At 46.9% G+C, this 115,343-nt stretch carries 104 protein-coding genes and 1 riboswitch (2 of these 105 running past the window's edge); of the genes, 39 read left to right on the forward strand and 65 right to left on the reverse strand.

Annotated features, from left to right (window positions below):
- The 4 genes in view from NO352_RS20525 to NO352_RS20540 are tightly spaced (at most 3 nt apart) and all read right to left on the reverse strand, a layout consistent with a single transcriptional unit that may run on beyond the window.
- Positions 1 to 528: the 5' portion of an energy-coupling factor transporter transmembrane component T family protein gene (locus NO352_RS20525; RefSeq protein WP_005544991.1), read on the reverse strand. Its footprint begins 264 nt before the window's first position; only the first 528 of its 792 coding nucleotides appear in the window; it begins with the start codon at positions 526 to 528; its stop codon lies beyond the left edge, outside the window.
- A 3-nt stretch (positions 529 to 531) separates the two neighbouring features.
- Positions 532 to 1,437, reverse strand: a complete 906-nt coding sequence (locus NO352_RS20530) for an ATP-binding cassette domain-containing protein (protein ID WP_289356660.1) — start codon at positions 1,435 to 1,437, stop codon at positions 532 to 534.
- Positions 1,425 to 2,972, reverse strand: coding sequence for an energy-coupling factor transporter ATPase (locus NO352_RS20535; RefSeq protein WP_289356661.1), 1,548 nt, complete (start codon positions 2,970 to 2,972; stop codon positions 1,425 to 1,427). Before NO352_RS20535 ends, NO352_RS20530 begins: the two co-directional genes overlap by 13 nt.
- Entirely contained in the window at positions 2,956 to 3,354 is a 399-nt protein-coding gene (locus tag NO352_RS20540) for a NusG domain II-containing protein (protein ID WP_005544996.1), read from the reverse strand. The genes NO352_RS20535 and NO352_RS20540 overlap by 17 nt, the downstream gene beginning before the upstream one ends.
- Positions 3,355 to 3,619: 265 nt before the next feature.
- On the opposite strand from NO352_RS20540, the gene NO352_RS20545 reads away from it, so the two are divergent.
- Positions 3,620 to 4,702 (forward strand): FAD:protein FMN transferase, encoded by a 1,083-nt coding sequence (locus NO352_RS20545; protein WP_171416069.1) that lies wholly within the window; start codon positions 3,620 to 3,622, stop codon positions 4,700 to 4,702.
- 129 nt (positions 4,703 to 4,831) lie between these two features.
- On the opposite strand, the gene NO352_RS20550 is transcribed toward NO352_RS20545, so the two are convergent.
- The 4 genes from NO352_RS20550 to NO352_RS20565 form a co-directional block, all read right to left on the reverse strand.
- Positions 4,832 to 5,686: a DMT family transporter gene (locus NO352_RS20550; RefSeq protein WP_289356662.1), complete on the reverse strand. Its 855-nt coding sequence runs from the start codon at positions 5,684 to 5,686 to the stop codon at positions 4,832 to 4,834.
- A 162-nt stretch (positions 5,687 to 5,848) separates the two neighbouring features.
- A complete protein-coding gene (locus NO352_RS20555) occupies positions 5,849 to 7,759 on the reverse strand; it encodes a beta-N-acetylhexosaminidase (RefSeq protein ID WP_289356663.1) in 1,911 nt (636 codons plus the stop codon).
- Positions 7,760 to 8,008: 249 nt separating this feature from the next.
- Positions 8,009 to 8,893 carry a formate/nitrite transporter family protein gene (locus NO352_RS20560; RefSeq protein ID WP_005545004.1) on the reverse strand — a complete coding sequence of 295 codons (885 nt, stop codon included), beginning with the start codon at positions 8,891 to 8,893 and terminating at the stop codon, positions 8,009 to 8,011.
- A gap of 300 nt (positions 8,894 to 9,193) precedes the next feature.
- Positions 9,194 to 10,630 carry an NAD(P)/FAD-dependent oxidoreductase gene (locus NO352_RS20565; RefSeq protein ID WP_005545006.1) on the reverse strand — a complete coding sequence of 479 codons (1,437 nt, stop codon included), beginning with the start codon at positions 10,628 to 10,630 and terminating at the stop codon, positions 9,194 to 9,196.
- Between the two features lie 99 nt (positions 10,631 to 10,729).
- Positions 10,730 to 10,828: riboswitch (purine riboswitch) on the reverse strand.
- Between the two features lie 316 nt (positions 10,829 to 11,144).
- On the opposite strand from NO352_RS20565, the gene NO352_RS20570 reads away from it, so the two are divergent.
- The 3 genes from NO352_RS20570 to NO352_RS20580 all read left to right on the forward strand — a co-directional run bounded on the left by NO352_RS20570 (position 11,145) and on the right by NO352_RS20580 (position 14,227).
- Positions 11,145 to 12,404, forward strand: a complete 1,260-nt coding sequence (locus tag NO352_RS20570) for a LytTR family transcriptional regulator DNA-binding domain-containing protein (protein ID WP_005545008.1) — start codon at positions 11,145 to 11,147, stop codon at positions 12,402 to 12,404.
- Between the two features lie 258 nt (positions 12,405 to 12,662).
- Positions 12,663 to 13,517 (forward strand): ABC transporter ATP-binding protein, encoded by an 855-nt coding sequence (locus NO352_RS20575; RefSeq protein ID WP_289356664.1) that lies wholly within the window; start codon positions 12,663 to 12,665, stop codon positions 13,515 to 13,517.
- Positions 13,514 to 14,227, forward strand: a complete 714-nt coding sequence (locus NO352_RS20580) for an ABC transporter permease (RefSeq protein WP_289356665.1) — start codon at positions 13,514 to 13,516, stop codon at positions 14,225 to 14,227. Before NO352_RS20575 ends, NO352_RS20580 begins: the two co-directional genes overlap by 4 nt.
- 128 nt (positions 14,228 to 14,355) lie before the next feature.
- Here NO352_RS20580 and NO352_RS20585 read toward each other — a convergent pair whose 3' ends face one another.
- Positions 14,356 to 15,222: an MgtC/SapB family protein gene (locus NO352_RS20585; protein ID WP_005545016.1), complete on the reverse strand. Its 867-nt coding sequence runs from the start codon at positions 15,220 to 15,222 to the stop codon at positions 14,356 to 14,358.
- Between the two features lie 529 nt (positions 15,223 to 15,751).
- Here NO352_RS20585 and NO352_RS20590 point away from each other — a divergent pair.
- Complete coding sequence (locus NO352_RS20590; RefSeq protein WP_289356666.1) at positions 15,752 to 15,964, forward strand: hypothetical protein; 213 nt, start codon at positions 15,752 to 15,754, stop codon at positions 15,962 to 15,964.
- Between the two features lie 119 nt (positions 15,965 to 16,083).
- Here the strand turns inward: NO352_RS20590 and NO352_RS20595 are convergent, their stop codons facing one another.
- Positions 16,084 to 16,377 carry a YciI family protein gene (locus NO352_RS20595; protein ID WP_005545021.1) on the reverse strand — a complete coding sequence of 98 codons (294 nt, stop codon included), beginning with the start codon at positions 16,375 to 16,377 and terminating at the stop codon, positions 16,084 to 16,086.
- Between the two features lie 279 nt (positions 16,378 to 16,656).
- On the opposite strand from NO352_RS20595, the gene NO352_RS20600 reads away from it, so the two are divergent.
- The 4 genes from NO352_RS20600 (at position 16,657) to NO352_RS20615 (ending at position 22,572) form a co-directional block, all read left to right on the forward strand.
- Positions 16,657 to 18,042 carry a YjiH family protein gene (locus NO352_RS20600; RefSeq protein ID WP_005545023.1) on the forward strand — a complete coding sequence of 462 codons (1,386 nt, stop codon included), beginning with the start codon at positions 16,657 to 16,659 and terminating at the stop codon, positions 18,040 to 18,042.
- Between the two features lie 232 nt (positions 18,043 to 18,274).
- The gene (locus tag NO352_RS20605; RefSeq protein ID WP_238555798.1) at positions 18,275 to 19,507 is read left to right on the forward strand and encodes an MFS transporter; all 1,233 of its coding nucleotides are present in this window, start codon (positions 18,275 to 18,277) and stop codon (positions 19,505 to 19,507) included.
- A gap of 404 nt (positions 19,508 to 19,911) precedes the next feature.
- A complete protein-coding gene (locus tag NO352_RS20610; protein ID WP_005545026.1) occupies positions 19,912 to 20,871 on the forward strand; it encodes a tetratricopeptide repeat protein in 960 nt (319 codons plus the stop codon).
- A 342-nt stretch (positions 20,872 to 21,213) separates the two neighbouring features.
- Positions 21,214 to 22,572 carry a TrkH family potassium uptake protein gene (locus NO352_RS20615; protein WP_430111991.1) on the forward strand — a complete coding sequence of 453 codons (1,359 nt, stop codon included), beginning with the start codon at positions 21,214 to 21,216 and terminating at the stop codon, positions 22,570 to 22,572.
- A gap of 90 nt (positions 22,573 to 22,662) precedes the next feature.
- Here NO352_RS20615 and NO352_RS20620 read toward each other — a convergent pair whose 3' ends face one another.
- Positions 22,663 to 24,027 carry a nucleobase:cation symporter-2 family protein gene (locus tag NO352_RS20620; RefSeq protein WP_005545030.1) on the reverse strand — a complete coding sequence of 455 codons (1,365 nt, stop codon included), beginning with the start codon at positions 24,025 to 24,027 and terminating at the stop codon, positions 22,663 to 22,665.
- A gap of 313 nt (positions 24,028 to 24,340) precedes the next feature.
- Between NO352_RS20620 and NO352_RS20625 the strand changes: the two genes are divergently transcribed.
- On the forward strand, positions 24,341 to 25,318 hold the full coding sequence (locus NO352_RS20625) for an aromatic ring-hydroxylating oxygenase subunit alpha (protein WP_005545032.1): 978 nt from the start codon (positions 24,341 to 24,343) through the stop codon (positions 25,316 to 25,318).
- 163 nt (positions 25,319 to 25,481) lie between these two features.
- Here NO352_RS20625 and NO352_RS20630 read toward each other — a convergent pair whose 3' ends face one another.
- The 5 genes from NO352_RS20630 to NO352_RS20650 form a co-directional block, all read right to left on the reverse strand.
- Positions 25,482 to 25,976 carry a CcdC family protein gene (locus NO352_RS20630; RefSeq protein ID WP_005545033.1) on the reverse strand — a complete coding sequence of 165 codons (495 nt, stop codon included), beginning with the start codon at positions 25,974 to 25,976 and terminating at the stop codon, positions 25,482 to 25,484.
- A 171-nt stretch (positions 25,977 to 26,147) separates the two neighbouring features.
- Positions 26,148 to 28,766, reverse strand: a complete 2,619-nt coding sequence (gene hrpB / locus NO352_RS20635; protein WP_289356667.1) for an ATP-dependent helicase HrpB — start codon at positions 28,764 to 28,766, stop codon at positions 26,148 to 26,150.
- 123 nt (positions 28,767 to 28,889) lie between these two features.
- Positions 28,890 to 30,152 carry an MFS transporter gene (locus NO352_RS20640; protein WP_005545036.1) on the reverse strand — a complete coding sequence of 421 codons (1,263 nt, stop codon included), beginning with the start codon at positions 30,150 to 30,152 and terminating at the stop codon, positions 28,890 to 28,892.
- A gap of 168 nt (positions 30,153 to 30,320) precedes the next feature.
- On the reverse strand, positions 30,321 to 30,896 hold the full coding sequence (locus NO352_RS20645) for a TetR/AcrR family transcriptional regulator (protein ID WP_040735708.1): 576 nt from the start codon (positions 30,894 to 30,896) through the stop codon (positions 30,321 to 30,323).
- Between the two features lie 306 nt (positions 30,897 to 31,202).
- Positions 31,203 to 31,343, reverse strand: a complete 141-nt coding sequence (locus tag NO352_RS20650; RefSeq protein ID WP_005545040.1) for a hypothetical protein — start codon at positions 31,341 to 31,343, stop codon at positions 31,203 to 31,205.
- Between the two features lie 103 nt (positions 31,344 to 31,446).
- Between NO352_RS20650 and NO352_RS20655 the strand changes: the two genes are divergently transcribed.
- Positions 31,447 to 31,791, forward strand: coding sequence for a DUF1360 domain-containing protein (locus tag NO352_RS20655; RefSeq protein WP_005545042.1), 345 nt, complete (start codon positions 31,447 to 31,449; stop codon positions 31,789 to 31,791).
- Positions 31,792 to 31,871: 80 nt separating this feature from the next.
- Here NO352_RS20655 and NO352_RS20660 read toward each other — a convergent pair whose 3' ends face one another.
- From NO352_RS20660 to NO352_RS20680, 5 genes are all read right to left on the reverse strand, one after another.
- A complete protein-coding gene (locus tag NO352_RS20660) occupies positions 31,872 to 33,305 on the reverse strand; it encodes an amino acid permease (RefSeq protein WP_289356668.1) in 1,434 nt (477 codons plus the stop codon).
- Between the two features lie 339 nt (positions 33,306 to 33,644).
- Positions 33,645 to 35,450, reverse strand: a complete 1,806-nt coding sequence (locus tag NO352_RS20665) for an ABC transporter ATP-binding protein (RefSeq protein ID WP_289356669.1) — start codon at positions 35,448 to 35,450, stop codon at positions 33,645 to 33,647.
- A 47-nt stretch (positions 35,451 to 35,497) separates the two neighbouring features.
- The gene (locus NO352_RS20670; protein ID WP_289356670.1) at positions 35,498 to 36,049 is read right to left on the reverse strand and encodes a TlpA family protein disulfide reductase; all 552 of its coding nucleotides are present in this window, start codon (positions 36,047 to 36,049) and stop codon (positions 35,498 to 35,500) included.
- A 13-nt stretch (positions 36,050 to 36,062) separates the two neighbouring features.
- Positions 36,063 to 36,578, reverse strand: coding sequence for a MauE/DoxX family redox-associated membrane protein (locus NO352_RS20675; protein WP_289356671.1), 516 nt, complete (start codon positions 36,576 to 36,578; stop codon positions 36,063 to 36,065).
- 801 nt (positions 36,579 to 37,379) lie between these two features.
- The gene (locus NO352_RS20680; RefSeq protein ID WP_005545045.1) at positions 37,380 to 38,669 is read right to left on the reverse strand and encodes an NCS2 family permease; all 1,290 of its coding nucleotides are present in this window, start codon (positions 38,667 to 38,669) and stop codon (positions 37,380 to 37,382) included.
- A 680-nt stretch (positions 38,670 to 39,349) separates the two neighbouring features.
- Here NO352_RS20680 and NO352_RS20685 point away from each other — a divergent pair.
- Both NO352_RS20685 and NO352_RS20690 read left to right on the forward strand, forming a co-directional pair.
- Entirely contained in the window at positions 39,350 to 40,786 is a 1,437-nt protein-coding gene (locus NO352_RS20685) for an erythromycin esterase family protein (RefSeq protein ID WP_289356672.1), read from the forward strand.
- A gap of 107 nt (positions 40,787 to 40,893) precedes the next feature.
- A complete protein-coding gene (locus tag NO352_RS20690; protein WP_268599049.1) occupies positions 40,894 to 42,330 on the forward strand; it encodes an erythromycin esterase family protein in 1,437 nt (478 codons plus the stop codon).
- 135 nt (positions 42,331 to 42,465) lie between these two features.
- Here the strand turns inward: NO352_RS20690 and NO352_RS20695 are convergent, their stop codons facing one another.
- From NO352_RS20695 to NO352_RS20705, 3 genes are all read right to left on the reverse strand, one after another.
- Positions 42,466 to 44,253, reverse strand: coding sequence for an MASE4 domain-containing protein (locus tag NO352_RS20695; protein ID WP_289356673.1), 1,788 nt, complete (start codon positions 44,251 to 44,253; stop codon positions 42,466 to 42,468).
- A 283-nt stretch (positions 44,254 to 44,536) separates the two neighbouring features.
- Entirely contained in the window at positions 44,537 to 46,000 is a 1,464-nt protein-coding gene (locus tag NO352_RS20700) for a DEAD/DEAH box helicase (protein ID WP_289356674.1), read from the reverse strand.
- Positions 46,001 to 46,081: 81 nt separating this feature from the next.
- Positions 46,082 to 46,303 (reverse strand): YwbE family protein, encoded by a 222-nt coding sequence (locus tag NO352_RS20705; protein WP_005545053.1) that lies wholly within the window; start codon positions 46,301 to 46,303, stop codon positions 46,082 to 46,084.
- A gap of 173 nt (positions 46,304 to 46,476) precedes the next feature.
- Between NO352_RS20705 and NO352_RS20710 the strand changes: the two genes are divergently transcribed.
- The 3 genes from NO352_RS20710 (at position 46,477) to NO352_RS20720 (ending at position 49,212) form a co-directional block, all read left to right on the forward strand.
- Complete coding sequence (locus NO352_RS20710; RefSeq protein ID WP_268599046.1) at positions 46,477 to 46,962, forward strand: hypothetical protein; 486 nt, start codon at positions 46,477 to 46,479, stop codon at positions 46,960 to 46,962.
- 209 nt (positions 46,963 to 47,171) lie between these two features.
- Positions 47,172 to 48,047: an SDR family oxidoreductase gene (locus NO352_RS20715; RefSeq protein WP_289356675.1), complete on the forward strand. Its 876-nt coding sequence runs from the start codon at positions 47,172 to 47,174 to the stop codon at positions 48,045 to 48,047.
- A gap of 208 nt (positions 48,048 to 48,255) precedes the next feature.
- Complete coding sequence (locus NO352_RS20720) at positions 48,256 to 49,212, forward strand: cation diffusion facilitator family transporter (protein WP_005545059.1); 957 nt, start codon at positions 48,256 to 48,258, stop codon at positions 49,210 to 49,212.
- 389 nt (positions 49,213 to 49,601) lie between these two features.
- Here the strand turns inward: NO352_RS20720 and NO352_RS20725 are convergent, their stop codons facing one another.
- From NO352_RS20725 to NO352_RS20785, 13 genes are all read right to left on the reverse strand, one after another.
- The gene (locus tag NO352_RS20725) at positions 49,602 to 50,687 is read right to left on the reverse strand and encodes a LacI family DNA-binding transcriptional regulator (protein ID WP_289356676.1); all 1,086 of its coding nucleotides are present in this window, start codon (positions 50,685 to 50,687) and stop codon (positions 49,602 to 49,604) included.
- A gap of 112 nt (positions 50,688 to 50,799) precedes the next feature.
- Complete coding sequence (gene ebgA / locus NO352_RS20730; RefSeq protein ID WP_289356677.1) at positions 50,800 to 53,874, reverse strand: beta-galactosidase subunit alpha; 3,075 nt, start codon at positions 53,872 to 53,874, stop codon at positions 50,800 to 50,802.
- A 327-nt stretch (positions 53,875 to 54,201) separates the two neighbouring features.
- Positions 54,202 to 54,777: a putative ABC transporter permease gene (locus NO352_RS20735; protein ID WP_268599042.1), complete on the reverse strand. Its 576-nt coding sequence runs from the start codon at positions 54,775 to 54,777 to the stop codon at positions 54,202 to 54,204.
- Positions 54,778 to 54,871: 94 nt separating this feature from the next.
- Entirely contained in the window at positions 54,872 to 55,525 is a 654-nt protein-coding gene (locus tag NO352_RS20740) for a hypothetical protein (RefSeq protein ID WP_268620341.1), read from the reverse strand.
- A 259-nt stretch (positions 55,526 to 55,784) separates the two neighbouring features.
- A complete protein-coding gene (locus NO352_RS20745) occupies positions 55,785 to 56,885 on the reverse strand; it encodes an AI-2E family transporter (RefSeq protein ID WP_005545067.1) in 1,101 nt (366 codons plus the stop codon).
- Positions 56,886 to 57,014: 129 nt separating this feature from the next.
- Positions 57,015 to 57,419 carry a DoxX family protein gene (locus NO352_RS20750; protein WP_005545069.1) on the reverse strand — a complete coding sequence of 135 codons (405 nt, stop codon included), beginning with the start codon at positions 57,417 to 57,419 and terminating at the stop codon, positions 57,015 to 57,017.
- A 97-nt stretch (positions 57,420 to 57,516) separates the two neighbouring features.
- The gene (locus NO352_RS20755; protein WP_005545071.1) at positions 57,517 to 58,365 is read right to left on the reverse strand and encodes a M56 family metallopeptidase; all 849 of its coding nucleotides are present in this window, start codon (positions 58,363 to 58,365) and stop codon (positions 57,517 to 57,519) included.
- Positions 58,366 to 58,369: 4 nt separating this feature from the next.
- On the reverse strand, positions 58,370 to 58,783 hold the full coding sequence (locus NO352_RS20760; protein ID WP_005545072.1) for a BlaI/MecI/CopY family transcriptional regulator: 414 nt from the start codon (positions 58,781 to 58,783) through the stop codon (positions 58,370 to 58,372).
- A gap of 77 nt (positions 58,784 to 58,860) precedes the next feature.
- The gene (cls, locus tag NO352_RS20765) at positions 58,861 to 60,312 is read right to left on the reverse strand and encodes a cardiolipin synthase (RefSeq protein WP_289356678.1); all 1,452 of its coding nucleotides are present in this window, start codon (positions 60,310 to 60,312) and stop codon (positions 58,861 to 58,863) included.
- A gap of 69 nt (positions 60,313 to 60,381) precedes the next feature.
- The gene (locus tag NO352_RS20770) at positions 60,382 to 61,638 is read right to left on the reverse strand and encodes a GerAB/ArcD/ProY family transporter (RefSeq protein ID WP_289356679.1); all 1,257 of its coding nucleotides are present in this window, start codon (positions 61,636 to 61,638) and stop codon (positions 60,382 to 60,384) included.
- 54 nt (positions 61,639 to 61,692) lie between these two features.
- Positions 61,693 to 61,911: a hypothetical protein gene (locus NO352_RS20775; RefSeq protein WP_040735615.1), complete on the reverse strand. Its 219-nt coding sequence runs from the start codon at positions 61,909 to 61,911 to the stop codon at positions 61,693 to 61,695.
- Between the two features lie 6 nt (positions 61,912 to 61,917).
- A complete protein-coding gene (locus NO352_RS20780) occupies positions 61,918 to 63,123 on the reverse strand; it encodes a Ger(x)C family spore germination protein (protein WP_005545077.1) in 1,206 nt (401 codons plus the stop codon).
- A gap of 33 nt (positions 63,124 to 63,156) precedes the next feature.
- A complete protein-coding gene (locus NO352_RS20785) occupies positions 63,157 to 64,794 on the reverse strand; it encodes a spore germination protein (protein WP_289356680.1) in 1,638 nt (545 codons plus the stop codon).
- 235 nt (positions 64,795 to 65,029) lie between these two features.
- On the opposite strand from NO352_RS20785, the gene NO352_RS20790 reads away from it, so the two are divergent.
- Positions 65,030 to 65,572 carry a cob(I)yrinic acid a,c-diamide adenosyltransferase gene (locus tag NO352_RS20790; protein ID WP_268599036.1) on the forward strand — a complete coding sequence of 181 codons (543 nt, stop codon included), beginning with the start codon at positions 65,030 to 65,032 and terminating at the stop codon, positions 65,570 to 65,572.
- 420 nt (positions 65,573 to 65,992) lie between these two features.
- Here NO352_RS20790 and NO352_RS20795 read toward each other — a convergent pair whose 3' ends face one another.
- The 11 genes from NO352_RS20795 to NO352_RS20845 form a co-directional block, all read right to left on the reverse strand.
- Positions 65,993 to 67,147, reverse strand: a complete 1,155-nt coding sequence (locus NO352_RS20795; protein ID WP_289356766.1) for a multidrug effflux MFS transporter — start codon at positions 67,145 to 67,147, stop codon at positions 65,993 to 65,995.
- Between the two features lie 325 nt (positions 67,148 to 67,472).
- Positions 67,473 to 69,002: an alkyl hydroperoxide reductase subunit F gene (gene ahpF, locus NO352_RS20800; protein ID WP_005545084.1), complete on the reverse strand. Its 1,530-nt coding sequence runs from the start codon at positions 69,000 to 69,002 to the stop codon at positions 67,473 to 67,475.
- A gap of 12 nt (positions 69,003 to 69,014) precedes the next feature.
- Entirely contained in the window at positions 69,015 to 69,578 is a 564-nt protein-coding gene (ahpC, locus tag NO352_RS20805; RefSeq protein ID WP_005545086.1) for an alkyl hydroperoxide reductase subunit C, read from the reverse strand.
- 459 nt (positions 69,579 to 70,037) lie between these two features.
- Entirely contained in the window at positions 70,038 to 71,804 is a 1,767-nt protein-coding gene (gene cydC, locus NO352_RS20810; RefSeq protein WP_289356681.1) for a thiol reductant ABC exporter subunit CydC, read from the reverse strand.
- Entirely contained in the window at positions 71,801 to 73,531 is a 1,731-nt protein-coding gene (cydD, locus tag NO352_RS20815) for a thiol reductant ABC exporter subunit CydD (RefSeq protein WP_268599034.1), read from the reverse strand. Before cydD ends, cydC begins: the two co-directional genes overlap by 4 nt.
- Positions 73,531 to 74,547, reverse strand: a complete 1,017-nt coding sequence (cydB, locus tag NO352_RS20820; RefSeq protein WP_005545093.1) for a cytochrome d ubiquinol oxidase subunit II — start codon at positions 74,545 to 74,547, stop codon at positions 73,531 to 73,533. Before cydB ends, cydD begins: the two co-directional genes overlap by 1 nt.
- Entirely contained in the window at positions 74,534 to 75,937 is a 1,404-nt protein-coding gene (locus NO352_RS20825) for a cytochrome ubiquinol oxidase subunit I (RefSeq protein WP_005545095.1), read from the reverse strand. The genes cydB and NO352_RS20825 overlap by 14 nt, the downstream gene beginning before the upstream one ends.
- 371 nt (positions 75,938 to 76,308) lie before the next feature.
- Positions 76,309 to 77,001 (reverse strand): ABC transporter permease, encoded by a 693-nt coding sequence (locus NO352_RS20830; protein ID WP_005545097.1) that lies wholly within the window; start codon positions 76,999 to 77,001, stop codon positions 76,309 to 76,311.
- Positions 76,994 to 77,917 carry an ABC transporter ATP-binding protein gene (locus NO352_RS20835; protein ID WP_005545099.1) on the reverse strand — a complete coding sequence of 308 codons (924 nt, stop codon included), beginning with the start codon at positions 77,915 to 77,917 and terminating at the stop codon, positions 76,994 to 76,996. The genes NO352_RS20830 and NO352_RS20835 overlap by 8 nt, the downstream gene beginning before the upstream one ends.
- Positions 77,918 to 78,027: 110 nt before the next feature.
- The gene (locus NO352_RS20840) at positions 78,028 to 78,963 is read right to left on the reverse strand and encodes a sensor histidine kinase (protein WP_268620349.1); all 936 of its coding nucleotides are present in this window, start codon (positions 78,961 to 78,963) and stop codon (positions 78,028 to 78,030) included.
- Between the two features lie 9 nt (positions 78,964 to 78,972).
- Positions 78,973 to 79,677 carry a response regulator transcription factor gene (locus NO352_RS20845; RefSeq protein WP_005545102.1) on the reverse strand — a complete coding sequence of 235 codons (705 nt, stop codon included), beginning with the start codon at positions 79,675 to 79,677 and terminating at the stop codon, positions 78,973 to 78,975.
- Between the two features lie 316 nt (positions 79,678 to 79,993).
- Between NO352_RS20845 and NO352_RS20850 the strand changes: the two genes are divergently transcribed.
- Positions 79,994 to 81,202 carry an MGDG synthase family glycosyltransferase gene (locus tag NO352_RS20850; RefSeq protein ID WP_005545104.1) on the forward strand — a complete coding sequence of 403 codons (1,209 nt, stop codon included), beginning with the start codon at positions 79,994 to 79,996 and terminating at the stop codon, positions 81,200 to 81,202.
- Between the two features lie 249 nt (positions 81,203 to 81,451).
- On the opposite strand, the gene NO352_RS20855 is transcribed toward NO352_RS20850, so the two are convergent.
- On the reverse strand, positions 81,452 to 82,015 hold the full coding sequence (locus tag NO352_RS20855; RefSeq protein ID WP_289356682.1) for a hypothetical protein: 564 nt from the start codon (positions 82,013 to 82,015) through the stop codon (positions 81,452 to 81,454).
- A 107-nt stretch (positions 82,016 to 82,122) separates the two neighbouring features.
- Between NO352_RS20855 and NO352_RS20860 the strand changes: the two genes are divergently transcribed.
- The 6 genes from NO352_RS20860 to NO352_RS20885 all read left to right on the forward strand — a co-directional run bounded on the left by NO352_RS20860 (position 82,123) and on the right by NO352_RS20885 (position 86,086).
- Complete coding sequence (locus NO352_RS20860; RefSeq protein ID WP_483311857.1) at positions 82,123 to 82,485, forward strand: hypothetical protein; 363 nt, start codon at positions 82,123 to 82,125, stop codon at positions 82,483 to 82,485.
- 101 nt (positions 82,486 to 82,586) lie between these two features.
- Positions 82,587 to 82,718: a DUF4023 family protein gene (locus tag NO352_RS20865; RefSeq protein ID WP_268620330.1), complete on the forward strand. Its 132-nt coding sequence runs from the start codon at positions 82,587 to 82,589 to the stop codon at positions 82,716 to 82,718.
- Between the two features lie 396 nt (positions 82,719 to 83,114).
- Positions 83,115 to 83,690 (forward strand): GNAT family N-acetyltransferase, encoded by a 576-nt coding sequence (locus NO352_RS20870; protein ID WP_040735720.1) that lies wholly within the window; start codon positions 83,115 to 83,117, stop codon positions 83,688 to 83,690.
- 114 nt (positions 83,691 to 83,804) lie between these two features.
- Positions 83,805 to 84,350, forward strand: coding sequence for a PadR family transcriptional regulator (locus NO352_RS20875; RefSeq protein WP_289356684.1), 546 nt, complete (start codon positions 83,805 to 83,807; stop codon positions 84,348 to 84,350).
- A complete protein-coding gene (locus tag NO352_RS20880) occupies positions 84,334 to 85,542 on the forward strand; it encodes a cytochrome P450 (protein ID WP_289356685.1) in 1,209 nt (402 codons plus the stop codon). Before NO352_RS20875 ends, NO352_RS20880 begins: the two co-directional genes overlap by 17 nt.
- 175 nt (positions 85,543 to 85,717) lie before the next feature.
- The gene (locus tag NO352_RS20885; RefSeq protein WP_005545117.1) at positions 85,718 to 86,086 is read left to right on the forward strand and encodes an MmcQ/YjbR family DNA-binding protein; all 369 of its coding nucleotides are present in this window, start codon (positions 85,718 to 85,720) and stop codon (positions 86,084 to 86,086) included.
- Positions 86,087 to 86,196: 110 nt separating this feature from the next.
- Here the strand turns inward: NO352_RS20885 and NO352_RS20890 are convergent, their stop codons facing one another.
- Positions 86,197 to 87,144 (reverse strand): prenyltransferase, encoded by a 948-nt coding sequence (locus NO352_RS20890; RefSeq protein WP_005545118.1) that lies wholly within the window; start codon positions 87,142 to 87,144, stop codon positions 86,197 to 86,199.
- A gap of 680 nt (positions 87,145 to 87,824) precedes the next feature.
- Between NO352_RS20890 and qoxA the strand changes: the two genes are divergently transcribed.
- From qoxA to NO352_RS20920, 6 genes are all read left to right on the forward strand, one after another.
- On the forward strand, positions 87,825 to 88,814 hold the full coding sequence (gene qoxA, locus NO352_RS20895; RefSeq protein WP_262866496.1) for a cytochrome aa3 quinol oxidase subunit II: 990 nt from the start codon (positions 87,825 to 87,827) through the stop codon (positions 88,812 to 88,814).
- Positions 88,815 to 88,843: 29 nt separating this feature from the next.
- Positions 88,844 to 90,787 carry a cytochrome aa3 quinol oxidase subunit I gene (gene qoxB, locus NO352_RS20900; protein ID WP_005545122.1) on the forward strand — a complete coding sequence of 648 codons (1,944 nt, stop codon included), beginning with the start codon at positions 88,844 to 88,846 and terminating at the stop codon, positions 90,785 to 90,787.
- Positions 90,784 to 91,380 carry a cytochrome aa3 quinol oxidase subunit III gene (gene qoxC / locus NO352_RS20905; RefSeq protein ID WP_005545123.1) on the forward strand — a complete coding sequence of 199 codons (597 nt, stop codon included), beginning with the start codon at positions 90,784 to 90,786 and terminating at the stop codon, positions 91,378 to 91,380. The genes qoxB and qoxC overlap by 4 nt, the downstream gene beginning before the upstream one ends.
- A 1-nt stretch (position 91,381) precedes the next feature.
- On the forward strand, positions 91,382 to 91,669 hold the full coding sequence (gene qoxD / locus NO352_RS20910; RefSeq protein ID WP_005545125.1) for a cytochrome aa3 quinol oxidase subunit IV: 288 nt from the start codon (positions 91,382 to 91,384) through the stop codon (positions 91,667 to 91,669).
- A 167-nt stretch (positions 91,670 to 91,836) separates the two neighbouring features.
- Positions 91,837 to 92,967, forward strand: coding sequence for a copper amine oxidase N-terminal domain-containing protein (locus NO352_RS20915; RefSeq protein ID WP_268599030.1), 1,131 nt, complete (start codon positions 91,837 to 91,839; stop codon positions 92,965 to 92,967).
- Between the two features lie 144 nt (positions 92,968 to 93,111).
- Entirely contained in the window at positions 93,112 to 94,248 is a 1,137-nt protein-coding gene (locus tag NO352_RS20920; protein ID WP_268599029.1) for a copper amine oxidase N-terminal domain-containing protein, read from the forward strand.
- 88 nt (positions 94,249 to 94,336) lie between these two features.
- Here the strand turns inward: NO352_RS20920 and NO352_RS20925 are convergent, their stop codons facing one another.
- On the reverse strand, positions 94,337 to 94,840 hold the full coding sequence (locus NO352_RS20925; protein ID WP_289356686.1) for a manganese catalase family protein: 504 nt from the start codon (positions 94,838 to 94,840) through the stop codon (positions 94,337 to 94,339).
- Positions 94,841 to 94,970: 130 nt separating this feature from the next.
- Here NO352_RS20925 and NO352_RS20930 point away from each other — a divergent pair, with 130 nt between their 5' ends.
- Positions 94,971 to 95,234, forward strand: a complete 264-nt coding sequence (locus NO352_RS20930; RefSeq protein WP_268620324.1) for a hypothetical protein — start codon at positions 94,971 to 94,973, stop codon at positions 95,232 to 95,234.
- A 109-nt stretch (positions 95,235 to 95,343) separates the two neighbouring features.
- Here NO352_RS20930 and NO352_RS20935 read toward each other — a convergent pair whose 3' ends face one another.
- Positions 95,344 to 95,658 (reverse strand): DMT family transporter, encoded by a 315-nt coding sequence (locus tag NO352_RS20935; RefSeq protein WP_268620323.1) that lies wholly within the window; start codon positions 95,656 to 95,658, stop codon positions 95,344 to 95,346.
- 1 nt (position 95,659) lies between these two features.
- Positions 95,660 to 96,046, reverse strand: coding sequence for a DMT family transporter (locus NO352_RS20940; protein ID WP_262866497.1), 387 nt, complete (start codon positions 96,044 to 96,046; stop codon positions 95,660 to 95,662).
- A gap of 246 nt (positions 96,047 to 96,292) precedes the next feature.
- Between NO352_RS20940 and NO352_RS20945 the strand changes: the two genes are divergently transcribed.
- Positions 96,293 to 97,618, forward strand: coding sequence for a PepSY-associated TM helix domain-containing protein (locus NO352_RS20945; protein WP_289356687.1), 1,326 nt, complete (start codon positions 96,293 to 96,295; stop codon positions 97,616 to 97,618).
- A gap of 171 nt (positions 97,619 to 97,789) precedes the next feature.
- Here the strand turns inward: NO352_RS20945 and NO352_RS20950 are convergent, their stop codons facing one another.
- The 4 genes from NO352_RS20950 to NO352_RS20965 form a co-directional block, all read right to left on the reverse strand.
- Positions 97,790 to 98,218: a threonine/serine exporter family protein gene (locus NO352_RS20950; RefSeq protein WP_005545145.1), complete on the reverse strand. Its 429-nt coding sequence runs from the start codon at positions 98,216 to 98,218 to the stop codon at positions 97,790 to 97,792.
- Between the two features lie 69 nt (positions 98,219 to 98,287).
- Positions 98,288 to 99,046 carry a threonine/serine exporter family protein gene (locus tag NO352_RS20955; protein ID WP_262866498.1) on the reverse strand — a complete coding sequence of 253 codons (759 nt, stop codon included), beginning with the start codon at positions 99,044 to 99,046 and terminating at the stop codon, positions 98,288 to 98,290.
- A gap of 280 nt (positions 99,047 to 99,326) precedes the next feature.
- Positions 99,327 to 100,544: a sensor histidine kinase gene (locus NO352_RS20960; RefSeq protein ID WP_289356688.1), complete on the reverse strand. Its 1,218-nt coding sequence runs from the start codon at positions 100,542 to 100,544 to the stop codon at positions 99,327 to 99,329.
- A gap of 23 nt (positions 100,545 to 100,567) precedes the next feature.
- On the reverse strand, positions 100,568 to 101,263 hold the full coding sequence (locus NO352_RS20965; RefSeq protein ID WP_163977654.1) for a response regulator transcription factor: 696 nt from the start codon (positions 101,261 to 101,263) through the stop codon (positions 100,568 to 100,570).
- 389 nt (positions 101,264 to 101,652) lie between these two features.
- On the opposite strand from NO352_RS20965, the gene NO352_RS20970 reads away from it, so the two are divergent.
- From NO352_RS20970 to NO352_RS20990, 5 genes are all read left to right on the forward strand, one after another.
- Complete coding sequence (locus NO352_RS20970) at positions 101,653 to 102,759, forward strand: C45 family autoproteolytic acyltransferase/hydrolase (protein WP_289356689.1); 1,107 nt, start codon at positions 101,653 to 101,655, stop codon at positions 102,757 to 102,759.
- Positions 102,760 to 102,772: 13 nt separating this feature from the next.
- Positions 102,773 to 103,657: an AraC family transcriptional regulator gene (locus NO352_RS20975; protein WP_289356690.1), complete on the forward strand. Its 885-nt coding sequence runs from the start codon at positions 102,773 to 102,775 to the stop codon at positions 103,655 to 103,657.
- A gap of 137 nt (positions 103,658 to 103,794) precedes the next feature.
- The gene (gene pepT, locus NO352_RS20980; protein ID WP_289356691.1) at positions 103,795 to 105,033 is read left to right on the forward strand and encodes a peptidase T; all 1,239 of its coding nucleotides are present in this window, start codon (positions 103,795 to 103,797) and stop codon (positions 105,031 to 105,033) included.
- A 475-nt stretch (positions 105,034 to 105,508) separates the two neighbouring features.
- Positions 105,509 to 106,054, forward strand: coding sequence for a hypothetical protein (locus NO352_RS20985; protein ID WP_163977709.1), 546 nt, complete (start codon positions 105,509 to 105,511; stop codon positions 106,052 to 106,054).
- 175 nt (positions 106,055 to 106,229) lie between these two features.
- Complete coding sequence (locus NO352_RS20990; protein WP_262866499.1) at positions 106,230 to 106,499, forward strand: hypothetical protein; 270 nt, start codon at positions 106,230 to 106,232, stop codon at positions 106,497 to 106,499.
- A 129-nt stretch (positions 106,500 to 106,628) separates the two neighbouring features.
- On the opposite strand, the gene NO352_RS20995 is transcribed toward NO352_RS20990, so the two are convergent.
- Positions 106,629 to 108,578: a GTP-binding protein gene (locus NO352_RS20995; RefSeq protein ID WP_289356692.1), complete on the reverse strand. Its 1,950-nt coding sequence runs from the start codon at positions 108,576 to 108,578 to the stop codon at positions 106,629 to 106,631.
- Positions 108,579 to 108,692: 114 nt separating this feature from the next.
- On the opposite strand from NO352_RS20995, the gene NO352_RS21000 reads away from it, so the two are divergent.
- Entirely contained in the window at positions 108,693 to 109,451 is a 759-nt protein-coding gene (locus NO352_RS21000) for a tyrosine-protein phosphatase (protein ID WP_289356693.1), read from the forward strand.
- A 50-nt stretch (positions 109,452 to 109,501) separates the two neighbouring features.
- Here the strand turns inward: NO352_RS21000 and NO352_RS21005 are convergent, their stop codons facing one another.
- The 7 genes from NO352_RS21005 to NO352_RS21030 form a co-directional block, all read right to left on the reverse strand.
- On the reverse strand, positions 109,502 to 109,924 hold the full coding sequence (locus NO352_RS21005) for a MerR family transcriptional regulator (protein WP_289356694.1): 423 nt from the start codon (positions 109,922 to 109,924) through the stop codon (positions 109,502 to 109,504).
- Positions 109,925 to 109,950: 26 nt separating this feature from the next.
- Positions 109,951 to 110,967: a medium chain dehydrogenase/reductase family protein gene (locus tag NO352_RS21010; RefSeq protein WP_289356695.1), complete on the reverse strand. Its 1,017-nt coding sequence runs from the start codon at positions 110,965 to 110,967 to the stop codon at positions 109,951 to 109,953.
- Between the two features lie 113 nt (positions 110,968 to 111,080).
- Complete coding sequence (locus NO352_RS21015; protein ID WP_005545166.1) at positions 111,081 to 111,788, reverse strand: DNA alkylation repair protein; 708 nt, start codon at positions 111,786 to 111,788, stop codon at positions 111,081 to 111,083.
- A gap of 81 nt (positions 111,789 to 111,869) precedes the next feature.
- The gene (locus tag NO352_RS21020; protein ID WP_289356696.1) at positions 111,870 to 113,195 is read right to left on the reverse strand and encodes an MATE family efflux transporter; all 1,326 of its coding nucleotides are present in this window, start codon (positions 113,193 to 113,195) and stop codon (positions 111,870 to 111,872) included.
- The gene (locus NO352_RS25345; RefSeq protein ID WP_483311856.1) at positions 113,170 to 113,373 is read right to left on the reverse strand and encodes a PqqD family peptide modification chaperone; all 204 of its coding nucleotides are present in this window, start codon (positions 113,371 to 113,373) and stop codon (positions 113,170 to 113,172) included. Before NO352_RS25345 ends, NO352_RS21020 begins: the two co-directional genes overlap by 26 nt.
- Positions 113,374 to 113,411: 38 nt before the next feature.
- The gene (locus NO352_RS21025; RefSeq protein ID WP_268620312.1) at positions 113,412 to 114,332 is read right to left on the reverse strand and encodes an RNA polymerase sigma-70 factor; all 921 of its coding nucleotides are present in this window, start codon (positions 114,330 to 114,332) and stop codon (positions 113,412 to 113,414) included.
- A gap of 88 nt (positions 114,333 to 114,420) precedes the next feature.
- Entirely contained in the window at positions 114,421 to 114,867 is a 447-nt protein-coding gene (locus tag NO352_RS21030; RefSeq protein WP_268620311.1) for a carboxymuconolactone decarboxylase family protein, read from the reverse strand.
- 273 nt (positions 114,868 to 115,140) lie between these two features.
- Here NO352_RS21030 and yedE point away from each other — a divergent pair, with 273 nt between their 5' ends.
- A protein-coding gene (gene yedE / locus NO352_RS21035) for a selenium metabolism membrane protein YedE/FdhT (RefSeq protein ID WP_289356697.1) crosses the window boundary here: on the forward strand, positions 115,141 to 115,343 show its beginning. The gene runs 1,000 nt beyond the window's last position; 203 of the gene's 1,203 nt are visible here — the first part of the coding sequence; the start codon lies at positions 115,141 to 115,143; the stop codon falls past the right edge of the window.

Genomic DNA, 115,343 nt, shown 5'->3' on the forward strand with positions numbered 1-115,343 from the left:
CTCCGCTTCCTCGAATATCGTCGGAATGAAGCGAAGCGATATCCCGATCATCATGGACCAGCGCTGCGGTGAACCGCCGATTAGCCGGATCGGCTTTAGTACGCGCTCAAGCCCGAGATTCAGCTCCACTGGGGCTGTTGTAAATGTCAGGATCGCCGTCAGCGTGACAAGCAGCGCCATTCTCCATACGGCGTAAGCTCCGTAAGTAACGCCACCAGTCGTTATTTTTAAGCCGCCTACCTGCACCAAAGCACTGCCGCTCGAATCGAACAGAAGATAGAAAATAAACATGAAGGCCATTATGAGCCACAGTGGACGAGAAGCACGAAAATAGCGGTACAGCGAAATACGCGAGCTTGACATCATGAGCAGCGCAAAGCCCGTAAGCGCCGCAAGCTCCACGAACTGTTCCGCGAGAATGACAGCGACAAGGTAGATAACCATCGCGATCAGCTTCGCGCGCGGATCAAGGCGGTGAATCCAGGAATCGGCCGCTACGTAGCGGCCTAGCATCATTTTTGCCTGCATACGCTATTCCTCCTCCTCCACCGGTCGACGATTCCCCTGCTCCTGTAATCTGTGCTCCATCTGTGCCTTTATCCATTCTGCCCATTCGGCAGCACTGCATGGCAGCTTCTCCTTCGGCACACCAGTCCGCTCCATGACAAGGGCGGCCAACCGCATCGTGGCGGGCAATAATATTCCTGCCTCCTCCAGCCTCTCCGGCTGCGCCATCAGTTCTGAGCGAGTGCCTTGAAACGTAACTCGTCCGTCCTTCATTAAGGCAAAGGAATCGGCATAAGCAAACAGCTCATCAAGACGGTGGGTCACCATGATGACTGTCTTGCCTTCTTCCTTGCACAGCTTGTAGAGCAGCTCAATCAGCTCTGTCCGGCTTACAGGATCTAGCGTCGCTGTCGGCTCATCTAATACAACAATTTCCGGATTCGAGGCAAGTACCGTTGCAATCGCCACCTTGCGAATCTGTCCGCCGCTCAGTTCGAACGGGCTCTTCTCAAGCAGTGTGTCCGGCAGCCCTACCTGCCGCATCGCCGTAAGTGCGGAAGCCTTCGCTTCCTCCTCGCTCTGCCCGAACTGCAAGGGGCCGAACAGAAGATCCCGTTCCACCGTGTCTTCGAACAACTGATGCTCTGGAAATTGAAAGACAAGACCTACGCGCCGTCTAAGCTCCTTCAAGCCGCGCTCTTGCGTGCCTCCTTGGAATGTATATTCGAGCACCTGCAGCTTGCCGTCAGTAGGCTGCAATATACCGTTCAAATGCTGAAGCAATGTTGATTTGCCGGAGCCGGTTGCGCCAAGCAGCGCGATGAACTGCCCCTGCTCGAACGTGACCTGCAATTTATCCAGTGCAGGAGCGCCCTGTACTCCCTGCCCATGGTAACGGTACGTTACCCGTTCTGCAGTTATGATGGCCATAGTGCGTTCACCAGCTCTCTCTCATCATTCGTATCCGGCACATCTACCCCGTTCGTTTGCAGCGCCTTCGCCAATTGCAGCGTAAATGGCGCTTGCAGGCGGCATGCTTTCATAAGCGCTTCGTCTGCAAACAGCTCGGTTGGCGTTAGGTCAGCCGCGATCACGCCATCCTTAACAACGATGACACGATCTGAAGCAAGAATTTCCTCCGCATCATGCGTAACCGATAAAATCGTATAACGATTCGAAGCATGCAAGCTCTTGAGCTGTGCAGTCAGTTGCCTTTTCGAACGCTCATCCAGCATTGAGGTTGCTTCATCAAAGATCAAAATGTCGGGATTGAGCACCATCATGCCTGCAATCGCCACACGCTGCTTCTGTCCTCCAGACAGCTCTGCCGGATGCCGATCAAGCCATTCCCGCACCTGGTATTCATCCGCTGCGCGCTCCAAGCGCCGTTCCATTTCAGCAAGCGGCATTTGGCGATTTTCCATACCGAATGCAATGTCATCCCGCACGGTCGTGGCGAAGAACTGATTGTCTGGATTCTGGAACAGAAACCCTACGCGGCGGCGAATTTCTGCAATACTCTCTTCGTTCAGTTGCTTCCCATTCACATAGATATTCCCTTTATGCGGAGTGAACAAACCATTGATGAGCTTCAGGAGCGTCGATTTGCCCGAGCCATTCGGCCCGATAACGGATACCCATTGGCCCCGGGGAACCTGAAGCGATATGCCATCGAATAACGCTGGGCCGTTTGAGTATTGAAAATGGATGTTCTCCATAAACACCGCTTCTTCATGGGAAGAAACGGCTGTGTCGGATACACTTGAAGCACCCCCGTCACTTTTAGCATGTAAAGCCCCCACAACATTTGCACTCACCGATCCGCCAGCTTGTGAACGTGCATGTGCCGCATTAATTTCCGCTTCATTCCCCCTGCCGTCCGACGCATCGATTTGCGGAACTAGCGAATCGAACAGCGGCAGCTTGGCAAGTGCTGCAACAATGTATTTCACCGCAATACCGATAAAGATACCTGTTACAACACCTGTAATAAGCAGCACCGGCAAGTAATAGAAAATATTTGCCGTGCCAAACACAATATACGCCGCAGTCAACTGACCGGCGTTGTGCGCGGCGCCGCCAACAACACTGATACCGATCAGGCTGACGTTGTCGCGGCCAATTTTCAAAATGGCGTACATCACCATAAAGCTGAACAAAGATCCTAAGAAACTAAACAGAAAGGCCGAGAATGTCCCCAGCATGAGCGTCATGAGCAGCGTCTTCAAGATGACGAGCGTCAAGGCGTCCCTTCCGTTCAAGAAATATAAGCAAGCCAATATCATCACATTGGCTAGACCGAGCTTCGCTCCCGGAATAGGCAGAATCGTCTGCACCGGGAGCATCGCCTCCACGAAGCCGAGTACAACAGCGACAGCGCTGAATATTGCGATAATAACCGCCTTCTTCAACGCTTCTGACTGTTGGGATACGGCTGCACGCTTCGTATTATTGTACGACGGCATCGATGTCACTCTCCTCGCCAGCATCGCCCTCGCTGAACAGCTCGACAAGCACGCGATGAGGCAAGCATACGATTGTATCATTCGGTCTCGACACGAAGCCGAACGACAAGCATACCTTGTCAGAGCAGTCGGCATCGATCATTTCGATTCCTTTGTCATGCACCTTCAAAAGGTTGAAGCCATGATCCGTTTCGACTCGAATGGTTTGTTCTTTCTCGGTTAATTCCACTTTCTTATAGGGTTTCCCATCTACCGTAATATGAGCAAACACCTTGGAATTGTGCAAATTTTCACTTTCATTTTGAAAGAACCATTTCGGCACAAGAAATGCAAGCGCCGCGACAATAATGACTCCGATGAGAATCAGATCTCCACGTTTCATCTTGTTGACTCCTCGGGTTTCATTTTAATTTTGAAGCTATTTTTATTATACCTCTTCGTGAAAGAAGGTTCAATGTTCGTCCATGGCATAACCGTGAACATCAACGCTTTTCAGCCTCGCTAGCCGTTCTGTTGTGATATGCTTGATTTGCAACTTTTTGGGGAACTGCTATAATGAAATGCTTGGTTACAGCCCCATTCCCTTAATAAAAAGGATGTTCAAAACCTATCTTTTTCATTACACATATAGATGGAGGAATCGCCTTATGACACGTTCACGCAGCCTGCTTCGCAGCGCCATCGTTCTGCTGTCTGCTTGCGCCCTTATTTTGAGCGGATGCGGCAGCAGCGGAAAGGAGGCCTCGGGCACGAACGATACTGCTAGCAAGAAATCCGCCATTAAGCAGCAATCCTACTTTATCTTCGATACGATCGTCACCGTCAAGATTTATGATGAGCGAGCGGATCAAAAACAATTCAAGGATATTGAGAACCTTTTGAATGAAATCGACTCGCGCCTGAACCGGACAAAGGACACAAGTGAGCTGGCGAAGATCCATGCTGCTTCAGGCAAGGAGGCTGTTACCGTCACACCGGAGTCCTTTGACTTGATTGCCAAATCGCTGGATTATGCCAAGCGTACTGAAGGACGCTTCGATCCTACCGTTGGCCCGATCGTGGACTTATGGAATATTGGCCATGAGAATGCTAAGGTGCCGAATCCAGACAAGCTGGCACAGACGTTAAAGCTGGTCAATTATAAGGACGTGACGCTTGATCCTGCGAAGCATGCCATTAAGTTGAACCGTGAAGGTATGGAACTTGATATGGGCAGTATCGGCAAGGGGTATGCCGCCGACCGAATCGCGGACTACTTGCGCAATAACGGCTTCCCGAGCGCTATCATTGATCTAGGCGGCAATATTTTTGCGGTTGGAGCGAAGCCTGGCGGTTCGGATTGGACGATCGGCGTTCAAGATCCAGATGAAACTCGCGGCAACCAAATCGGCAAGATGAAGGTGCAGGACAAGACGATTGTGACGTCCGGCGTTTATGAACGATATTTTGTAGAGAACGGCAAGCATTATCATCACATACTTGATCCCGCTACCGGCTATCCGGTCGATAATGGTCTCAGCAGTGTGACGATTGTGACGAACAGCTCGACGGATGCCGATGCGCTGTCCACTTCCCTATTCGCCCTCGGCGTGGAGAAGGGCTTGAAGTTCGTCGAAGAAGATCCGAATGTCGAGGCCATCTTCATAACGACCGACCACAAGGTGTACTGTACGTCAGGCATTAAGGAAATCTTCGAGCTAACGAACGACAAGTATAAGATTGTCAATTAATAAGCTACTTATCGGAAAAATAGAACGCCCGCTGCCTTAATCGAACCTGCTCCTAGCAGTCGATTCAAGATAGCGGGCGCTTGCTTTTTCCAAACATATGCTCTGATATTCAACCAGGCAGATCGACCCTCATCCCCACATGCTTATTAAGACCATGCCGGATGCCACAACAGCCGATGTCGCGATTCTCGTCCACCCCTGCTGCTCCTTCAGTACAACGATACCTAACATTGTTCCAATTACAATGCTGAATTCGCGGATCGGAGCGAGATGGGCAAGCGGCCCCAGTGTCATTGCGAACAAGAACAATAAATAAGAACCAGGCGAAATGATAGAGCCCAGTACAATCGTACGCCAATTTGCCTTCCACTCATGGCGTATCCGCTTCGTACGTATGACAGAAGGTGCTAAGAACAGAAGCGCGCCTAAGTTCGAAATTTGAATCAGTCCCAAGGGACTGAAAAACTCCACCACCATCTTATCAGTCAGCGTATAACTGGCTGTGCACATCCCAACGATGGTCGTAATTGCTAAGGTTAGCCACCAGAGTCTGCTGCGCGGCTCCTTCGAGGAGAACATGCCGCTGAGCGCAAACAATCCTCCGACAATCAGCAGCCAGCCAAGCCAGCCGATTAGAGACAAGCTTTCATCGTACAGAAATACGCTCACAATAGGTACGATGAGTGCAGCCGTTCCTCGCATCATCGGATAGACCTTGGACAGATCGCCGACCTGATAAGCCTTGGATACGAGCCACAGGTAAACTCCCTGAAGCAGCAGAGATAAGAATAATAGGAGCCCATTTTCCCATGACCAATTCATAACTAACAGATCATGAACAAAAAACGGCATAAACACAACTGCAGCCAAGCCGTGCAAGCAAAATAAAAAAGATTCCTTATGAATGCTCCGCTTCGCGAACATATTCCAGGTGGCATGTGCAAAGGCAGAGGCGATGACCAACAGGAGGCCGTATATTGCCACTTTAGCATCTCCTTTGTAAAGGATTCGTTTAATTTTCCCTTAATATATAAGTTCACCCACATCTTTCCTGTCCCCATAACCAACAAAGAGGAGACCCATGCCAGATAAGGCAGAGTCTCCTCCTTGCGATGTTCAACTGCATGACAGCATATGCTTCATCTATTAAATGGCAGAGAATACAGTACCGGTCACGATGCGATGGAAGAATGGCTGATGCGCTACGCGATGCTCGCCGACTGGATCATCACTGTAGAATGGAAGGCGCTCCTGCTCAAGCTCCTCCAAGCAAGCTACACGTTCGTCAACAAAGTCGAGGATGCGCTCTTCCGCCGACTGCAGGCGTGCCATTACGGTACCGTAGCGGCTATCGATCACTTCCCAGCCGAATGGCTTGCTTGTCGCCATCCAGAGTGCCCGATGCGCCTTACGCGCTTCATCCACGAGCGGACGAATCGTAGGAATCACTTCGGTAGCGATGCGACGCAGTTCCTCCTTGTCGCCATTCCGATATGCACGGGTCACCTGTACACCAAGCATCGACTTTGCACCGACAGCCGCGGACAGCTTTGCGTACATATCGAATACGAGCGCATGATCGCCCGTCGTGTTATCTCGTGCAGCCGCAAGGCGTTGTGCCAACTCCTTGTAATGCTTCGGCAGCTTCGCTTCCAGCTCCTCTGTAAGGTAGATATCAAACAGCCCGAGCAGCGCATCCTGGAACAACAGGAACTTCGATCCATTCGAGCCGTGCATATTATTTTCCGTAACACCTGGAGTCTCATCCAAATAAGTCAATTGCCAGTAATCATCGAAGCTCTGGCCTGTGCACAGTTGGAAGCGTTCCTTCAACTTCACTTCATCCACTTCGCCTTCGGTATAACCATGCTCAGCGAACAACTGCAGGCCTGGGAGAATCGTCATATGGTTCGTCTCCTGGCCATTGTCGCCCCATGCTGTCGCAAATACTTCCTGAATCCCCTTCGACTTGCAGGCGAGCAGGGCTGGATTCGTATTCTGCCACGTCTTGCCATAGTTCGGGCTCATAGCGCCCCATACCCATACGCCGCCTGCGAATACTGGATCAGATCCAAGCTGGCGATGCTTCTCGATGAACTCTTCATAGAAGCCTTGATCATCGTGATAGTAATCCCAATAGACAAACTGAACACCCTTCGGAATTTGATCAACAACCTCATTTGTGAAGTTAATGTCAAGATCATAGTAATGCCCGCCATTTTTCATAAGCAGATGGAAATACATGTCGCTCCACATCATTGGAGTCAAGCCGTGCTTGCCCGTAATCTCCAAGACGCGAGCCAAATGCTCATTCATAATATCGAAACGCTCACGGAAGCCATGCTTGTGCATATATTTGCCCAGACCGAGACCGAACGCCTCATCCATCCCGATATGAATGCGCTTGGATCGAAGCGATTTCGTTGCCGCTACAACCATATCCTCTATGAAACGGTACGTCTCCTCTTCGCCTACGAGAAGGACATCCTCCGTATCCTTTATCTCGTTCGCATAGTCCCACTTCAGCGCCTGCGCCAAATGGCCAAGCGTCTGAATGCAAGCGACTACCTCAATACCGAACATGGCGGCATATTGATCAATTTCATACAGCTCCTCAGTTGAGTAGCGTCCGCGCATGTATCCGAAATACGGACGTCCTGGAACTTCATACGTGTCTTCGGTATATAGCATTGCGCCATTCAAGCCCATCAGCGCCATTGAGCGCAGCGTTTGCTTCATCATATGCACATTCGGAACCGCATTCCGAGATGCATCGATCATCGTTCCGTTATACGTAAATTGCGGGTGCTCCGTAATATCGAACGGCTGTCCTTTGCGAAGCTGCTCGACGAACAGGCCAAGCGCACGGAAGAAATGAATGTCCGCCTCATAGCGAATCACCCCTTTTGTTCCATCCCATGCGGCACGAAGCGGCCCTTCCTCTTGCTCCACTCGTACGAGAGTACCTTCTGTACCTGCTTCCATATTTAATAACGACTGCAATTCTTGGATCCCTGGCAATAGTTGCTCGACACTGCCTATAAACTGTAACTTCACAGCAGATCCCTCCCCACGTGTTGTTGGATGCGCTTACAGATACGACATGATATCGCTATCTTCTCTTCTATATATGGCGCACACTAGTCACCCGTAGTTTACCACATCTATCTGTAATGGAGGTGACAAGCCCGTGAATTTATATAAAGAGCAGCATACCTGCGTTTTCGGCAAACAAAAAAGACCGAGCCTAATCATGACTCGATCTTGCCTACCTTTACATACCAATGTTCTGCGCTGCTGCCTCAGTTAGTGAACAGGCGAGCTCGCCGCTCCCGAAGGCATCGCGTTGCTTTCAGCACCTGCATCCTTCGAATGCAGATGCTCGGAAGCCCCATTCGTTACCTTCTGGTTGTTCACATGCTGCGAACGCAAGTACACCATATAGTAAGCACCTGCTACAAAGACAACCCCTCCGGCCAAGTTGCCCAGCCAGACAGGAATGAAGTTCGACATATATTGCCCCCAGCTGAAATGCCCCTCAAAAATGGCTGCTGGAATGACAAACATATTGGCAACAACGTGTTGGAACCCGATGGCTACAAAAGCCATCGTCGGGAACCAAATGCCCATAATTTTTCCGCTGAAGCTCTTCGCCCCATAAGCCAACCATACCGCCAGTGCAACAAGCCAGTTGCAGCCAATCCCGCTGACAAAAGCCTGAATAAAGCTTTCATCCAGCTTATGAGCCGCTACATCAACTGTCTTCTGCAAATATGGGCCAGAACTCGTAAGCCCCACTACATGACCGAAGAAATACGCTACAAACAAAGCCCCCAAGAAATTAGCAAACGTAATCACCACGATATTTCGGATGGCCTCTCCGGTCGTTATGCAGCCTTTCATTCGAGCGAGCGGTACGGCCATCATATTCCCGGTCAACAGCTCTCCGCCAGCTAATAAGACAAGGATCAACCCTACGGGGAACAACGCTGCTCCAATCAAGCTATTAATACTTCCCCATTCCGCGGGCGCGGCTGCCGTCACCCGTATATATAAGAGATAACCGAGCGCAATAAATGCCCCGGCAAGAAAACCTAAGATCAGCATGGCAGACAAAGGATTTCTCGCTTTGATCGTTCCGGTTTCCACTGTTGCTTCCGCAATTTGCTGCGGCTTCAAATAACCTGACATCGACATAACCTCCTGCTTGTGCATATTCCGATGCAAGCCTGATCATCCCAAGGCCTGCTTTCCATTCGCACCTACCCAGATGCGATTCACCCCGGTTGGAATGTCAACTGAACAGGTTGCAAATTCATTGTAACGAAGCCCTCACCATGATGTTGTGCATTTTATCACAAAGTATATTTCAAATATTGACCATTTTGCGTATACAAGGAAATAGGTGCACAGCATACAAAAAAAGCCAGCAAGTCAAGGTCTCGACTCACTGGCCCTCCCCTATGAATTGGCTTGAGTGGCATCGTGCATTTACGCGCCGCGTTTGGCAACGATGCTGCGTGCAATGTGTACACCTGCGGCACCTGCCTGTGCGAGTCCGCGCGTAATGCCAGCGCCGTCTCCGCCGCAGTATAAGCCTTCAATTTCCGACTCCAATGTCGTATCCAGCTTTGGACGAGCGGAGTAGAATTTCGCCTCAACTCCATAAAATAACGTGTGCTCAGAAGCGATGCCCGGCGTTACGCGATCAAGCGCTTCAACCATTTCAATGAGACTCTTCATCGTATTGTATGGAAGTACAAGACCCAAATCCCCAGCAACGGCCTCTTTCAAGGTAGGCTCCAGGAATCCTTCTTGGATGCGCTTTTCTGTTGAGCGGCGTCCACGAATGATGTCCCCGTACTTCTGGACGATAATGCCGCCTCCGGACAAATCGTTCGCGCGCTTACAGATTTCACGAGCGTACTCATTCGGCTTATCGAACGGCTCCGTAAACTTATGCGATACAAGCAGCGCAAAATTCGTGTTTGCAGAGCCCAGCTTCGGATCCTTGAAGGAGTGCCCGTTCGCGCACATGATGCCACTGTGGTTCTCCACCACGACATGGCCAGACGGATTGCTGCAGAAGGTACGCACCTGTGTGCCAACAGACGTATTGAACACGAATTTCCCTTCATACAGGTGTTCATTGATTTCGCGCATAACGATATCGGAGGTCTCTACCCGCACCCCAACATCGACTTGGTTGTTGTACATTTTCAAGCGGCGCTTTTTCAATATTTCCGTCAACCATGCTGAGCCGTCACGTCCCGGCACGATTACCACTTGATCAGCTTCATGCTTCTCACCGCTCTTTAGCTCAATCCCCTTCACAATATAGCGCCCATCCTGCTTCTCTGAAATCAGATCCGCGACTTCTGTTTTGTAGGCCATTTCGACGCGAGGCTTCAAATATTCATAAATGGATTTTAAAATCTCCAGGTTCTGTTCCGTTCCCAAATGACGCACCTGTGCGCGCAGTAGCTTCAAGCCAGCAGAATAGCCCAGCTGTTCAATACGACGTACCGTTTCTGTTGTTGGATCGGTAATATCCGTTGTAGCTCCATGCTCCAGGTTGATTGCATCTACATATTTGATCAAGTCCAGTACTTGTGAAGCCGGCAAATAATCAGTCAGCCAGCCGCCAAATTCTGTCGTTACGTTAAATTTACCATCACTGTATGCCCCTGCTCCACCGAAGCCGTTTGTAATCGAACAAGCTGGGAGACAGCCGGCAAAATCCTTCTTTCCTGCCGCTGGAGGACACTTTTGGATTTTCTCCTCCAAAATCGGACAGTTGCGGCGATAAATATCATGTCCCTTATCTACGAGCAATACTTTCAGATGTGGAGCCTTCAAAGATAATTCATAACAAGTGAAAATACCAGCCGGACCTGCTCCTACAACAATTACATCATATTTACTCATTGTTTCCTCCTCGATGCTCACGATGTTTCGGTCTATTTATCTCTTATCCGATGAGCCTGCACCTATTTGGGCAAAAAAAATATCCTGTTACGTGCAGGTATACCAAAGCATACCTATCGTAGTCAGGAATTTACGGCTCCTGGTAGAGACCCCTAGACCTTATCTCTGGGATATACGAACAGGATAAACAAAATAATGGCCAATCAATCCTTGCTCTCCACTTTCCGCGGGAGCAACCTTATTGTATCTAAATTTAACGAACAAGTCAACAACACTCACGCCCATTGTTCGTTAATTATTTTTAATCCCACATCATAATTTACTAATCACGATTATAAATAGAGCAAATTCCGAACATTATTATTTTGTCCACTTGCTTCATTATTCCCTGCTGCATTCAAAACTGCCCCCCCTTCACAGTCAGCATCTACCCAAAATGAGGTTATCGATATATGATTTACCTATGATATAACTCACAACAAAGATTGGCATGCATACGATTGGAGGCACGCGTATGAACGCGCTTGAACCCCCCGCTGGGGATGGACTGATTATTGACAAACTATCGATGACAAAAGGCAACTCCACACTTTTAGATGCGCTGAGCGTACAAATAAATCCGGGACAGTGCATTGCGGTGCAAAGCAACCATATCACCGGACAGTTGATTATTGATTTACTAATAAATAGAGCCAAGCCCTCGGCTGGAAGCGTGACATGGCGCGGCATTCCATTTTCCTTCGCTTCTCTCGCCACTAAAATCGGCTTGATTCGGCAGAGTGAAGCCTTATATGAACGATTAACACCGAAGGAAGCCTTGACCTTCTTTATGAAAATGTATGGGGCCTACCATAAAGACCGCTTGGAACAGCTCTTGAAGCTAACCGGCTTGTATGAGCGCATGAATACGCCGCTAGGCAAATGCTCATTGCCCGAACAGCGCCGATTCCACCTAGCACGAGCCGCAGCTCATCGTCCAGAGTTGATTATCATCGAGGATCCTGAATTCCATATGGACTTGGAAAGCAGCTACCTGCTCCGTCAATGGATTAACACGATGTGCGAGGAGGGCGTTTCCATCTTCATGACTGTGCCTTCCTTGGAGAGTGCGCTCACAATGACCAATCATGTTGTACGCTTAACGCCTGTCGGCTTTAAGCCAGTCATCATTGAGGACGAGCCTGTAAATCAAATATCCGAGGTTGAGGCCCTTAACGTAGATGAACAAGCCAACCTCGCCCAGCAGTCAGGCTTGGAAGAAATAGCTCAGGAAGGCCACAAGAGTACAGCCGCAGTTTTAGACACATCAGATACTGAGCTAAGCGAAGAAGATGCCGAACTTGTACATAAAGAGGACGCTCCTAATGCGAAGCCTGAGGAAAAGGAAGACGAGCTTGATTCGGCAGCAGTAGGCAAACGCTTCGTCCCGCAAATTAGCTTTGACAAAATTCCAGCACGTATTGAAGACAAAATCGTGCTTATTGATCCGCTTGAATTGAATTATATCGAAAGCCAAGATGGCGCTTCCCAGCTTCATATGCATTCCGGTTCGCTGCCCTGCACGATGACGCTGACAGAATTGGAGCGCAAGCTCAAGGCATTCGGATTTTTCCGCTGCCATCGCTCCTACTTGGTCAATTTGCAGCGTGTCCGTGAAGTCATTATTTGGTCCCGCAACAGCTACAGCCTCGTGCTTGATGATGAGAATAAGAGCAAGGTGCCGCTCTCCAAGAATAAATACGAAGAAATGAAGGCTATTATGGGAATCGGATAGGATGACCGCTCCATTTAGCCGCAACGTCGTATCAAATCAGCTCTAATCGGTTCCATCCTCCCTGCGAAACGCTCCATTCAACCACTGGAGTGCGCTATTCGCGGGGTTTTTGAGGTGCCGATCACCCTTTCACAGTACGATAAGGATGTCGACAGGGACGGCAGCGCAGCAATGAGCTGCACCGACCGCAAATGAGCAACAGCGGGCACTGACATTCGAATCGTACACAATATCATTTAGATAAAGCGAGGGTGACTCATGGAACCAATTATTGAAGTAAGAGCAATGACCAAGACATTCGGCAACAAGCAAGCCATAAAGCCAATCGATTTTACGATTCAGCGCGGCGAAATTTTTGGATTTCTCGGCCCAAGCGGCTCAGGTAAAACTACGACCGTGAAGATACTTACAGGCCAGCTCCTTCCAACGGCTGGAACAGCCCGCGTATTCGATGTAGACATCGCGAAAATGAAGGATTCAGAACGCCAGCAGCATCTGTCCCGCATCGGCATATTAACGGATAATAGCACCTTGTACGAGCGGCTTACCATTGAGGATAATCTTGTGTTTTTCTGCAAGCTGTATCATGTGCCGACGAGCCGAGTACAGGAAGCACTAGAACAGGTCAACTTAACAAGCGAGCGTAAAACGACAGTGAAGCATTTATCCAAAGGGATGAAGCAGCGAGTAACACTGGCTCGCGCCTTGCTTCATAAGCCAGATATTTTATTCCTGGATGAACCGACATCCGCACTCGATCCGACGAATACGAAACGAATACATGAAGCCTTGCGGGAGTTGAACCGCATGGGAACAACCATCTTCTTGACGACGCATGATATGGAGGAAGCGGAATCACTGTGTGATCGCATCGCCTTTCTTCATCAGGGATGCATCGCTGCTATGGATACACCGCAGCGGCTGCGGCTGGCCCACATGGATCATGCCATTACGGTGGTCACGACTGATGGAACACATACCGTTGAACGCAATGAGGCTGGAGCAAATCGTATTCACGATTGGATGACATCCGGCAAGCTTATATCGATACATTCAAATGAACCAACATTAAGCGATATTTTCATTAAAGTGACCGGAGGCGTATTACAATGACATTTTCTATAAATCGAGTAACTGCCATGATTCAGAAGGAATGGAAAGAAGCTATGAGGAATCAAATGCTGTTAATTACAGCAGCTTTGCCGCTTATTTTCGCCTTCATGTTCAGCAATGGGACCATCGATGATGGCGCTACTATTCTGATGATGCCAATCAACATGGCATTGCTGATTACTTGTTTATTTGCCCAATCGATGATGGTGGCAGAAGAGAAGGAGAAGCATACGCTGCGCGTACTGATGTTGTCCCCTGCCAAGCCGATCGAGGTACTGTTGGGTAAGAGCGCAATCTCCGTATTCCTGACATTATGTGCGCTGATCGCAACTTTTCTGATTGCAAAAACGCCAGGACTTCCGCTTATTGGCCTTGCTATGCTGATTGTGCCAAGTCTTATCATGTATGTAGCATTCGGTACGCTAACTGGCTTATTGTCCCGTACGACGATGGAAACTTCCTTCGTTGGCATGCCGCTTATGATTGTCTTCCTTATGGGGCCTGCATTCAGCAATGTCTTCAACAGCAGTGTGGTAGACACGATCGTGGCATACCTACCAACATCTCAATTGTCGGAAGCTGCTCAGAAGCTGTGGGACGGTCAAGGGTTATTTTCCATTTCAATCCACGTAGGCATTATCACCATCTGGATGGCCGCCTCAATTATCATTACACTGATTGTATATCGCAGCAAACGTTACGACGCATAATGAGTTTGTCCGACAGGAAATACATTATTTCCCGAGAAATATACAGCGGCTTTCTATTATCTGCAACACGAACAGCACAGCTCCATGAGCGGAAATCCTCAGGACTGTGCTGTTTTGTGAGTGATAAGTTATTGCTTGGAGCTCTCCTCTGTAGAGTGATCCTCCTGCTTGCGTTCAAATAAATCGCTAAAGCCCCATTTGCTCTTTTCAGCAATCGGTTCATCAATGCCAAAATGCCTTACGGCTCTCACACACGGCTCAGACAACAGCTTTTCCAGCAGCTTATCGATATGCCAGGTCCGGCATTTTAAGCTTACCTGCAGCAGCACACAACAATGGATATCCATGTCACTTGAATCCTCCGGCGATAAGGGGCCTGTTGTACTTGCTTCTTCCCCTTGTTCCACAGGCTCAATAGAAATGTCTGAAATAGCAATATTCTGTTCCTTCAGAATGAATAGTACCTTTCCGATATGGCGCGGCCCATCCGCAATAACAAGTGCAAGCTTCCTTACAGAAGCAGACTTTGAGAAGGGTGAGAATTTTTTCTCCAACTTGTTGAGCATGAACAAGCTGAAAAATGCCGTAAATGCGGTCAAAAGCGCACCATAATAGAAGCCTGCTCCAACCGCCAAGCCGATTGCGGCAACTACCCATAAGGAGGCGGCAGTCGTCAGGCCTGATACCGTCATGCCTGTACGTAATATCGTACCCGCGCCAAGAAATCCGATTCCGCTAATGACTTGAGCCGCCAGCCGGGCCGGATCCATGCGTACATTCGTTTCATAAATAAAGTCTGAAAATCCATAGCTCGACAGCATCATAATGAGCGCAGATCCTAGACAAACGAGAATATGCGTGCGAAATCCGGCTGCGTGCTCCCCGAATTCGCGCTCCAGACCAATTGCACCGCCCAGTACAACGGCAATAATGACGCGAAATGTAAGCTCCAGCATGCTGATTTGCCATACTTCAGGATGAACGCCTAATTCCATATCTCGATCAGCCTCGTTCACAGATGCCCTGTTCCATCCACTTATCCAGTATTGGAGTAAGAGTACGGGCACATCTTATTTTATTGTAAGCGCTTCCCAAATGAGTTCTGCTAAATCCTCTCTCCCCCGCACTTATATCTGGATGCAGCTTCTCAAGCAATATCCCGTTGTACATTATTGTCTCTCAACTAAACCTTAAGAGCTCCTGAGCCATTATACGCAAGGCGGGAAAATCGAGTATATAATCTGGATTATATGCGCTTGTCACCAAAATAGAACGACTCGTTTTTTATCCTTTCATATCGATAACACTTGAAGCTATTGAAGCGGCTCATACATTCTATGCAGCTTGCGTATTCTGCTCTACTGCTGTGTTGGCCTCATCCAAATAAGCTCCAATGTGCCCACTCATCCCTCCTCTAGCTTCGTTCAATCCGAAAAAGGCGCATTTCAACCAGAAAATAAGGAATGGACATGTAGATGCCTATAGAATAAAGGTATCAAATCAAACGAGAGGACGTTAAATATTATGAAAAAACAACAAACGGTAAAGGACACTTGGAGCAAAATGAAAGGTACGGGGGAAATTTGGGTTTATTCTGGAATCATGATGGGTGCGATAATGGGCCATCTCACCAATAATTTAGGAACATGTGTGGCGGTTGGCTATTGTGCAGGCCTTGCCATGCAGAAAATAAATCAGAGATCAGTTGAAACCTCCACACCACAAGTAGAAGGATAACTCCGATTATAAGCGAAGCGAGACTGCCTACACATTTAGGCAATCTCGCTTTTTTTATATCCTTTATGTATGCGCCTTCGTAAACAGAACCCACGGTTCATGATTCTCCTCAGCCGCAGCTACCGTTGGAATAAACGCGCTTGCAGGCCCTCATCTGCTTTCGTTGGTCGGAAGGCAATATAATGATACGCCGCCACACCATGTACAAAGAATGGATCCTGCTCGATATAAGAACGAGCCTCCTCCTCTGTCTGCGCATCTACGATGATGATTCCTCCTGTTCGAGGCTCCTTCGGTCCTGATAACAAAAATACGCCCTTCGCATAATGCTCGTCCAAAAATGCACGGTGGGCATCCAAATAAACATCTACTTCTTCCACAGACTTCTTATATGTAAGCTCTACAACATACATGCTAGTCCCCCTTCCTGATCTGCTCCACATATGAATGCAGCCGATGAATCAAGTATTTCGCACGAATGAAATGGAGTCAAGTACTGCTCGATGATAACCCGAGTGCCTTCACTATAATGACTTAACGGGGATTTTCAAAACATAGGAAAAACTGGTATACTGCACTTAACTGGGATTCCACTTTTTTCTAACTATTCTACTCTTGGAATTCAACTCTATTTGTATTAAAGTAAACGATGTTGCATAAATATACCGCACTCTAAGGAGAATTATTCATACATGACAGTTAAAAACGACAACATGCAGCAAAATTCGCTTTCCACACAGCATTTGAGTTGGACAGGCTTGCTGCATTTCGCCATACCATCCTTACTTGGGCTACTGCTCTTCGTTATTCCTGTGCCATGGAATGGGGAAGTAACGGTACCCATTGCATTTTTGGCCAAGGTGATCGGACAATGGCTTGCGCCTTGGCTCCCACTGGCTGCCACGATCATCATCGTCCTGGCCTGGATCGGAACTGCATATACCCGCTGGCTGAAGCCGGAGAAGCTGCTGCATCAGCCATTATGGAATGCATTGTTCGCTATATCCCCCTTCTGGTTCGCCGCTCGAACAATAGGAATGATATTTGCGATCATTACTTTTTCTCAGATTGGACCCGAGTGGATATGGTCGGAACATACTGGCGGCATGCTGCTCTCGAGCCTTATTCCCGGCTTGTTCGTTGTCTTTATGCTTGCAGGTTTGCTTCTGCCGCTGCTCGTTGACTTCGGACTGCTTGAGTTCTTCGGCACGCTCATGACCAAAATTATGCGTCCAATCTTTACTTTGCCCGGACGCTCCTCCATCAACTGCATGGCGTCTTGGCTCGGCGACGGTACGATTGGCGTGATGATGACCAGCAAGCAATATGAGAATGGCTACTATACAAAGCGAGAAGCTGCCGTCATCGGAACGACATTTACTGCCGTGTCTATTACGTTCAGCTTCATCGTATTGAGCAATGTGAATCTGGCTCACATGTTCCTTCCCTTTTATGCGACGGTAACATTAGCTGGTATGATCGCTGCCGTTATTATGCCGCGCATACCGCCGCTATCGCGCAAGCCTGACACGTATGCAGCAGGGGCAGTACCCGCTAAAGAAGAGGCAATCCCATCATCATGGAGCCCATGGCAGTGGGGACTTCGCCAAGCAGTCAATAAGGCACGGCAACATGAGGGTGCAGGCTCCTTCATTCGCGAGGGCTTCAAAAACATTGTTGACCTGTGGTTCGGCGTAATTCCGGTTGTGATGGCTATTGGCACAATTGCCGTTGCACTTGCCGAGTATACTCCGGTCTTTCAATGGCTCGGCTGGCCATTCATTCCGCTGCTGCAGCTGCTAGGACTTCCTGAAGCGGAGGCAGCATCACAGACGATACTTGTTGGATTCGCAGACATGTTCCTGCCTACAGTGCTGGGCTCCGGCATTACAAGCGAAATGACCCGCTTCGTCATTGCTGCCCTGTCTGTCACGCAGCTCATTTATATGTCCGAGGTCGGCGGATTACTACTTGGCTCTAAGCTGCCTGTGAACATGAAGGATTTGATTATTATTTTCCTGCTGCGTACGCTTATCACGCTGCCGATTATTGCGCTAGCGGCACATCTACTATTTTAATTATGAAAATCTAAGAAATGGCCCTGTCTGGCGAGATATTTTCTATATTTCTCCAATAACAGGGCCATTTTCTCGATTGCAACAATAAGGAAAAACGATTATCGTTACATCATTCCATAATCTTCATGCGATTAAACAACGCTCTGCTATCAATTCACCTAAGGAAAGGAGTTCCTTCATGGACAATAAAGCATCAACCATTGCAGCGCCCAGGCATCAGACTGCATCACAAATGAAATCTCCGAGCATGGAGCCTGCACCCCATCTTCAAGCAGATACGGTGTTCCGCATTCTGCTTGCCATTAGCTTCGTGCACTTGTTCAATGATTCGATTCAAGCTGTCATCCCTGCAATCTTCCCCATTCTGAAGTCATCTATGAATCTGTCGTATGCTCAAATTGGCTGGATCTCCTTCGCCATCAATGTGACGGCTTCCTTGCTGCAGCCTGTCGTTGGGTATGCAGCGGATCGCAGACCGACACCAGCACTGCTTCCAATTGGAATGTGCTTCACCTTCGCAGGCGTACTGCTGCTTGCCTATGCTCCGAACTATGTTCTGGTGCTTCTGGCTGTCGTGCTCGTCGGTTTCGGATCAGCCGCCTTCCATCCAGAGGGAATGAGAGTTGCTCATATGGCAGCAGGCGCGCGAAAAGGACTCGCCCAATCAATCTTTCAGGTAGGCGGCAACGCGGGTCAATCCCTCGCGCCCATGCTGACAAAATGGATATTTATCCCCTTGGGGCAATCGGGTGCACTCGTATTCACGATCGTTGCAGGGGCAGGCATAGCCGTACAAACCTATATTGCACGCTGGTACCGTACAATGCTGGATAGCGGATATGCCTTCAAAAAGCGGCATCAGGCACGCACGATGGATCCATCGAAGCGCAACCGAGTTATTGCCGCCACCATCGTATTGGTTGTGCTCGTCTTTGCCCGTTCCTGGTACAGTGCCGCCATAGGCAGCTACTATGCCTTCTACTTGATGGATGCTTACCATTTGACACTCGATGACGCACAAATATACATATTCTTATTCCTCGGAGCAGGAGCAGTCGGAACGTTCTTCGGCGGCCCGCTTGCCGATCGCTTCGGAAGACGCAACTTGATACTCGTCTCTATGCTTGGGACTGCGCCGCTTGCCCTCATATTGCCGTATTTATCGCTGTTTTGGGCTGGTGTTGTTTTGGCCTTGACCGGATTTATTTTATTGTCCAGCTTCTCCGTTACGGTAATCTACGCACAACTGCTTCATCCCGGCAACATCGGAACGGTATCTGGACTCATAACCGGGTTCGCCTTCGGCATGGGAGGCATTGGCGCACTTGCACTCGGGTACTTCATAGACACGTGGGGAATTGAAAATGTAATGATCGTATGTGGATTTCTTCCTTTATTCGGTCTTCTGACATGGATGCTTCCAAGCGATAACACCCTTCATCAATGGGCAAAGGGAATATCGTAGCAAGTAAATTTCCGGCGTAAAAAGCTGTTCTCTCAACAGGGGTATCTGCCGTAATGTGGTACTGTGGCAGCCAAATCAAAATAATTATATAAAATGGAAACCCTATTTCCCTTGCTCCGAACGCAGTGTGGGTCTACAATATTGTCAGCTTCACCTGAGGGATTGCGGCCAACAAGCGCAGTCTAATAGACAGCTTTCACGAATGAGTAGATGATTGAAGAAGCGAAGCTAAAGCTGACACATAAGGCATCTATCGAATCCCTTTGAAGGTCGTTAAAACGACCCAGAGGATCATCATTCAAGGCTCAGACGATGAAGATGATCATACGCGTCGATCCATCATTTCAACATTCATGGATTTGCAATAGAGATAACAACCGAGTACATCATGGAGGTGATGGAGGATGCCACAAGTAGAGCATGAGGAGCTGGAACAAACTGCAGAAAAAGAGAACCAGCCCGATGAATCTGGCGAACAGAACGTGACAGCCAAAGAGCTGGAAGAGAGAATACGCCTCCAGGAGGCCATTCATCAGGTAAATGAGCTATATCAGAAGCAGCGCTACAAGGAAGCGCTGGAAGAGGCTATGCGCCTGCAGCAGCAATATCCGGAGCATCCAACCGTCATGTCGCTGGCAGCAGTTGTTCACAAGCCGATCGCACCAGATCAGGCGCTGCATTGGGCCTCTGAGGCATTGAAGCGCGATACGAGACTTCCGGATGCTTGGCGAGTTCGCATGTCCATCTATTATGAGCGCAGAGAATGGCCTGCTTTCGAGACAGCAGCGAGGCAGCTTGCCTTGGTGGCAGAAGAAGATCCAACGCCCCATCTGCTGCTTGCCCAGTATCAGCTGCGCAAAGGCGCACTGGATCAAGCACTTCTATCGCTGGAGCGCAGTATCGACATTGAGCCTGCCGGTATTGCTTATGCTACCTACAGCTATGTACTAGCGCAAATGAAGCGGTATCCGGAATCCCGCGAAGCAGAACGCCAAGCTTTAGCCTGGCAGGAGAAACATGCTTACACCCTGATGCAGCTTGCTTGGGCAGCAGATCAGCGAGATGAGCACGATCGCGCTATGCAATTCATGCAAGAGGCCATCCGTTTAAATCCTGAAGATAGCCAAGTGAGAAACGAATATATGGATGCACTACAAAAATCCCACCCGTGGTTCCGACTCGTATGGTGGCCAGCCCAGATGCTGCAAAAGCTGTCTCCATGGATTTTAGTCATTTTATGGGCCTTATTCGCTCTCATTGAACCAACTCTGCTTATTGCATTTATCGTACTTCATGTATCAACGTATTGGATTAGCCGCGGATTTGTAAATTGGAAAGTATATGGCCGGTTGTGGGTGTCGTAAACGGCACCCCTCTAGCCCCAACAGTTCTAAGAAGACTCCCCCATGCATCCCCACCAGCCCATTTCCCATGGTTAGCTAAGCTTCTATCTCACGAACAACAGGATTCTCTTCATATCTTATCGCACATGTATCATCCCTTTTAAATTCACATACCGATAGAATCACTTCCCTTGCATTGTCCTTCTCAAAATAGGAAAATGTTCGTAAATAAAAATCGACCATTTACATCCACTCTGGGGAACGATATACTAGTGAACGTTTTGGAAAATGATTGATTCGAATGATTATCCAACGTACGCACCTGACTGTAACAGGATTCAATCCTTCCTCATTACTTTTTTTATTGTTAAAGGAGACGTTCACATGACTTCATGGAGAAAACGGACAATGCATTGGACGCCTGCTCGTGTGCTGGTTCTCGGCTTTTTGTCTATCATCACAATCGGGACATGTATCTTGAAGCTGCCGATATCCTTGGCGGCTGGCCATTCCCTTTCCTTCATTGACGCCTTGTTCACGGCAACTTCTGCTGTATGCGTAACCGGACTGGTTGTCGTCGACATCGGGACAACCTACTCTGCATTTGGACAAGGGGTTATTATTTCACTCGTACAAATCGGCGGCATAGGCTTCATGTCCGTAGCCCTGCTCTTCTATCTTATGCTTGGGAAACGCATTTCCCTGCGGGAACGACTCATTTTACAGGAGTCGATCAATGCGAACAGTATGGAGGGCATTGTACGAACAATCCGCCGTGTCATTATATTCGTGTTCATTATCCAAGGAGTAGGAACGATCATTCTAACGCTGCGATGGGCTATTGATATGCCCCTGCTGCAATCATTCTATTACGGATTGTTCCACTCGATCTCTTTGTTCAACAACGGGGGATTCGATCTATTTGGCTCCAGCTTCCAACTGCATGTGGATGATTTCGTAACGAATGTAGTTGCTACTTTCCTCGTGCTGTCCGGAGGGCTTGGCTTCATCGTATTGGCTGAGTTGTACGATTATCCGAAGTCACGACGATTAACACTGCACTCCAAGGTGGTATTGTCCATGACCAGCATCCTGGTTGTTGCTGGCGCCATCTTCATCTTCATTTTCGAGTTCCAAAATACGAATACGCTCGGATCACTTGGGTGGGACGGCAAAATATACGCTTCCTTCTTCCAGTCGATTTCCGCCCGTTCGTCGGGAACGACAACGGTTGATGTGGCAAATATGAAGCAGGTAACCCAATTCGGGCTCATTATTCTCATGTTTATCGGCGCCTCTCCTGGTTCTGCGGGTGGCGGGATTAAGACGACGACATTCGCTATCCTATTGGCTGCCGTCTATGCGATGCTGCGCGGCCGTGAGGATGCTGTGCTGTTCCGCCATCGGCTTGCCAAGGATCAGATCATTAAGGCACTGACGATTATATTCCTCGCTATATTCATGGTGCTGGGCGTATCCATGCTGCTGGCCATAACTGAAGATCAGCCGTTCATCACACTGCTCTTCGAAACGGTATCAGCCGTAGCAACGGTAGGATTATCTATGGGCCTTACACCTGAGATGTCGGCATTTGGCAAATTCGTCATATGTGCCACGATGTTCATCGGCCGTATCGGCCCCATGACGCTTGCATACGCGCTCGGCAACCGCAAGGAGCAGTCCTTATACCGTTACCCTGAAGGAAAGATTATGATCGGATAGAAGATCGATAAAAGGCAGCAAGCGATGCTTGCTGCCTTCTTCTATTTCTGTCGATGTGTTGCTCGGTCAGAAGGAGAAATAGCTAAGAAATTATGACGCAGTCTGTTCCCCACCGGACGCCACCAATGTGCCTTCTGCCGCTGCCTTGTGCTTGCCGCTTGGAATGACCAGGTTGAGAATCAAGGCTGCTAAAGCACCAACCGTGATGCCGGAGGATAATACGTACACGGCGAAGTCAGGCAAGCCCTTTAACGCTCCGTCTGGCAATACTGTCACGGCCATCGTAAGCAAAATTGGCACGCCGATAATCATCATGGCACGCTCGTCCAGATCGACAAATTGAATGACTTTCAACCCATTGACGACAATAGCCACGCAGACAACACCGAAGATACCGTTAATAACCGGCTCTGGAATGCAAGTAATCGCCGCAGACAGCTTCGGCATAAGACCAAGAGCAATCAAGATGCCGCCGCCTGCCATAATCGCCATACGGCTCCCTACGCCGGTAACCGCGATAAGCCCTGCATTAGAGGAGTATCCTGTCATTGGCGTTCCGCCGAACAATGACCCTACGAAGCAGCCCAAGCCTTCTCCTGCTGCTGCACGGTTCAAGCGCTCATCTGTAAGCTCCTTGCCTGTAATAGAGGAGATGACGAACCATGTTCCTGTCGTTTCAATCAAGATAATGAAGTAGACGAACATCATGGTCACAATCGCACTTAGATTAAATTCAGGCGCACCGAATGGGAAGAAGCTAGGAATGGAAAATGCATCAGCCTCTGCCACTCGTGAGAAATCAACCTTGCCAAACATCGACGCAAAAAGTGTTCCTGCCACAATCGCGACAATGACGGAAATAAGACGTGACACCGTGCCCAACTTCTTCGATTGGCGACCAAGCAGCATGCAGATAATTAAAACGCCTGCAGATACAGCGGCAATCAGAATGTTGGTCCACAAGTTGCCTTCCGCGCGGTAAATATTATTCATTCCCGTTGGCATCAGCGATATGCCGACGATCAAAATAACCGTTCCCCCTACAAGCGGTGGAATCATCCGGCGTACTGCCTTCGCGAACCATTTCAGCGGCATGCCGAGCAGCATCATCAGCAATGCACCCGGTATCAAGCTCCCCGTCATAGCTCCTAATCCAAGCTTGCTTCCAATCGCCCCCATTGCGCCAATAGGCACGTAAGACGGCCCCTGAACGACAGGAAGCCGCAAGCCGAAGCCAGTTTGGATTAAGGTCGCAATTCCTGTTCCGATAAAGCACATTTGAATAAAAAACGATGTATCCGTTGCATTTAGTGACAGCAATCCTGCAATAATGATCGGTGCAATGTACAAATCCATAGCCAACACATGCTGGAGTCCTAACAGAAAGGCCTTTCCGGCACTGATCTTATCATCCACTCCAACGACAAGGGTGTTCGACTTCGCTGATTGTTCCATGTATGCTCATTCCCCCCCACGTATGCTGTAACGTTCGTTATGATTTTGATCACACCCTGATTATAGAGTGTACATTTCGTTTTGTATAGGTAAATTGCGAATATTAATTAAATATTTTTTGTATATTGTTCGTTTTTTATGTTGACTCGCACAAATATATTCCCTAAAATAAACGTGTGCGCAGAAAAGACGAAAGATTTCATTCAATTTCTTAATACTTTTCTACACATGATTTTGGTCACTCAATAGATGAGAACATTACATTCGGATTCAGCTTTTGATTGCCGGATCATTAAAGGAGACTGTCTACATCATGATCGTAAATGATGCCGTATTGCGTAATGAATGGATTGTTGCTTGCCGTGCGCAGGATGTGCAGGAGAAGCCGCTGCAGGTGCTGATAATGGGAGAGCGCGTCGTCCTGTTCCGTAATGAGGAAGGTGTGCATGCGTTCAAGGATTTGTGCGTACACCGTGGGGCCGCCTTGTCGCTAGGATGCGTGAAGGATGGCAAGCTTGTCTGTCCGTATCATGCTTGGGAGTTCGAGGGCTCCGGCGCCTGTTCCCGCATTCCGCAGCTTCCCGCGGAACAAGCCATTCCGAAAAAGGCTCATGCGATTACGTATGGTTGTGAGGAACGCTATGGATTCATTTGGGTCAATCTAGGGAATGCGGATATACCGTGGTTTCCATTTGAAGAATTCGGTGCTGAAGGCTGGCGCAATGTTATATGGGGCCCTCAGTCCGTGGGTGCCAAGCCGCCTCGCATTGTAGAGAACTTCCTTGATGTGGGACATCTTGCTGTCGTACACGAAGGTTATCTAGGAGTCGAAACGCATACGGAAATTGGCGATTACCGAGTTCACCGCGTTCCAGAAGGCATTCGCTCCGAGGAAATTGAAGTGTTTCAGCCAGATCCGGACGGCTCCGGTCAAGCAAAGAATGTCTATTATACGTATGAAATTGCCCGTCCGCTTACCGTCAAGTTTACGAAGCGCGACAAGGAGACAGGTCATCTCATGTCCATATTGTTAACGGTGCAGCCGAAGGATGAAGTAACCTCTGTCGCATACGGAATTCTATCCTTCAACTATGACCCAGGTTTGGCTGACGATGAGATTGTGAAGTTCCAAGACATGATTTTTGCACAGGACAAGCCGATTGTGGAAAATCAGAAACCTGAAGATTTGCCGCTTGATTTGCAAGTGGAATTATCGCTCAAGTGCGACCGTGTCAGCATCGCTTACCGCCAATATTTGAAGGAGCTGGGCATTGTGTGGGGCACGGCATAGTTACAGTGCTATGAATAAATGCCTGAACCACCTCCAGGTTTTATTTTGAATATAGTAAAAATGCCTAAGAATATTTTATTACTATCATAAAAGCTGTATCCTGCCTTGCTTCTTCAAGACAGGATACAGCTTCTTTCGTTATCGAACATCCATAAAGATTTTGTTACTGCTCACTTTCCACTTTCTCTGCCATCAGCTTCTTATACTGCATCATCATAGCCAAACGCCATGGCAGCAGCATGCCGAATGCAAGAATAAAGAACAGGGACGCACTCTGTGAAATTGAAACATATTGCTCCACGACATCATGCAGGATGAGTCGCAGTACGAGCAACCCGACAATTACAACAATGAACATATTCGATCGTTTTAAATAAACTTCCTTGCCGATCCGTTCAAAACGCGATGTGCGAATAAGCGGATAGGCGAAGATCGAAGCCCCTGCAAGAAAAGCGCCAATGGCCCATAGCCACGGAATGCGCACCGCCGGAACGAGAAACATGCCGAAGCCTGTTGCCATGCCAATTGGCGGCATAATAATCTTCTTCATTGAGGTCGGCTTGTTCGACGCGCGCAAACGAAGCACGATAACTGCTGTCCCTGCACACAAGGACACAATAAGCGACATTAACTGTGATGACACGAGTGCATGTGACATGCACCTTCACCTCCATAAACTACAAGCCGTGTTAACGCTGTTTTTATTCTGTATAGATTAGACCCGCTGGTCATTTCCTGTATTTTATTATATCGAATTCTGATTTCACATACCAATAGACAGCAGAAGACTACTTGTATCTACTACAAATCAACTCAATAGGGCGATATCTCATCCTTTATTCGCTGATGGCCTCGTTCGCCGAGTTGCAACCGCCTCGAGTGGATTATCCGGCCAATAGTGCTTCGGGTATCGTCCCTTCAAGTCTTTTTTCACGTCAAAATAAGTGCTCACCCAAAAGCTCGCCAAATCCTGCGTTACCTGAACCGGCCTTTGTGCCGGAGAGAGCAGATGCATTGTTAGCGATACGCGGCCCCTGGCAATGCGCGGCGTATTGTGCAAACCGAATACCTCCTGCAGCCTGACAGCCAGCAATGGACGCTCTGGATCACTGTAGTCTACAGCAATGCGAGAACCGCTCGGCACCGTGATATGCGTTGGCGCCTCTTGATCCAATTGCTGACGCTGTTCCCATGACAGCATCGATTCAAACACTGCAACTAAGTTCAGCTTGCCAAGATCGTCACGGCTTCTCATGCCGTACACATGCGGACCGAGCCACTCCTCTAAGGTGGCGAGAAGCTCCTCCTCACCAGCAGCTGCCCATTCCTCTGGCAAATGCCGATGCATGAATTGAAGCCGCGCCTGACATTGGCGCGCCTGCTTCGTCCACGGGAGGATGTTCAGCCCCTCCTGGGCGATGCCATCCAGCAATGCGTGCAGCACTTCGTCTGCGTCTGGAGCACTGTGCGGAATATCCTTGAGCGTAAGCGCTCCTAAGCGAATGCGCTCTCGGGTACGGACAGATTGTGTTGTCCGATCCCAAGCAATATGAGCTTCCCGCGTTAATTCAATAGCAAAGTGGCGTTCAAGCATGGCTTTACTAAGCGAGGCTGCCAGCAGAATGCGGCCATCGGCGCCCGCATCATCAAGCTGCACAGCAACGATGTATGGTGACTGTGCCAGCAGGGTTCCGCTTGCAACAGCTTGAGTAAAGGCCGCACCGCGACCGTTCCGAAGCAGGTAGCGCCCATCTGGACGACGCTCGGCAATCCGATCCGGATAGGCAAATGCAGCAAGCAAGCTCCATGCATCTTCTTTACTCATATCACCATTTTTAAAAGCTAGCGATCGCTTATGATCCACCTGGACGCAGAAGGCATGCTGATACTGCTTCGCTTGCTCGCGTATCCGCCGACGCACACTCTCATCCACCTCAGCATGGCGATGAGGACGAGATTGCGAACGTCCTTCATCAGCCAGCAGTTCCATACGAAAGCATAAGTCCGGATTGGGCGCTGCTGCTCGCTGTCCTGCTCCTTCATGCTCGCTCAATACACCGGGACTGCTGCTGTGGCGGATAATATCCCGCTCTCCGAGCAGTGCCGCCAGCATACATGCATCTTCTTCTAACCCAAGCTCCATACCCTTGGTAATCATGTGAGCGAAACGCGGATGCAAACCTGACTTCGCCAGTATCCGTCCATGTGGTGTCAATGCCCTTGCCTCAGATAGTGCACCCAATTGAACGAGCAGCTCTTCTGCTTGGCGCAGTGCAGCGGCTGGCGGCGGTGTCAGCCACCTCAGATCAGCGGCTTCCGCCCCCCATGCCGCCAGCTCCAAGGCAAGCGGAGCCAAATCAGCGGCAAGAATCTCCGGCATATGATGGGCTGAAAGCTGTCTCTCTTCATCCAGCGTCCAAAGACGGTAACAGATGCCCGGACCAAGACGACCTGCCCGGCCGCGCCGTTGATCAGCAGATGCGCGCGAGACAGGCAGCGTCTCCAGTCTAGTAAGACCTGTTCGCGGCGAAAAGCAAGGTACACGCATTAGTCCGCTGTCGATGACGATGCGAACCCCTTCCACTGTCAAGCTCGTCTCCGCGATTGCAGTAGCCAACACGATTTTACGAATTCCATTCTGTGATGGAGCAATGGCGGCGTCCTGTACAGCCGCCGACAGTTGTCCGTACAATGGAGCAACATTTACACGTTCAACCATTGCAAGCCTAGCAAGCTCTTGCTCCAACCTTGCTTGTACACGCCGAATTTCCCCTGCTCCCGGCAGGAACACCATCATGTCCCCCTCTTCACGATGAAGGGCAGCCATTATCGTGCGCACAACACGCTGCTCAAGTGGTGCATCCTCCCGTCGCTCGGCATATATCGTCTTAACCGGATAGCTGCGCCCCTTGCTGGCAACCACAGGAGCCTCATTCAGCATCGCCGCGACGGGCTCTGCTTCAATCGTCGCCGACATGACGAGAATGCGCAGATCCTCGCGCAGTACCGTCTGTGACTCTATCGCAAGAGTCAGACCCAAATCCGCATGCAAATGCCTCTCGTGGAACTCATCGAATATCACGAGTCCTACACCTTCCAAGGAGGGATCTTCCTGAAGCATACGAGTCAGAATCCCTTCTGTAATAACCTCAATTCTTGTCTTCTCGCTAATGCATGTGTCGAGACGAACGCGATAGCCTATCGTCTCTCCGGCCTGCTCTCCTAAGGAACGAGCCATATAACGTGAAGCAGAGCGAGCAGCAATGCGCCGCGGCTCCAGCATCAGAATCCGCTGTCCCTGAAGCCACGGTTCATCCAACAGCGCAAGCGGCACACGGGTGGTCTTCCCTGCTCCCGGCTCTGCAACCAATACTGCCCCTGTATGGCTGCTTAACGCTGACTTTAATTTTGGCAATACCTCATCTATCGGCAAATGGTTTTCTTTCATTCCGTCCTTCACGCCCTCCATACCATCAAAAAAGCTGTCTCATCCATCATAGACGAGACAGCTTTCCAACTTCAACAATTATCAAATCATGCTCCGAAAACCCGATCTAGTGATATCGCCATATCAACGATTATAGACACTTTCACCAGCAGAGACGGTTACACCCACAGGTTGTTCAGCACTCATTTTTAGCGAAAACGTGTGCGTATGCCGACGCTTCATCATAGACAAGCCGAATGTGACAGAAACAATGAGCAAGCTAATGACAATGAGCGAAGCCATCACAGGCAATGCATCTGTCAGTACTCCGCCTGCAAGCGGCCCGAGCATCATTCCTGCCGCATGAATCATGTTGAACAGCGCATAAGCAACCCCGTAATCACCGCCGGATGAGTCCCCATCCACGATCGCTCCGAGTGTAGGCAAGGTTGGAGATAACGTGAATCCGATCGCCGCTCCAATTAGACATCCTGCCCCCATAAGCAAAGGGACACTGCCTGCAAAAGCGATAAGAGGAAGCGTAAATGCCAGTCCGATCAGTCCAATTAACATCAAGCGAAATGGGTTATGCTTACCTGCAAGTGTTCCTGCTATTGGCGCTATTAATCCATAGCTTAGTGTCATCACGCCGAACAGCATGCCAAGTGCGAGCGGAGACATCTGGAAGCGCTCGGTCACATATACCGGCAGCAGTGGCTCCAACATCGTCAGGGTTGTCTCCGCCAGCAAAATAACGAAGGCAACGAACAGAATCGTACGGTGCCGCAGCAAAGAGAAGGTTCCCCCTCCCTCAGCAGAGCGTTCTTCCCTTACTGGCTCACGCAGCAAGAGCAACACAGTAATCGAGATGACGGCAGTCAACGCGGCAGCGAACCAGAATGGCGTATGATGGTCGCCAACCTCGAATAACCAGCCCCCAATTGGAGCTCCAAGCAAAGAGCCCGATGATATTCCTGTCATGGCGAAGCCCATCGCTGCACCTCGAACCGGCCCCGGGAACAGGTCGGCCAGCAGCGCCATTGCTGCCGTCCAAGAAGCTGCTGCAGCCAAGCCTTGCAGGAAGCGTGCCATAATAAGCATCGCGGTCGTTTGAGAAAATACGAACAGCAAGGTAGACATCATCATGAACAGCAAGCCCATAATGATCGTCTTGCGTCTGCCGAATCGATCTGCGATGCGGCCGAAAAAGGGAGTCGTCAGAAATAACGCGGCCGCATAACTGCCAAATAGTATGCCAAGTGTCGTCGACGACATCGAATACTGTTCTGTAAAATAAGGTACAACCGGAATGAACAAACTGTACAATAACATGTCGATAAATAAGATGCCGATAACGAGCACGAGGCCAATCCACTGTGTACGGCTAATCTGCCTCATGAAAGACATAATCCCACTCCTAAAACTAATTTGTTTTTATAAGTTTTCTTAGTCGAAAGACTGAGCCAATTGGATCAGTCCTAACAACTGTTCATATATGACAAACCGCAAGCCTGTTGCGCGTTTATCTAGACTTCATCACAAGTTGAACTCCTAGTTGTGTTGAATCATCCACAATTAAGCCTGCTCCTGAGAGGCATCTCTTGTCACAAGCCCGTATAACACCATATCTGCTATGGATTGCAAAGCATCTGGCAGCGAAATGTTCTGCTTCGCAAAAAATCGCTGATCCAAGGTCGAATTGAATGCATCTGTAATCACCTTCACGATGAAGGCAGCATTATGCCTCAGGATGATGCCTTCATCCATCCCTTGTTCCAATAAATTGCGCAGTATCTCCCATTCATCCCGCAGGGCGTTGTCGATTTTCAGCCACTGCTCTGGGTATGCTCGCTTCATCTGCTCAAGAATCCGATTATCATACAGCTCGAAATGATTTGGCAGCACGGTCATGACTGCCTTCATTTTATCGAGAAGCGACAAGGTATTGTCCTTCATAATCTCTGCTGTCTTCGCATCACTTTCGTGCAGGGTCTGCTCGATAATCGTATCTAGCAACTCCGCTTTGGAGGAAAAATGTTCATACAAGGTACGCTTGCTCATCCCAAGCCGTCGCGCCAAATCGTCCATCGTGAACTTAATTCCTTTATCCTGAAGCTCCTCGATAAATGCCTTCATAATCCGTTCGCGCATGAAACCCCCCCATTCACGCCGATTGAAAACTACAAAAACAAAAACAGTTTTCTTAGTTAATGTCATCATTATATCTCATCAATTAGCCAACAAGCAACCGTAGAGCAGCCTCTCTATTGAAAAGCAACAATTAACCATTCAATGGAACTATTTTCGATGTGGTTTTTTTGACAACAAAATAGGCCTGCTCGTCTCACGACGGGACAGGCCTCAAGTTAGGAGCAGGAGCCATTCAATGAACTAAATCTGAATCACCTTACAGTGGTCCAACGCATATGTTGGAGTATATCCTACCAGCTACACGAATTATCTGATCGGCTTTATTGCCGATACCGCCTCAACTTTTCGTGCAGTCATCTGAATACCGTGCGAAGGCTGCGGCTTCGCATCGCTCTGGATGACCTTGACTGGGCTGCTGACCTTATTCATCTGGTTACAGAAGCACATCGTCTGTCACCTCCCTTTCCTATATCCATTTCTAGCATATGCAGTCTTTCGCTAGATGGATTGGACATGTCGACATCCGCTGAGCGGAAAGGAGAACTGAGAAATGATTAGTTGGATTGAGCTGTTCATCTTGTCGCTGGCTTCCTTTCGCCTTACGCATCTACTCGTCTATGACGACATTATGGAATGGCTGCGCAAGCCTTTTTTGTCTGTCACATTTGAGACAGATGAGAATGGCAATGTGTCTCGGATTACGGAGCCAAAGGGGACAGGGCTCCGTTTTTGGCTGGGCTCGCTAATAAGCTGCCATTGGTGTACAGGCATTTGGTGTGCCACCCTGCTGACCGCCCTTCAATTCTATGTCCCCGTCTTGTATCCATTTATCGTTCTATTAGCTGTCGCTGGAATTGCTGCTCTTATTGAGACCTACTTGTTGAGAAAGATGTAATCATATGCATTGCCTCCTTTAAGCACAAAAAAAGGAGCCCAAGCTTTGCTTGGAGCTCCTTGTTGTATACCTGTATATCTTTATCGATTTTTTTTATTGAGTCTGGCGATCAATGGCAGGATTAAGCCAAGACCGAGCAAGATAAATGGTGTCAGCACGTTCAACATCAGCTGGAAGTACCATTCCGTCGTAAAGGCTTCAACCTTAGGGAACATCCCCATGATACAGGCGAATGCTGTAAAGATGAAACACCACAGACCAATCATAAAACCAACCTTACGATTTTTTACAAATTGATAGTCTGATTGGAACTTGTCTGATAGCTTCATAAGAGCCATGAAGGCTGCAAATACCCATAGGTATCGAAGCGGCATCACGATGGAATTCAAATCAAGCAGCCAGTTGAACAGTGAGTTCATATTGCCGATACCAAGAGCCGGAATGACAATCAAAATCCCAACAAGCACAGCCGTCATAATGTAACCATTTACTGGCGTATTGTGTTCGTTTGTCTTCATCAGCTTCTGAGGCACGAACTTCTTATCAGCATCAAGCAGCAATACTTTTAGCGGCGCATCGATGGAGAAGGCCAATGCTGAAATTTGTGCAAGTGTGTTCGCAATCGCGTACAGCACCAAGAATGTATTGCCGATTCCATAATATTCGCCTAGCATCTTAAACGCATAGTATTGACCGTTCATTTTCAAATCTGCAGGAATATTGTTCGAGTCGAACATCATACCCATGGCGAAAGATCCTAGTAAGGCACACACAGCAACCATGCTTGCTAGGATAAGCATCCCACGTGGAAATTCTTTCGATGGATTGTTTGTGTTATTCACGTAAGGCGATATTTTTTCCGCTCCACCTACAGCAAATACGAGCATAGACAATGTCGTAAAGTAGGCAAAGTTGAAGTCTGGGATGAACGAGCTCACCGACATATCCGCCGTCGCAATCGTTGCCCCTGTCAGCGCAGGTGCTGTTACCGCAAGCACAATGTACAGGAGGGACATAATAAATATCGACATACCTGCAATCGTACCAATTTTCTTTAGAGAAGAGATGCCGCGGGATGCAACCCACAGGAACACCAAAAATACTGCCAAGCAGATAAGTTGCAGTGTCAATGTAGAAAATTGCTTAATAAAGTTCCCGCTTCCTGTTACTGTCCAGCCTAGAGAGATAAGGATCGCTTGCGGCTTCTGTGCCAAGTACGGGACGTGAACAACCCAGTACGTCCACGCAGCCAAATAAGCGACTGTAGGACCCATTGTTTCTTTGACCCAAGAGCTTACGCCGCCTTGGTCATTTTTAAATGTTGAACCCATTTGTCCAACCATGAGTGCGTAAGGCACGAAATAAAGCGCGATAATAAGTACCCAAGAAGTTACAACTGTCAATCCTTGGTTCGCATAGTTATTAACAACGTTGCCAAACCCCCACACGGAGACGAATGCTATCAAGGCAATATTATACCATCGAAGCTTTTTGTTATCGTCGTTGTGGTTCATGCTATAAAAGCTCCTCTCACTATTTCTGTAAATATATTCATCAAATGTCACCAGACACTTTACTACTTTACTAGTATACAATTATAAAGATTTGGATTCATGGAGAAGTTTTTTCATCTGTTGGTTCATATTAGGTTATATTTGGTGTCTAAACTATTTCTTTTTAGAATCTTTCCATCATTCAGCCTTCTTCCATATATGCTACATATAATACCCAAAAGCTTAAGAAGTATTTATTTTTAGTAACTAAAAACAACAAACCCCAGAATTAGAATTCTGAGGTTTGTTCAAATCAATTATTTCATACTCGCGGAAATTTCTAGCCCCGAGCTATTTACATTATGCCAGCATCTCTTGCTTATACCATTTAGCTTGAATGTCGAACATTGTCTTGTAATGTCCATTAAGCTGCATTAGAGATTCATGGTTACCTTGTTCTATTATTTCACCGTTTTTCATCACATAAATTCTATCCGCCATTTTACATATTCCAAGTCTATGCGTTATCATAATCGAGGTTTTATTTTCAGAAATATTTAAAAATCCCTTAAATATCTCAAGCTCGGATAATGGATCAAGAGCGGAGGTTGGCTCATCAAATACGACAATTGGAGCATCTCTCATTAGAGAACGGCTCAACGCCACTTTTTGCCATTGTCCACCCGACAGATCAACTCCATTTTCAAATGATGTCCCCAATACAGTTTCATATTTTTTATCGAATTGGTTAATAATTCCATCTAATCCTGATTTCTTTGCTGCTGCAGTAATTTTATCGTCATCACTTAGGAACTTTACATTACCGAATCCTATGTTTTCTTTCACCGATAGTTCATATTTTATAAAGTCTTGAAACAAAACAGAGATATTATTTCTCAGTTGGCCGATGTCTATATCTTTTTGGTTAACTCCATCATAGTATATATCGCCTTCTTTCACATCATACAACCCGACTAAACATTTAACCAACGAACTCTTTCCAGCCCCATTATCGCCAACAATAGCAACCTTTTCCCCTTGCTTTATTTCTAAGTTTATGTTTTTAAGTATATACCTATCTGAAGAAGAATATCGAAAAGAAAGGTTTGAGACCTTGATTCCTTCCCGTAACATTTCTGGAAAATCGTTCTCCCCTCGCTTTTCATCCGGAGTATTTAGGATTTCCCTTGCCTCATTTAGGAATAGAGAGCTTTCGTAAACTGTAGAAAAAGAGTATGCAAGTGAAGATAAACTGCCTTGAATTTTTAGTAAGGCATCTGATAATGCAACATAGTGAGATATTTTTATTTTTCCCACACTCCCTAAAAATAGGAGTATACCTAAAATAATATAAGTTAGCGTATTTGTTAAAATTTGGGAGGAAATATTGTAACTAATATTTTTGAGCTCCAATTTTTCTTTGTCTTTCTTTACCTTCCAATATAGCTCACTCCATTTTCCGAGTATATTGGGAGCATGTCCGAACATTTTTAGTTCTTTTAAAACTAACCTGCCTCGAAGCAGCGTACTTAAATAACCCATTTTTCTTTCTACAGGAGTGAGTGATCTAATTCTAAAAAATTTTAGTTTACTGTATATGAAATTGAAGTATAGAGAGGGGACAATTAGTACTAATAAAGCAATGGCCAAAGACCAATGTATAGCAAAAAAGAAGGATAAAAAACCACCTAACGTTATTACATTCCTTACAATATCAACCATTGTAAAGAATAAATTTAATGCTCTACTTTCAATGGTTGTAAAAGTCATTCCTAATTTATTGTATATTTCCGAACGATCAAACAGTTCTAATGGTAGTTTTACGATTTTCTCATTCAATCTCTTTTGAAAATAATAATTTACTTTGTTTTGTAATTTTATACTCAATAAACTGTATAGTGAAGAAAGTGTTTGTAATGATAGTAATAATATGAATTGTAATAGAAGTAACGAATATATCAATTGATTCCCTTGATCTCCATTGAATATAATGGTTACTTCATCAATGATCCTTTTCGTAATATAAACTTGGGAGATGGGTAGCACAGCCAATATCAGTTGGATGATTGTTATACATCCCAGATAAAATGGTGTTGTTTTGAGCAAAATTGCGAAAATAAACGTTATGTTATGCAATACTTCTGATAATTTCCCTTTTATTCTCATTTTAACCCTCATTTATTTTACGTCAGCTTTATTAGATCAATCCCAAACTATGAAGCCTCTAAAAATCCCAACCGTAAAAGCAGTTCAAGATCCCCTTTATTCACAACACCTTTATAATTGACCGTACCATCAGGTTTTAAATAATATCCGAATGGGTAAATGGAACTTTCCAGAATACTTGCATCCTTTGCAGATAAATGAGAGGTAGGTACATCATTCAAATCATATTCACTAAGCATTTGCTTTACGTTAGTAATGGAATCGGAAGCGATAAGTAAAAGGAAATTGATGTGCTTATGTTTTTTTACGAATGTGTTTAATGTGGGATATAAACTTTTACATGCATCACAAGTTATTGAAGTAAATAACACAATCGTACCTTTTTTATCCAAATCAACAATATTAAATGCTTTCTCGTCAAGAGTTCTAAAGTTCAAAATGGGAAATACGGTGTTGTTTGGAATTCCTCTCTCATTTTCATGAAGATAGTCTTTGCTTTTTCGAATAAGAGCTTTTCTGTAGATCGTAATCGTCATATAACTATTTATAACGACAATCAAAAATAAACAAATGTATGAGAACAAAAATACATTAGACATGATCCTCACCTACTTATACAGCGCTTTTTTTATATAAAATTATTAAAGAACATAAGCTATACAAAACAATGACTAAAAAAGAAAAGATAAACGCGAAGACATACTCTTGAACAGAAACAATTGCTGGTATCGATTTGCCTAGAATATTTCCTGCCATAAGAATGCAGTTCATAATAAATAATACACTCAGTTTAATTATTGTATTAAAGCCCAATTCCTCATCAGTCAGTGATCCGAAGCAATTACACTTGATCTTTTTATACTTAGCTTTCCAAATCGCATAGCTAAAACAAATTAAAAGAACATATATAAATATTGATCCCATTATTGTATAACCTGGTATGAACAAAACCATAAATGTAGCCAATTCGAAAAGCGGGATAAAAAATGCAACAAACTTTGTGATTCTTTTACCTAAGTCAAGACTCTTCAAGGTCTTTTCAAAACTTTTTATATTCATCAGTTTAATAGCACCTGAGAACAAGAAAATTGTTCCCAATAAAACCTTTACGATAAACAATTCACTCATTTTACCCCCCCTTTAAAATATAGGTATTTTTTTCCACTAAGTTGATTTTAAACCGGCACCTATAATTTGTCAATAACCGGGATAATTTGTAACATCAACACCTGTATTTGGTTCTAAGACTTCAATTCACCACTCTACAATACCCAAAAATTTTAAAATTATATATTGACTACCATTTTATTTCCTATATACTGGAATTTAGAAAGGATGGCTAACTTGATTTTCTTTTTCATAATTTCTCCCAATCTTTTCTAAAGAAGTTAACGTAGTACAATCAAGCTCACTGAAGGAGGTGAAAACATGGAATTCAATCTTATGGGTTCTGCATCTTGCGAAGAGGTCAAGTTTTGCGATTATGAATGGCCGTGCGATGCAAGTTATGGTCCTAATAGGTATCATTCTAAAACAGTAACGATATGCATACGCCCAGATGGAACCACCAACACCGGTACTCCTTTTTATCAATGTCAATGCTAATCGTAATACGTAGACATTGTAATTTGAGCTGCAGCATGCCGTACATAAATCAAATACATGTCGAGAGTGGTCAAGCTTTTGCTATAAGCTGGCACCGGTGCTAATTCCGTTGCCAGCTTATCTAATTTCTTGAAAGTCTTTTATCTCGCTCTAATCGTTATACGTTCAAACATTATTCTGAAAAATTATGATGACTTACATAATGCAGTATCAAAAAATGTGCAAACATTGTCTAAGTAAACAAAAAAACAATCTCCAGAATTTGATTATGGAGATTGTCCGTTTAGATAATTTGGGATGTTTTTAGATATTCTGTAAACTGCTTTAATGTGCTGGGAAGAAAACCATTTGGATGGCGAAGATAACGCCAAAAACGTATAAGATCGGATGAACTTCCTTGCCCTTGCCGCTGAACAGCTTCATAAGCGGATACGTAATAAAGCCAATCGCAATACCTGTAGCAATGCTGGATGTCAGCGGCATGCTGATCAGAATGGCAAATGCCGGGAACGCCTCATCGAAATGCTTCCATTCAATACGCGCTAATCCGTCCATCATGAAGCAGCCAACAATAATAAGCACCGGTGCGGTAATCGCCGGCAAGGATGAAATCCCTGCAATAATCGGCGAGAAGAATAATGACAAGAAGAACAATCCTGCTACAACAGCGGAAGTCAAGCCTGTACGACCGCCCGCTGCAACACCAGCCGAGGATTCAATGTACGCACTGGACGGTGTTGTCCCCATCAAGGAACCGGCTGTAGTCGCAAGTGCATCTGCCATCAAAGCCTGCTTTGCACGGGGAAATTGATTATTCTTCATCAGACCTGCCTGCTCCGCTACCCCTATCATCGTACCCGTTGTATCGAAGATCGTAACGAGCAAGAAGGCAAATACAACCGTATAAAGACCGTGAGTGAATACCCCTATAATATCCAGATCGAACAGCACTGGTGCAGTAGGAAGAGCAACAAACCCGTCAAACTTCATCAAACCCATAAAATAGCCGATGATCGCTGTAGCTGCCATACCGATGAACAAAGCTCCCTGTACTTTGCGAGCCATTAGGATTAGCGTGATAAACAACCCCGCTAAGGTCAGCACGGTTACTGGTTTATGCAAATCTCCGAAGGCAACCATAGTCGCTTCATTCGGCACTACAATACCGGACGATTTCAAGCCTATGAACGCGATAAAGAGACCAATCCCTGCGGTAATGCCGAACTTCAGTGAACTTGGAATCGACTGGATGAGTGTTTCCCGCAGCTTCGTAAACGTTAACAGCAAGAAGATAATACCAGCTAAGAACACTGCCCCAAATACGACCTGGTAGCTGACGCCTTGTGAAGCTACTACAGAAGCGAAGTATGCATTCATCCCCATTCCCGGTGCTACAGCAATCGGATGATTTGCGAACAAAGCCATATATAACGTACCGATAATAGCCGAGATCACTGTTGCAGTAAACACTTGCTGGAAGGGAACTCCAGCACTCGACAATATCGCTGGATTCACGACAACGATATAAACCATCGTTAAGAACGTTGTAATACCCGCCGTAAGCTCTGTGCGTGCGTTCGTTCCATTTTCCTTCAATTTAAACCATTTTTCCATTGGATCAAGCTGCTCCTTTCATAAGCAACAAAACTTTCACTTAGGCATCTTATTAGAAAGGCGATTTTTTGTCAATGAAATTCTCCATTTATTCGTTTTTGGGTCACATTTACTCCTAGATCACCTACGTACTCCCTAAATTTTCTACACAAAACACGAACATTAACAGCATAACTGTTATCCCTGCCATGCCGGTATCCCCATTTTTATCAACCATTTCTACACCATGGACTGCTTTCTATCCCCCGCCTCTTCCCTCAGCGATATAGGCTAGGTAGATCAATATTTCCTAATGGTTAGTATGCCTATAATGGAAGGTCCCGCATTCTTCGAATGTTGTTTTTTCAGAAATCATCCGACAAAATTTGCTTTCATAGACACCATTCAACCGCCTATTTGCTCCATTCGCCAGAAAGGGAACGCTTTTCAACCTAAATATAAGGCAAGCTTCATTCGCCTGAGATAGGATAGGAACATCACCGATACGAGAGGAGTTCAAACGGATGAACAAACAGCAAAGATGGGATTGCAAGCACTGCTGTTCTTTAGCGAAGCCTTGCTTGCCGTATATATAATCAAGCATATGACTTAACCCAGTTGAACTACGAGTTTGTCCTATTTCCCGGAAAATAATATCAATTCACATATGCATTTCATCTAAATTATGAGGAGAGAAATTAATGAGAACATTTACTACTAACTGGAAACGGAAAAGCATTCACGTCCTTTTCGCCTCTGTCATTGCTCTAGGAACGATGCTCAGTTGGCAGCCTGTCGCGTATGGACAATCAGCACCGGCGGCGTCCATGGATGCGCAAAACAAAACAATTTCTGGTTCAACCTCCAATCAATTTACAGAAGAATGGCATCAATGGATCAAAAATAACGCATACGCACTAGAGTCCATACTGCCTGAGCAAACCAAAAACGGCCTCATTGCTAGTGACCGCTTCAAAGACCTGGACATGCTGAAGCCGCTGCTGTCGGATAAGCGCATTGTATATTTGGGAGAAAGCTCGCATGGCGTCGGAGAATTCAACTCTGTCAAAGCACGGCTTATTCAATTTCTTCACCAAGAACTCGGCTTCAATGTCGTCGCCTTCGAATCTCCGCTTGGCAATGCAGCAACCGCCTTCGGCAGTGCAAAGACAAGCACGGCTAATCAACTGATGAAGAAATCAGTGTTCCCGCAATGGTGGGCCAAGGAAACGACCCCATTGTTCCAATACATTCAGGAGTCGCAGTCGACTGACAATCCAATTCAGCTTACTGGATTCGATATGCAGTCTTTGGGCCCTTTCTTGAACGGTGAAGTGTTGAAAGATCAAGACCTGGCGAAACGTTTAGCAGAAACAGAGAAGAAGCTGTTCCAATGGGGAAATACCGATGACCTCGCAGCGTATTCGGCAATTAAACCTGACTTACAGAAACTCTATAAGGACGTTAAAGGAAAAATTGCAACGAATGAGAACCAATTGAAAAAAATGTATCCTGACAACCCGCACATCGTCGCGATGGTAAACCGGACATTGGATGATCGCCTTCGCGTTGTGGATGAGTATATTGAGTTGTCCATTAAGGCGAATGTGGCTGCGCAAGCAGGCGACTATGCGGTAATGACGAAGATGATGGAATGGCGCGATAAAGCGATGGCCGATAACCTGCTCTGGCTCGCAACCGAAATTTACCCAATGGAAAAAATCATCGTCTGGGGCCACAATGCCCATATCAGCAAGGCGGAATCTAAAATGGAGCAATCATTCATGCCTGTGGCAGGCCGTTTTATGGGTGAAATCATGCAGGATTCGATATTTGGACCTTACAGCTATACGATCGGCCTTTATGCAGGAAGCGGAACTACGCATGACAATATGGGCGAGCCGTTGGCAATTCAGCCTCTGCCGGCAAGCTCGATCGAGTCCATTATGAAAGCGGCCAATCGGCCATATTCCTTCGTTGATTTGCGCTATGCAATGAAAGGTTCCGGGACATCGTGGATGGACGAGCCGCGTACCGCCCTCTACTTCGGGTTATTGCCAGAGGTATTCGTTCCGCGCGAGCAGTACGACGGCATCCTTTACATTGACAAGGTGCAACCGCCAACAACAACTAACTAAATGCAACTTATAAATTATTAACTTGGATTCGTAAATAAACAGCAGCCGTTAAACGGACGATTGCAGACAACGCCGCTGCGACACATAAAATCTGGAGGTCAAATTACATGAAATCGCAAAAATTAAACTGGAAACGCCAGAGCATGTCCTTGGCTCTCGCTTCCGTTATTGCACTCAGCACACTGCTTTCTTTCGGAGTAGTACCTGTATATGGGCAAGCTTCGGCTGACAAGCAAGATGCGCAATTGGATCAAGCACGCACCAGTTCACAAACACGTGACGATTGGAAGAAGTGGCTGAATGACAATGCCTTCTCTATTCAATCGATTCAACCTGAACAGACTGGATTGGACGCATATATTGTGCCTGAGAAGTTTACCGATCTTGAAGCATTGAGGCCGTTATTGCAGGACAAGCGGATCGTTTATTTAGGTGAAAGCTCACACGGGGCCGCACAATATAACTCTGCCAAAACACGCCTCATTCAATATTTGCATCAGGAGCTTGGCTTTAACGTCATTGCCTTCGAAACGAATTTGGGCAATGCTGCTGGCGCTTATGGCAACGTCAGCTCGCAATCGCCAATTTCCACGATGAAGGACTCTATTTTCCGCATCTGGCGTGCACAAGAAACAGTGCCGCTGTTCCAGTACATCCAAGAGACGAAGCGCACAAAGAAGCCGCTTACGCTGGCTGGCTTCGATATGCAGGCACAAGGTATCATGTTCTCTGCTGACTGGCTGGGTAATGTGAAGCTCGCCAAGCAGTTTCGGGAGACCGAATTGGCACTAAGCGAATGGGCAAAGAGTTTAGATCTTGAAGGCTATCAGAAGGTGAAGCCTCGCTACCTGAAGCTGTATGAGCAAGTGAAGACTGCGATACCGAAGCGCGAACAGGCGCTGCGCAAGCAATTCCCGGACAATCCGCATATCGTACAGCTTGTAGAACGCGCAATTGATAATCGGATCCAAATTGTTCGCGAATATATGGAGTTGACGATTAAAGCAAACCCATATATGGAAGGCAAGTCTCTTGATTACATGTCCATGATTCAATCATGGGAGTATCGCGATCAGATGATGGCCGAAAATTTGGTATGGCTTGCTGACCATGTATATAAAAATGAAAAAATCATCGTATGGGCCCATAACGGACATATTAGCAAAGCACATTCGAAAGAGTTCGGTATTACACTGCCGCTTCGCAATATGGGCGAGATTATGCAGACAACCAAGTACAAAGACCAAGGATATGTAATGGGCTTATTCTTGGGCAAAGGGAAGAATGCACATGTCACGCGCGAGATCTTCGACGTGCTGCCGCCTATGCCGCACTCTGTAGAAGAAATCATGAGCAGCTTTGGCAAATCGTTTTCCTTCATCGATATGAGTCATGCGCCAGCAGTTCCAGGCACGACTTGGATGTTACAGCCGCTGACCTCGTACGTAACCGGCATTTCGCCAATAAGCAGCATTCCGCGCGAGCAGTATGACGGTATATTGTTCATCAATGAGGTAACACCTCCAACTTATTTAGAAAAGTAAAATTAGAGTTAGAGTCTCAAACCTTATAAGAAGACACTGATCCCCCTTTTGAAGCTCAAAACATAAAGTACTGATTTGACTTTTTGATAGCAAAAAGAGGACGCTTTCGCGTCCTCTTCATTATTTTTTCTATTACTATGGTGTTGCGGAAAGAAGGCGATTCCGTCCCAATTGCTTGGCACGGTACAGCTCAGTATCCGCTTTTGCCACTAGCATATGCGGATCAGAATCATGTACATCGTCAATACTGCATATCGCAACCCCAAGCGAACAAGTGACAACACGGCTCACCGAAGAGGCCGCATGAGGAATCGCGAGCAACTCTACACGCCTTCGAATTTGCTCCCCAATAAACTCTGCCTTGCGAAGTTCAGTCATTGGCAATATGACACCGAATTCCTCCCCGCCATATCGAGCTACAACCGCGAGCGGCGGCGTAACCGCTTCCTGAATCGCCCGGGTTACCTTCTGCAAGCATTCATCCCCAGCTAGATGACCGTACGTATCGTTATAACTTTTGAAATAATCAACATCCAGCATGATCAGTGCAAGCGGACTCTTCGCTCGCTTCACTCGTTCCAACTCCTGGATCATCATCTGATCGAAATAACGGCGATTATACACTCCAGTCAGTCCATCTGTATAGGAAAAGTCCGTTAAAAGCCGATTCGCCATTTGCAGCTTCTTGTTCGCTTCTTTCAACTGCTCTTCCGCTACAATCCGTTCTGTTACATCACGGAAATACACCGATATCCCATTACGAGATGGAAATACGCGATACTCCAGCCAGCTTCCATGAAGCTTGTCGAGCTCCGTAAACTCCGCAGGTTCCCCCTGTTCCATCACTTGCTGACACAGCTCGTATAGCTTCGTCTGCATCAAGTAGGGATTGATAGCCCAAATGGAACGTCCTTTCACGACTTCAAATGAGAACCCCAAATACTTCTCTGCTTCCTTATTCAAATACGTATAGTACCACTGCTTGTCCACGGCAAGAAAAGCATCGGTAATGCTGTCGAGAATGACTGCAATTTGTTCCTGAGACTTGCGCAGCGCCCGCTGAGAATGATGGAGCTTCACATTAAGCTGATTCATCTGATAGAAAAAGACAAACAGGACGACCGTTGCTGACAGTAACGAGTTCACGCATGCTGTATACCAGCCGAGCGTGTATCTCTCCTCTGCTAACAAAGTGATCGTCACATCCAAAAAGAAAGTGAACATGGATACAAGCAACCATAGGTGCAGCAATCTCTTTCCACGTGTTACAACATACAGATACACAAAAGACACAAGATTAATTATCCACACTATGGGGCCTACCCCTGTTGAAAGGAGGCGATCATAGCCACTTTCCATACTAAGCGCGGGCATCCATTCACGCTCTCTTGTCAATATATAAGTAATTCCTCCAACAACCAGCACCACAAAAATAAACGTCATAATGGAAGCGATCCTATCCTTGCGTTCCGATGACGAACAGTATCCCTTTCGTATACTTAATGTATACAGCAGAATCCCCACTGGAAACCCCGCATGCCAACAACCCCAGAACCATACCGAAGCCTGAGTGGCATCGTACAGGAGCCCGTTGTCACTGAATACGCCTGGGAAAGTCAAAAGATGCGGAATCATGATAAGACCCGTGAAAAAAAACGTTCCCGATAAGATCAAGATCGGCTTATAGCCAGTTGCACGAAATTGAATGTAAAGCAAATGCGAAGTCATGAAATCACCGAACATATTCCATGCTATAAAGATTGGGAAAAAGGAAGTTATTCCCCATAGTGGCGTTGATGCATACGGTATGACCACAAGAGTGCTAACCAGCGCAACCAAGCCGATAGTCAAGGCTATCCGTTTCTGTTTGGGCACGGTCGGTGTACTAATTAAGCTTGTCAGTGGGTCTCGTATGCGATGCATTGATGCTCTCAACCTTTCCGCCTATCGCTTGTCTCATCATGTCTCATTATTATTACCATAGTAACATATTTCTGTAGGAAGGCTGGCTCAATTCCTTACAAATAAAAGGAAATTCAGCATCCTTAACGCCCAATATGATTATGATTTGTGTCTTTGTTACTATATAACAAGATTGGCCTGCTGTTGAAACATATCTCTTCACAGCCAAAAAAAGGCTGCCCCTCTTAGGAGGCAGCCTTTCTTATCGCAACTGTTCTGAACCGAGCAGTTCATTATCGCGGCTCTATCGAGAGCGACGACCGCCAGAGCGACCGGACGAGCGGCCACCACCTTTTCCGGAGCGCGCACCCGCTTGGCCTCCCCGCTCCTGTCTCCCAGTACTCTGGCTCGACTGAGAATTACGTCCCTTTCCGTGTCCGTCACGCGAACTGTTGCGACCGCTCTGACCGCCATTTCCAGCTTCTCGGCGTGAACCGCGGCCACCAACATCATTTCCTTGCTTGCCTCGAGAAGCATTGCGACCGCCTCGACCTGCACCTTGGCCGCGAGAATCCTGCTTGTCGCTGCGAGCTCCACGGCCAGCGCCACGACCGCTATGTTTAGAACTGCGACCGCTATCTTCCTGCTTGCTGCGACCCGAACGAGCGTCACCGCCGCCAGCGGCCTGTTCACCATTCTGGTCACGGCGCTCCAGCTTCTGCCCAATGCCGCGTTCAATCAGTTCTACAGCCATTCGGTCTCTAGGCGATGCAAACGTAATGGCGATCCCCTGTGCACCGGCACGTCCTGTACGCCCAATACGGTGAATATAGCTCTCTGCATCCTGCGGAACATCATAGTTAAACACATGCGTAATGCCTTCTACGTCCAATCCGCGTGCCGCAACATCCGTCGCAACCAGCAGCTGCATCTTCACATTGCGGAAACGTTCCATTACTTGCTCCCGCTTCGACTGCGACAAATCGCCATGCAGCTCGTCCGAATCGTAGCCCAGCTCAAGCAATTCCTCATTCAGCTTGCTTGCCCTGCGCTTCGTACGGCAGAAAATGATTGCTTGGTACGGGCGGTGCTCATCAATGAGCTTGCACAATGTCGCCTGCTTAGCACGATCCGTCGTTTGCACGACAATCTGCTTCACATTCTTCACTGTGATGCGCTCACTTTGCACATGTATGTCGATAGGACTGCGCATGAAGCGTTCAGCCAAGCGACGTACATTCGCTGGCATTGTCGCGGAGAATAGCAAGGTCTGGCGATTTGTAGGCGTTTGGCGAATAATTTCTTCAACTTCGCCCAAGAAGCCCATATGAAGCATTTGATCCGCTTCATCCAGCACCAATGTCTTTACCTTGGATAACGAAATCGTCCCGCGTCTCAGATGATCGAGCAACCTTCCCGGCGTCCCGATCACAAGCTGGCGACCACCCTGCAGCTTTCTCATCTGCCGCTCGACATCCTGCCCTCCATACACCGCGAGTACGTTCACGCCCTCATATGCTCCGATCAGCTTCTTCGCTTCAGCCGTAATTTGCAAAGCGAGTTCGCGTGTCGGTGCAACGATAAGTGCCTGCACATGTGTGGAACCTGCATCAATGCGCTGAATGATCGGCAGCAGGAAAGCGAGCGTCTTGCCCGTTCCCGTCTGTGCCTGCGATACGACATCCTCGCCGGATAGAACGACCGGAATCGTTTCTGCTTGAACTGGTGTCGGCACTGCAATCCCATTTTGATTCAATGTGTGTACCAATTGTTTCGTGATTCCTAATTGCGCGAATCCTCGTTGATTTAAGCCCGTCAGACAGGCCACCCCATTTCTGTATAGTCAGGACTAGCCTTCGCCCTGTAATGATGTATGAATGATCGATTTCACCCGGCCAACTTGTCCATCCTGCAGGCGCACTTTAATGCCATGCGGATGGAATGGCGAATTCGTCAGGATATCCTTTACGATACCTCTTGTCGTCTTGCCTGAACGCTGATCCTGCTTCAGCACAATATCCACTTCAAGGCCCGCATGTATATGCTTCCGATGCTGTCCATTCTGTTCCATCAAGTCACTGCTCCTAACTTCCTTATCCTTCATGCTTCCTCGCAATTGACCCGATTGCTTCGCCATCCTCGCTTCAATCGAATGACTGCGGTATCCACATATTATACACGGAAACGTCCCTATGGTATAATGGACCATCAATATCGATTCCATCGTATAATTCAGGAGGTAACATGCTGACGTTTGAACAGAAACTAGCGGTTATCGAATCGTTCCCAGAGCTGCAGCGCAATAACGTGTCATTGGGACGAGTGAATTTCCACTATGAAGACAGCGTTGTGGAAAAGAAAACTGTTGTCTATCACCTGCATCCGAACGGCAACGGCTTTGTCTATGCCGGCTATGTATCTGGTTATGATACGGATGCCAAAGGCATGGTCAACATCCGCGAATACTCGGAAGAGGAGCTTCGCAAGCTGATTCAGGCTTCTATTGATTCCATGTCGCCAGCTCCTCTTGAGGCAGACATTGCCGAGGAAGAAACAACAGAAGTCAAGAAAGTACGCTATATCAATGACAACAACGAGACATTGTGGCTTGAATATGACTTTGAATTGTGGAACATTTATGCGGGCGAAAGTCTGGAAATGACCTTCGAAACACGCGAGGAAGCTGAAGAATATTTGCTGGAGGAAGGCTTCTCACCTGCAAATTCATAGCAGCCAGTAAGTGGGAAAGCAGTGCCGCACTAATCGGGCAGCAGCTTTCCCTTTCCTTTATGCCTCATGCCCTTAGCATTACAATCGTGCATTGCCTCCACCAACACATCTTTTCTACTTACATTCCTAGATTAAAATAAGCGTAAAACATACGATCTGCCCATATAGGTATTATCGTAAGTCATTTTTCATAAAAGGAGCATTGATTCATGACTTCTCCCTATTATTCGGAGCCAATTCTTAAGCAAGGCAAGCAAGCAGTAGCCGTTGTTACTGGATCTTCGAGCGGATTTGGCCTGCATACGTGCATTGAACTGGCCCGTTCTGGGTATCTCGTGGTGGCGACCATGCGCAATCCGCAGCAGTCCTCCCGCCTGCTGCAAGAAGCGGAGACACAGGGCGTGAAGGACAGAATCAATGTACAAGCGCTCGATGTGACAGATACGCATAGCATCGCATCCGCTGCACAATATATCCTGTCAGCATATGGAGGCGTTCACGTTCTCGTGAACAATGCGGGATTCGCGATAGGCGGCTTCATAGAGGAAATCAGTATGGATGAATGGCGCGCCCAACTCAATACCAACTTCTTTGGTACGGTAGAGGTAACCCGAGCTCTGCTCCCTTATATGAGACAGCAAGGAAGCGGAACTATCATCAATGTGAGCAGCATCAGTGGTCGATGTGCTTTCCCCGGGTATGCTCCATATGCCGCTTCCAAGTTTGCTGTTGAAGGATTCACCGAATCACTTCGTATGGAAATGCTCCCTTACGGTATATATGCCGTTCTTGTTGAGCCCGGCTCCTATCGGACAGATATATGGTCAAAGGGATTCAACTCGATTTCATCTCGAGAAAACTCCCCCTATCAGAGCTACTTGAAGCATATTCTCCAATACTCCGAGAAGAATGCGGAAAAAGCCCCGCCACCTCATGAGGTAGCGCGTCTCATAGCCTCAATAGCCAATGATCCGAAGCCGCGGCTTCGATACACACCCGGCTGGAGCCGTGCAGGAATGGGGCTGCTTCGAGCAATGCCTTGGAAATGGTATGAGCGCCTAATCATTTGGATGCTGCATCGATAAAGGCGTATCTAACGCCGTTAACACGCTTTTGAAGCTCAACGCTGTTAACACCTTCCCTAAGCATGAAAACAAGGATTTACAGTAATAATGAATATCAATTGTATTATCCATAAAACGTCCATTTGAGAATGAAGGTAGAAATGGATACAATACATCTTGCCTAAATCGATAGGCACATCTATTTATTCTAACAAAAGGAAGGTCCCTTATGAATCATCACGACTACCACCATCTCAATCATGTTAAGGAACAACTAACGTCGAAGCGTACTTTATGGATCACGTTGGCTTTGACCTTGTTTTTCACCATTGTTGAAATCGTGGGCGGGCTTCTGTCCAATTCACTCGCACTCCTATCGGACTCGGCCCATATGATATCTGATGTCATCGCATTAGGACTCAGTATGGCGGCGATTTATATGGCCACACGCGAGCCGAATCAGCGATATACCTTCGGCTACCTCCGATTTGAAATTATCGCATCCTTCCTAAATGGGTTGGCCCTTATTGTCATAGCCATCGGAATTGTTATTGAAGGGATCAAGCGGATGATCCATCCACAAGATGTCGATTTGCAATTGATGCTTATTATCGCGACCATCGGACTGGTCGTGAACATTGTCCTTACACTTGTGTTGAGCCACAGCATGAAAGAAGAAGAGAACTTGAATGTAAAGAGCGCCTTGTGGCACTTCATCGGCGATTTGCTTAGTTCGGTCGGTGTCATTTTATCCGCTATTCTCATCCATTTCACAGGGCTATATATTTTCGACCCACTCATTAGCATGGTAATCGGGGCTATTATTTGTACAGGCGGCGCCAAAATCATTCGAGAATCCCTCCTCGTGTTAATGGAGGCCGTGCCCGACAAATATGATTTAGAGCAAATTCGAGCGGAAATGAACCAAGTGGAGGGAGTGGAAGATGTCCATGAACTGCATCTTTGGGCTGTATCCACCGATCACTACTCACTAACTGCGCATGTTTTCATTCGTGAGGATATTCAGCCATTCTGCGTCATCTTGGCCATTAATCATATGCTCAAAGCGAATTATGGCATCGAACATACGACGATCCAAATCGAACATCCAGCCATGCATGATCATGGGGAATATGGCAAGCAATTTTTACAGCATATTGAGTCAGCTTCTGTTAAATCGGTATGACACAGCCATTTCATTCGGGACATCCCAACATCCATAGCTGGGTTAAAAAAAGCTGCTGAGCCTTTGCTCAGCAGCTTTATGATCATAAGATAATGATCAGCTAACTTCTTCGTTAGCTGTATAACGAGAATGATAAATAAACGAACCAGGAATCAACTTCATCTGTTCGATAATATTATAATAGGTTGCTTGATCGATCATGTACACATAAGCCCCCGGCAAATCCAGCTCTTCTGCGCACTTATCCGTAAATTCAGACAGCCATTCCGCCTCCTGCCCAGCGGCTTCTTGCGGTACGTCAACGACTACTCCATATAGATAGACCCCATATTTTTCGGGGTAATGCTACAACTGCTTCTGAACTCGCAGTATTCATATCATGTATACGCTTAGCGCAGTCTGGAAGCTGGCCCACAGCTCTCCCGTACGATAAGCTCAGTCGGTATCATAACCTTCTTGCCAATACTCCGCTGCTTCTCCAAACGCTCCATCATCAGCTCAAGCGCCGTATCTCCGATACAGTCACTGTGCAGTCTGACCGTTGTAAGCGCAGGGGTCATGAATTGGGCAACCGCAATATCGTTGAAACCAACCACACTAATATCCTCAGGAACTCGTAATCCCTGCTCCTGAATCGCCCGAATCGCGCCAATTGCCATCGAATCATTCGCAGCTAGAACTGCCGTACAGCCCCGTCCAGAAAAAACGATCAGTTCCTTCGTCAATCGGTACCCATCTTCTGCTGAGAAAGTCCCGACACGCACCAAGGACGAGTCGAAGATTCCAGCTTCCCTCATCCATTGTTCGTAGGCTGTCTCGCGCCGATCGGCTGTCGAAGCTCCATCAAGCACATCTCTTCCGCCTACGTAAGCGATTCGTTCATGACCCAATGCACGAATATGAGACAGTGCCTGTTCTACCGCATCATGCAGATCAACCGTGACAATGTCCGACTTGCGATCCCAAGGGACATCATCCACATATACGATAGGTGAAGCAGACCGCTGAAGTTCATGGAGTTGTCCAGATCCAATTGGGCCTACCACAATGTATCCTGATGCGGTTGCAGCAGGATGGGAGTGTTCTCCCTTCTTGCCAACCTCTATAAGCTGGACGCCTCTTTCCCGAGCTGCTTCTTCTATTGCGAGCCGTACCGTTAAATAATATGGATCGTTAAGCTCCTCACTCTTGTCATAGGTCATGACAATTCCGATCGTCTGTTGACTTGCCCTGACTTGCACAGGAGCAGGCGGTTCCGCTATCGGTGTAGGTGTAGGCATCCATATCTCTGGCTCCGGCACCTCCATCGTCCGCTTCTTCCGCTTGTACTTGTTATAGCCGAGTTCTTCTGTCGTTTCCATAATGCGGCGCCGAGTCTCGTCGGATACCGACAACGTCTCATCGAAGTTGAGCACGCGAGACACCGTGGATATCGACACACCCGCCCGCTCCGCGATTTGTTTAAGGGTAGCCATTTCGCCCTCCAATCGTTATGCGTCGCTGCAATCGTCATCCGTTTTGTTGTTGCATGTCCTTACGATTGTACTGTATTCTTGCCCAAAAGCATAGAGGAACGCCCGCCGTCTGCTAGTTCCGGCGCAGTGTTTCCTTCGCCTTCATCACATCTGATATTTCCTTATTCGAGTACACAGACAGCTTGAGATTCAGCTCGAACGGCTCAAATCCATTGCGGTATTGGCTTAGCTGGCGCTGGCCGCAAGAATTCGAACCGAGCCCATTCTGCTTCGCGTCGAGATGAAGCACGATGTAATCCCTCTTCTGCAAGTCAATCGGATGCTTAGCTGCATCCAAATCCTGAACTTCATAATAGGAAGCGCTGAAATCCATCTTCGGATACGCAACCGCCAGCAAACCTACTCCATAGCGATCTGCTAAGCGTACCCAGCGGCAGTCGGTATGATTTCCGTTTTCCTGTGGGTGCACATAATTCGTGAACATCTCATCCACCGTCCGCTCGTAGATGCCGAACAGGCTCGCCTGCTTGGAATCCGCATACGACTCTCCCGGACCCCTACCATACCATTTGCCGTTCTCACAAGCAGCGCGTACGCGAAGCTCCACGCCAACACGTGGAATCATCTCCGGCGCCTGCTCCTTCACGCCCCCCGGCTGGCCGCTTACATCGAGCAGCACATCGCCGTTCGGATAAATGCGATAATCATAGCAGGAACGGTAATGCCATGCAGCATTCGTTGTCCCATTCAGCACAGACACCTTCACGCGAACGATTTCGCCCTCCTGTGTATAAGTAAATCCCTCTACAATTTCATGCATTACATGCATAAATGACTTGTTCCGATAATCATCCACTACATACATATCATTGTCGATTGGCGCACGCCAGAATTGCAGTTTCGGCCCCTGCTCCACAACGGTAGTGCCATGATAAGTCCATGAAGTCATGCGGCCCTTGACCGTATCAAAGCCAATGCTGAAGTCTTCACCGCGTACAATGAGTTCACAATGTCCCTCTTCCATCGTAAGCGTGCCGCTCGGCTCAATATACAGCAATTCTGCAGCAAGCGGCAAGCGGAATTGCGCCGTAGCCAGCTCATGTCCCGCTTGTGCCCAAGCACAGTCTCCCTTCAACGTATAAGAAAGATTCACATAGTAATCCGTGCCCGGCTCCGGCGCGAAATCAAGCAAGTATCCCAGCTCCACTTCCTTGCTCGTACGTGCAGCGATACCAGTAATGTCTGCCTCGCCTGTTTGCAAAATACAGTCATCCTTCATGACTGAATATCGCAATGCCAATTGATCGAGCGATGCAAAGTCATACTTGTTGCTTACTTGGATTAAACCGCGCTGCAAGTCAATCTCGTGCGTATGAACTGGCTCAATCACTTTCTTATATTCCAGCAGCCCTGGAGAAGGTGTGCGATCTGGCATCACAAGCCCGTCGATACAAAATGCTCCATTCGTCGGGTCATCGCCAAAGTCCCCGCCGTAGCGATAATAGACACGTCCTTGCTCATCTTCCGTACGAATGCCGTGATCGCACCATTCCCAGACGAATCCGCCCTGCAGCTTGTCATGGGCATAGAATAAATCCTGATACTCCTGCATGCTGCCTGGTCCATTGCCCATCGCATGAGCATATTCACACAGAATATGCGGCTTCGTGGAATGATCAATAATATGCTGCATTGTCTTGCGCTCCGGATGCTCGAGCCACGTATACATCGTCGAATATACATCCGCAATGTCCGTATCTCTGTCCCCTTCATAGTGAACAAGGCGTGTTGGATCCATTTCCTTCGCACGAAGTCCCATCGCTCTAAAGTTACGGCCGTAGCCCGACTCGTTGCCTAATGACCACATAATGATACAAGGATGGTTTTTATCCCGTTCAATCATTCGTTCTATACGATCGACGTAGGCCCTCTCCCATGCCGGATCATCCGTAATCCAATTGAAGTTGCCTGTCAGCTCAAAGCCATGGCACTCCAAGTCCGTTTCGTCGATCACATACATTCCGTATACATTGCACAACTCATAAAGGCAAGGTGAATTCGGATAATGCGCCGTTCGAATCGCATTAATATTGTGCTGCTTCATTAGGCGGATATCCTTCTCAATATCATCACGCGATACGACACGACCTGTGATCGGATGCGCATCATGACGATTTACACCCTTCAGCTTAATCGCCACTCCATTGACCGTGAATGTGTCGCCCTTCAATTCAACTATACGGAAGCCGACCTGCTGTGGAATAACCTCAATTACGTCATCCCCATTCTTCAATGTGAAGAGAAGCGTATATAGGTATGGTGTCTCTGCACTCCACAGCATTGGAGCCGCAATCGGAACCGCTGCAGTGACGCGTTCGCCACTAGGCATTTCGCCGAATGCTACCTGCTGCCCTGCGGCATCCAACAATTCATAGGCAAGCGTATGCCCCTGCTTCGTGCCACGAATGTCCGCGCTTATTCGCAAAATCGCATTCGTATAAGCGGAGTCCAGCTCTGTTACCACCGTAAAGTCTTCAATCCCCGCAAGGGGCTGGACATACAATTCTACATCACGGAATATGCCGCTCAACCACCACATGTCCTGGTCTTCCAAATAAGTGCCGTCTGACCATTGATAAACCCGAACACACACCTCATTTTGCCCAACTTCCACATAACTTGTGATATCAAATTCGCTCAGCAGTCTGGCTCCCTTGCTATAACCCACTTCCTGACCGTTCACCCACACATGAAATGCGGAATCAACACCATGAAAGCGCAAAATCACTTGTTGATTGTCCAACCATTGTGAACCGATCGCAAAGGTTCGCTTATATATTCCTGTCGGGTTATCAGTCGGTACATAAGGCGGATTAATCGGGAAGTTGTACCACAGATCTGAATAATGCATTTTCCCATAACCTTCAAGCTGCCAATTACTTGGCACCATAATGTCATCCCAGTTCGAACAATCAAATGTTGGCTGCTCAAATCCCGGCGGTGAATACTCAGGCGCTTCCAAATAAACAAACTTCCATGTTCCATTCAAGCTCTTCCATTGATGTGCATACTTAGGCTCGTCTAATAATGCCAGCTGTCGATTCGGATACGAGCGAAAGTACGCTCTCCCCTTCATACGGTTACAATTCGTAGCATCCACATTTTCCCACTGTTTCATTACACGCATAGTACGTCCTCCTGACCACGGGGATTCCTCAGACGAACGACATTCCATTCAATCCACTTTACCATTCGTTCAGACTGAGATTCGGAATAATTGCACCCTCACTTTCTTGATAAAATTTTACTTGATTCAAGTAAAACAAACAATCATTTTAGTAAAATATTTTACTCCCACTTTTATTTTTTACTAATCACTTCGACGTGCTAGTAAAACTTTTAGTAAATACATGATTTTCCTGAAAATTGGATGATATCAACAAAAATAAGAGCGAAGACGATTTGTCTCCGCTCTGAGTTTGCATTCCATCTAGTTTTTTGCCTAAATTTTTGCTTAGCTGCGACTGCTTGCCATTGCTTTGCCCTCACGTCTCCTTGACCATACAGTCCAAGCCATATCTACCCAGAAATAAATGACGAACATGGGGCATACCATATTCCAAATTGCCGCAACATGGGTATAGCTTATTTTCAGCAAGGGATGCAATCCGTACACAACAGCGAGGGATAGGAACATCCAGCATATGGAGAAGGAGAAACAAACATGTCCATGAAGCTGCAGGCGATAAGAAGAGTAGTCCCACCATTTGCGATAGAACACCTTCTCCAGCAGCCAACCGCTAACGTATTCGACAAAAGTCGGGATAAGGAGGCATAGCAGCAGAAGGAGTCCCAAATGGGTTCCTTGTTCAGCATAAGGGAGCAGGAGAAGGGGGGCAATGCCATACATCGGCTTAAAGGGCCCTTGGAGAAAACCATCCTTCCAGAAGCGTCCTGTTGTGACCTTACTGTATAGGTTCTCAAGCAGCCATCCTCCAAAGGAATAGACCATAAAATAAAAAACGACAGCCAATGCATCATTGGCCGCCGTTCCTGTATACTGCAGCGGAATTGGCAATTGAGCCGCCATAACGCATAACCTCCTTATGCCTGCTTCTAGCGGCATATTTCAAGCTACCCGTAGTATGGTTGTATTCCGCACCACTTATTCCCTATTGCCTTGATTATTCAGCTATGATGAGGCTAGCGTGTGACTGACCAGGAAGGGAAAAAGTCATCACAAGAGAGTGGAATACCTTCACTTGCTGTCCTTCCTTCAGCTCAGAAGCCTTCAAGACAACCCCCTGCTTGTCCGTAATGAACGTATCTTTCGTTACATTTAAAATTACATCATTGTTGATGTTGCCATCAGCTTCTACATCAACATGAATTCGGGCATTCACTTCACCCTCAGTGTTCGTTACTTTGAGCACTTTGCCCGTCTTGACTGCCGTTTCACCTTTGACAACAATCTTCTCTGCACCTACTGTGCCCGGGAAGCTCATCATCATAACCGGACCATACTGAACCTCTACGACAGCTCCTTCTTTCAGCACATCCTTGCTGACCGGCTGGCCTTTATCGTTCACGATAACAGTATTGTCGTGTACATTAATATTCAAATATTGCTGTCCACGAAGAACGAATCTATGGCCGTCCCCCGACTCAATAATACCTTGTGATGTCACATGCTCTTTCGGCAATGTCGAGCCCTCCTCTACTGGATGAGATGACACAACATAACCTTGAATAGTCTCTGCAGCTGCTGCTCCAGCGAACGGTACGCTCAGCACCGCCATAATCGATGCAATTGCCAAGCCTTTGTTCCATTTTTTCATTGCAATTCCTCCTCTAATCTCTTGTTGTTATGGGCACACCTATGTACCAGCTTCTTGATGCCTGTAAGATTATTCGGTTTGTCTTCATAGACGGAGGAGGTATGCATAATGTTGCATAAAAAAAAATATTTTGAGTATGTAATCAAAGATACATGTATCGTATAGATACTAAAAACCCCAAAAAACCTGCCAACCACTAATAAAAAAGGTACCCGCGTAAGAGCATCTATCTGCTCTCTCGGGCACCCTTGCTTTACAGCTACTGTTCCTCTATACGACGTTGAACGAAGGAATCTACCGCCGCCTTAATAACCGCAATAACTGGAACGGCAATGAACATTCCTAGTATGCCGCACAGACCGCCGCCTATAATGATGGCAAAAATAATCCAGATGGGTCCTATCCCCACTTTGTTCCCTACGATTTTCGGACCAATATAATACCCATCGAACTGTTGAACAATGAAAATAAACAACGTTATCCAAAGCGTCTGCTCAGGCGATACGAACAGTGTAATAATCCCAACAAACACCATCCCCATAAACGGACCAAAATAAGGAATAACATTCGTTACAGCAACGATCAAGCTGGACAACAGCGCATACGGCGCTTGAATGATAAGAAGCCCGATGAATACGATACTGCCTACGACGGTTGCATCCAAAATGACGCCTACAAAATATTGCGAGAAGATCATGTCCATTTTTCTTACAAAATCAATGACGCCTTCAGCCCGTTCCTTCTTGAGCAGGCCATGTAGGGTACGCTTCGCGCCTGTCCCAATCTTCTCCTTGTCCTTCAGCAGGTAAATCGACACAATGAATCCGATAACGAGATTCAACAGCGCAGACGTGAAGGTAAACAGACTGGACAGCAAGTTGTTCAGCATCAGCTTCAGAAAGTCGCTTATTTGACTGGATAGAGAGCTAAAATGCTCACTGATGCTGCTCGATATTCCAGATTGAATGAACCATTCTTTACTCAAGACATTTGCCTGCAGCCACAGCTTCGTGCCTTCCATATAGATTGGCATATCCGCCAACAGCGTGCTTACACTCTCTATCACCCTCGGTGTAATAACCGTTATGAGCAGCACAATAATTCCGAAAAATAACGTATACACGGCTATGATGCTAATAAATCGCTTCATTTTTGTTCTAGCCAACAGCCGCTTCTCCAAAATATTAACAAGCGGACGTAGAAGATAGGCAATAAAGCAAGCAATAAAAAATGGCGTAAGCATAGACAATAAAGCTACAACTCCACTGAGAACATAACCCATATTGTCAATGAGCTTGTACACCAGCACTGCAATGGTGAATAGCCCCAAATAGCGCAGTGTTCTTCGATTTTTGAGCATGACATCCCCCTGGTTGCTAATTCATACACGTATAGACTTAGTATAGCGAATTTCACGAGAAATGAAATAAATATGGAAAAAAGCATCCCCTAATCCACGATTAGAGGATGCTTTGCATGCTGCAAATGCTTATTGTTGTGCTGCTCTTCCACGACGGAACAGAATGCGATCAAGAGAATAATCGGCACCGCCGCTGACAACCAAGTACAACGACATCGCTGCAAGAGCGATTTCGAACTCATAGCCGCCTGCAAAGCCCATTTGCAGCTTCACAGTGAAGATTGCCACGAGCATAATTACCGTGAATGCTGCACCAATCCATCTCGTTCCAAGACCAACGATGAGTAAAATGCCTCCTACCAGCTCAATGGTTGCCACGACATAACCCATAATCCCCGGAATACCCAAGCTCTCAAAAAAACCTGCCGTGTTGTCCAGACCTCCCTGGAATTTTTGCAGCCCATGGATAAAGAAAATGAGCCCCAGTGCAAGCCTGATAATAAGTGAACCTACCCCTTGATTTAATGCTGACATCATACAACGCCTCCTATAAGATTAGAATGGATTATTATTAACATGAATATGAAAGAAAACAAAAACTACGTTGTGTAGTGTAAAAATGTAAAAAAAATTAGGGCATAGCAGCAAAAAATAATAAACATAAAGCAAGTAACACTTGCAGGGACACAATTGCAGGCGTAAACGGCAGCTTCATCGGAATATCTGTCTCTGGTTCGAGCAACTGGCGAATTCGATAATTAATGGATGTATCTGCAAATGAAACATAAGCGAATGGCATGCGCGGCGTCTTCCCTTGCTTCAACATCTTGAGAAGCGCACTCCCTAAATGAGCTGCTGTTCCTAGACGCTGAATCGCATAGTGGTCTGCCAACACCTCGCGAATGATGTTATACTGCTGCTTCGACCATCTCATAATCGGCATGTACCACATGACCGAAGCGAGAAGAGACAGCACGAACATCCGCAATGGATCTCGATGCATTTGATGGAAGGCCTCGTGGTGGACAACCGCCTCTAGCTCATCCTCATCAAGCAGTTCCATCAAGCCAGTCGATACAATAACGAGCGGCGACCACATCCCCATCGTGAAAGCGATAGGCGAAGTATGCTCGATGATCATCATTCGTTTCTGGCCCTCATTGAACCGGGCATTCATCTGCTGCGTAAGCTCATTATTTCGACGCCCGAGCAGCTTCCGATATGCGTTGCGGGAAAGCAACATTTGTCGGACGAACAGGAACGGGACACTGATCAGCGTACAGAACACATAGGCATCAAGCACATAAATGAACTTGGACAAACCGTAGTTCTGCATAAGCGTAGAGCACGCCTCTACGAGATTGAAATGCAGTTCCCATCCCGCAAGCACCTTCATCGCATACATGACCATTTGGCAGAACAACACGGCTGCAATTAGAAGCATCGAACTGAAAATGAATGTAGATCGATTTTTCCACATTGTTTTATTTATCCTTTTTCAATTGCTTGATTTTTTGTTCCAGCTTGTCGAGCAGTCCCTCGTCTACATCCTCCAGGGCATCAAGCATGTGGTTTACAACCAATGGGCCGAATTCATCCATCAGTTCATGCGTGAGCTCCTTGGATTGCGTGTCGAGAAAAACATCCCGTGACAGCACCGGTCGGAATAAGGAAGTCCGTCCCTCCGTGCGCTTGACCAATATCCCTTTGTCTACAAGTCGGTTCATGACGGTCATGACTGTGTTAAAGTTGATGCATTTCTCAGCCTCAAGCTTCTTTTGCACATCCTTAATCGTCATTTCCGAACCTTCCCATAAGACAGTCATGACTTTGGCTTCAAGCGGCCCGAAGAAGCGATTCAGTCCACTCTCATGGAATTTGAAATTATGAATTTTCATCGTGGAATTCCTCCCACTACGAATTGTAGTGTGATATCAGCCTAATGTCAAGTATGTCCATAATTAGGTATCCCAAATTACAAAATAGGCGACACTAATCGTGCAAGCGACTCTACAAATCGGTAACGAATTGGGCGCTTCCGATATGTATTCCAATGCAGTTTTACCGATTCCTTCATATCCTGCTCGTACAGCTTATCTAGCTGCTCTGCTGTAGCTCTGTCATAGAGAAATGCATTAATTTCGAAGTTCAAGCTGAAGCTGCGATGATCCAAATTCGCAGTACCTACGGTAGCGGCCAGTCCATCTACAACCATCGTTTTAGCATGGAGGAAGCCCTTCTCATACCAATAACACTTGGCTCCTGCACGAAGCAGTTCTCCAACATAAGAATTCGATGCCCATTGCACAAAACGGCTGTCCCCCTTCTTCGGAATCATAATGCGCACATCGACCCCGGACTGCACAGCAACTTTAAGTGCAATAAGCACACTGTCGTCAGGCACTAAATAGGGGGTTTGTACATAAATTCGCTCCTTGGCTTCAAAAATCAGCTTAAGCAAGGCATTGCGAATTTGCTGCTTGTCTGAATCTGGACCGCTGGACACAATCTGTACAGGTGTATTCCCTGTATGCATTGGTGTCGGGAAGTATTGCTCGCAAAAATGAATATACTGCCCTGAGGCTGTGGACCAATCGAGCAGGAACTGTCCCTGAAGCCGATGAACGGCTCCGCCTTGCAGCTCGAGATGCGTATCCCGCCAATGTCCGATTTTTGGATCAAGACTAACATATTCATCGCCGATATTAAATCCGCCAACGAATCCGACCTGCCCGTCAATAACGGCAATTTTCCGGTGATTGCGGTAATTGACACGTAAATTGACATAGGGAATACGAGAAGGGAAAAAACGATAAATCTGTGCTCCTGCGGCATGCAAATCAGCAAGCGCCTCATCCTTCAACGCGGGCGATCCGATGTCATCATACAATAGTCGTACCTCCACTCCATTCGCAGCGCATTCCGTCAGGGCATCAATAATTCTCCGTCCAGTTGCATCCCCAGCCAGCTTGTAATACAGCAAATGAACATGATTAGAAGCACTTTGGATCCGCTCGACCAATCGATCCATCATGTCGCGGCCATCCGCAATGACTGTCACTTCGTTGTTCTGTGTCAAGGGAGAGTAACTGCTGACCAGATTCATATAAATAAGGGGTTCATAGTGTTGCACGACCTCATTCGCATAGGCAAATGTCCCTTCCTCAATGCAACGAACCTGAGAGGCAATTTCGTTCCGCACAAGTCGTTCCGTTCGCGGCTTAATCCGATATACCTTCCTCCGAGCCAAGTTCTGGCCGAACAGAATATAGAAGATAAAGCCGATAAACGGAAGCAGCAGTAACAGCATAAGCCATGCCCAGGTCCCCCCTACGTTGCGCCTCTCCAAGAAAATCACGACAGCCGCAAACAACAAGTTGATAATCGGTATCCAATGTCCAGCTAACTCTAATAGATGTGACCACATAGATTAAGCCGCTCCTGTCCATGATAATGACTCCATTGTACCACGAGCAGCGTTGCGCCATTCATACCGTTAACGTTCGGGGGGCGTAGTCTGTCCGCTGCTTGGAAGTACAGAGGTAGGATCATCATCCATCGGTATAACGCCTGCCCCACCCAATAAAGATGAATTTGAAGCATCCGCAGCACCCGAAGCTTGTTGAGAGCCATCATCGTTCAGCGATAGATTGTCGTTCGGCTGCTTCGAATTGGATCGATAACTATCAACCACTAGCAAAATTATAGGAAGCACAAGTCCTGGCAGCACAGCATAGGTCGCCCAATGATCAAGCAGCTTGTCCAAGTAGGCCGTATTTGGAATGAACAGGATCGACCATGCCACAACGAGCATTCCTAAAGGGAAGATAAGGAATCGATGCTCAGATAAGCGAAGCGAATGAGCAAGTCCAATTGCCGATGCATAAAGCAGGAGCACGAGACGAAAGTAGGTTGTCAGAAACCAGATGACAGCCATCACCGCTTCAAGCCGCTCCAGAAAATTGCCGAGACTAATCTTTTTAGCGAGGGCATAGCTTGGATACATATGCCGGGCCGTATTATCCGCCCCAATAACAAGGATGGACAGCAGCGTCGTAATTATTAAGAAGGTGCCGCCAATGATGCACCCCCATAGGAGCGCACTCGTCACCTTATCCTTCCGCTTCACTGTGGGAAGAATGAGCAGAAATACAGCCAGATCCAGAAAGGGAAAGCTGAAGAAGGTTAGTCCCCCGCGAAGAACTGGGATCATTCCACGTTCCAATACCGGCAGAAGCTGCTTTACTTCGATTTGCGGCACTACGAACAAGACAAAGCAAATAAAGAGCAGCAGCACCCAAGGAAAAAAAATTTCGGCTCCACGCACAAACACTTCAACGCCAAGACTGGCTCCGAATATAATGACGAGCATAAAAAAGATATGGATTGCCTCTATCGGCGTTTCCGGCATAATTTGCATCGTAATGAAGTCCCCGATATTCCGCAATGTGAGTGCGGCTGTTGTGAGCGCAAATCCGATAATGAAGCAGAGCGCAACTGTCTTCCCCAGTATCTTGCCAAGAATGGATTCGCAATACTCCGCTAAGGATTGATTCGGATATCTTCGACATAGCGCAGAATAAATGGGAACAACGAGCAGGCCGAGGCCCAAGGACACTAAGGCGGACAACCACGCGTCTTGCTTCGCTTCCTCTGCTAAGTTTGAGGGAATAATCAAGATCGCGCTCCCGATAATGAACAGTGCCGTCAAGATGGTCAGTTGACGCATACTAATTATGGATTTATCCTTCATCGCCTTATCACTTCCTTGTGCCCTGTCGCAACAGCGAGACTCGTCATTTTTCCGCTACAAAAATTTTCGCATAGGCTTGAATATGAGCATCAGCAAATCCATGGGATTCGGTATCTTCCAATTCATCCCCACCACCACCCCGAACCCTGCAGCGATGATCAGCATTGTCAACAGTACCCATCGTTCCTTAACTAATTGCCGCTGCTTCATACGAGGAGATTGGAACAAAAAGATGGCTGACGCAATGATTACACATCCTATACTCGCCCACACGCTGTTCTACCCCTTCACATCACTGAGGAACGAGTTCCCAATTGTTCCTGTCCGTCTAATATTGAAATCAACTTGAACATTCACCTGCAGCTCCTTGAACAATTGCGGCCACTCTTTCTTGTGACGGTTCCAATAGCTCGGATAAGCACGATGAACAGCCTCTCCGAATCCAAATACATCGGTTCCTTCCGCCTGTGCTCGCTCCAAAGCTTTCTTTGCATTGTGAACCATAATCTGACCGGTTGTCTGTTCCAACTCACGAAGAGTCGACTGCTGATTGGTATCCATATTACATTCAACATCGGCAATATTAGCTTCTGTCCGCAAGGAAACGTCGATAGAAGGACGATCTTGATTCAGCTTCGCCTTCACCTTTGTCTTAGAGCGAATCACCTCGACTCCAGCCTTTCCGCCAGACTTGCATGGCAATTGAATATAAGTGTTCTCCAACTTATCCGTCAAATAGCTGAAGCCTTTGCTCTCCGTTTCATTCATCCAGCCAACCAATTTATCTCCGCTGAACATGCCGAGACCCGAATACTTTAACAGTGCCGGAGACTCGATCAACTCCACATTCTCCTTCTTCTTTCCTTCCTCACTGTCCCCTTTTATCAATATGCCTGTCAGCACAGCGTCCTTTCCATAGCTGGTCAAATCCGTAATTAGATCATCAAGCCGCACACTTACCGTAGGAGCCCACATCCGATCTGACACCTCCAGCGATTGGTACATTTTATTTGCAGGGATTTTATCTAGCGGTGTATAGAAATTCAAAATATCCCTGGCCGTAGTTCCTCTTCCTACTACGATATAAAAATCCGTGCGCAACTCCTGATCCCGCGACAGAAAATCAAGCGGCTTGCTGATGCCTTCACGCGCAAGCGCCTCACCGAACACGAACATACGAAGATGTGAAAAGTACACCTTTCGCGGAGTGAACGTAGTCATGCGCCGTATTGCTTGGAACACCGTACCGCCCTTCGCACTATATACGATTACAGGCGCCCTATTGCCACTCGGCTTGCGCGCCGACACCTCACTTGGATCCACGACCTGTACAAGCACCTCATACTGTCCATCTTCTGCCTTATCAATTCCCATGCCTACTGCAATCGCCAGGTCATTCATCTCGCGTCGATTCCAACAGCCGGAGACAAGCAGACTAAGCATGATGATCAGCACACTGCTGAGGATGATCTTTTTCCGCTTCATTGCTATTCGTCCCCTCTACCTTTGAGTATGTAATTATTTAGGCGGCTTCGGATGAGCTTTGTCTAGCGGCTGCTGCCGCTTCTGATTGTTCGGACTCATGAAACTCGGCCTTGTACGCATGGCCCATTGCGGAAACCGAAAAATCGTATCCTTCTGATCCTTAATAATCATGGGTGCCAGCGGGCTCATATAAGGCACGCCAAATGAACGCAAGCTGCACAGATGAAGAACGATCGCGATAAGCCCAATGCATACGCCAAATAATCCAAAGGATGCAGCGAGCAGCATTAATGGAAAACGCAGCATTCGGAATGCATTCGACATGCTGTATGCAGGGAAGACGAAGCTGCATATTGCAGTAGTGGATACAACAATAACCATCGCCGCCGACACAATGCCGGCATCTACCGCAGCCTGGCCAATAACGAGTGTACCGACAACAGACACCGCTGGTCCAATCATCCTTGGCATGCGGATTCCCGCTTCCCGCAACAACTCGAATAAAATCTCCATCATTATGGCCTCCAGAACAGCAGGGAAGGGTATTCCTTCCCGCTGCGCTGCAAGGCTGATCAATAGCTGCGTCGGAAGCATCTCTTGATGGAATGTCGTAATGGCTACGTACAGCGACGGACCTAAAAGCGCAATGAAAATTCCGATGTATCGAAGAATCCGGACAAGACTGCTAATGTCCGAACGGAAGAAATAGTCCTCTGCCGCATGCAGAAAGGATACAAACAGTGCGGGGACTACTAGCACGGAAGGTGTTCCATCCACAAGAATTGCAATTTTCCCTTCCAACAATTCGGCAGCAATGACATCTGGCCGCTCTGAGTTATATACCGTCGGAAAAGGAGTAAAAGTCTTGTCCTGAATGAGCTCTTCAATATAGCCGCTTTCAAGAATACCGTCGATGTCAATTCGGCTCAGACGATCCCGAACCTCCTGCACCACCTTATCATCTGCCAAGTCCTGTATGAACATGATAGCCACATTCGTTTGCGTAAGACGACCAAATGGCTTTGTCTCCACACGCAAATTTTGATGCTTAATTCTTCTCCGAATCAGTGATGTATTCGTTCGCAGCGTTTCCGAGAACGCCTCGCGCGATCCACGGACAGAAGGTTCTGTTGTCGCTTCGGTCACCCCGCGATCCTTCCAACCTTGCGTGCTGGCTGCCAGTCCTGTTGTATACCCATCCAACAGCAGCACCGTATTGCCGCACAGTACCTCCTGAAGGACATCATCCAAGCAGGACACTGTCTGAATATCACCTACCGCCAGCACCCTCTCCTGCAGCAGCTTGATCAGATCCTTAGTCGCATCCGAGCCAGACGAGTTTGAAGATGCAGTTGAGCCCTCGGCAGCAGTAGACGAACCGTCCATTTGATCAGGATCGTCTTGCCCTTCCTTGGTTTTATCGGAACCAGAGGAGTCTGTTTTGGTTTTTGATTTATTTCCTCGAAGGACTTGGCTGTCACCTAATAGCGATTCCATAATAAAGTCAGTAATTGTCGCTTGATCAGCCATCCCATCTGTATATATCACTGCGACTCTTTGCTCGCCATCGCCCCCTACACGCAGTTCACGAATTACAATGTCTGAGCTATTTCCGAGTTTCATCCGAATATAATCGAGATTATTGTGTAAGCTTGCTTGCAGTTGATCCATAGACGTCTTCCCTCACTCTGCAGTTGATCACATGCCTGCCTGTTGTACTGCTTGGCACCTCGCCAGCAGCCATAGATTCTGCTTTTCAGTATTGCCGTGCGTTCAACTGGATAAACCGCCTCCCGGATTTGTCGACAGGCACTTCCCAGTGATACTATGAACAGGGTAGAGACAACCAAGATTTTGCGATCAAGCCGGATAGCCACATGCCGGCTATACAGGAGGGACGACCGTTATGGCAACTCGCACCAAAGGATTGACACTCGTATACACGGGCGATGGCAAGGGAAAAACGACGGCAGCAGTTGGGTTATGTGTTAGGGCAGTGGGTCACGGTTTCAAAGTTCTTATGCTTCAATTCATCAAGAGTCCAAAGCGTTCATATGGGGAACAAGCTTCGTTGGAGAAGCTCGGTGTGGAGGTAAGACAGCTCGGTATCGGCTTTACTTGGCTAAAGACGCCTGAGGAGCATCGTGAAGCCTTCAAGGAGGCCTGGTCGATAGCGAAACAGGAAATTCAGTCTGGAGACTATGACCTTATCGTTTTGGATGAATTGAACAATGCACTTGCAATAACAAGCTTCCCGATCGATGATGTACTCCCTAAAGCAGAGGTGGTGGACGCTATCAAAAATCGTCCAGAACATATGAACATTGTCGTAACAGGACGCTCTGCTTGTCCTGAAATCATTGAAATCGCAGATCTCGTATCCGAAATCGAACCTGTGAAACATTACTACGAGGAAGGTATTCCGGCAGTACTGGGCCTTGAATTCTAATTCATCTATTTATTCTATGTAATCTTTCTACTTTAGATCTCTTTCATTCACAAGGCTGCATGTCTTTACGTTGATCTTTCCTCGGGCAAGCAGCCTTTTCTTCTTTCCAGCCTCATAGCACCTAATAGCGCCTTTCTAATTACATTATTTATCCCATTTCGCTCCACTCCTTATCTCCTTACCTCATTACCTCCTATCATCTGCCCAAGTCTTCACCTTCCTGCATGTCATTTGCCCATTGTAAAAGCTCAAAGATCAGTAGGAAGCAGCCTTGTATAGATCGGACGGATGCTAATCACCGAGAATCCTTGCTGAAAAGCACAGAAGCGCTGAAGATTAAGCGAATGACTCGCTTGCTTCAGCGCTTCTGTATGGTGTAGCCGATCTGTAAGTGTAAAGCTTGAGCGTACGGTATTCAAATTAACGCTTGCGAATCATGAATAGGTAACTTAGCACTGCACCAAGGCCACAGCAGGCGATGACAACCCCCATCGGAACGGCTGTATGGCTGCCGGCGATGCCGACAAGCGGCGCAGCAAGTGAACCTGCGATGAAAGACATCAAGCCCAGCATCGCCGATGCGCTGCCTGCACGCTCTCCTTGGCTTTGCATCGCTAAGGAGAAGCCAGCTGTATTAACTACCCCTGTGCTTGATACAACAATAAACAGGGCGATGACAACTGCGATTAACGGTGCCTGCAGCAGTATCGCAGCTAAGAGCAGCAAACCACCGCTGACGGTTTGCACAATCCCTGCAATGAAGAGCCGCTTCTCATGGAAGCGAGACGCCAAACGGCCCGTAATTTGTGTCGCAATGATGAGCCCAAGGCCATTGAGTGCGAAAAACAGGCTGTATGCTTGCGGGGATGCACCGTAAATTTCCTGCAGCACGAATGGCGATCCAGATATATAACCGAACATCGCAGCAAAAACGAATCCTTGTGTGCAGGCATAGCCCATGAATTCGCGATCAGACAGCAGCGTACGGAAGGTTGCCATCGTCGTACGCAGCCCGCCGGCAGAACGGCGTTCAGGCCGAAGCGTCTCCGGCAAGCCCAACCATGCAGCGAGAATCATAAGCAAACCGAGCAAGCCGAGCACGAGAAATACCCCATGCCATGTCGTAAACTGCAGCAGCTGCCCTCCAGCAATCGGAGCTAATATCGGGGCCAGCCCGTTTATCAGCATGAGCAGCGAGAAAAACTTGGTCAATTCACTGCCAGAATACATATCGCGCACCATGGCGCGTGCAATGACGATTCCGCCAGATCCAGCCATACCTTGAATGAAGCGAAGTGCAATGAGTCCCCATATGGATGGAACAATCGCACATAGAACTGACGCAATTGCATAAATGATGAGCGAAGCAATGAGCGGCATCCGCCGTCCCCTAGCGTCGCTTAGAGGCCCTAGCATGAGCTGCCCGAAGGCTAAACCCATGAGACAGGCTGTTAAGCTCAATTGAGCGAATGAAGTGCTCGTTTGCAGATCGCTGGCCAACATCGGCAGCGAAGGCAAATACATATCAATGGACAACGGCCCGATCGCCGTCATCGATCCTAGAATAACGGCCATGGACAGTCTCTGCTTCCGTGTAGGTGCAGAGATGGATGAGGCCGTATTACCGCGTTGTACAGGTATACTCATAGATTGTATCCAGTCCCTTTCTTGTTTGTAATCACGGCTGCAACCAACTCGTTATGATATGTCAATTTCAACCTACATACATGTAACCATTATAGTTACAGCTAGTTTGCGAATCAAGCTTAAATCATGTAAAACCCCCTCAATATTTCCTGCGGCATACAGAACAACAGCCCCCATTTCATTACGAAATGAGGGCTGCCACCGGCTTAACAGCCGAAGAGACGGGAAACCTATTTATACATAACGATATCGATTAATTGCGAATGAGATAATCGAATGCACCTAATGCTGCCGTAGCACCAGATCCCATTGAGATGATGATCTGCTTATATGGGCTATTCGTGCAATCGCCGGCTGCAAATACACCTGGTATATTAGTAGCGCCATGGCTATCTACAACGATTTCACCCATGCGAGTGCGTTCAACCGTGTCAGCCAACCAGTCTGTGTTCGGCACAAGACCGATTTGTACGAATACACCTTGCAACTCGACATGCTTCGTTTCTCCTGTTGCGCGATCAATATAGGAGATGCCGTCAACCTTATCCGTGCCGGTAATTTCGGACGTTTGTACGTTCTTCAATACCGTTACATTCGGAAGGCTGTATAGACGGTCTTGCAATACAGCGTCGGCTTTCAGTTCTGGAGCAAACTCAAGTACCGTTACATGTCTCACAATTCCTGCAAGATCAATTGCGGCCTCAATGCCAGAGTTACCGCCGCCAACGACTGCAACATCTTTGCCTGTGAATAAAGGTCCGTCACAATGCGGGCAGTAAGCCACCCCTTTGTTCTTGAACTCTGCTTCACCAGGGACGCCGATGTTCCGCCAACGAGCACCTGTTGATACGATTACGGTCTTACTTTTCAGTACAGCGCCGTTTTCGAGTTCAACTTCGATAAGATCCTTCTTCTCTAAGCGCTTCGCACGCTGGAGCTTCATTACATCGATATTGTATTCTTTGACTTGATTTTCAATATTCGCTACGAGCTGAGGACCTTCTGTGTATTTTACACTGATGAAGTTCTCAATGCCGAGTGTATCATTGACCTGACCGCCGAAGCGCTCCGCAACAATACCCGTGCGAATTCCTTTGCGTGCAGCATAAATCGCCGCACTTGCACCTGAAGGTCCGCCGCCGACAACAAGAACATCGAATGGCTCTTTATTGTCGAACTCGGATGCATCCGGAGCAGTACCGAGCTTAGCCAAAATTTCTTCTACGGTCATGCGTCCGCCACCAAAGAATTCGCCGTTCAGGTAGACGCTAGGTACAGACATAACGTCCTTGCTCTCTACCTCTTCCTTGAATACAGCACCGTCAATCATCGTGTGCGTAATGCCAGGGTTGAGGATGCTCATCAAGTTCAGCGCCTGCACAACATCCGGACAATTATGGCAGCTCAGACTGATATAAGTTTCAAACTTATATTCGCCGCGGATACTTTTAATTTGATCAATAACATTCTGCTCTACCTTGGGAGCTCTTCCGCTCACTTGCAGCAAAGCCAATACCAAAGAGGTAAACTCGTGTCCTAGCGGAGTACCGGCAAAAGTAACGCCTGTCTCTTCGCCTACACGGTTCACACTAAAGCTAGGAGTACGGGACAACTGTGTCTTCTCCACAGTAATCCGAGACGACATGTTAGCGAGTTCCTCTACCAAGGACAGCATCTCTGAGGACGCATCATCAGAGCCTGCACTGACCTTGAGAACAATATCTCCCTCAAGAAGCTGGAGATATTGTTCGAGTTGTGCTTTGATATCTTGATCTAATGCCATTGTCAGGACTCCTTAGATTTTACCTACAAGGTCAAGGCTAGGCTTCAATGTTTGTCCGCCTTCTTGCCATTTCGCTGGGCACACTTCACCTGGATTGTTGCGAACGTATTGAGCCGCTTTGATTTTGTTAATAAGAGCACTTGCATCACGGCCGATGCCGCCAGCGTTAATTTCAGCCGCTTGGATAACGCCATCTGGGTCGATGATGAACGTACCGCGGTCTGCCAGACCTGCTTCTTCGATCAATACGTCGAAGTTGCGGGACACGATATGGGATGGGTCGCCGATCATAATATATTCAACCTTGCCGATAGCTTGGGAGCTTTCATGCCAAGCTTTGTGCGTGAAGTGAGTGTCTGTAGATACGGAGTACACTTCAACGCCCAATTTCTTCAACTCTTCATATTGGTTTTGCAAGTCTTCGAGCTCAGTTGGGCACACGAATGTGAAGTCTGCCGGGTAGAAGCAAACTACGCTCCATTTGCCTTTGAAGTTCTCTTCTGTAACTTCGAGGAATTTGCCTTTTTGGAATGCATTTGCTTTGAATGGAAGTACTTCTTTACCGATAAGTGACATAGATCCTATCTCCTCTGCTTCAATTTATAGTTTATTTAGAGCGTGTTGAGAACAACAAGCTCGGTTACACACTTTATAATAATTATTATTAACTAAACGATCCAATCTGTCAACCCATTTTATAATAATTATAAAATAAAAATGATATTCTTTCTCATTTAGGACATACTTCATACATACCTTCTTCATTATGCTGCTATTGAAGGCAAAGTATTCGAATTTAAGGACAAGCTACAGTGGGCCACTCTTCTTTATTACCCCTTTTCAGCAGTTAGCAATCTCTTTTCATTAAAAGAAATTCGCTCAATTTGTCTATCTTCCTTCCTCTTCATCAAGAACATTTCAAATCGTTCACAGTAGAAACGAATTTCCCTATAAAAATAGCACCAGGACGCTTCCCCCTGATGCTATCTTGGTTGTCATGTGCCTCTTTATAGTTAAGAAGCACCAGCTCTATTTCTACTGCAGCGGCCCTTTACCTGGACGATCCAGATGATACAGGTTGCGATACCGCGGGTAATGTTCCATGAGTTCGGCATGAGTACCGCGCATTTCAATCTGGCCATTTTCGATAAAGACAATCTCATCCATGTGCTCGACACCAACCAAATGGTGTGTAATCCAGATCAGCGACTTGCCTTCCATTGTCTCGAACATCGTCGCAAGCAAATCGTGCTCTGTCTTCGGATCAAGTCCGACAGTCGGCTCATCGAGAATGACGACTGGCGTACGCTGCAGCAGCACGCGTGCCAACGCGATGCGCTGCCGCTCTCCACCGGAGAAGCGCTGCCCCGTCTCCATCATCGCTGTATCATACCCTTTCGGTAGGGAAGCAATCAGTCCATCCAGCTTAACCCGCTCTGCAACCTGACGAATTTCTTCATCAGATGCATTGCGACGACCTAAACGTATATTGTTGGCTACTGTCGTATCGAACAGATGCGGACGCTGATTGAGCACTGACAGAATTTCAGGAATATGCGCTCCGAATTCATCAGCACGAATGCCGTTAATCGTTACGTCTCCTGACTCCGGCACAATTGCCCCTTGAATCAGGGTCGACAGCGTAGATTTTCCGGCGCCGCTTCGGCCAATCAACGCCACCTTCTTGCCTTGTGGAATATCGAGTGTAATCCCATCTATCGTTAAGGATGCAGAGCCTTCATGCCGGAAGCGCACCTCATCCAAGCGGATATGCGCTTGTTCACGCGACTTTTGCAGCTGCTCAGACGAAATATTCGATTCAGAGCCTGCGGATGACTCGACCTCCGCCTCCCCCATGCCTGATAATCGGTCAAGGGAATCCTCATATTGGGGCAGCTTCTCTACCGCTTCCGATACCGGCAGGAAGGCATCCATGAGTGGGAAGACGACAAGCCCGAATGCTGCGATCATGACAGCAGCCATATTCCCATCTGCTGCTTGCCCTCCTGCCCAGTACACCATCGTAATGACCGTCAAGCCGACGACCGATTGGGCGATCAATGTCCGCCACCGTGCCCATACACGCAGATCAGAATCAATGCGAGCAACACGCGCCTCATCTGCTTCATAGGAAGCGACAAATTGGGACGCACGTCCGCTAATCACCCAATCACTCATGCCCAGGACAGCATCTGTCAGCTTCCGGTATAGCCCGCTGCGCTCCTGCTTCATCAGGCGATGCTTCCGCCGGGTGAACCAGAGCGATATCCATGGCAGAATGAAGACGAGAATGGCAATGTACAGCGCCATCAGCAATGCGAACGGAAGATCGAACCATCCTAGCGCCGCAATGCAGGCCGCATACATCACAATCGCGATAATACTCGGGAATATGGTGCGTACATATACATTTTGCAAATGTTCGATATCATCCGCCAATACGCCCAGCACATCGCCTGTACGGAATCGGGAGCGGATGAACAAAGCTTGCGGCTCCAAAATCCGGTACAAGCGCACTCGCATCTTCGACAAAATACGAAGCACGGCATCATGGCCTACAAGCCGCTCTACATAATGCACAGCGGCTCTGCCAATTCCGAAGGTGCGCACAAGTACAATCGGCACATATACCATTAATATATTTTCAGGCCGTGCTGCTGATTTCGAAATCAGGAATCCAGAAGTAAACATAAGCGCGCTCGCGCACAGCACTGTCAGCATGCCAAGGAATATAATGAGCGCGAAGCGACCACTGTAGCGCCGCAAATAAGGACGCAGCCATTGATTCTGTTCACGTGTCACGCTATCCCCTCCTGCTGCGAAATCAACATGCTGTAATACACGCCTTGGCGTTCAAGCAGTTGCTCGTGTGTGCCCGTTTCGGCCACCCTTCCTTGATCCATAACAATAATCCAATCCATATCTTCCATCCAATGCAATCGATGTGTCGCCAGGAAGACTAACTTGCCCTGAAATAGTGACAGCATCGTCTGCTTCAGTTCATATTCAGTTTCGATATCCAAATGCGCTGTCGGCTCATCCAGCATCATAACAGGTCTGTCGCTTAGGAATGCACGAGCAAGCGCCACACGCTGCTCCTGCCCCCCACTGAGCGAGCGGCCGCCATTACCAATAAGCTCGTTACGTCCGTCCGGCAATTCCGCTACAAGCGAAGATAAGCCTGCTTCTGCAATAGCGCGATCCACTTCTTCATCAGAGGCATCAGGGACGTAGAATCGGATGTTGTCCGCAAGCGACAAATTGAAAATATACGGATGCTGCGGAATATAGGTCGTCAATTGACGCCAAGCTTCCCCATCAAGTGATGGAACGTCAACGCCATTCAATGAAAACTTCCCTGATGTCGGCCGAAGGAATCCGCCAAGCACATCAATGAGTGTGGACTTGCCTGCCCCACTCTCCCCGACAATGCCAACCTTCAGAAGACCCTTCACCTCACACGAGACGTCCTCCAATGAAGAAGGCCCCTCTACCTCATGCTTAACACCTATGCCTGACAAGGAGATGGCGCTCTCCTGCGTCCAAACCATGCAAGATGGAAGCTGTGTGTTATTACCCCTTGCTTCCTCTTCATGCTTAATGATCGAATCAATCGCTTTGCCCGCCTCTTTCCCGTTCAATGTCGCATGATAATCCGCACCAACCATGCGAACAGGCAGGAAGTACTCTGGAGCTAGAATCAATACGGTAAGCCCAGTAACCAACGTCATTTCTCCATTAATAAGGCGAAGCCCCAGTCCAACTGCAACAGAGGCAACGGACAGCATCGTAAAGAAATCAAGCGCAAAGGAAGAGAGAAAGGCAACACGCAGCGTACGCATTGTGGCAGAGCGGTACTTGTCACTCACTTGCCCGATCGTATCACTGTGTTTGCGGCTTTGCCCCAAAAAGCGGAGCGTCTCCAATCCTCGCAACGCATCGACAAAGTGGTTCGATAAAATGCGGTACGATTCCCATTGCCGATCCATCTGTTTTCGTGCAGCAAGACCAACCAGTATCAGAAATACAATCAAAATCGGCAGCGTCACAATCAAGATAATGCCGGACGCTGTATCTAGCGTGAGTACATAAAGCAGAATAAGGATCGGTGTAATGCCTGTACCGATCATCCGAGGAAGAATCAGTTCCACATAGGTGCGGAACTGAGAGACCCCTTCAAGCACGAGCGTAACGAGATTACCCGTTCCCTCCGACTTGGCGAAGCGAGGTCCATATTGAAACAGCTTATCCATCAACTGACGCCGCAAGTTTACCCCTGTCTTCTCGGCGAAGTTATAGGCTACCTTCTGCATGAGTAAAGTCGTCACTTGACGGACGGTAAACGCAAGCAGGAACAGACCCATATTTCCGGCTTGTTCCTGCAGCGACGCGCCGGCAAACAGGGCGGAGATAACCTCCGCCAGCTTGATTGCCAGACCTATGATGGATAATGTTTGCACGAGAGTAAGGGCGGCAATGATGAACATCGCCGGCCTTGCCCCCTTATACTTGAGCAAATTTTTATCCATTAGTATTCTAAATGCTCCTTCTCGTGAACCCGTTTATGAAAGACAAAGTAACTCCAAATTTGATAACCAAGAACGAACGGCAGCAAGGTTAATGCTACAATCGTCATGACCTTAAGCGAGTATGGCCCTGAAGCCGCGTTATGAATCGTCAGATCAAATGCTTTGTCTAACGAGCTGATCATAACACGTGGGAACAATCCGATAAACACAGATGCAATCGCTAAAATGATAACGCCGCCTGTCATACCGAATGCCCAGCCATCCCGCTTCTTCGCCATGAAGAAACCGGCTAGCAAATAAACAATAACCCCAACAACAGCCACAGCCGCCAAAATACCGCCGCGAACCTCAAATACATCTGTCTTGAAGTACGTCATCGCACCGAACGCGACAAGCAATACCGCCAGAGGAACAAGCAGCATCTTCGCTTGCTTGCGGGCACGCTCCTGCAGGGAGCCAATTGTACGCAGTGTAGTGAACATCAAGCCATGCACAAGGCACAGAACCGTAACCGTTACCCCGCCAAGCAAGGTGTACACATTCACCATATCGAACAGTCCAGCCTTCATTTCCATCTGTCCGTCAATCGGCAAGCCTTGGATTAGACCCGCAAATACAACACCGAACAGGAATGGAGGAAGCAGGCTGCCTAGGAAAATCGCCCAATCCCATGTATTCTTCCAACGTTCCGTTTCTTTCTTGCCGCGGAATTCGAATGCGACACCGCGCCCGATCAAAGCAAGCAGTACAACGACAAGCGGTGTATAATACCCGCTGAATAGCGTAGCATACCAGTTCGGGAAGGCAGCGAACATCGCACCGCCCGCTGTAAGCAGCCATACTTCATTCGCATCCCAGAATGGGCCGATCGAATTAATTAAGACGCGACGCTCTCCATCCGTACGAGCCAAGAACTTCGTTGACATGCCGACACCGAAGTCAAAGCCCTCCAGGAAGAAGAATCCGACAAACAACACTCCAACTAGTAGAAACCATAATTCATTAAGCGATAGCATGTTGTCCCTCCTGATCAAACGGATCATTCGAATGCTCGTCCTTCATGACTTCATTCGGACCCTTTTTGATTACACGAACGAACAAATAGACAAGCACGATAGCAAGCACAGTATAAATTGTCGAGAACGCGATGAGAGAGAATAGCACCTGACCGCCCGACACACTCGGCGAAATACTGTCTTCTGTACGCATGAGACCGAATACTGTCCATGGCTGGCGACCAATTTCTGTCATAATCCAGCCTGCTGTATTCGCAATGAACGGCAACGAAATTGCATAGAGCATGAAGCGCATAAACCACTTATTTGGATTGTCCAGCTTCTTGCGCGCTGCCAAGTACCATCCATACATGCCAAGCAGAATCATCAATGTTCCGGCAAGAACCATGATGCGGAAACTCCAGAATGTTGTCTTCACTGGTGGAATGTAATTGCCTGGGCCATACGACTGTTCATATTCCGCTTGCAATTCCTTCATCCCGCGGACTTCACCGGAGAATTTACTATAAGATAGAAAGCTAAGCAAGTATGGAACTTTGAATTCCATGCTGTTCTCTTGCTTATCTGTATTGATTGCTGCAAATACCGTCCATGGAGCAGGGTCGTCACTTGTTTCCCACAAGCCTTCGCTCGCCGCCATCTTCATTGGTTGGGTATGCATCAAATATTGTGCCTGCTGGTGACCGAAGACCGCAACCAAAATGGATGAGATCGTAGCCACGATAACACCAATCTTGAACGATTTTTTGAAGAAAGGAACGTCCTGCTTCTTCAGCAGTTTATAAGCACTCACCCCTGTAATCAGGAATGCGCCTGTCGCGAATGCACCGAATACGGTATGTGGGAATTCCACAAGCAACTGCCCGTTCGTCAGAAGCGCGAAGAAATCGTTCATTTCTGCACGGCCGTTGTTAATCGCGTAACCGACCGGACGCTGCATGAAAGAGTTCGCCGCCAAAATCCACAAGGCAGACAGCGTTGTACCGATGGCAACTAACCAGATGCACAAGCAGTGCACCTTTTTCGATAAACGATCCCACCCAAATATCCATAAGCCGATGAACGTTGACTCCATAAAGAATGCCAGTAATGCTTCAATTGCAAGCGGAGCACCGAACACGTCCCCGACGAAGCGAGAATAGTTCGACCAGTTCATCCCGAACTGGAATTCCTGAATAATACCTGTTACGACACCAACTCCAAAGTTAATGAGGAACAGCTTCCCCCAGAACTTCGTCATCTTCTTGTATTCTTCATTTCCCTTTACAACATACATCGTCTCCATCATTGCGATCAGCAATGCGAGACCAATCGATACTGGTACGAAGAAGAAGTGAAAAATTGTCGTCGATGCAAACTGAATGCGCGATAATAAGATCGTATCCCACATATCGTTGTCCTTCCACCTTTCTATTTATACTCTCATTTCTATGTTGAATAGGCTGTAATGCCTCGTTGAACACGGGATCAATGATGTTCATTACATGTTCCAGTTGTATTCTGTCAGATGCGGGATCGCTGAAATGTGATATTAATCACAATTTTAAAGCAATAACTTGATCAAAATAAGAACATTGTGTCAAATTTCACAATTCTGTCGAAAAAAAGTGAAAAAAAGAAGAAAAAAGGCATTGAGCCTTCTTTCCTCTTTACAAGCAGCTTATAATGTGCTGCAGCTTTTTTCCATTTCGATTCTGAAATTTGTCACGGTTTATCACGTGTCACAACGCTGCCACATCATGGTTATGAGTGATTCTGGGCTTATTTGTATAGGTCGATCGTATCGATCTTGCAAATAGTCAAATAGGCTATCCCTACACCAATTACCGCAAATGCGAATGGTACCGCGAGAATGGACCACAGCGTCATCCCGCCATTATTCGAGCATAATATTGCTGCAATGAGGATAGAGCTCGTAATGGTCGCCACCGATGAATATTTGCGCATACCGAACCATAACGGAATGAGACTTAAGCAGCTTGCTGCTAAGGCACTAATGACACTGCTTGCCACATGATGCGTCAGAACGCCTATCGTCGCAGTACCTGCCACTGTATGTGCGTAGGAGTTGTACAAGAGGAATCCGCACATTAGGACAATATTCGACAGTATCATAGATATGAACGTGTATAGCACAACAATAATCAGCTTGGCTGTTATCATTCTTTTTCGCGGAATCGGGTACATGAACATGACCGTGATAGACTTGCTTTTAAATTCATCAATAACCATTCGGCTCAGCAGTGCGGAAGCTGTAATAATGAAGGCTATCTTTACAAACGTATCGATGAGATTGAATACGTCTGACACACCCTTGAACGCTTTATCACCAGCATCCGCCCCATAGATTCCTAGCATAATAAAGAGAAAAATACCAATCGTGATATAAATGGCCGTACGAATATAGGTGCCGAAGCGAAACTTCTGGAGTTCCAATCGAATGAGCTTATTCATGAAGCGCCCCCCCATTCAGTAACTTCATAAAATAATCCTCCAAGGAATGGTGCTTCTTATGCACGGACTCTACAGAGACGTCATTCATGACAAATGCCTTGGTGATATCCTGTTGAGAGACACCCCGTTGATAAATTCGAATCAATCGATTGTCGATGATACGGAAATTTGAAATATGCATGGTCTCTTCCAGCACGTAAGCTGCCTTATTCGCATGATCTGTCACAACTTCAATGAATTCGGATTGCTGGGCACGAACCCGCTCCATCGATACCTCCTCCAGCAGGACGCCATGGTTGATAACCCCAATCGTGTCGGCTATCAGCTCCATTTCCCCTAAAATATGACTGGATATCAAGATTGTGATGCCGAACTCATGCGACAGCTTCTTGAATAGGTCGCGAATTTCCTTAATGCCAATCGGATCCAACCCGTTGATAGGCTCGTCGAGAAGCAGCAGCTCCGGCTTTACCGTTATAGCCCGAGCAATGCCCAGACGCTGCTTCATTCCTAAAGAAAAATCTTTCACGGACTTGCGTTCAATACCGCGCAGCCCTACGAGATCCAGCGCTTCGCCAATCGCCTTCTTGTTATGATAGCCCATATATTCACAATGAAGCTCCAGATTCTCTTGAGCAGTAAGCCTGTCATAGAAAATGGGCTGCTCAATAATGGTTCCCATGCGTGCCAGCAGAGAATAAGACGAAGGGGTCAGCTTCTCACCAAACATCTCAATCTCACCGCTCGTCGGCTGAATGAGGTTCGTCATCATTTTCATAATCGTTGTCTTCCCTGCGCCATTGGGACCAAGGAATCCGTATATCTCGCCCTTCTTTATATTCATGCTGACATTTGACACGACATCCCTGCCTTGATAAGTCTTCGTTACTCGATGCGTCCGTACAATGCAACTCATTGTCTTGCCCCTCTCATCTCTTCTGATGTTCTCATTGTACAGATGAGCTATTTCTTATTTCTTATATAACCCTTACAAATTCCTTACGTTCATCCGGTTTGACCTTTACCTCAAGACATACGCATGAGCTTAATTGTAAAGATTGTTTTTTCATAGGGCTTGCTCCAGAGCGATATTGATCCGCCCATCGATTCGGCAAGCCGCTTCGTAATGGTTAAACCAAGGCCGCTGCCTTCATAATTTTTATTTCGGGAATCTTCCAAGGTGTACATTCGTTCAAATACGCGGTCTTGATGCTGTTCCGGTATCCCCTTGCCGCGATCCCATACATCGACGAATACATGGGTATCATCACTGCGCAAGGACAATCCCAGCATAAGCCCCTCCCCGCCATAATGAATAGCATTGGAAATGAGATTGTTCAGCATGCGATCAAGCGCATCCTCATTGCCCCTTGCATAGAGAGAGCCTTCCGGAATCTGAATATCAACATCGAACCCCTTCATCGTTAGCCGCTCATAAAATTGAAGAATGTTCTTGCGGCATATTTCACTCATATCCACACGAGTCAGCTCCACATGTTTATCTCCAGATTCCAGCTTCGCCAAATCAAAAAAGGTATGTATCAAGTCCAGCACTTCCAATGCTTTACCGTGTACCCGTGCTAGCAGGCGTTTCCGCTCTTCTTCACTCATACGCTCACTATTCATGCGAAGCGTCTCCAAATAACCAAGCACTACGGTAAGCGGCGTCTTGAGGTCGTGAGAGATGTTCGAGATCATCTTCCTCATCGCCATCTCAGTCCTCGCATAATCCGCCAACGCCTTCTCATGATCATTAAGCAAGCGATTGATTTGCTCGATCACTGCAATCAACGGTTTGTCGTCCGTGAATAGCAACAGCTTCTCAGCAGATTGCGCTTGATGAATTTGCTCTAACTTCTTCCGAATTTCCACTAATTGCTTATTTCGTCTTGATCGATTCGCATACTGCGTGTAGACTACGATCAATAGGAGCGCCATACATATAGATAAGAGAATAGTCATCATCATCGCTTAACCTTCCCACTTGTAGCCGATCCCCCACAAAGTCTTAATATGGGTTGGATTCGACGGATCGTCCTCTATCTTCTCTCGCAGTCGGCGAATGTGGACGTTAATAACATTTTCATCTCCATAGTACTCATCATTCCATACAAAACTATAGATTTGTGCTTTTGTGAACACACGATTTGGATTGGTCACGAATAATTTTAAAATATCGAACTCTTTGGAAGTCAATTTCATAGCTTCATCATGCTTCTGTACTAAATAGTTATCGAGATCAATGAATAAATGACCCATCTTAATGATATTCTGCTCAGCAGGGGGCTTCGACATCTCGATCTGAACATACTTGGTCGCCCGCCGGATTGCCGCCTTGATTCTTGCCGAAATCTCTATCATAGAGAACGGCTTCGCAATATAATCATCCGCCCCGAAGCCAAGACCAAGCGCCTTATCCACATCGCTGTCCTTTGCAGACATGATAAGAATGGGGATCGCGCTACGTTCCCGTACAAGCTTAATCAGCTCAAATCCATCCAGCTTCGGCATCATTAAGTCTACAATCATCATGTCAAATGTATCGGAAGCGAAAATGGCCATGCCCTCTTCGCCATTGCTGGCAGTCGTTACATAGAATCCTTCTCTCGTCAAATAATCCGACACCATCTCTACGATGGAGGCATCGTCTTCTACGATTAACAGCTTGTGCTGCATGCTAGACTCACACCCTTCTCAGACCTTCTCGTTCATTATAGAACAATTTTACCAATCTGGTTCAACAACTGAAGAGAATACCCTTTTTGTAATAGTCATATTCACGGAGATAGGACTATTAGCGGATATAGTTGGAAGAAAGTCCAGTCGGAATACCCGACTCAGGTCTAGTATATAACCGAACTGAGGGCCATTTTATAGAAAATGGAGATCGGATACGATATTAGTACCAGATCACAAGGAAACGATTGGCATAGTTAATCAATCGAATATATATAGACGAGAATTCAAACACGAAGAAGGAGTGTTATCAAACATGTTCGAACGGATGGAAGCACCGTCCACACCGCACAGGGCGAAGGTGCTGGTTCTATCAGGATCGATTGGCCACGGCCATATGCAAACTGCACAGGCAATTAAAGAAACCGCTGAACGCTGGTATGGTACAGAAGCAGACGTTCACGTAGTTGATTATATGGAGCAAGTATCTCCTCATCTGCACAGTGTAGGCACGTATTGCTTCGTACAATGGGTGAAGCTGTTCCCTAGCATGTACGGGTACTTATTCAACATGACACGCAAAGATCGGAAGCTTGCACAACTGTTGAAGGGTGTTCGCTTTACAAGCTTGCGGCCGCTGATGAAGCTGATCGAGCAGATGAAGCCTACCGTGATTGTCAGTACGTTCCCTGCTGCCAGTGCAGCCGTCTCGAAGCTGAAGGAACGCGGCATTATCGGTTGCCCGGCCGTAACGGTCATTACAGACCATACGGATCACAGCTTCTGGCTTCATCCCTATACAGATAAGTATTTGGTTGGCTCTCATGATGCCAAGACGAGATTAATTGAGCAGGGAGTGCCGCAATCCCGCATTGAAATGACAGGCATTCCAGTACGTCCTGATTTTTACGAATCCTATTCGAAAACAGAACTGCGTAAGAAATACGAGCTTAATCCATCTAAAATGACCGTTCTTCTTATGGGCGGCGGCTGCGGATTGTTGGATCCATCCATGCTGGAGCTCATTGAACATGCTTCCTGGGCACAAGAGATGCAGTTCATCGTCATCTGCGGCCGTAATGATAAGCTTCGAACTCAGTTAGAGCGCTGGGCTGAAGCCAGTCCTCTCCACGTTCGCGTTGAGGGGTATGTGAAGCCGGTACATGAGTATATGGCGATGTCTGATCTGATGATTACAAAGTCCGGTGGCGTTACAACGACTGAGGCTGTCGTTCAGCAACTTCCGCTGCTTGTGTATAAGCCGCTTCCTGGCCAAGAGCAGGATAATATCCGCTACTTGCTCCGCAGCGGAGTAGCGTGCCGTGCTGAGGATGCCGAGGAGTTGGTTGCACAACTCTCCATCTTCTCCCGCCATCCCGAGACATTAGAGTGGATGCGCGAGCGCGCAAGAAGCGAGCATCAGCATTCCCCATTCCATGCATTCGATGCCATCGTAAACGCACAGAAGTATTCAATGTCACGGCGCCACAAGATGGAGCATTGGTTGAACGAAACGATTGTGTAACTCGAATAGAGCTATTCGCTTCATACAAACATGAAGTGGAATAGCTCTTTTTAGATCCCGCTTCGGAGGGCAACATTTTGCTTTATACTGCATATTTCACATATCATAGAAGTAATCGATGATTCAATTATCACAAAATGTTTACATATAATATAATAGTATCACAATAATAGGGATATCGATAAGGGAGTGATGCAATCAAAATAAAAATAGACCTCACCATGTGAGGCCTATATGTATAAGTCCGATTTATTCAAAACAAGCGGAGTAGATCGCTCCTATACCAAAAAAACCCAATAAAGCATCTTGTATTTCCTTACCGGCAGTTTTGGCTGCATCTTGCACACCCATTTTGATAGCCTCCGTCTTAGACAAACCCAATCCTCTTGCAACCTTGTAGGTTTCGACCACTTTTTTCACAAATTTCACAGTTCCGCCGCCTGCTTTAATAGCGTCTTTAATTTTTGCAATTTTAGCTGGCGCAAAAACAAGACCTACCAAAGCTCCCCCTACAGCAGCAATGCAACCAAAAGTTCCGCTTGTTTTAAATTCAGAAATTCTAAACTCCGTATTCGTATTCAACCATTCAATAATCGCATCAGAGCCGCGCTGAATGACATCATCAGGCAATCTTTCGATTGCAGCAAGAGCTTTTTCCACTTCAGCGAAATTCGGATCGGCCTGTGAAGTTTCTATACTAACTGGCAGACTTTCTTGGCTTGCCGCTGCACTTGCCACGCTCCCCCACGAAAACACAGTAACTGCAATTGCGGTGACCAGCGACAACGCCTTCATTCCAAAACGTTTAAACATGATACCATCGCCTTTCCACAGGAAATATTATACAATTGTATGTTATCATGATGTATAATATTGTCAATTAAAATTTTCTAAAACAGGAGTGACTTGAATTGAAAAAAATGACAATGGGTTATGTTATTCTGGCAATCATCGTAGCATTCGCCATTTTTGCTTACTTTTTTATCCCCAATCCGCTCATACAGGAGATTGCCTTTTCTGGTGCCATTTTGTATTTCGTAATTATGATGCTCCTGCTCAGAATAAAGGACGATAGGGAGCACCCAGATAGAGCGGATAAAAAGACGGGGATTTACTCCGAATTTTACAGAGGACTCTACATCGGTTTCGGTATCGTTCTAGGCATTAATTTTTTCATCCACATCTTTGCCGATGATGAAGCCATGAAAATTACGTCCAGGGTGTTCACATGTACCTATGCCGCTATTTTAGGTATTTTCTATTTGACAACGAGGAACAAGTAACTGGTGCCGCCATTTAGTAAATCGCCGCCTTTATCTGGACATGATTTCCCCTTTAACCGGTTATAGTATCAAGGAATACCAAACGAGGAGGGATCTGTGCAATGGAGGACACCAAGCAATTTGTAGAAAAGCTGCACGAGGATCAGCAGAAGGCAAAGCGCAACCAGCAGCGCCATGGCGAAGGTAACCCGGGTTCGAGCTTGCCAGGAAAGCAGCACAGCACGAACAAATAAAAAGGATAGCCGCGCATAAATCCAGAGCCGCATTCATGCAGCAAGGATTCATGCACGGCTTATTTACTATATAAGGGATATCATTCAACCTGCATCATCGAACTTCATCCACAATGGCAAACGGAATGACGGGCGCATGCGTTGACTTATACGAACACGCAGCAGTACGATAGACAGGAGGCTTTCAATATTCGGCCGACTGAATGGACAAGCTAGGGAAGTCCAATTTGGAGCCTTACAGACTTAGTACACTGAATCATGATCCGGGGTGGAACCATTTGTAATTCAAAAGCAAGTTACGCTAACAATACAACGAACAGAACTGCCGAAACTAACCACGTAAGACTACGCCGCACTGATATCCGCCAAGCTGCCGCCGTCCTTGCACAAGGATTTATGGATGACCCGTTATATGAGCACATGCTTCCAGAACGGACAACCCGCCTGGAGGTGCTTACCATCTTCTTCCGCAACTATATCACCATGCTGTATGAGGAAGCCGACCTGTATGCAACGTCCGAACGGCTGGAAGCGGTTGCCCTCGTGTTCCGCTCTGAGCGGGCCGGAGTGTCTCAGCTCTCTCATGTAAGGTATCTGTACCGAATTGCTATTGCAATTATCAAATCAATTCCGATGTGCCGTTATATCCGCTTCTCTCAATTCATACGCGGATTGTCTACGCTGAACGCCATGAGCTCCGCCTGGCTATCCGAACTAAATGAGCATGACTATATCCATTTAGACATGCTTGTCGTGCAGCCGCAATACCGCGGTCAAGGTTTCGTCAGCCTATTGATGAGGCCCTTGCTCACCGAATGCAATGCGCGCGGGATCCCTTGCACTCTGGAGACACATAACCCGAGCAACATTTCCTTGTATGGACATTATGGATTCGAAGTGGTGGATACAATCCCAATGCCCGGGAACAGCGCATCCCAACAATATTGCATGGTGTATCGTCCCGATAAATAAATCGTTTACATCTTTTTCATGTATTCGCAATTACTGAGCTGCATATAATCAATTATCCATTGAGCATAGGTTAAAATAACCTATGCTCTAATTTATATACGAACAGGAGGACATATGTATATTGATATTCTGTTGCTTCATCATCTCATGATTAAGCCCAAGCACGGCTATGAGGTAAAGAAGCAGTTGGAGCGTCTGTTCGCTGACACCATCCGAGTGAACAACAACATGCTCTACCCCTCCCTTCGCAAGTTCGAACAAATGGGGGCCATTACGAAAGAAGTGGACACCCGGCCTGGTAAGCCTTCCCGCCACATGTACGCCATTGCTGAGCTAGGTAAAAAGATGTTCCATAAGCTGCTGCGAGAATTTCCCCCGGAATTTGCAGCTCATGAAAATGAATTCATTGTTCGCGTCAGTTTGTTCGAATATTTGCAGATTCCCGAACAGGAGGCGATTTTGAACGCCCGAACCGATTATCTTCGCAGCCAACTCGAAATCATTACTCAAGGACAATCGCTCACCGAAGGCAAACCTTTCGCCATAAGCACATTTCAATTCTTGATCAAGAAGCTGCGAGACGAACTGAACTGGATCGAAACTCTTAACGACCAGCTATACAGTTACAAAGGAGGGGATTCGATTGAAAACAAAGGGTGAAATCTTTATTCATGAGATTACCGGGTTCAAAACGAAAGAGCAGTTGTGGAATCCGTATGCCTGGTTTCAACATATGCGTGAAAAGAACCCGGTCTACTATGACGCGGAGCAGGATGTGTGGAATGTATTCCGCTATGAGGATGCAAAACGAGTTCTCTCGGATCATCAGCTCTTCTCCAGCGTACGTGAGCGCAGCATCGTCCCCGTGCCGAGGGATAACAGCGGTATCAGCCTGACCCTCTCGGATCCGCCGATTCATCGAAAGCGCCGAGCGCTTATTGCCAAAGCATTCGTTCCACGCAGCTTGGAGCAATGGAAGCCGAAAATTCAGGCAATCGTCGATGGATTGCTCGACAACATGCAAACACAAAGCACGGTGGACATTGTGAAGGCATACGCTGTCCCGCTGCCTGTGACGGTAATTGCCGATCTGCTTGGCGTGCCATCCCGCGATTGGGCTCAGATTAAGCGTTGGTCCAACATTCTGTTCATGGGCCATCACCGGGGCAGCATTGAACATCAGAAGCTTCAAAAAGACATGGCCATGAAGGAGTTCTCGGAATATTTACGCCCCCTGGTTCTGGAGAAACGCACTCACCCTCAAGACGACATCTTATCCGACCTGACTATGGCAGAATACGAAGGAAGCCGATTGACCGATGAGGAGATTGTAAGAACCGGAATCGGCCTGCTGGGTGCCGGCAATGAAACGACAACTACGCTCATCACGAATTGCTTTTATTGCCTGCTCTACGATCAACCGTCTGCTTTCGAAGAACTGTGCCAACATCCCGCGCTTGTCCCGCAAGCAATCGATGAAGCGCTGCGCTACCGGTTCCACATATGCATAGATCGAACGATTACGCAGGATACGAATGTATTCGGCCCGCCTATGAAAAAGGGGCAGATCGTGATCGCTTGGATGAGTTCCGCAAATCGGGACGACAGACAATTTGCCCACCCGGAGAAATTTGATATTCATCGCACAGGCAACGACAAGCATTTGACCTTCGGCAGCGGCCATCATTTCTGTCTCGGTGCACCGCTTGCCCGGCTAGAGGCAGAATATGCGCTAACATCCTTCCTTAAACGGTTCCCTTCCGCTTCCGTATCGGAGACCTTCCGCCTTGACGAGCATATGCCTGATCACAGCCACAAACTCTCCAGCCTGCCGATTCGTATTTATGAATAGCCCATTTCCTTCTTCAACTCTGGCTTTCCTTCCCCGACAAAAGGATCCGTATTTTTAGCAAATTCGACAATTTTTTAAATGAACCTACAGAAGTCAATCCGCCCCGTTGCATTTCTATCAACCTTTCGATATGCTAAAGATAACTATCTTCATCTATGAAAAGGAATGTTTCGACATGCAGGATTGGATTGACTATTGTTTTGACAAACAAGGCGCTCGTCTAACCTACCCGTTCGGTGACGAAGTTCCCGTATTTCGCGTAGGCGGCAAAATGTTTGCTTTGTTCCGTGAAACGGACGGTTCTCCAAGTGTTACGTTGAAGTGTGACCCCTTCCGTGCCGAGTCCCTGCGCGAGCAATTCGCCGAGATTACACCGGGTTATCACATGAACAAACGGCATTGGAACACGGTGGCGCTCAATGGCAGCTTGAGTGAGCAGGATATTAAGATGCTCATTGACCATTCTTATGATCTCGTTTATAAGTCATTGACGAGGGAAGAGAAAGCAATCATTACCGCGAATCAATTAATGGGGCGAGTGTAGGTGAGCAATCACCTTTACGGTTCGGAGGACGTCAATGTCCTACATGGATGACGTCTTTTTGCGGACAATAAGACAAGGGATGTGCCAAGCGGCACATCCCTTGTCTTATTTCAGGCAAATAAAATAGCCAGCCCGAACACAAGTATGCGAGTCACATTCATCAGAACGAAGTTCTTCACTGCCAATACGAAGGTGCGTTCCTTCGTCTGCTCCTGTATGAACCCCTTCATATTTTTACTCACGGGAACGAATGTCGCTGCAATTAGTAGCAGCAGCACTGGATGCACCCCAATGATATAGAGGACAATGACATCCAGGTACGCCGCCGCATACAGCCATTGAAACAACACTAGCGCACTTGGCTTCCCAATATATACAGGCAAGGTATACCGCTTATTCACCAAGTCATCCTCAATGTCACAGATGTTGTTCGCCAGCATAATATTGGCGATACCTAGAATTGCTGGAATAGATATCACAAATACAAGCAGGACCTCCATGATATTAATGTCGAGATGCGCCATCCGAAGATCCAGTGTCAATGAGACAAGCTGCTCTTTATCCACATGAATGTATGCAGAAATAAAAATGATCACGAACCCCATAAATAATCCCGAGAACAGCTCACCTAGCGGCATGCGCGATATTGCAATCGGTCCAAGCGAATACAGAAACCCGACAAGGAAAGATAAGCCCCCTAACCCGAGAATCAGAATATCAGTCTGCAGCACCAACGCGATTCCAGAACTGATGGCCGCCACAAGCAGCGATGCAATCGCCCATACTACTGTTGATTCCTTCAGCCCATAGGAAACAATCGCATTATGAATCTCGTAGCCATATCCGTGCGTTTTAATTGCCTTTTTGTAATCAATATAGTTGTTGATGGCCGTCGTCGCCATGTCAAAGGACAATAGGGAGACGAACATAAGTAGGAAATGAACCGGCCGGAATTCATGGAATCGAAACAACGCGTACAATGTCCCAATAAAGAACGGAATCATGCTTGCGACCTTCGTTTGAATTTCGACCAGCTTCAGAAATTGTCCGACTTTCACGTTATGACATCCTTTACATGTCCCAATGGGTTGGTCTATGTACCGACAGAGTTCCCGATACTTCGTAAAATATATCAAAATCCTGCTTATTCGGGTAGTAGGGGAAATTGTAATTCCGCCAAATCCGGCGCAATTAAGAGGAAATGCAAGCAAGAAGGTCAATATTCAACTTAAAACTAGAATTATTTCCTAACAATCGATATGATTGGTTATTCTCCGCCTTCGAAATGCGGTTTATACAAAATGGAGTGAGCGTGCGCTAGAGCGAGAAATCGGGACCTGATTGTTACTGCAAGGCAAAATGCAGCGCTTGTTCAATTATGTACGATCGATCGCTTCCACTGTACACAAACCCTTAAAAATTGAGGAATAATGTGGGTTTTCGGGCTGTAATCGGCCTCTCAATTGTGACAGTATTGGTACACTTGATGGTCTTAGGGGCAATTATGAACAAATTTCAAAAACGGCGATTTTGGCGGAATTCAATGATATTTATCACTTTTTCGGATTTTGGGCACATTTCAGGCAGGAAAACTAAACCCTAATTTGGATATCAATGTAAACAAAGGAGCACTATGTCATTTGTAATTCTGAGAGCTTCCTAATAAGATATAGCATGATTACAATATCCCGATTTCCTTCCATATATAAAGCCAACCAACAGAGAAAGGGGTACCTTGATGAAAAAGAAAGGGTTGTTATTCACCTTATTCGCAGCTCTTCTTGTCCTCTTGACCGGTTGTGATTCATTAGATGTTATGAATCCGAAAGGTCCGATGGCCAAGACGCAATCCGACGTCATTATTTTCTCCATGATTGTCATGGCGGGAATCTTGTTCGTCGTGTATGCACTTTATATTTTCATGTTAACGAAGTATCGCGCTTCCAAAGCAGCACCTGATTATGAGCCTCCTCACGAGGAAGGAAGCAAGTGGCTGGAGATTACATGGACGTTAATCCCGGTTATCATCGTAACTGTGCTGTCTGTCGTGACGATTCGCTCTACTGTAGCAGTTGAATCGCCGCCAGAAGGATATGACAATCAGAAGCCGCTCGTTATCTATGCCGCATCTTCCAACTTTAAATGGCATTTCAGCTATCCAGAAGAGGGCATTGAAACCGTAAACTATTTGAATATTCCGACGAATCGCCCAATCGAGTTCCGTCTCTATTCTTACGGACCGATTACAAGCTTCTGGGTACCGCAGCTTGGCGGTCAGAAGTACGCGATGAGCGACATGGTGACGACGCTTCACCTTGCAGCTGATCATGAGGGTTCATTCGATGGTAAAAACTCTAACTTCAGCGGTAAAGGCTTCGCGCACATGCAGTTCGAAGTGCTTGCCATGTCACCTGCCAAATACACAGAGTGGGTAAAAGAAGTGAAAGGTTCTGCTTCTGAATTGACGGAAGAGGAATTCAACTCCTTGCTGAAAACTGAATTTGTGGGACGGAAAACATATTCCTCCACACACCTGACATTTAGACCAGCACCAGAGGGTGAACACGGCGGCCACCACCATGGCGGATCGTCAAATGGCGACTCTCATAAGGAATCGGATAAAGAAATGGATCATTCGAAGATGGATCACTCCAATATGGATCACTCGAACATGAACCATTCCAACAATGAACACCAAGAGATGGAACATGCTCAACATGGCAACTAGAACGAACAAGAAAGGAGTAATTTGAGACTATGAAATGGGACGAATTTTTCGTTACCGGCGAACCGATGATTTATGGCGCTATGGCCAGCATCGTGCTCGTGACGATAGCCATCATCTTCTGCTTGACCTATTTCAAAAAGTGGGGCTATCTGTGGCGGGAATGGCTGACAACCGTTGACCATAAGAAAATCGGGATCATGTACATCTTGAGTGCCTTGATCATGCTGTTCCGCGGCGGTATGGATGCTCTGATGATGCGTACGCAGCTGGCTGCGCCTGATATGAAGTTCCTGGATGCCCAGCACTATAATGAAGTATTTACAACGCACGGCGTTATTATGATTCTCTTTATGGCAATGCCATTTATTATCGGCTTGATGAACGTAGTCGTTCCGCTCCAAATCGGGGCACGCGACGTTGCATTCCCTCGCCTGAACGCAGTCAGCTTCTGGCTGTTCTTCTGGGGAGCAATGCTGTTCAACATCTCGTTCGTTATCGGGGGCTCCCCGGACGCAGGCTGGACTTCTTACTTCCCGCTTGCAGGTCCTGAGCTCGCACCGAAGATCGGGAACAACTTCTATGCGATCGCTTTGCAGATTGCAGGTCTTGGTACTTTGATGACAGGTGTCAACTTCATCGTTACGATCTTGAGAATGCGCGCACCAGGCATGACTTTGATGAAAATGCCAATGTTCACGTGGTCGGTTCTGATCACGAACGTTATCATTTTGTTCGCATTCCCTGTACTGACTGTAGCGCTTGCGCTTATGACATTCGACCGCATGTTCGGCTCTCAGTTCTTCTCGATGGCCAACGGCGGTATGGATATGCTCTGGGCCAACCTGTTCTGGGTATGGGGACATCCTGAGGTATATATCGTTATCTTGCCGGCCTTCGGTATATATAGTGAAATTATCTCAACGTTCTCTCGCAAGAACTTGTACGGTTACAAATCGATGGTTGTCAGTATGGTTGCCATCTCGCTCTTGTCCTTCCTCGTGTGGGCGCATCACTTCTACACGATGGGTCATGGCGCAATGGTTAACGGATTCTTCTCCGTTAGTACGATGGCAATCTCGATTCCAACCGGGGTTAAGATATTTAACTGGCTGTTCACCCTCCATAAGGGTAAGATCCAGTTCACAACACCGATGCTGTACTCCTTAGCCTTCATTCCAATCTTCACGATTGGTGGCGTAACGGGCGTTATGCTGGCGATGGCAAGTGCTGACTATCAGTATCACAATACGATGTTCTTGGTTGCTCACTTCCACTACGTGTTGATTCCAGGTACCGTATTTGCGGTTATCGCAGGTATGTACTATTGGTTCCCTAAATTGTTCGGCTTCCGCCTGAACGAGCGTCTTGGTAAGATCAGCTTTTGGTTCATCGCTATCTTCTTCAACGTGACATTCCTTCCATTGTTCTTCTTGGGACTGAAAGGTATGACACGCCGTATGTACACGTACTCCGCAGAGACAGGCTTCGGCCCGCTCAACTTGCTTGCAACAATCGGCTCTGTCGGTTTGGCTATCGGTTTCGCGATTCTCGTGTACAACATTTACTGGAGCTTCCGCTACCAGCCAAGAGATACAACGAGCGATCCGTGGGATGCACGCTCGCTTGAATGGGCAACGCACAGTCCGGTGCCTGAATACAACTTTGCTATCGTTCCAAACGTGAAGAGCCTTGATGCCTTCTGGTTCTGGAAAAAGAACAAGCAACCATTGTTCGAAGGTGAGCTTGAAGAGATTCATATGCCGAACAATAACGGCCAGCCGTTCATTCTCGGTGTTATCTTCTTCTTCTGGGGATTCTTTATGGTATTTATGTGGTGGACACCTGCCATTATTACAAGCTTCCTCATTCTGATTATGCTTGCAGTGCGTTCCTTTGAACGGGATCATGGCCGCCATATCTCGGTGAAGGAAATCAGCAAGACGGAACAACAATTGCGGGGTGATAGAGCATGAAGATCGATAACACGCTGCCGCTAGAATATCAGACAGAGGAGAACCGCAACCGAATCTTCGGCTTCTGGTTGTTCCTCGGCGCGGAGATTGTACTCTTCGCGACCTTGTTCGCCGTTTACTTTACGTTGTGGACTCGCACGGGCAACGGCCCGTCTGCCAAGGAAATCTTTGAGATTAAGCCTGTATTGCTGGAGACATTCCTGCTCTTAACGAGTAGCTTCACTTGCGGACTTGCGATACACAGTATGCGCCTGAAACTGAAGAAGCCAGCCATGGTCTTCTTCGGAATCACGTTGCTGCTCGGCCTAGGCTTCCTGGGTGTTGAGATTTTCGAATTCGTCACTTACGTGCATGAAGGTGCAACGTTGCAAACTTCTGCCTTCCTGTCCAGCTTGTTCGTCTTGCTTGGAACACACGGTGCGCACGTAACAATGGGTCTCCTGTGGGGATCCGGATTGATGATGCAAATCAAGCGTGAAGGATTTACACATGATACAGCGAACAAGTCGTTCATCTTCTCGCTGTACTGGCACTTCCTTGACGTGGTATGGATCTTTATCTTCAGCTTCGTATACTTGAAAGGAATGATGTGATATGAAACAACTATTCCCGATACGTCATGTAATGGGTTATGTCTTCTCTCTCGTCCTTTCTGTTGTTGCGTTAGCCGTCATTGTATGGGATATGTCATTCACAACAGGACTTACAATCTTGATCATCTGCGCAGCTATCCAGGCTGCCGTGCAATTGTTCCTGTTCATGCATATCGATGAAGATAAGACAACGAAAACAGCCAACTATACGAATATTCTGTACGCGTTATTCGTAGCTCTCGTGACATTGTTCGGTACACTGTTCACGATGATCTGGGGCTACTTGTAAGAAGAACGAAGAGGCTATCCTTGAAGTCGCAAGACTTGGGATAGCCTCTTTTTTATTAAGCAACTCATTTCACCGATTTGATGTCGGTTTGGTCTTTTCCTATAAACTTCCCCTTTCCAGATTCGTCCTGTAATATAGGATATACATACATATTTGGAGGGAGATTTTTGAAGATTCTAAAGTGGTTGAACTATGTTTTAGCCGCAGCCGTATTGTTGACAGCCGCCGTCTTCCTCTTCCGTCCCACAATTGGCCCAGATCCAGATACCGATATCACCATCCGGATTAACTATGCAAAGGCAGAATTCAACGGTAAACCGATGCTTCAATCGGGACGGATATACGTGCCTATGTATTCACTTGGAGAACGTCTGTCCTTTTTTACCTGGATAGATAGCTCCAATGATACGATTCGGGTACTTGTTCCCGGTCAAGAGGCCATTATGAAGGTAGGGGAAATGCAAGTCTACACCTACGGAAAAACTGTAGAGCTCGAAGGATCCCCGATTTTGCATAACGGCGCGCTGTATGTTCCGCTTCAGCTATTCTCTTCCGTCTTACATGTACCGATGTCTTGGGAAAGCAGGACGGACACCGTGGATATTACGTATAACACGCCTTTTATATTCGCAAAAGAGAAAGGTGCCGCATTTTGGTTCCGCAAAAATACGGGTGAGCTGTATATGAGTACAGGGAATAAGCCCTTCCTACTCGAACATATAAACATGAAAACCTCAGATACCAGCAGATTAACTGCGTCCAGACTCAGTAATGACAGTTATATGCTGCAAATCGAAGATGACTCTGTTGCAGGCTATGTTATCTATAAAGCGATCATTCAACATCATAAAGTGGCGATTTCGTCCTTAGCCCAGTACAAGAGAAGCCGAAATAATCTTAGAAGTATTGATAGAGTCGGAGACTTATGGGTTATGATCGATGACAGCACCTTGAAGCTCGTTGCGTCGGACGGGACAGTCGAGGCTTCCTATCAGGCACAGGAGATATTCGGCGAAAAGGATACGTTTACTGTAGTAGGAGCCTTCGACAATTACTTGCTTATAACGTCTAGACAAAACATTTTGTATCTCTTCAATAGGAAGACGAAAGAATTAATAGCTCTATATAACCAGCTTCTGACTGACAAAGAAAAAGCATCGATCGACTCAGCAATAGCCAATGGGTTATACCATCTCGGCGACGGTCTTTACTTTGATAGGAAAGAGGGAGATGCGCTCTATTTTACTCGTCGAATCCCCGGCGTGAATCCGACCACCTATACGTACCGTTTGCAATGATATCAATTACTAGTTGTACAAATCAGAGAGGATATTGAGGTCATACGACATCGATGTCCTCTCTTTACTTGGAGTCTCCTGAAACCATTTCCGTGCTAGTAGCATCTAAGGATTAAGCATACTCATAATTGGGAGGAGAAATACATGAAAAACACGAAGTCATTTAAGTTTTTCCTTGCTTTCACGCTTATGCTGTCGGCTACCGGCACTATACTTCAGCCCCAGGCAAACGCTAGCTCAAGCCCCCGCATTTCAATCACCATTAATAATATCGATGCGACGTTAAGTCATGATCCTATGAAACGTTCAGGAAGAGTTTACGTTCCCTTACGAGATCTTGGAACGCTTCTCTCTCTGCACACAAGCTGGAATCCTAACACCAAATCGATCCAAGTGCTTGGCGTGGGACAAGAGATTTTACTGCGGTCAAATGATTCCAAGGCGATGGTGAACGGGAAGAGCATCAAGATCGACGCTCCACCTATCGTCAAGCAAGGCGTTACCTATGTGCCGCTTCAACTGTTTGCGTCCGTGCTAAAGGTGCCGCTGACTTGGAACGCCAAGACGAACACGGTTAGTGCCAATTACACTTCGCCATACCTATATACGAGTGTACAGGGCACTCCATTCTGGTTCCATAAGAAAGACGGCACACTGTACATGAGTACGGGCAGCAAGCCTTTAACAGTCGGGAAGACAAGTATGGACATTAAAGAAATCAGTACGTTTACCGCGGCCAAACTAGATGCCAAAAGTTATCTCCTGCAAATTCACGACAATTATGGCGAGCCTCACATCAACGATGTTGTATTTAGAGCCATCGTCCATAAAGAGAAACTAGCATTATCCTCCAAGGTTAGTTACTGGGGGCATCATAACCACGAAAGTATCGAGAAAGCTGGCGATCTTATCGTCATGATTGATGGAAAAACCCTGAAGCTCGCCGATGCAAAGGGAACCGTAAAGGCTTCCTATCAGGCCAAGGATCTATTTGGCGAAGAAGATAATTTCACCGTTGAAGGAGCTTTTGACGGGTATCTCCTTGTTCGACCATACCAAAAGGGTACATTACAGTTGTTAAATACGAAAACGAAAGAATCCGTGCTTCTTTACAAAGAACTTTTGAGCGAACAAGATAAAGAGATAATCGACACGATGATCAAAGACGGGGCCACCGGAGATTCAGACTACGCTGGGGATAGATTATCTTTCGTGAAAAAAGAGGGCAAAACACTCTATTTCAATAGAAATGAAAACTCCCACACTTATCAGTTGAAGTAATGCGGCAAAGAGCCTTCGGGACTGCCCACATCCGGGTCGACCTGAAGGCTCTGCTATGCTGTCGCTGAATCTCGGTCATCAATTGACTTCAGTCGCACTGGGAAACCCCTGCTTTCAATATTTCAACTGCCTCACGAAAACGAAGAGAATGTACGATTTCCCGCTCCCGAAGGAAATTTAACGCATCCTTAAGATCCTCATCGTCCGTTAAATCGATAAGGGATTGATACATAGCGCGCCCCCTCTCTTCCAATGCAATATCCTCATTTAAGTTGGCAATTGGATCGCCGACTGCCTGAATATAGGACGCTGTCCACGGTACTCCCTGCGCATTTTGATAAAAAAGATCCCGCCCGTGTTCAGCGTAGTAACCGCCCAGTCCCGCCTCCACGAGCTGCTCAACGGTCGCATCTTTAGTTAACTTATATATCATCGTCGCTATCATCTCCAAATGTGCCAGCTCTTCTGTACCGATATCATTCAAAATGGCAATTACTTGCGGAGGCATTGTATATCGTTGATTCAAATAACAGAGCGCCTGTGACAGCGGCCCGTTCGGCCCCCCATAGGCTTCAAACAGAAATTTGGCCATTCTCACATCGCACTTACGTAAACATGCTTCCTGACCATGATATTTCACAGGCGCAATCTGTTCTACTGATATGGGAAGGTTCTCAAGAAGCGCTTCGTTCACAGCTCCTGGAGGAGAACAGGGGATTAGCATGGCGGTCGTCAATGCGCTCTCATCCACGCTTTCCGTGGAGATTCGCCGTGAAGGAAGAGTATTCCGCCAAGATTATAAGCAGGGTATTCCGCAGGGAGGATTACGGACAATCGGTATTACTCAAGATACAGGTACGAGCATCACATTCCTGCCGGACAATAAGCTTTTCCGCTTGGCAATCGAAACCGACATACTAGCTGCACAAGTTACCATAATTAACGAAGCTCATCCCGAATTAAACATTCGAATTCATCGTGAATAGCTGCACGCTTTAGGCACGAGGCTGGCCAAGAATCCAATCACACATCTTATGTTGTCGCGGTCTATAAAGGGATCTTGGCCCCCTGTCAGGCTGCTTGTCAGCGATCTGGTTAATCGATCAGCTTCAAGCCGACCACGCAGCCAATGATACCCAATATACATAACAGGCGAAATGGGCGCTTCGACTCCTGGTATATCAACATCCCCACCAATGCAGAGCCAACCGTCCCGACACCTGTCCATACGGCATAAGCGGTGGACAACGGTATTGTCTGCATTGCACCAATAAGCAATTTAAAGCTAAGGAAGAAGGCGGCAATCATCATAATGTTATTCGGCCAATTGTTCTTCTCAGCAACCCGTTTAATTCCGATGACACCAATGACTTCAAGCAGTCCAGCCGCGATTAATGTTATCCACGCCATCTCAATGCCCCTCCTTCCCGCTCGTCAGCTTCAATCCGATAATAAAGAGCAGCAGCAGCAGAATGATTCCGATTTTGATCGGATTAAACTCATGAGACATAACCGCTTCTACCACGACCGTTCCGACTGTCCCAATACCTGCAAATACAGCATACGTTGTCCCGATCGGTATGACCTTAGCAGCACGGATAATGAGATCGAAACTGAGCAACAGCGCTACAAGAACGACAAGCGGTGGAATTTGCTCGTATTTGAAGCCGCTGGCCCACACGATCTCTAAGGATCCTCCTAACACGATGTACAGCCAAGCACGATTGACAGATATTCGCTTGCTTTTTTTAGCAGCAGCTTCCGACCCTGGAGGCTGCATTGGAGGTCTCTCATTCATTTCCACCTTCTCCCCTCTTAGTTATGGTATTTCACACCTTTGTACCTAATCATTGTAATGTCAGTTCCTAATTTTTACTATCCTATTTATAGTTCTCTACTACGATTATCTTGAATTTTAGTAACTAAATTTTCAATAAATGCAGTGAAATATAGCCCGATCGAGTCTTGTCCGTTTTTTTGCATCCACATACAATGACTTAGTATCGCAACCTAGCCCCTGTTTTTAGAGGAGGAACATCATAGTATGAAAGCAAACAATAGACTCAGCCATATGTTTTGGCGGTGGCATTTCTATGCGGGGTTGTTCATTGCCCCCTTGCTAATTACGTTATCGCTTAGCGGAATTGGATACCTGTTCAAGTCGGAAATTGAGGATGTCGCATACAAATCACTCTACTTTGGACAGAGCAGCAACACCCACACGTTAACAACGAGTCAAGCGATTACGGCTGCAGAGCAAGCGTACCCAGGAGAACGCGTGACGAAAATCAGTTATTTCGATGATGAATCGCGCAACACAAGATTCTCCATGCGTGATGAAGCAGGTCGAGAAAGATATGTATTTGTAGATCGCAACAAGCAGATCGTCGGGAGCATGCTTGCCGATGACAGCTTCGGAAATATAATGCGAAATTTGCATAGTTCATTGCTCGTAGGTGGAACCGTCGTCAACTATACGGTGGAGCTTGCGGCATGTTGGGCAGTATTTCTGATCATCTCTGGCCTCTATATGAGTTGGAAAAAGAGGGCGTCGGCAGCTGGAACGAAGCGTGAGAAGGTGAAATCGAGGCATACCGTCATCGGTATCATATTCACCATACCGTTGCTAATTCTTATCGTTACAGGGCTGCCTTGGTCTGGTTTCATGGGCAACCAGATCTATCAACTGGCAGCAAGCAACGAATCACTCGGGTATCCGCAGCTGTATGTGAGCCCGCCGCAATCCGAAGCGAAGGAGCTGCCATGGGCTACTAGAAAGGAGAAGTCTCCGCAATCTTCATCCGGCTACCTGCCACTCTCTGCAGACGATATCGAGCATATGCTCCATCATTACGGTGTGACCAAGCCTTTCGTCTTGAGCCTGCCAGCAGATGAAAAAGACGTCTACACGGCATCTAAATCCGCAGGATCAGGCATTACCGGAATGGATGTCATCAAGCCTAGCGAGGAAATAACAGCTTACTTCGATCAATATAGCGGCACACAGATTCATAAGATTGACTACCGCGATTACGGGCTTCTCGCCCAGTGGTTCACCTACGGAATTCCTTTGCATGAAGGGCATCTATTCGGTTGGCCGAACCAGATTCTATGCCTGCTGACGGTGGTTGCACTGCTTGCCATTGTATACTGGGGAGTTAAAATGTGGTGGATGCGCAGACCTCGCGGAAGACTTGCAGCACCACCAAGACAACCGCACACGAAATCGATGATCGGCTTCTATGCCATTTTAGTCATTCTCGGACTGCTCATGCCGCTGCTCGGTATGTCGCTGATTGTCATTGCAGTCGTTGAACTGATACGTTTCCTAGTGTTCCGAGGGAAATCAGCGAAGTCCGTAACTGGTTAATTATAAGGGTATTGAAATAGAAAAGGGGACAGGCCTCGGCCCTCCCCTTTTTTTTGCTATCCCTTTATGGACAGCAAATCTAATTACGATATTTTATAAATCTCCTTAGCTGCCTCTTGTACTACACAATTCAGAAAGAAAATTTAAGGGAGTGCGCAGATCATCATCGCCTTATCCCTTCACACGCTTCCGCATCACCTGATGCAGCACTTCCGAGAAGATCAAGCCAATTGCAATTGCGCCGGAAATCATCGATGCCTTGAATGCAAGCTGAATCGCCTGATCATACTGATCTTCTACAATATTTCGCATTGCGTCGTATGCCATTCCGCCAGGTACGAGGGGAATAACCCCTGCGACATTGAATACAATTATCGGAGTGCGATACAGCTTGGCAAATAGATGACTCATCATGGCAATAACGAATGAAGCAGCCAAGCTCGCTGGAATTGGACCGATCTGATTATCTATGCAAATCATATATACGAACCAGCCTGCCATGCCGACAAACCCACATTGAAGCATCAGCTTCGGCGGACTGTTGAACAATATTCCGAATGCAGCGGATGCTATGAAGCTTACAATGAGCTGCTCGATCATAACAAAATGCCTCCCTCATGCTCTACATCCAAAGTGGTCAACGAATTCGGAATCTGCTGCATTACCGTCCTAGGCGAAGGACAATACACAAGCAACCCCTGCTCCAATCGCGAAGGCAGTTAAAAATGCTTCCGCCCCCTTCGATATGCCGGATACTAAGTGACCCGCCATCAAATCCCGCACAGCATTGGTAATAAGCAGCCCCGGAACAAGCGGCATCACCGACCCGATAATGACCTTATCCAGATCACGACCCAGACCGTACCGAACACAGAAATAGGACACGGTTCCGACTACAATGGAAGCGAGGAATTCAGAAAAAAACTTAATGCGCGATAAACGATGGAAATACAGGAAGAGTGAAAATCCTAGTCCTCCTGCCAACAGCGAAGGTACGAATTCCGGCCATCCGCCACGAAACATAATCGTAAAACAGCCGCTCGAGAGCATCGCTGCTGCAATCTGCAGCCATACCGGATAAGCCAAATTAGACACTTCGATTTTTTTCAGCAAGCGATAGGCCTCTGCATAAGACAAGGTTCCGCTGCTTATTTTGCGCGAAATGTCATTCACGAGCGTTACCTTCTTCAAATCCGTCGATCGCTCGGATATTCGGTACAACCGGGTAATTGGCGCTGACCCGTCGATCGCAAAAATAATGCCTGTCGGCGTCACGAAGCTGTGGCAATTCTCGAACCCATACGAAGCGGCGATACGGATCATCGTATCCTCTACCCGATTCGTTTCCCCTCCGCTTTGCAGCATGATTTTTCCTGCCAATAGGCATAGCTGCGTAATTTCATAGCTTTCATTCGACTGTTCGCTCATCCGATGTCTCTCCTGTGAATGGCATGAATTTCCCATATTGTAACCGACAGAACAATCTTTAGTCTATGCCTGCTGATCATGCAAATATTCGCTAAACTCCTTACCCATGAACAGCATCTTAAAAAGGCTCACTGAGTCTTCAATGAGCCTTGCCATACAGTTGAGCCTAAGCAGTGTACTCAAGCCCCAACGCCCACCCTGTAAACGTTCCCGCATCTACTTGAAGTTGAATCTGGACAGAAGGCAATGAAGGAATTGCCCCGTCGCTCGATTGATCTTTCTAAACAGCAGGCAGTATCGTTTCGAATGTCGTTTGATACGGATTGCTGTATGCCGCGATTTGCCCTCCATGAACCTCAATAATACTTTTCGTAATCGCCAGTCCTAACCCTGTTCCGCCTGTCTCCTTGGAACGGGATTGCTCCACGCGATAGAATCGGTCGAAGATGAATGGTAAATCCCGCTCCGGTATCGGGTCACCGTAATTGATAATGCGAATGACCGCCTGTTCGTCCAGCGACTGGATCTCGATGTCGATATATCGCCCCTTGCGACCATACTGAATCGCATTTGACAATAAATTTTCGTAAGCCCGAACGAGCCTGTCGCCGTCTGCTAGAACCTTGAGCGTTTCCTTTTCTACATTCAGTCTGCACTCCAAGCCTGCCTTTTCCAGAATCGGTACGAATTCTTCCACTAATTGACGGATAAAGCTCGTAATATGCAGTTCCTGTACTTGAAGCGGAAGTCCATTATTAATGCGTGTATACTCGAACAGATCGTCGATCAATTTTTTCAAATCGAGCGCTTTTTCATAGGCTATGTTGACATAATAGCGAATCTCCACCTCGTCATGATAACGATCCTTCTCAATAAGCTCGAGGAAACCGAGTATAGATGTTAGCGGTGTGCGCAAATCATGCGATACCCCCGTAATGAGATCGCTCTTTGTTTTCTCCGCCTTCCGTTCTTCCTCAATCGATTGGCTTAACTGCCGACTCATTCGGTTAATGCTCTCCGCTACTTTGCCCAGCATTTGAACTGATCTTACCGGTATTTCATGCTGCAGCTCACCCGTGGCGATTTCGTCCAGCCCATGAGTGATCTCTTGCAGGTAGCTGTCTAATTCAGTCGCTACATCATTAATTCGATGTGCAATATCTCCTAGCTCGTCCGACGAATCGATCTGAATCTCCACATCGAAATTTCCGTTCGCCATCTCCTGAAGCCCATTTGAGATCTGTGTTATCTGACTCAATATAGGACGACTCAGTTGATAGTAGCTAAAAATAAATAATAGGCATCCTGATATGACATAGACGGGCCTTGAGCCGATATTGTTGATCACCCATGTCAATGCTATATTATACGGCTTGTGCTGCATCAAATAAGAAACCAGCAGCTGCCCAAGCAGCAAAATAATACCCGTAGCACCGATACTGGCAATAAACGTAATCAGGAATTTCCACCGAATCGAATTCAGCCATTTTGATGTCATGAATCGTCTCTTCATATCCGCTCCTATCCCAGTTTATAGCCGATTCCCCACACCGTCTTAATATATTGCGGGTTTTGGCGATCCTTCTCGATTTTTTCCCTTATCTTACGAATATGTACCATTACTGTGTTTTTAGATTCCATGAAGGGCTCGTTCCACACTTCCTCGTAAATCTTTTCCATGCTCAGCACGATCCCGCGATTCACCGCAAGCAGCTTTAATATGGCGAACTCCCGTGGTGTCAGCTTTACCGGAATATCATCTACCATCACCGTATAGTTCGCCGTATTGATCACCATATCGTCAATGAAGATTTCATGTTCATTGTGCTGAATTCCCTCTTGCCGGAATTGTTTCGTTCTCCGTAGCAGAGACTTAATCCGCGCCATCAGCACAAGCGGGTTAAACGGCTTCGTCTCATAGTCATCGGCGCCAATGCTAAGCCCTGTAATTTTATCTATATCCTGATCCTTCGCGGACAACATAATAATAGGGGTGTTGCGTTCCTCCCGAATCTTCATGCATGCTTGTATGCCATCCATATGAGGCATCATCACATCCAAAATAATCAGCTGCACATCATGCTTCTCCAGCAGCTCCAAAGCCTCTAATCCATTGGATGCCTGAAGCAAATCGTAACCTTCATTCTTCAAATAAATTTGCAAAAGTTCAATAATTTCCTTCTCATCATCAACGACAAGAACGGTTTCCTTGCCCATGTGACTATCTCCCTTTCCATGTATGCTAACAAAACGCTTCTGCTTGAAGGAGCGTCTTCCTTTGGTACATACTAATTCGACTTCCAGCTAATTACTCCTTTTCTTACAGCGGAATGAATACAACCCCCTTATGCCATTCCAGTTCTGCTGCTTACGTAAAAAGCGATATATATTATGACGTCCTGCTAGGGAAATTGTTCCTTTCGTTAAGTGAATATTAAGGAATTCAGAATTTGATAAGGATTTGGCTCGAAGCCAGAGACAGCTAAATTGGCCATAAGGCCGCTTTGCTGCACCGTCCCGATAAGTCAGCAGGAAATATCATACCAGGAGCAACTTATCCCGCTACACTGGAACAAGAGATGACATTAGTGAAGGGAGATTTATTTATGCAGCAAATACAAGGCTATTTTTCTTCTATCGAGGGAGCGCGTTATGAGGCGGGGTACCAGCAAGGGGAGTTTGCGAAGAAGCATCCTCACTTTTTACAAGGCATTTTATTGAACGAGCCGTTACCTGTTGATCAATGGAAAGAAGCAGTCGCACTGCTCGAACAATATTGTCCGGGAATAACGGAGGAAATTGACGGTTTCTGTGCGGCATTAGAAGTGCCGCCATCACTGATTTCTTATTACGCTAACTCTGCTCTTCATTCAGGATGCAGCCATTGTGCCATCCTGCCGGCTAAAACGGCGAATGGGCACACGTACATGCTCCGCAATTACGATCTTTCACCTAATGTTGATGATATGAGGTTATGTTCTACGTCGATCGAGAAGGCATATAAGCATACTGGATTTTCTGTATTTTTGTTCGGTAGAACGGAGGGCATGAATGAGCATGGATTATGTGTTACCTTCTCCGCCTGCGGGATGCCTGTAGGCAACGCGCACGGTATGAGACCTCCTAGAGCTAGCGGCTTGCAATTCTGGGCCGTGGTACGAGCCGTCTTAGAGCAATGCCGCAATGTCAGTGAAGCGGTGCGACTTGTGAAAGAAATGCCGATTGCATCCAACATGAACCTCATCGTGTGCGATCCGCATGGCCATGCAGCGCTAATCGAAACCTTTGACGGGCACAAAGCAATTCGCGAGGTAGAAGAGGCGAGCCAAGCTCCTTATGTCGCAGCCACGAATCATCCGTTGTTTGCAGATATTGAGCGGCTTGAACCCGGCAAGCTGAACCATTCGGTCATCCGCCAACACATCCTGCAGCAATTCTTGGAGAAGCCTGCTTCTGTAACGATGGAGGATCTGCAGTCCTTGGTCTCAACCGAATACCCGCAAGGCTTGGCCGTTCATAATTACAATCAGTGGTTCGGCACATTGCGATCCATGCTGTTCGATTTGGATGACCGAATCATCAATATATGCTTTGGTTCTCCAATTGATAATCCATGGTATACTGTGCCCGTAGGCGGGAAAATGCCGGTAGATCGTGTACAGGTAACGATGCAGCACCATGATTATGCACCTGATTTTTGGCAAATGAAATAAGTGGTGATTAGTTATGCAAACATATAAGAAACAAATTGAACAAGCGACTCGATTCATCGAATCACATTTGACAGAGCGGCTGGATGCAGAGCGTGTAGCCGCCTCTGTCCATTTATCATACTATCATTTTCATCGTATCTTTGCTGCAATGACAGGGGAAACACTCGGCGACTACATTCGCAAGCGTAGATTAACCGAAGCAGCCGTAGCCTTACTTTCGAGCGAGCGTTCTATATTGGACATTGCCTTAGAATATCAATTCGAATCCCAAGAGGCCTTCTCCCGTTCCTTCAAGCAAGTATTCGGCGCAACGCCTGGCAGCTTCCGCAAGCGCAGCATGCGCCCTATATTCCTGGAGAAGGGCACACTGTTGGGCGATCGTCTGCAGCATCGGCTGGATACCATTAGCCTTGTCCCCAACATCGCAGAAATAGAGGATGATATTCATGTCGTAGGGGTTAGCGGAGCTGTCTCTCCCGATCACAATACGATACCGGAACTGTGGGAGGAACTACTCCAACGGCGTCGCGAGATTCAAGCTTTGACGCCGGAGCTCACTGGCTACGGAATATGTCCGCCGCAGCACGATGTCGAGTTCAGGGACATCACAGAGCACTCGCCGTTTGGACACATGGCTGGATTCTCCGTGGAGCGTATTGCTGACATTCCCCATGGCATGCGTGCGTATACGATATTTGCGGGTGCCTATGCCGTCTTCAAGCATATAGGGACTACCCTGCAGCTTCGAAGCACGTATGATTACATCTGGGGAACATGGCTGAGCAACACATCGCTTCGCCTCGCCGATCGGGCAGACTTCGAGATATATGGATGTGACTTCTATGGTCCGCATCATCCACAGTCGACGATATGGATTTACATCCCCATTCAAAAATAGAAAAGGTTCATGAAGAAGGGGATGGCTCACTCCCTCGAATAACGTTCCAAAGAGACATTGCCACAAATAGGGTAAAGTCCTGCCATTCGTGGTAAGATGAAGAGAGTTTGATACGCTACTATTCAGAGGTGAATGTCGTGAAACAAGAACTAATTGAACGCTTTACATCCTATGTCAAAGTGAATACCCAATCCAACGACGACAGCGAAACTTGCCCTTCCACACCTGGACAGCTCGATTTGGCACGCCTGCTCGTTGATGAGCTGAAAGCGCTCGGCATGGAAGAAGTGACAATGGACGAGAACGGCTACGTCATGGCTACGCTTCCTGCTAATACAGACAAGGACATTCCTACGATCGGATTTTTGTCCCATATAGACACCGCTACCGAGCTTTCTGGGGAGGGCGTGAACCCTCAATTGGTTGAAAATTACGATGGCAAGGACATTGTGCTCAATGAAGCTCAAGGCGTTGTTCTCTCGCCAAAAGACTTCCCTGAATTACATAATTACATCGGACATACGCTCGTTACGACTGATGGCACAACATTGCTTGGCGCAGACGACAAAGCCGGCATTACCGAGATTATGACAGCGATGGCGTACTTGATCCGCAACCCAGAAATCAAGCACGGGAAGGTTCGCGTTGCCTTCACACCGGACGAGGAAATCGGCAGAGGCCCTCATCGCTTCGATGTAGAAGCATTCAATGCTCGATATGCTTACACCGTAGACGGAGGCCCGCTTGGCGAGCTGGAATATGAGAGCTTCAATGCTGCACAAGCTACACTAACCTTTAAGGGCAAGAACGTTCACCCAGGTACGGCTAAAAATAAAATGGTCAATGCAGCGAAAATCGCCATGGAATTCAACAGCCAGCTTCCCGTTGAGGAAGCGCCTGAATCGACAGAAGGCTATGAGGGCTTCTACCATCTATCTTCCATTAGCGGCGATGTAGAGCTGACAAAGCTCCGCTACATTATTCGTGATTTCGATAGAGATAACTTTAATGCTCGCAAGCAGAACATGGAGAACATCGTGAAGAGCTTGCAAGAGAAGTATGGAGCCGAACGCATCAGCATTGAGCTGAAGGATCAATATTACAATATGCGTGAAAAAATCGAGCCCGTGAAGCACATTGTCGATATTGCCTATAAAGCGATGAAAAACATTGGCGTAGAGCCTGTAATTAAGCCAATCCGCGGCGGTACAGACGGTTCGCAATTGTCTTATATGGGGCTGCCTACACCGAACATTTTCACAGGCGGCGAAAACTATCATGGCCGCTATGAGTATGTGTCTGTAGACAATATGCAGAAGGCTACTGAGGTCATTGTTGAAATTGTAAAGTTGTTCGAACAGCAAGGCGCTGAATAAGGAAGACAGAAATGAAATTACCCGCTTAAGTAACCGAAGAATAGCAGGCTGTACCAGCAAGAACTTCCTTTCCTGTTGAACAGCCTGTTATTGTTTACAGTAGTGAGGCTATGCCTGCCGCATAATCACGATGCACGCGCTACACGATATATTAGCAATGCATATGGGATTCCGCCTCAAGGAAATCGATCGTCTTTCCCTTGGAACAGGAATGGAAGATTGAAGACTATGATAAGTCTGAATACTACTCTCCAATATGTCCGCAAACCATCAACACAACTAACCCCAACATCATCTCGCAGCTTACCGACTATTCTCATCACCGATATCAGGCAACCATATCCTACATTCATTCATAATCATTGTAGGATATTGAAATGTTTTGTCATATTGGAAATATATACTATGCATATATAATACTATGTGATACTATGAAAATGTGGAAAAATTTAAAAGAAAAGGAGCGTTACAAAACATGAAGATTGCCACAAATAACAAGTGGGTCAAGGGTTTAATTTCTTTGGTTGTATTCTCCATGTTTGTTACCTTTGGTCTTTCGTCAGGATCAGTTGCTACTGCAGCTGAAAGCCCAGATCCTGAGATGGAAAAATTCCAAAGCATTTCTCAGAATTCTTTTCAACGTATTCTAAATGACATTTATAACATTCCAGATGAAGTCTTACATTCAAATGATGCGTCGACTATTAATAATTACTTTATAAGTATAGGCAGCCAAGTAAGAGTTACAGATTCCGACGATTATGAAGAGTTGATCCAACCTGCTGGAGTTTGGGAATGTGGATTAGCTATTGCAGGTTTAGTTGTGACCACTGCCGTGCCAATCGCTAAGATTGTGAAAATAGGCAAATTAGTCAAAAGTTTGGGTGGCGCTGCAGAAGCCGCTAAAGTAATTTGGGGCGCTTCGTTTGCAAGTGAGAAATGGAAAGCTTTAGGATCGGCTGCTAAAGATTTGGTTGCTGAATTGGCAGGAATCACAGCTGTTAGCAAGGCTTGCTTTTGATTTGGGATAAATCGTTGGGGCAATAGGGTTTTCGAGTGGTGTTATCAGACTTCTTTATGGTCTGTGTCAGCCAATTAAGAGCACTTTGGACAAGCTGGGGAAATCCGTTTCCCCTCCCCTTGTTCCTCAAGTGCTCTATTCTTACTTAATTTTGAGGAAAATAGGGAGGAGCCTTATGGACAGCTCAATATATGTAATCATATTCTTGCTATTGGCACTTATTTTTTCTGTTATTACAAATTATTATAATTCTAAGAAGTTGAACTCATTAGAGGAAGCACTATATGAGTCATATAGAAATAACAGTGAAGTTAAATCATTTGTTGAAAAGGTTTTAGAGGGAGAATCAGAAGAAGTAGAAGCAATAAAAAGAGTCAGAACTAAGTATGGTTTATCTATTGGAAATGCAAAAAAAATAATTGATTTATATAGAAGAAGCGAGTGAAAGCAGCCGAAGAATAACAGGCTATCCCAGCAAGGATTCCCTTTCCTATTGGACAGCCTGTTATTTATTTATTACGGTAGTGAAGCTATGCTTGCCGCATAATCACGATGCATGTGCTACACGAATATCTTAGCTATGCATATGAGATTCCGCCTCATCCCAGGAAACTCGATACGCCTGTCCCTTGGAACAGAATATCGAAGAAGAGGTATAGGCCGGATCTGCGTCCTTATCGTAGCCCTTGTGTGCGATCACTTCATCGGCATTATGGCAGATATCGTAGCCGCCGAACAGAATCTGAATCATCCCTTTGCCCTGTGTATTCGCTGCAAGCTCTGTGCTGTAGTTCATGAAGGTTGACACAGGCACCCGCCCGATAATGACCACCTTGCTTCCAACAAAGTCCGGAGGCTCTAGTGTACCATGCGCTTTCTGCACATCTGCCATCACCTTGCCCATATCGTCTGCATCCACCGTAATTTTCACATTATAATACGGCTCCAGCAGCACATTGTCTGCCTGCTCCAACCCTTGACGCAGCGCACGGAAAGAGGCCTCACGGAAATCACCGCCGCTCGTATGCCGATTGTGAGCACGCCCTGTCAGCAGGGTAATGCGTACATCCGTTAGTGGCGATCCCGTAAGCAGGCCATGGTGATCCCGTTCCAGCAGATGCTGCATAATCAAGTTTTGATAATTGACGCCAAGCTCATCGGGATGGCATTCGTTGAATACCTGAATCCCGCTGTCTCGTTCTCCAGGCTCCAACCGCAAGCGTGCTTCCGCATAGTGTCCGAGCGGTTCGAAGTGTCCGCATCCATTCGCGACAGAACGTATCGTCTCCTTATATAGGATTTCTGGGACAGCAAACGATACGGTAATGCCAAAGCGCTCCTTCACAATTCGTTCCAGCACTTCCAGTTGAATCGTTCCCATGACATGAATATGAATCTCCTGTACATGCTCATCCCACTGCACGCGAAGAACAGGGTCTTCCGCATCCAACCGATGGAAACAGGCCAGCACCTCTTTCACATGCAAATCGGCAGGAAAGATAACCTTGGACTTTAACGTAGGTATGATATGATAAGCAGCCGGTTCCTCTAACATACCAAGCCCATCCCCTACAGATGCAGCCGTGAGCCCTGTTACTGCACACAGCTGCCCTGCTTCTGCACGATCAACCTGCTGTGCCTTCTGGCCGCTATAGATGTGTATAGATGTCACTTTCTCCATGAAGGCATCCGATCCTGCGCGATATCGAACTTCATCCCGGACGGACAGGGAGCCGCTCATAATCTTCATATGTGTCATTCGTGTACCCTGATCGTCATAGCGAATCTTATATACTCGTCCGGCAAAATCCCCTTCACTGACATAGCCGGTCTGTATAAACTGATGTATCAGCTCCAGGACTTGTTCAACACCAACATCCTGAAGTGCCGAACCACGTACGCACGGGAACCATTTTCGTTTAGCAAGCATATGCCGCATCGCTCGCAGCCATTCGGCCTGCTCATAGCTCCCCCCCAAGTAGAGCTCGAGCAACTTATCATTTCGCTCAGCCATAAATGTAATCACATCATCACCTAATTCCCCATCTGAACAATACGATGACATCTCCAGAATGTCGGCAGTCAGGTTCATTCGGATTTCCTCGATGACTCGCTCCACATCAGCGCCGATCCGATCTATTTTGTTAAGGAAGAATATCGTCGGCACACCTTGCTTCTGCAGCAGCCGCCATACCGTTTCCGTATGTCCCTGAATGCCCTCCACGCTGCTTACGACAATGATCGCGGCATCCATGACTTGAATCGCACGCTCCATTTCTGCGGAGAAATCGACATGCCCAGGAGTATCAATAAGTGTGTACGAATTCCCTTTATAGGTCATCACCGCCTGATCGGCGAATATCGTAATGCCGCGTTCCTTCTCTATCTCATGGCTGTCCAAAAAAGCGTCCTTATTATCTACCCGTCCCCGGCTTTGGATGCTTCGTGTATGATACAGGATCTGCTCGGCAAAGGTCGTCTTTCCTGCATCCACATGGGCGAATAGCCCTAATGTAATATTCATGGCGACACCTCATTGCTAATTCTGAAGTCTGCATTCTTCACCAATTCTTATTTTGGTTCTTCTATGCTATCTATGATAGCATAGACTTACCTACTTCAAGAGAGGCGGACAGAGATGATGAACGGAGAAAAGAATCAATTTATAGAACGGCAGCCTGCAAGGATCATTGAATTGGAAGGCGCCTGCAACGTACGGGATCTCGGCGGATATAAAGCGGCGAACGGACGCGAAATCCAGTGGGGGCGATTTTATCGCGGGGACGGTCAACATAAGCTGACTCAGCAGGATCAAGAGCTATTGCTTGAACGCGGTATCCATACGGTCATCGACCTGCGTTACGCACAAGAGCTGGCCGTTGCCAAGGATGCATTCGCCGATTCGGATCAGGTTGCTTACTACAATGTTGATCTTATCAATCCAGCAACGACGAACAAGCCGCACGTTACTAGCCTTGGTGAACTGTATGTCAGCATGCTGGACAATAGCCAAGCGGCTTTTCTTCGTGTGTTCGAGCTTCTGACTGACCATTCAGGGGAGGCTGTACTCTTCCACTGCACGGCAGGCAAGGATCGGACAGGAATGGTAGCGGCCCTGCTGCTGGATCTGGCGGGTGTACCTCATGCAACAATTATTGAAGACTATGCCATGACTGCTGAATGCCTGATTCCGATTATGAATGACCTGCGCGCCAGCCGACCGAAAGGAATGCCCGTCGACTTGTACAAGCGCTTCCTTGGCTGTGATCCGAGCAATATGGAGATGATGCTTCAACATCTCCATGCCAAGTATGGCGGCAGCGAGCGTTATTTGGCGGCAATTGGACTGCCCGAGGGGAAAGTACAAGCATTGAGACAAAAATTGTTGGAAGCATAACCCTGATACACAATAAAAAATACAATACAAAAAGGACTAGCCTTCATTGGTTAGTCCTTTTGAGCATTCTTTTGCAGCTGTTCAAGCAGCATCGCATCATACATGCTTCTTTTTTCCTCAGCAATCTTTCTGACGGATTCAAGCTGTTTAATCTGCGCGTCAAGCCGCGCAAGATGACGATCAAGCATGCCTATTCGTTTATGCAAAGTGTCCTCTATATCATGCGGCAAGCGATTCCCAGACAACAGGCATCCGTCCTCTGTAAACGCCGCTATGTCCTCTAGCTTCATACCTGTTTGCTTCAATCCATAAATGAATTGGATAAACCTTACATCCTGCTCGTCGTACTGCCGAACGCCATCCGGCTTCCCTCCCAAACGCTGTGGGCTGTAGAGAAGACCGATTTGTTCATAGTATCGAAGCGTGTGGGCAGATATTCCGGTTAGTCGCGCCGCTTCTCCAATGGAATACATCCTCTTGCTCCTTCCCGCTGTGTCGATTACTCCTCTGTCACAAGGACGATTTTACCGATCGAATGGGATCCTGTCAGCAATTGCTGCGCCTGGGCTGCCTCCTGCAGCGGAATTCGATGGGAGATGAGCGGGTGAATCTCCCCCGCTACCAGCAGGGACATGACGGATTGCACATCCTCACGGAACCAATCCAATCGATCTTTTTTCAGCACTGTAATACTATACATATACACAGAGTTCCCGCTTTCCGTTGTCCCGCGTGCGGCCGTCCCTGTCCAATCCTTCACCCAATCGTTAGCATGATGATCCTTCTCCAGCACGGATGTGTAGCCATAACCGACAAAGCGCCCCTTCGTACTTAACGTCCGCATGGAGCGTTTCCAGTTAGAGCCGCCAATTGGATCGAACACGGCATCCATGCCCTCAGGAGCTGCTTGAGCAAGCACTTTAACAAAATCCTCTGCTCTATAGTTTATCGGCATCGCACCGTATGCTGCAACGACCTGATGCTTCGCAGCCGAGGCTGTTCCGTACATCTTCAGCTTTGCCAATCGCCCCAAATCCAACAATGCTGTCCCTACACCGCCGCTCGCGCCATGGATAAGAATTCGCTCCCCCTCCGCCACCTTTGCGATGCGATGCAGCATCTGATACGCCGTCACATAATTCAATATACTCGCTGCTGCTTCGGCCGCATCGATTTGTGCAGGAATCGGAACAAGCTCATCTACTCTTGCATACACATGTGAAGCGTAACTTCCTGTCCCATTGAAAAATACGGCTACGCGATCCCCTGCCACATAATCGTCCACAGCATCTCCTACTTCTTCGACAATCCCAACCGCATCATAACCAGGAACAAACGGCACTTTAGGCGACATCGGATATAATCCTTCCCTGCGCATAATATCCGCAAGCGCTACGCCCACACTCTGCACCCTTACGCGCACCTCATCTACTTCAGGTGTACAAATCGGTTCTTGAATGGCCTTCAACACCTCCGGCCCCCCATATTCAGTTACAGTCATCTTGGTGTTCCACACAAGCCATCTCTCCTTTAGCGATTTTTCGTAGATGGCTGTATTGTAGTCCTTCGAGTTCACTCGAAGTCAACACGAATCAAAAAAGCACAGGATCCCATATCCTGTGCTTCATCTTAACATATGCATGTCTTTCGCTTAGCGCCGAGCTTGCCTGCAGCCTTCACTTTGCGGATATAGGCCGCCGCTTCCGGTACTTTGCAAGCTGTCTCGCCCATATTGACCTGCACCTTGCCAATGGCTTCTGCCACTCGCATTGCCTCATCATGCAAGGCCAGTACATACGAACCCACTACAATGACAAATTGATTCATAACGTACCTCACCCGATTGCGTTCCTGATGAACCGTCGACTCGACGAGCGCGAGCATTCTCCTCAACTCTTCGATATCCAGCTTCTCATCCGAAGTAATCGAGATATAGTGCAGATAGGTGCTCCAGCCGCATGTCGCAATCAGCTCTTCACTGGATGCCATCCATTCGCGCGCTAATTCGAGGGCATACGGACTTTCCGCAGCCACACCAGCTACCGTACATTCTACAATCATATGCCATGAAGCCTTTTGGGCCCATGATTGCAGAAGCTCCTTGGTCATTACAGATGGATCGACCGTCAGCCCTGCCAAATACATCGCATCGCTATTCCCTGTATCGAACAGCGCACGCGCAAGCTGCTGATCCTTCTTAACTTCCTTGACCAGCTTCTTCAGATCGCCGATCTTTACACCAAACAGCGGCTCTGGTGCCCCATGTCGGAGGAACGTTTTCTTCGTTTGCTCTGTGCCCATCGCTTCCAGCTTCGCCATGACTTCATCCAGTGTCATTTGCAGCCCCCTGACCCCACTATATATAATCCAACTTATCCGAGTTCAAAATGATATATACCTAGTGAGTACGAATCAGGGCTATAACTTTGAAATTCTCCCTAACTTACTAAGGAAGCCAACCATTAATATCAAATAGCATATTCCTAAACCAAAATAGATTCCCCATAATCCTGCATGTAGAGATAAAATCCAGATGATCACTATGGATATGCCATAGATAATTGTAGAGAAATACATTACCCATTTTTCATAATCTATGCTTTGTAAAGTATATTTCATGATTTGTTGGGCAGCATTGATGAAGGAAATCAATAAAGCAATCATCAGGTAATCTTTTATCTGTGAAATTACTTCAACTTTATCTGTAATGAACCCACTTATGTAAGAAGAATAATTCACTATAACTATACTAAGAGGAATAATAATTAGGAATGATGATAAAAATGCGATCTTAACATATGTGAAATAGTCTCTATTTTTACTGTAGGCTTGAGCGGTTAATGTCATGCTGCAACCTACATATGCGTAAGCAGGAAGCATCAAAAACTCCAATAAGGTTGTTATTACATTATAGGAAGCTATAGATGTCACATGGAGTCTTGACACAATCATAGTTAAAAAGATCATAAACAAAGAAGATTCAACCAAATCCTGTAGGGAAAGAGGAATATATAATTTTACAAGCTCTTTCAAGTGACTTCTATTGAACCTAAATTTAAAAATGTGAAAGCTATGCTTTTTGTAAGCTATGATGCAGATTAATACGCTTGAAAGCAAACCAACTACAGACCCTATTGCAGCACCGGTAGTACCTAATTGCGGGAAACCTAACTTGCCGAAAACCAGTACATAATCCAATGATATATTTACAATACTAGCGACTATGGTACTTATAAAAAATATTTTAGTTTTTCGCAAGTTTTTAAAATAAGCGGAAAATATAAATAATACAAGGTTAATACCTATGCCTATGCCTATGCCTATGCCACTAATATAAAGGTAATTTTCGGAATACTTCAACGTTAATGAATCAAGCCCATACAAATACACAAGTACCCATTTACCGCCAATTAAAATTAGACATTCGCAAATAACCCCTAATACGACTGCAAGCGTGATACTTGAATTAGATATATCGCCGAATGATTTTTTATCATCATTCCCAAGATACTTTGCACCAATAATATTGAATGCCACGCCAAGAAGTCCAATTGAGCCTGTTATAAAATAAATAAACGATCCTACAATACCAACAGCAGCAAATTCATGAATGGATAGCCTGCCAACAATAGCTTGATCCCCTATTTGGAATAATAATTGCATGAGATGCGCTGAAAGCATAGGTAAAACCATACTATTTATAAGAATAAAATCTGATTTATATTTTTTCCATAAGCTTTTCACTGATTATATCCTTTATTTCAGTCTGGGTTATTTCTACAACAGAATTAAGCTGCCGCAAGAAATCTACAATATCGGAATATACTTCTTCATTACTTACTTCATATTCTTGAGCTATAATATTGGAAATTTCAGTCGCGTAATCAGTATATAACCAGTACCTTTGCCAATATGTGAACATAATCACATATAAATAACGGAAGAAAGGGAAGACTTACTTTACTTTTCTATACGACTTATATGATCCAACTTATCCGGGTTAAATATAACATAAACGTTGCTTATGCGATCTTGCTCAGCCGTTAGCTCACAGCAGCATACCGCCTTCACAACTCCTTGCTCCCGGTACACCATATTCAAACTCGTATTTACCATAGTGAAGGATAGATCCCAACTTCGCAGCGCCACGAACGCTTTAGGAGAAGTGAGCAGCCTCAGTACACGGCTTCTGCCTATAATAGGCCGCATAGCAGCATGGACTCTGCCTCCTCCATCGGTAGTCAGTCGTACATCCTCTGACAGCAAGGACAACAATGCCTCCATATCATATTGCTGAAAGGCAGTAACGAACTTAGAGACAAGCGTACGTCTGGCTTCCGTATCTTGACTGGCAGAGGGGGAATATTCTCGCGCGTGCTCCTTGGCGCGGCTCAATATTTTACGACAGTTGGAAGTCGACTTGCCTACCGCATCTGCGATTTCCTCATACTCATATTCGAATACTTCTCTCAGCAGAAATACGGCTCTCTCCATCGGAGTCATCCGTTCAAGCATAACCATATACGCATAGGACAACGAATCTGCACGCTCCGCCACTTGATCGGGCTGCTCTCCTTGTTCAACGATAGGCTCTGGAAGCCACTCCCCGAAATACGTCTCCCTTGTTCGACGAGAAGATTGCAGCACATTCAGACATCGGTTCGTCATCCACTTGGCGATATACGGCTTGATATGCCTGACATCGTCCAAATTCCTGCCAACCATACCCGCAAATAAATCCTGCACGGCATCCTCCGCATCAGACACCGTGCCCAGCATCCGATATGCAATTGAAAATGCTAAAGGCCGATAGCTGCGATACAATTGTTCAACAGGATCAGCCTCCTGTGTATGAACCGAATGAAGCTCTTTTACATCCATGTTCCCCCTCCTTTGCCCCTCATTCTACCATTCCAAGGCTATACTGATCCATGGAGCAAATAAGAAAAGAGGAGCACAAGGCTCCCCTCTACTTATCGAAGCATCCCGGATGCATTCCTGTCGAAATGGCAATGCGATTCCAGCAATTAATCGTCGCAATCGCGAGAATCAAATCTGCATATTCCTTCTCATTAAAATGCTCGCGTACCTTTTCATATACCGACTGTGGTACACCCGCATCCGCTATTTCTGTCACACATTCTGTTAATTCCAGAACAGCCTTTTCTTTGTCAGTGAATACTGGTGCTTCCCTCCACACACTAAGCAGCATGATGCGCTTCGTATGATCGCCCATCTTCATCAGATCTGCTGCGTGCATATCGATACAGAAGGCGCAACCATTGATTTGAGAAGCCCGTATCTTAATGAGTTCAAGCAGCACCGGATCAAGTGTACCGCTGACGAATTTGTCCAAAGCTAGCATGGCTTGATAAGCAGGGGCATTTGCCGTTCGGTAATTAAAGCGCAATTTCATTTCATTCACCTCATCTTGGATTTGGTTACATAATCTAAGACAGATAAGGTACTCATTTTGTGACGCGTCATAATCGATTTTTTGAATTTCCATTTGAGGTAAAAAAGTATCACCCCCGAATTCCCCCGCTAGTAAGCAGTTTGTAGTAAAATGGAGAATGGTTTTATTTGCATCTCATCTCTTGTTCGGATGTGAATTGCCGCATACAAACAAATCATAGTTCGATCGTGTTCGCACTTTTAGCTATGAGGGATTGAAGGGGTAAGGGAAAAGATGAAAGATTCGTTACGCAAGCTATTCACCAACTACTGGAGCCCTTACGTTGCGATCGGCATCGCAGGCGTACTCAGCGCGCTGTACTTCGGCATTACCAACACGGTATGGGCCGTCACCGGCGAGTTTACGCGCTTTGGAGGACATATCCTCCAACTGTTCGGCGTCGATATTTCCGATTGGGCTTACTTCAAATTGATACA

It is taken from the genome of Paenibacillus sp. S-12, assembly GCF_030363895.1.
GTDB classification, from domain to species: Bacteria; Bacillota; Bacilli; order Paenibacillales; family Paenibacillaceae; genus Paenibacillus_B; species Paenibacillus_B alvei.

Coding starts and splice junctions, on each gene's coding strand:
- NO352_RS20585 (WP_005545016.1), bottom strand. CDS start 15,222: ATGGAATTAGGCGTTCATCCTGAAGTATGGCAAATCAGCATGCTGGAG.
- NO352_RS20940 (WP_262866497.1), bottom strand. CDS start 96,046: ATGAATGAGAGACCTCCAATGCAGCCTCCAGGGTCGGAAGCTGCTGCT.
- NO352_RS20685 (WP_289356672.1), top strand. CDS start 39,350: ATGAGAACATTTACTACTAACTGGAAACGGAAAAGCATTCACGTCCTT.
- NO352_RS20675 (WP_289356671.1), bottom strand. CDS start 36,578: ATGAGTGAATTGTTTATCGTAAAGGTTTTATTGGGAACAATTTTCTTG.
- NO352_RS20590 (WP_289356666.1), top strand. CDS start 15,752: ATGAAAAAACAACAAACGGTAAAGGACACTTGGAGCAAAATGAAAGGT.
- NO352_RS20850 (WP_005545104.1), top strand. CDS start 79,994: ATGTTCGAACGGATGGAAGCACCGTCCACACCGCACAGGGCGAAGGTG.
- NO352_RS20795 (WP_289356766.1), bottom strand. CDS start 67,147: ATGGCCGTTATTCTAGGATCGATGACGGCGATCGGGCCGTTGTCCATT.
- NO352_RS20870 (WP_040735720.1), top strand. CDS start 83,115: ATGGATGACCCGTTATATGAGCACATGCTTCCAGAACGGACAACCCGC.
- NO352_RS20770 (WP_289356679.1), bottom strand. CDS start 61,638: ATGAAGGATAAATCCATAATTAGTATGCGTCAACTGACCATCTTGACG.
- NO352_RS20665 (WP_289356669.1), bottom strand. CDS start 35,450: ATGAGAATAAAAGGGAAATTATCAGAAGTATTGCATAACATAACGTTT.
- qoxC (WP_005545123.1), top strand. CDS start 90,784: ATGAAGATCGATAACACGCTGCCGCTAGAATATCAGACAGAGGAGAAC.
- ahpC (WP_005545086.1), bottom strand. CDS start 69,578: ATGTCACTTATCGGTAAAGAAGTACTTCCATTCAAAGCAAATGCATTC.
- NO352_RS20865 (WP_268620330.1), top strand. CDS start 82,587: ATGGAGGACACCAAGCAATTTGTAGAAAAGCTGCACGAGGATCAGCAG.
- NO352_RS20785 (WP_289356680.1), bottom strand. CDS start 64,794: ATGGATCAACTGCAAGCAAGCTTACACAATAATCTCGATTATATTCGG.
- NO352_RS20600 (WP_005545023.1), top strand. CDS start 16,657: ATGACAGTTAAAAACGACAACATGCAGCAAAATTCGCTTTCCACACAG.
- NO352_RS20660 (WP_289356668.1), bottom strand. CDS start 33,305: ATGAACCACAACGACGATAACAAAAAGCTTCGATGGTATAATATTGCC.
- NO352_RS20780 (WP_005545077.1), bottom strand. CDS start 63,123: ATGAAGCGGAAAAAGATCATCCTCAGCAGTGTGCTGATCATCATGCTT.
- NO352_RS20680 (WP_005545045.1), bottom strand. CDS start 38,669: ATGGAAAAATGGTTTAAATTGAAGGAAAATGGAACGAACGCACGCACA.
- NO352_RS20840 (WP_268620349.1), bottom strand. CDS start 78,963: ATGACTATTCTCTTATCTATATGTATGGCGCTCCTATTGATCGTAGTC.
- NO352_RS20630 (WP_005545033.1), bottom strand. CDS start 25,976: ATGTCACATGCACTCGTGTCATCACAGTTAATGTCGCTTATTGTGTCC.
- NO352_RS20970 (WP_289356689.1), top strand. CDS start 101,653: ATGCAGCAAATACAAGGCTATTTTTCTTCTATCGAGGGAGCGCGTTAT.
- NO352_RS20715 (WP_289356675.1), top strand. CDS start 47,172: ATGACTTCTCCCTATTATTCGGAGCCAATTCTTAAGCAAGGCAAGCAA.
- NO352_RS20830 (WP_005545097.1), bottom strand. CDS start 77,001: ATGAATAAGCTCATTCGATTGGAACTCCAGAAGTTTCGCTTCGGCACC.
- NO352_RS20790 (WP_268599036.1), top strand. CDS start 65,030: ATGGCAACTCGCACCAAAGGATTGACACTCGTATACACGGGCGATGGC.
- NO352_RS20710 (WP_268599046.1), top strand. CDS start 46,477: ATGCTGACGTTTGAACAGAAACTAGCGGTTATCGAATCGTTCCCAGAG.
- NO352_RS20620 (WP_005545030.1), bottom strand. CDS start 24,027: ATGGAACAATCAGCGAAGTCGAACACCCTTGTCGTTGGAGTGGATGAT.
- NO352_RS20570 (WP_005545008.1), top strand. CDS start 11,145: ATGAACGCGCTTGAACCCCCCGCTGGGGATGGACTGATTATTGACAAA.
- NO352_RS21030 (WP_268620311.1), bottom strand. CDS start 114,867: ATGAAATTGCGCTTTAATTACCGAACGGCAAATGCCCCTGCTTATCAA.
- NO352_RS20530 (WP_289356660.1), bottom strand. CDS start 1,437: ATGGCCATCATAACTGCAGAACGGGTAACGTACCGTTACCATGGGCAG.
- cydB (WP_005545093.1), bottom strand. CDS start 74,547: ATGCTATCGCTTAATGAATTATGGTTTCTACTAGTTGGAGTGTTGTTT.
- NO352_RS20845 (WP_005545102.1), bottom strand. CDS start 79,677: ATGCAGCACAAGCTGTTAATCGTAGAAGACGATGCCTCCATCGTAGAG.
- NO352_RS21015 (WP_005545166.1), bottom strand. CDS start 111,788: ATGACACTGGATGAAGTCATGGCGAAGCTGGAAGCGATGGGCACAGAG.
- NO352_RS20920 (WP_268599029.1), top strand. CDS start 93,112: ATGAAAAACACGAAGTCATTTAAGTTTTTCCTTGCTTTCACGCTTATG.
- NO352_RS20720 (WP_005545059.1), top strand. CDS start 48,256: ATGAATCATCACGACTACCACCATCTCAATCATGTTAAGGAACAACTA.
- NO352_RS20595 (WP_005545021.1), bottom strand. CDS start 16,377: ATGTATGTTGTAGAGCTTACATATAAGAAGTCTGTGGAAGAAGTAGAT.
- NO352_RS20670 (WP_289356670.1), bottom strand. CDS start 36,049: ATGTCTAATGTATTTTTGTTCTCATACATTTGTTTATTTTTGATTGTC.
- NO352_RS20610 (WP_005545026.1), top strand. CDS start 19,912: ATGCCACAAGTAGAGCATGAGGAGCTGGAACAAACTGCAGAAAAAGAG.
- NO352_RS20855 (WP_289356682.1), bottom strand. CDS start 82,015: ATGTTTAAACGTTTTGGAATGAAGGCGTTGTCGCTGGTCACCGCAATT.
- NO352_RS20545 (WP_171416069.1), top strand. CDS start 3,620: ATGACACGTTCACGCAGCCTGCTTCGCAGCGCCATCGTTCTGCTGTCT.
- NO352_RS20755 (WP_005545071.1), bottom strand. CDS start 58,365: ATGTGGAAAAATCGATCTACATTCATTTTCAGTTCGATGCTTCTAATT.
- NO352_RS20965 (WP_163977654.1), bottom strand. CDS start 101,263: ATGGGCAAGGAAACCGTTCTTGTCGTTGATGATGAGAAGGAAATTATT.
- NO352_RS20535 (WP_289356661.1), bottom strand. CDS start 2,972: ATGCCGTCGTACAATAATACGAAGCGTGCAGCCGTATCCCAACAGTCA.
- NO352_RS20565 (WP_005545006.1), bottom strand. CDS start 10,630: ATGAGTAAATATGATGTAATTGTTGTAGGAGCAGGTCCGGCTGGTATT.
- NO352_RS20925 (WP_289356686.1), bottom strand. CDS start 94,840: ATGGCCAAATTTCTGTTTGAAGCCTATGGGGGGCCGAACGGGCCGCTG.
- NO352_RS20605 (WP_238555798.1), top strand. CDS start 18,275: ATGAAATCTCCGAGCATGGAGCCTGCACCCCATCTTCAAGCAGATACG.
- cls (WP_289356678.1), bottom strand. CDS start 60,312: ATGTGGTCACATCTATTAGAGTTAGCTGGACATTGGATACCGATTATC.
- NO352_RS20995 (WP_289356692.1), bottom strand. CDS start 108,578: ATGAATATTACATTAGGGCTATTCGCCCATGTGGATGCAGGAAAGACG.
- hrpB (WP_289356667.1), bottom strand. CDS start 28,766: ATGAAAGAAAACCATTTGCCGATAGATGAGGTATTGCCAAAATTAAAG.
- NO352_RS20645 (WP_040735708.1), bottom strand. CDS start 30,896: ATGCGCGAACGGATTATGAAGGCATTTATCGAGGAGCTTCAGGATAAA.
- NO352_RS20750 (WP_005545069.1), bottom strand. CDS start 57,419: ATGTCAGCATTAAATCAAGGGGTAGGTTCACTTATTATCAGGCTTGCA.
- NO352_RS20760 (WP_005545072.1), bottom strand. CDS start 58,783: ATGAAAATTCATAATTTCAAATTCCATGAGAGTGGACTGAATCGCTTC.
- NO352_RS25345 (WP_483311856.1), bottom strand. CDS start 113,373: ATGTTCACATATTGGCAAAGGTACTGGTTATATACTGATTACGCGACT.
- NO352_RS21025 (WP_268620312.1), bottom strand. CDS start 114,332: ATGGATGTAAAAGAGCTTCATTCGGTTCATACACAGGAGGCTGATCCT.
- NO352_RS20655 (WP_005545042.1), top strand. CDS start 31,447: ATGATTAGTTGGATTGAGCTGTTCATCTTGTCGCTGGCTTCCTTTCGC.
- NO352_RS20575 (WP_289356664.1), top strand. CDS start 12,663: ATGGAACCAATTATTGAAGTAAGAGCAATGACCAAGACATTCGGCAAC.
- NO352_RS20885 (WP_005545117.1), top strand. CDS start 85,718: ATGCAGGATTGGATTGACTATTGTTTTGACAAACAAGGCGCTCGTCTA.
- NO352_RS20540 (WP_005544996.1), bottom strand. CDS start 3,354: ATGAAACGTGGAGATCTGATTCTCATCGGAGTCATTATTGTCGCGGCG.
- qoxA (WP_262866496.1), top strand. CDS start 87,825: ATGAAAAAGAAAGGGTTGTTATTCACCTTATTCGCAGCTCTTCTTGTC.
- NO352_RS20950 (WP_005545145.1), bottom strand. CDS start 98,218: ATGATCGAGCAGCTCATTGTAAGCTTCATAGCATCCGCTGCATTCGGA.
- NO352_RS20695 (WP_289356673.1), bottom strand. CDS start 44,253: ATGCATCGCATACGAGACCCACTGACAAGCTTAATTAGTACACCGACC.
- NO352_RS20735 (WP_268599042.1), bottom strand. CDS start 54,777: ATGGCGGCTCAATTGCCAATTCCGCTGCAGTATACAGGAACGGCGGCC.
- NO352_RS20825 (WP_005545095.1), bottom strand. CDS start 75,937: ATGTGGGATACGATCTTATTATCGCGCATTCAGTTTGCATCGACGACA.
- NO352_RS20930 (WP_268620324.1), top strand. CDS start 94,971: ATGGCGGTCGTCAATGCGCTCTCATCCACGCTTTCCGTGGAGATTCGC.
- NO352_RS20945 (WP_289356687.1), top strand. CDS start 96,293: ATGAAAGCAAACAATAGACTCAGCCATATGTTTTGGCGGTGGCATTTC.
- NO352_RS20985 (WP_163977709.1), top strand. CDS start 105,509: ATGAAGATTGCCACAAATAACAAGTGGGTCAAGGGTTTAATTTCTTTG.
- NO352_RS20690 (WP_268599049.1), top strand. CDS start 40,894: ATGAAATCGCAAAAATTAAACTGGAAACGCCAGAGCATGTCCTTGGCT.
- NO352_RS20990 (WP_262866499.1), top strand. CDS start 106,230: ATGGACAGCTCAATATATGTAATCATATTCTTGCTATTGGCACTTATT.
- NO352_RS20935 (WP_268620323.1), bottom strand. CDS start 95,658: ATGGCGTGGATAACATTAATCGCGGCTGGACTGCTTGAAGTCATTGGT.
- NO352_RS21000 (WP_289356693.1), top strand. CDS start 108,693: ATGATGAACGGAGAAAAGAATCAATTTATAGAACGGCAGCCTGCAAGG.
- NO352_RS20640 (WP_005545036.1), bottom strand. CDS start 30,152: ATGTCTTTCATGAGGCAGATTAGCCGTACACAGTGGATTGGCCTCGTG.
- NO352_RS20580 (WP_289356665.1), top strand. CDS start 13,514: ATGACATTTTCTATAAATCGAGTAACTGCCATGATTCAGAAGGAATGG.
- NO352_RS20705 (WP_005545053.1), bottom strand. CDS start 46,303: ATGGAACAGAATGGACAGCATCGGAAGCATATACATGCGGGCCTTGAA.
- NO352_RS20745 (WP_005545067.1), bottom strand. CDS start 56,885: ATGCTCAAAAATCGAAGAACACTGCGCTATTTGGGGCTATTCACCATT.
- ahpF (WP_005545084.1), bottom strand. CDS start 69,002: ATGGCATTAGATCAAGATATCAAAGCACAACTCGAACAATATCTCCAG.
- qoxB (WP_005545122.1), top strand. CDS start 88,844: ATGAAATGGGACGAATTTTTCGTTACCGGCGAACCGATGATTTATGGC.
- NO352_RS20875 (WP_289356684.1), top strand. CDS start 83,805: ATGTATATTGATATTCTGTTGCTTCATCATCTCATGATTAAGCCCAAG.
- NO352_RS20625 (WP_005545032.1), top strand. CDS start 24,341: ATGATCGTAAATGATGCCGTATTGCGTAATGAATGGATTGTTGCTTGC.
- NO352_RS20650 (WP_005545040.1), bottom strand. CDS start 31,343: ATGTGCTTCTGTAACCAGATGAATAAGGTCAGCAGCCCAGTCAAGGTC.
- NO352_RS20740 (WP_268620341.1), bottom strand. CDS start 55,525: ATGAAAAAATGGAACAAAGGCTTGGCAATTGCATCGATTATGGCGGTG.
- NO352_RS20835 (WP_005545099.1), bottom strand. CDS start 77,917: ATGAGTTGCATTGTACGGACGCATCGAGTAACGAAGACTTATCAAGGC.
- cydD (WP_268599034.1), bottom strand. CDS start 73,531: ATGGATAAAAATTTGCTCAAGTATAAGGGGGCAAGGCCGGCGATGTTC.
- NO352_RS20725 (WP_289356676.1), bottom strand. CDS start 50,687: ATGGCTACCCTTAAACAAATCGCGGAGCGGGCGGGTGTGTCGATATCC.
- qoxD (WP_005545125.1), top strand. CDS start 91,382: ATGAAACAACTATTCCCGATACGTCATGTAATGGGTTATGTCTTCTCT.
- NO352_RS20975 (WP_289356690.1), top strand. CDS start 102,773: ATGCAAACATATAAGAAACAAATTGAACAAGCGACTCGATTCATCGAA.
- ebgA (WP_289356677.1), bottom strand. CDS start 53,874: ATGCGTGTAATGAAACAGTGGGAAAATGTGGATGCTACGAATTGTAAC.
- NO352_RS20560 (WP_005545004.1), bottom strand. CDS start 8,893: ATGTCAGGTTATTTGAAGCCGCAGCAAATTGCGGAAGCAACAGTGGAA.
- NO352_RS20960 (WP_289356688.1), bottom strand. CDS start 100,544: ATGACATCAAAATGGCTGAATTCGATTCGGTGGAAATTCCTGATTACG.
- NO352_RS20860 (WP_483311857.1), top strand. CDS start 82,123: ATGACAATGGGTTATGTTATTCTGGCAATCATCGTAGCATTCGCCATT.
- NO352_RS20955 (WP_262866498.1), bottom strand. CDS start 99,046: ATGAGCGAACAGTCGAATGAAAGCTATGAAATTACGCAGCTATGCCTA.
- NO352_RS21005 (WP_289356694.1), bottom strand. CDS start 109,924: ATGTATTCCATTGGAGAAGCGGCGCGACTAACCGGAATATCTGCCCAC.